General features: G+C 71.3%; 98 protein-coding genes, 2 tRNA genes, 7 pseudogenes and 1 CRISPR repeat array (1 of these 108 running past the window's edge). Of the genes and pseudogenes, 54 read left to right on the forward strand and 53 right to left on the reverse strand.

What is annotated here, in order from left to right:
- From cydD to ACEZDE_RS12800, 9 genes are all read right to left on the reverse strand, one after another.
- The coding region (gene cydD, locus ACEZDE_RS12760) for a thiol reductant ABC exporter subunit CydD (RefSeq protein ID WP_380535713.1) at positions 1–1,762 on the reverse strand (1,762 nt) is incomplete at its 3' end.
- Between the two features lie 263 nt (positions 1,763–2,025).
- The gene (gene cydB / locus ACEZDE_RS12765) at positions 2,026–3,021 is read right to left on the reverse strand and encodes a cytochrome d ubiquinol oxidase subunit II (RefSeq protein ID WP_380535715.1); all 996 of its coding nucleotides are present in this window, start codon (positions 3,019–3,021) and stop codon (positions 2,026–2,028) included.
- Between the two features lie 12 nt (positions 3,022–3,033).
- A complete protein-coding gene (locus ACEZDE_RS12770; protein WP_380535717.1) occupies positions 3,034–4,566 on the reverse strand; it encodes a cytochrome ubiquinol oxidase subunit I in 1,533 nt (510 codons plus the stop codon).
- A gap of 83 nt (positions 4,567–4,649) precedes the next feature.
- Complete coding sequence (locus tag ACEZDE_RS12775; RefSeq protein ID WP_380535719.1) at positions 4,650–6,158, reverse strand: sensor histidine kinase; 1,509 nt, start codon at positions 6,156–6,158, stop codon at positions 4,650–4,652.
- A complete protein-coding gene (locus ACEZDE_RS12780; RefSeq protein WP_380535721.1) occupies positions 6,133–6,867 on the reverse strand; it encodes a response regulator transcription factor in 735 nt (244 codons plus the stop codon). The genes ACEZDE_RS12775 and ACEZDE_RS12780 overlap by 26 nt, the downstream gene beginning before the upstream one ends.
- A 74-nt stretch (positions 6,868–6,941) precedes the next feature.
- Positions 6,942–7,589 carry a hypothetical protein gene (locus ACEZDE_RS12785; protein WP_380535723.1) on the reverse strand — a complete coding sequence of 216 codons (648 nt, stop codon included), beginning with the start codon at positions 7,587–7,589 and terminating at the stop codon, positions 6,942–6,944.
- Between the two features lie 28 nt (positions 7,590–7,617).
- A complete protein-coding gene (locus tag ACEZDE_RS12790) occupies positions 7,618–8,826 on the reverse strand; it encodes an ABC transporter permease (protein ID WP_380535725.1) in 1,209 nt (402 codons plus the stop codon).
- Complete coding sequence (locus ACEZDE_RS12795) at positions 8,823–9,710, reverse strand: ABC transporter ATP-binding protein (RefSeq protein WP_380535727.1); 888 nt, start codon at positions 9,708–9,710, stop codon at positions 8,823–8,825. Before ACEZDE_RS12795 ends, ACEZDE_RS12790 begins: the two co-directional genes overlap by 4 nt.
- The gene (locus ACEZDE_RS12800) at positions 9,707–11,197 is read right to left on the reverse strand and encodes an efflux RND transporter periplasmic adaptor subunit (protein ID WP_380535729.1); all 1,491 of its coding nucleotides are present in this window, start codon (positions 11,195–11,197) and stop codon (positions 9,707–9,709) included. Before ACEZDE_RS12800 ends, ACEZDE_RS12795 begins: the two co-directional genes overlap by 4 nt.
- Positions 11,198–11,413: 216 nt before the next feature.
- On the opposite strand from ACEZDE_RS12800, the gene ACEZDE_RS12805 reads away from it, so the two are divergent.
- On the forward strand, positions 11,414–12,034 hold the full coding sequence (locus ACEZDE_RS12805; protein ID WP_380535730.1) for a hypothetical protein: 621 nt from the start codon (positions 11,414–11,416) through the stop codon (positions 12,032–12,034).
- Between the two features lie 24 nt (positions 12,035–12,058).
- On the opposite strand, the gene ACEZDE_RS12810 is transcribed toward ACEZDE_RS12805, so the two are convergent.
- Entirely contained in the window at positions 12,059–13,402 is a 1,344-nt protein-coding gene (locus ACEZDE_RS12810) for an efflux RND transporter periplasmic adaptor subunit (protein ID WP_380535732.1), read from the reverse strand.
- A 199-nt stretch (positions 13,403–13,601) separates the two neighbouring features.
- Positions 13,602–14,699 (reverse strand): histidinol-phosphate transaminase, encoded by a 1,098-nt coding sequence (hisC, locus tag ACEZDE_RS12815; protein WP_380535734.1) that lies wholly within the window; start codon positions 14,697–14,699, stop codon positions 13,602–13,604.
- 275 nt (positions 14,700–14,974) lie between these two features.
- On the opposite strand from hisC, the gene ACEZDE_RS12820 reads away from it, so the two are divergent.
- The 3 genes from ACEZDE_RS12820 (at position 14,975) to ACEZDE_RS12830 (ending at position 18,585) form a co-directional block, all read left to right on the forward strand.
- Positions 14,975–16,084, forward strand: coding sequence for a LacI family DNA-binding transcriptional regulator (locus tag ACEZDE_RS12820; RefSeq protein ID WP_380535736.1), 1,110 nt, complete (start codon positions 14,975–14,977; stop codon positions 16,082–16,084).
- Positions 16,085–16,267: 183 nt separating this feature from the next.
- On the forward strand, positions 16,268–17,380 hold the full coding sequence (locus ACEZDE_RS12825) for a metallophosphoesterase (RefSeq protein ID WP_380535737.1): 1,113 nt from the start codon (positions 16,268–16,270) through the stop codon (positions 17,378–17,380).
- A 182-nt stretch (positions 17,381–17,562) separates the two neighbouring features.
- Positions 17,563–18,585: a hypothetical protein gene (locus tag ACEZDE_RS12830; RefSeq protein WP_380535739.1), complete on the forward strand. Its 1,023-nt coding sequence runs from the start codon at positions 17,563–17,565 to the stop codon at positions 18,583–18,585.
- Between the two features lie 61 nt (positions 18,586–18,646).
- Here the strand turns inward: ACEZDE_RS12830 and ACEZDE_RS12835 are convergent, their stop codons facing one another.
- Positions 18,647–19,681 (reverse strand): aspartate-semialdehyde dehydrogenase, encoded by a 1,035-nt coding sequence (locus ACEZDE_RS12835; protein WP_380535740.1) that lies wholly within the window; start codon positions 19,679–19,681, stop codon positions 18,647–18,649.
- A 310-nt stretch (positions 19,682–19,991) separates the two neighbouring features.
- On the opposite strand from ACEZDE_RS12835, the gene ACEZDE_RS12840 reads away from it, so the two are divergent.
- The 3 genes from ACEZDE_RS12840 to ACEZDE_RS12850 all read left to right on the forward strand — a co-directional run bounded on the left by ACEZDE_RS12840 (position 19,992) and on the right by ACEZDE_RS12850 (position 22,971).
- Positions 19,992–20,714: a hypothetical protein gene (locus ACEZDE_RS12840; protein WP_380535741.1), complete on the forward strand. Its 723-nt coding sequence runs from the start codon at positions 19,992–19,994 to the stop codon at positions 20,712–20,714.
- A gap of 167 nt (positions 20,715–20,881) precedes the next feature.
- Positions 20,882–21,523, forward strand: a complete 642-nt coding sequence (locus ACEZDE_RS12845; protein WP_380535742.1) for a TetR/AcrR family transcriptional regulator — start codon at positions 20,882–20,884, stop codon at positions 21,521–21,523.
- Positions 21,520–22,971: a pyridoxal phosphate-dependent decarboxylase family protein gene (locus ACEZDE_RS12850; protein ID WP_380535744.1), complete on the forward strand. Its 1,452-nt coding sequence runs from the start codon at positions 21,520–21,522 to the stop codon at positions 22,969–22,971. The genes ACEZDE_RS12845 and ACEZDE_RS12850 overlap by 4 nt, the downstream gene beginning before the upstream one ends.
- Before the next feature lie 61 nt (positions 22,972–23,032).
- On the opposite strand, the gene thiC is transcribed toward ACEZDE_RS12850, so the two are convergent.
- A complete protein-coding gene (thiC, locus tag ACEZDE_RS12855; protein ID WP_380535745.1) occupies positions 23,033–24,763 on the reverse strand; it encodes a phosphomethylpyrimidine synthase ThiC in 1,731 nt (576 codons plus the stop codon).
- A gap of 255 nt (positions 24,764–25,018) precedes the next feature.
- On the opposite strand from thiC, the gene ACEZDE_RS12860 reads away from it, so the two are divergent.
- Positions 25,019–26,302: a YibE/F family protein gene (locus tag ACEZDE_RS12860; RefSeq protein WP_380535747.1), complete on the forward strand. Its 1,284-nt coding sequence runs from the start codon at positions 25,019–25,021 to the stop codon at positions 26,300–26,302.
- A gap of 99 nt (positions 26,303–26,401) precedes the next feature.
- Here ACEZDE_RS12860 and ACEZDE_RS12865 read toward each other — a convergent pair whose 3' ends face one another.
- From ACEZDE_RS12865 to ACEZDE_RS12875, 3 genes are all read right to left on the reverse strand, one after another.
- Entirely contained in the window at positions 26,402–26,611 is a 210-nt protein-coding gene (locus tag ACEZDE_RS12865) for a hypothetical protein (RefSeq protein WP_380535749.1), read from the reverse strand.
- 174 nt (positions 26,612–26,785) lie between these two features.
- A complete protein-coding gene (gene tenA, locus ACEZDE_RS12870) occupies positions 26,786–27,454 on the reverse strand; it encodes a thiaminase II (protein WP_380535751.1) in 669 nt (222 codons plus the stop codon).
- A 7-nt stretch (positions 27,455–27,461) separates the two neighbouring features.
- On the reverse strand, positions 27,462–27,779 hold the full coding sequence (locus ACEZDE_RS12875) for a cupin domain-containing protein (RefSeq protein ID WP_380535753.1): 318 nt from the start codon (positions 27,777–27,779) through the stop codon (positions 27,462–27,464).
- Between the two features lie 124 nt (positions 27,780–27,903).
- On the opposite strand from ACEZDE_RS12875, the gene ACEZDE_RS12880 reads away from it, so the two are divergent.
- Positions 27,904–28,281: a phage holin family protein gene (locus tag ACEZDE_RS12880; protein ID WP_380535754.1), complete on the forward strand. Its 378-nt coding sequence runs from the start codon at positions 27,904–27,906 to the stop codon at positions 28,279–28,281.
- A 79-nt stretch (positions 28,282–28,360) separates the two neighbouring features.
- Positions 28,361–28,870 carry an NUDIX domain-containing protein gene (locus tag ACEZDE_RS12885; RefSeq protein WP_380535757.1) on the forward strand — a complete coding sequence of 170 codons (510 nt, stop codon included), beginning with the start codon at positions 28,361–28,363 and terminating at the stop codon, positions 28,868–28,870.
- Positions 28,871–28,930: 60 nt separating this feature from the next.
- Here ACEZDE_RS12885 and ACEZDE_RS12890 read toward each other — a convergent pair whose 3' ends face one another.
- The 4 genes from ACEZDE_RS12890 to ACEZDE_RS12905 all read right to left on the reverse strand — a co-directional run bounded on the left by ACEZDE_RS12890 (position 28,931) and on the right by ACEZDE_RS12905 (position 32,657).
- Positions 28,931–30,349 carry a globin domain-containing protein gene (locus ACEZDE_RS12890; protein ID WP_380535759.1) on the reverse strand — a complete coding sequence of 473 codons (1,419 nt, stop codon included), beginning with the start codon at positions 30,347–30,349 and terminating at the stop codon, positions 28,931–28,933.
- Positions 30,350–30,775: 426 nt separating this feature from the next.
- Positions 30,776–31,114, reverse strand: a complete 339-nt coding sequence (gene trxA / locus ACEZDE_RS12895; RefSeq protein ID WP_380535761.1) for a thioredoxin — start codon at positions 31,112–31,114, stop codon at positions 30,776–30,778.
- Positions 31,077–31,541 carry a MerR family transcriptional regulator gene (locus tag ACEZDE_RS12900; RefSeq protein WP_380535763.1) on the reverse strand — a complete coding sequence of 155 codons (465 nt, stop codon included), beginning with the start codon at positions 31,539–31,541 and terminating at the stop codon, positions 31,077–31,079. Before ACEZDE_RS12900 ends, trxA (ACEZDE_RS12895) begins: the two co-directional genes overlap by 38 nt.
- Before the next feature lie 102 nt (positions 31,542–31,643).
- On the reverse strand, positions 31,644–32,657 hold the full coding sequence (locus tag ACEZDE_RS12905) for an MBL fold metallo-hydrolase (RefSeq protein ID WP_380535765.1): 1,014 nt from the start codon (positions 32,655–32,657) through the stop codon (positions 31,644–31,646).
- A 152-nt stretch (positions 32,658–32,809) separates the two neighbouring features.
- On the opposite strand from ACEZDE_RS12905, the gene ACEZDE_RS12910 reads away from it, so the two are divergent.
- The gene (locus ACEZDE_RS12910) at positions 32,810–33,205 is read left to right on the forward strand and encodes a VOC family protein (RefSeq protein WP_380535767.1); all 396 of its coding nucleotides are present in this window, start codon (positions 32,810–32,812) and stop codon (positions 33,203–33,205) included.
- 29 nt (positions 33,206–33,234) lie between these two features.
- On the opposite strand, the gene ACEZDE_RS12915 is transcribed toward ACEZDE_RS12910, so the two are convergent.
- Both ACEZDE_RS12915 and ACEZDE_RS12920 read right to left on the reverse strand, forming a co-directional pair.
- Positions 33,235–33,990 (reverse strand): helix-turn-helix domain-containing protein, encoded by a 756-nt coding sequence (locus tag ACEZDE_RS12915; protein WP_380535769.1) that lies wholly within the window; start codon positions 33,988–33,990, stop codon positions 33,235–33,237.
- A gap of 189 nt (positions 33,991–34,179) precedes the next feature.
- Positions 34,180–35,034, reverse strand: coding sequence for a helix-turn-helix transcriptional regulator (locus ACEZDE_RS12920; protein WP_380535771.1), 855 nt, complete (start codon positions 35,032–35,034; stop codon positions 34,180–34,182).
- 171 nt (positions 35,035–35,205) lie between these two features.
- Here ACEZDE_RS12920 and ACEZDE_RS12925 point away from each other — a divergent pair, with 171 nt between their 5' ends.
- Positions 35,206–36,141, forward strand: a complete 936-nt coding sequence (locus ACEZDE_RS12925; protein WP_380535773.1) for an NADP-dependent oxidoreductase — start codon at positions 35,206–35,208, stop codon at positions 36,139–36,141.
- A gap of 76 nt (positions 36,142–36,217) precedes the next feature.
- Positions 36,218–37,798, forward strand: coding sequence for a hypothetical protein (locus ACEZDE_RS12930; protein WP_380535775.1), 1,581 nt, complete (start codon positions 36,218–36,220; stop codon positions 37,796–37,798).
- A 53-nt stretch (positions 37,799–37,851) separates the two neighbouring features.
- Here ACEZDE_RS12930 and ACEZDE_RS12935 read toward each other — a convergent pair whose 3' ends face one another.
- The 3 genes from ACEZDE_RS12935 to ACEZDE_RS12945 all read right to left on the reverse strand — a co-directional run bounded on the left by ACEZDE_RS12935 (position 37,852) and on the right by ACEZDE_RS12945 (position 40,343).
- Positions 37,852–38,709, reverse strand: a complete 858-nt coding sequence (locus ACEZDE_RS12935) for an MBL fold metallo-hydrolase (protein WP_380535777.1) — start codon at positions 38,707–38,709, stop codon at positions 37,852–37,854.
- Between the two features lie 76 nt (positions 38,710–38,785).
- Positions 38,786–39,568, reverse strand: a complete 783-nt coding sequence (locus ACEZDE_RS12940) for an SDR family NAD(P)-dependent oxidoreductase (protein ID WP_380535779.1) — start codon at positions 39,566–39,568, stop codon at positions 38,786–38,788.
- 49 nt (positions 39,569–39,617) lie between these two features.
- Positions 39,618–40,343 carry an SDR family oxidoreductase gene (locus tag ACEZDE_RS12945; protein ID WP_380535781.1) on the reverse strand — a complete coding sequence of 242 codons (726 nt, stop codon included), beginning with the start codon at positions 40,341–40,343 and terminating at the stop codon, positions 39,618–39,620.
- A gap of 102 nt (positions 40,344–40,445) precedes the next feature.
- Between ACEZDE_RS12945 and ACEZDE_RS12950 the strand changes: the two genes are divergently transcribed.
- Together ACEZDE_RS12950 and ACEZDE_RS12955 are read left to right on the forward strand one after the other, a co-directional pair.
- Positions 40,446–41,288: a helix-turn-helix transcriptional regulator gene (locus ACEZDE_RS12950; RefSeq protein ID WP_380535783.1), complete on the forward strand. Its 843-nt coding sequence runs from the start codon at positions 40,446–40,448 to the stop codon at positions 41,286–41,288.
- A gap of 139 nt (positions 41,289–41,427) precedes the next feature.
- Positions 41,428–42,009, forward strand: coding sequence for a carboxymuconolactone decarboxylase family protein (locus tag ACEZDE_RS12955; protein ID WP_380535785.1), 582 nt, complete (start codon positions 41,428–41,430; stop codon positions 42,007–42,009).
- A gap of 32 nt (positions 42,010–42,041) precedes the next feature.
- Here ACEZDE_RS12955 and ACEZDE_RS33755 read toward each other — a convergent pair.
- The 5 genes and pseudogenes from ACEZDE_RS33755 to ACEZDE_RS12975 all read right to left on the reverse strand — a co-directional run.
- Positions 42,042–42,338 (reverse strand): annotated as a pseudogene (locus ACEZDE_RS33755) (hypothetical protein); the annotation flags it as partial.
- 318 nt (positions 42,339–42,656) lie between these two features.
- Positions 42,657–42,926 (reverse strand): annotated as a pseudogene (locus ACEZDE_RS12960) (hypothetical protein); the annotation flags it as partial.
- Positions 42,927–42,965: 39 nt separating this feature from the next.
- Positions 42,966–43,280 carry a hypothetical protein gene (locus tag ACEZDE_RS12965; protein WP_380535787.1) on the reverse strand — a complete coding sequence of 105 codons (315 nt, stop codon included), beginning with the start codon at positions 43,278–43,280 and terminating at the stop codon, positions 42,966–42,968.
- A 5-nt stretch (positions 43,281–43,285) separates the two neighbouring features.
- Positions 43,286–43,888: an SMI1/KNR4 family protein gene (locus ACEZDE_RS12970; protein WP_380535789.1), complete on the reverse strand. Its 603-nt coding sequence runs from the start codon at positions 43,886–43,888 to the stop codon at positions 43,286–43,288.
- 47 nt (positions 43,889–43,935) lie between these two features.
- Positions 43,936–44,412 carry a LysR family transcriptional regulator gene (locus tag ACEZDE_RS12975; RefSeq protein ID WP_380535791.1) on the reverse strand — a complete coding sequence of 159 codons (477 nt, stop codon included), beginning with the start codon at positions 44,410–44,412 and terminating at the stop codon, positions 43,936–43,938.
- A gap of 87 nt (positions 44,413–44,499) precedes the next feature.
- Between ACEZDE_RS12975 and ACEZDE_RS12980 the strand changes: the two genes are divergently transcribed.
- Positions 44,500–44,802 carry a transposase gene (locus ACEZDE_RS12980; protein WP_380535793.1) on the forward strand — a complete coding sequence of 101 codons (303 nt, stop codon included), beginning with the start codon at positions 44,500–44,502 and terminating at the stop codon, positions 44,800–44,802.
- A gap of 7 nt (positions 44,803–44,809) precedes the next feature.
- On the opposite strand, the gene ACEZDE_RS12985 is transcribed toward ACEZDE_RS12980, so the two are convergent.
- Positions 44,810–46,348, reverse strand: a complete 1,539-nt coding sequence (locus ACEZDE_RS12985) for an ISL3 family transposase (protein WP_449341707.1) — start codon at positions 46,346–46,348, stop codon at positions 44,810–44,812.
- A 295-nt stretch (positions 46,349–46,643) separates the two neighbouring features.
- Here ACEZDE_RS12985 and ACEZDE_RS12990 point away from each other — a divergent pair, with 295 nt between their 5' ends.
- Positions 46,644–47,861 (forward strand): hypothetical protein, encoded by a 1,218-nt coding sequence (locus ACEZDE_RS12990; protein WP_380536122.1) that lies wholly within the window; start codon positions 46,644–46,646, stop codon positions 47,859–47,861.
- 239 nt (positions 47,862–48,100) lie between these two features.
- Here the strand turns inward: ACEZDE_RS12990 and dnaB are convergent, their stop codons facing one another.
- On the reverse strand, positions 48,101–51,046 hold the full coding sequence (dnaB, locus tag ACEZDE_RS12995) for a replicative DNA helicase (protein ID WP_380535795.1): 2,946 nt from the start codon (positions 51,044–51,046) through the stop codon (positions 48,101–48,103).
- Between the two features lie 509 nt (positions 51,047–51,555).
- Here dnaB and ACEZDE_RS13000 point away from each other — a divergent pair.
- On the forward strand, positions 51,556–53,004 hold the full coding sequence (locus tag ACEZDE_RS13000; RefSeq protein WP_380535797.1) for an MATE family efflux transporter: 1,449 nt from the start codon (positions 51,556–51,558) through the stop codon (positions 53,002–53,004).
- 142 nt (positions 53,005–53,146) lie between these two features.
- On the opposite strand, the gene rplI is transcribed toward ACEZDE_RS13000, so the two are convergent.
- From rplI to rpsF, 4 genes are all read right to left on the reverse strand, one after another.
- On the reverse strand, positions 53,147–53,593 hold the full coding sequence (gene rplI, locus ACEZDE_RS13005; protein WP_380535799.1) for a 50S ribosomal protein L9: 447 nt from the start codon (positions 53,591–53,593) through the stop codon (positions 53,147–53,149).
- A 19-nt stretch (positions 53,594–53,612) separates the two neighbouring features.
- The gene (gene rpsR, locus ACEZDE_RS13010) at positions 53,613–53,849 is read right to left on the reverse strand and encodes a 30S ribosomal protein S18 (RefSeq protein ID WP_034089348.1); all 237 of its coding nucleotides are present in this window, start codon (positions 53,847–53,849) and stop codon (positions 53,613–53,615) included.
- Positions 53,850–53,977: 128 nt separating this feature from the next.
- Positions 53,978–54,613, reverse strand: a complete 636-nt coding sequence (locus ACEZDE_RS13015; protein WP_380535801.1) for a single-stranded DNA-binding protein — start codon at positions 54,611–54,613, stop codon at positions 53,978–53,980.
- 119 nt (positions 54,614–54,732) lie between these two features.
- Positions 54,733–55,023 (reverse strand): 30S ribosomal protein S6, encoded by a 291-nt coding sequence (gene rpsF / locus ACEZDE_RS13020; RefSeq protein ID WP_123498332.1) that lies wholly within the window; start codon positions 55,021–55,023, stop codon positions 54,733–54,735.
- Positions 55,024–55,303: 280 nt separating this feature from the next.
- Between rpsF and ACEZDE_RS13025 the strand changes: the two genes are divergently transcribed.
- The 3 genes from ACEZDE_RS13025 (at position 55,304) to ACEZDE_RS13035 (ending at position 58,012) form a co-directional block, all read left to right on the forward strand.
- Positions 55,304–55,663, forward strand: coding sequence for a hypothetical protein (locus tag ACEZDE_RS13025; protein WP_380535803.1), 360 nt, complete (start codon positions 55,304–55,306; stop codon positions 55,661–55,663).
- Positions 55,664–55,811: 148 nt separating this feature from the next.
- Positions 55,812–56,930, forward strand: coding sequence for a lipid II:glycine glycyltransferase FemX (locus tag ACEZDE_RS13030; RefSeq protein WP_380535804.1), 1,119 nt, complete (start codon positions 55,812–55,814; stop codon positions 56,928–56,930).
- A 47-nt stretch (positions 56,931–56,977) separates the two neighbouring features.
- The gene (locus ACEZDE_RS13035) at positions 56,978–58,012 is read left to right on the forward strand and encodes an alanine racemase (RefSeq protein ID WP_380535806.1); all 1,035 of its coding nucleotides are present in this window, start codon (positions 56,978–56,980) and stop codon (positions 58,010–58,012) included.
- Positions 58,013–58,102: 90 nt separating this feature from the next.
- Here ACEZDE_RS13035 and ACEZDE_RS13040 read toward each other — a convergent pair whose 3' ends face one another.
- Both ACEZDE_RS13040 and ACEZDE_RS13045 read right to left on the reverse strand, forming a co-directional pair.
- On the reverse strand, positions 58,103–59,644 hold the full coding sequence (locus ACEZDE_RS13040) for a glycosyltransferase family 87 protein (RefSeq protein ID WP_380535808.1): 1,542 nt from the start codon (positions 59,642–59,644) through the stop codon (positions 58,103–58,105).
- A 233-nt stretch (positions 59,645–59,877) separates the two neighbouring features.
- Positions 59,878–62,478 (reverse strand): transglycosylase domain-containing protein, encoded by a 2,601-nt coding sequence (locus ACEZDE_RS13045; protein ID WP_380535810.1) that lies wholly within the window; start codon positions 62,476–62,478, stop codon positions 59,878–59,880.
- Between the two features lie 411 nt (positions 62,479–62,889).
- Here ACEZDE_RS13045 and ACEZDE_RS13050 point away from each other — a divergent pair, with 411 nt between their 5' ends.
- Positions 62,890–63,594, forward strand: coding sequence for a PadR family transcriptional regulator (locus ACEZDE_RS13050; RefSeq protein WP_380535811.1), 705 nt, complete (start codon positions 62,890–62,892; stop codon positions 63,592–63,594).
- Between the two features lie 116 nt (positions 63,595–63,710).
- Positions 63,711–64,793 (forward strand): inositol-3-phosphate synthase, encoded by a 1,083-nt coding sequence (locus tag ACEZDE_RS13055; RefSeq protein ID WP_380535813.1) that lies wholly within the window; start codon positions 63,711–63,713, stop codon positions 64,791–64,793.
- 106 nt (positions 64,794–64,899) lie between these two features.
- On the opposite strand, the gene ACEZDE_RS13060 is transcribed toward ACEZDE_RS13055, so the two are convergent.
- Positions 64,900–65,388 carry a hypothetical protein gene (locus tag ACEZDE_RS13060; RefSeq protein WP_380535815.1) on the reverse strand — a complete coding sequence of 163 codons (489 nt, stop codon included), beginning with the start codon at positions 65,386–65,388 and terminating at the stop codon, positions 64,900–64,902.
- A gap of 112 nt (positions 65,389–65,500) precedes the next feature.
- On the opposite strand from ACEZDE_RS13060, the gene ACEZDE_RS13065 reads away from it, so the two are divergent.
- Both ACEZDE_RS13065 and ACEZDE_RS13070 read left to right on the forward strand, forming a co-directional pair.
- Positions 65,501–66,856: an MFS transporter gene (locus ACEZDE_RS13065; RefSeq protein ID WP_380535817.1), complete on the forward strand. Its 1,356-nt coding sequence runs from the start codon at positions 65,501–65,503 to the stop codon at positions 66,854–66,856.
- Positions 66,857–66,964: 108 nt separating this feature from the next.
- Positions 66,965–67,297: pseudogene (locus ACEZDE_RS13070) on the forward strand (hypothetical protein); the annotation flags it as partial.
- A 496-nt stretch (positions 67,298–67,793) separates the two neighbouring features.
- Here ACEZDE_RS13070 and ACEZDE_RS13075 read toward each other — a convergent pair.
- Positions 67,794–69,287 (reverse strand): CCA tRNA nucleotidyltransferase, encoded by a 1,494-nt coding sequence (locus tag ACEZDE_RS13075; RefSeq protein ID WP_380536123.1) that lies wholly within the window; start codon positions 69,285–69,287, stop codon positions 67,794–67,796.
- Between the two features lie 220 nt (positions 69,288–69,507).
- On the opposite strand from ACEZDE_RS13075, the gene ACEZDE_RS13080 reads away from it, so the two are divergent.
- From ACEZDE_RS13080 to ACEZDE_RS13115, 8 genes are all read left to right on the forward strand, one after another.
- Complete coding sequence (locus ACEZDE_RS13080) at positions 69,508–72,006, forward strand: DUF6049 family protein (RefSeq protein WP_380535819.1); 2,499 nt, start codon at positions 69,508–69,510, stop codon at positions 72,004–72,006.
- A gap of 66 nt (positions 72,007–72,072) precedes the next feature.
- A complete protein-coding gene (murJ, locus tag ACEZDE_RS13085; protein ID WP_380535821.1) occupies positions 72,073–74,538 on the forward strand; it encodes a murein biosynthesis integral membrane protein MurJ in 2,466 nt (821 codons plus the stop codon).
- A 132-nt stretch (positions 74,539–74,670) separates the two neighbouring features.
- Entirely contained in the window at positions 74,671–76,635 is a 1,965-nt protein-coding gene (locus ACEZDE_RS13090; RefSeq protein ID WP_380535823.1) for a protein kinase family protein, read from the forward strand.
- A 26-nt stretch (positions 76,636–76,661) separates the two neighbouring features.
- A complete protein-coding gene (gene sigM / locus ACEZDE_RS13095) occupies positions 76,662–77,483 on the forward strand; it encodes an RNA polymerase sigma factor SigM (RefSeq protein WP_380535825.1) in 822 nt (273 codons plus the stop codon).
- On the forward strand, positions 77,480–78,418 hold the full coding sequence (locus tag ACEZDE_RS13100; protein WP_380535827.1) for an anti-sigma factor family protein: 939 nt from the start codon (positions 77,480–77,482) through the stop codon (positions 78,416–78,418). The genes sigM and ACEZDE_RS13100 overlap by 4 nt, the downstream gene beginning before the upstream one ends.
- Before the next feature lie 111 nt (positions 78,419–78,529).
- Positions 78,530–79,495, forward strand: coding sequence for a thioredoxin-disulfide reductase (trxB, locus tag ACEZDE_RS13105; protein ID WP_380535829.1), 966 nt, complete (start codon positions 78,530–78,532; stop codon positions 79,493–79,495).
- A gap of 61 nt (positions 79,496–79,556) precedes the next feature.
- On the forward strand, positions 79,557–79,898 hold the full coding sequence (trxA, locus tag ACEZDE_RS13110; protein WP_380535831.1) for a thioredoxin: 342 nt from the start codon (positions 79,557–79,559) through the stop codon (positions 79,896–79,898).
- 161 nt (positions 79,899–80,059) lie between these two features.
- The gene (locus ACEZDE_RS13115) at positions 80,060–81,265 is read left to right on the forward strand and encodes an N-acetylmuramoyl-L-alanine amidase (RefSeq protein WP_380535833.1); all 1,206 of its coding nucleotides are present in this window, start codon (positions 80,060–80,062) and stop codon (positions 81,263–81,265) included.
- Between the two features lie 129 nt (positions 81,266–81,394).
- On the opposite strand, the gene ACEZDE_RS13120 is transcribed toward ACEZDE_RS13115, so the two are convergent.
- The 9 genes from ACEZDE_RS13120 to rpmH form a co-directional block, all read right to left on the reverse strand.
- Positions 81,395–82,012, reverse strand: a complete 618-nt coding sequence (locus ACEZDE_RS13120) for a GNAT family N-acetyltransferase (RefSeq protein ID WP_380535835.1) — start codon at positions 82,010–82,012, stop codon at positions 81,395–81,397.
- A gap of 84 nt (positions 82,013–82,096) precedes the next feature.
- On the reverse strand, positions 82,097–83,170 hold the full coding sequence (locus ACEZDE_RS13125) for a ParB/RepB/Spo0J family partition protein (protein ID WP_380535837.1): 1,074 nt from the start codon (positions 83,168–83,170) through the stop codon (positions 82,097–82,099).
- Positions 83,167–84,183: a ParA family protein gene (locus tag ACEZDE_RS13130; RefSeq protein ID WP_380535839.1), complete on the reverse strand. Its 1,017-nt coding sequence runs from the start codon at positions 84,181–84,183 to the stop codon at positions 83,167–83,169. The genes ACEZDE_RS13125 and ACEZDE_RS13130 overlap by 4 nt, the downstream gene beginning before the upstream one ends.
- Positions 84,184–84,658: 475 nt before the next feature.
- Entirely contained in the window at positions 84,659–85,438 is a 780-nt protein-coding gene (gene rsmG, locus ACEZDE_RS13135) for a 16S rRNA (guanine(527)-N(7))-methyltransferase RsmG (RefSeq protein WP_380535840.1), read from the reverse strand.
- Positions 85,439–85,480: 42 nt separating this feature from the next.
- Positions 85,481–86,017 carry a Jag family protein gene (locus ACEZDE_RS13140; protein WP_380536125.1) on the reverse strand — a complete coding sequence of 179 codons (537 nt, stop codon included), beginning with the start codon at positions 86,015–86,017 and terminating at the stop codon, positions 85,481–85,483.
- A 128-nt stretch (positions 86,018–86,145) separates the two neighbouring features.
- On the reverse strand, positions 86,146–87,384 hold the full coding sequence (gene yidC / locus ACEZDE_RS13145; RefSeq protein WP_380535841.1) for a membrane protein insertase YidC: 1,239 nt from the start codon (positions 87,382–87,384) through the stop codon (positions 86,146–86,148).
- Complete coding sequence (gene yidD / locus ACEZDE_RS13150) at positions 87,381–87,713, reverse strand: membrane protein insertion efficiency factor YidD (protein ID WP_380536127.1); 333 nt, start codon at positions 87,711–87,713, stop codon at positions 87,381–87,383. The genes yidC and yidD overlap by 4 nt, the downstream gene beginning before the upstream one ends.
- A 38-nt stretch (positions 87,714–87,751) precedes the next feature.
- On the reverse strand, positions 87,752–88,234 hold the full coding sequence (gene rnpA, locus ACEZDE_RS13155) for a ribonuclease P protein component (protein WP_380535842.1): 483 nt from the start codon (positions 88,232–88,234) through the stop codon (positions 87,752–87,754).
- Between the two features lie 22 nt (positions 88,235–88,256).
- On the reverse strand, positions 88,257–88,394 hold the full coding sequence (gene rpmH / locus ACEZDE_RS13160; RefSeq protein ID WP_034089364.1) for a 50S ribosomal protein L34: 138 nt from the start codon (positions 88,392–88,394) through the stop codon (positions 88,257–88,259).
- Positions 88,395–88,842: 448 nt separating this feature from the next.
- On the opposite strand from rpmH, the gene dnaA reads away from it, so the two are divergent.
- Together dnaA and ACEZDE_RS13170 are read left to right on the forward strand one after the other, a co-directional pair.
- A complete protein-coding gene (gene dnaA / locus ACEZDE_RS13165; protein WP_380535844.1) occupies positions 88,843–90,951 on the forward strand; it encodes a chromosomal replication initiator protein DnaA in 2,109 nt (702 codons plus the stop codon).
- Between the two features lie 259 nt (positions 90,952–91,210).
- On the forward strand, positions 91,211–91,699 hold the full coding sequence (locus ACEZDE_RS13170; protein ID WP_380535846.1) for a hypothetical protein: 489 nt from the start codon (positions 91,211–91,213) through the stop codon (positions 91,697–91,699).
- Positions 91,700–91,875: 176 nt separating this feature from the next.
- Here ACEZDE_RS13170 and ACEZDE_RS13175 read toward each other — a convergent pair.
- Positions 91,876–92,292: pseudogene (locus ACEZDE_RS13175) on the reverse strand (hypothetical protein); the annotation flags it as partial.
- Between the two features lie 104 nt (positions 92,293–92,396).
- Here ACEZDE_RS13175 and ACEZDE_RS13180 point away from each other — a divergent pair.
- The 14 genes and pseudogenes from ACEZDE_RS13180 (at position 92,397) to ACEZDE_RS13250 (ending at position 108,451) form a co-directional block, all read left to right on the forward strand.
- Positions 92,397–93,205 (forward strand): annotated as a pseudogene (locus ACEZDE_RS13180) (IS5 family transposase).
- A gap of 451 nt (positions 93,206–93,656) precedes the next feature.
- Positions 93,657–93,881: pseudogene (locus tag ACEZDE_RS13190) on the forward strand (transposase); the annotation flags it as partial.
- Between the two features lie 1,095 nt (positions 93,882–94,976).
- Complete coding sequence (dnaN, locus tag ACEZDE_RS13195) at positions 94,977–96,107, forward strand: DNA polymerase III subunit beta (protein ID WP_380535848.1); 1,131 nt, start codon at positions 94,977–94,979, stop codon at positions 96,105–96,107.
- Between the two features lie 192 nt (positions 96,108–96,299).
- Complete coding sequence (gene gnd, locus ACEZDE_RS13200) at positions 96,300–97,175, forward strand: phosphogluconate dehydrogenase (NAD(+)-dependent, decarboxylating) (protein ID WP_380535850.1); 876 nt, start codon at positions 96,300–96,302, stop codon at positions 97,173–97,175.
- A 70-nt stretch (positions 97,176–97,245) separates the two neighbouring features.
- Positions 97,246–98,424 (forward strand): DNA replication/repair protein RecF, encoded by a 1,179-nt coding sequence (gene recF, locus ACEZDE_RS13205; RefSeq protein ID WP_380535852.1) that lies wholly within the window; start codon positions 97,246–97,248, stop codon positions 98,422–98,424.
- A gap of 60 nt (positions 98,425–98,484) precedes the next feature.
- The gene (locus tag ACEZDE_RS13210; protein ID WP_380535854.1) at positions 98,485–99,030 is read left to right on the forward strand and encodes a DUF721 domain-containing protein; all 546 of its coding nucleotides are present in this window, start codon (positions 98,485–98,487) and stop codon (positions 99,028–99,030) included.
- A 226-nt stretch (positions 99,031–99,256) separates the two neighbouring features.
- A complete protein-coding gene (gene gyrB, locus ACEZDE_RS13215) occupies positions 99,257–101,398 on the forward strand; it encodes a DNA topoisomerase (ATP-hydrolyzing) subunit B (RefSeq protein WP_380535856.1) in 2,142 nt (713 codons plus the stop codon).
- Positions 101,399–101,509: 111 nt separating this feature from the next.
- Positions 101,510–104,104 (forward strand): DNA gyrase subunit A, encoded by a 2,595-nt coding sequence (gyrA, locus tag ACEZDE_RS13220; RefSeq protein ID WP_380536129.1) that lies wholly within the window; start codon positions 101,510–101,512, stop codon positions 104,102–104,104.
- 176 nt (positions 104,105–104,280) lie between these two features.
- Positions 104,281–105,150 (forward strand): DUF3566 domain-containing protein, encoded by an 870-nt coding sequence (locus tag ACEZDE_RS13225; RefSeq protein ID WP_380535858.1) that lies wholly within the window; start codon positions 104,281–104,283, stop codon positions 105,148–105,150.
- A gap of 160 nt (positions 105,151–105,310) precedes the next feature.
- A tRNA-Ile gene (locus ACEZDE_RS13230) sits at positions 105,311–105,384 on the forward strand.
- Positions 105,385–105,465: 81 nt separating this feature from the next.
- A complete protein-coding gene (locus ACEZDE_RS13235) occupies positions 105,466–105,843 on the forward strand; it encodes a DUF6191 domain-containing protein (protein WP_380535860.1) in 378 nt (125 codons plus the stop codon).
- A 231-nt stretch (positions 105,844–106,074) separates the two neighbouring features.
- The gene (locus ACEZDE_RS13240; RefSeq protein ID WP_380535862.1) at positions 106,075–106,206 is read left to right on the forward strand and encodes a DLW-39 family protein; all 132 of its coding nucleotides are present in this window, start codon (positions 106,075–106,077) and stop codon (positions 106,204–106,206) included.
- 126 nt (positions 106,207–106,332) lie between these two features.
- Positions 106,333–106,405 (forward strand) — tRNA-Ala (locus tag ACEZDE_RS13245).
- 588 nt (positions 106,406–106,993) lie between these two features.
- Positions 106,994–107,754: a CRISPR direct-repeat array (repeat unit 29 nt; unit sequence CTGCTCCCCGCGCCCGCGGGGATGGTCCC).
- Between the two features lie 157 nt (positions 107,755–107,911).
- Positions 107,912–108,451 carry a Uma2 family endonuclease gene (locus ACEZDE_RS13250; protein ID WP_380535864.1) on the forward strand — a complete coding sequence of 180 codons (540 nt, stop codon included), beginning with the start codon at positions 107,912–107,914 and terminating at the stop codon, positions 108,449–108,451.
- Positions 108,452–108,467: 16 nt separating this feature from the next.
- Here the strand turns inward: ACEZDE_RS13250 and uppS are convergent.
- A pseudogene (gene uppS / locus ACEZDE_RS13255) lies at positions 108,468–108,905 on the reverse strand (polyprenyl diphosphate synthase); the annotation flags it as partial.
- Between the two features lie 62 nt (positions 108,906–108,967).
- On the opposite strand from uppS, the gene ACEZDE_RS13260 reads away from it, so the two are divergent.
- Complete coding sequence (locus ACEZDE_RS13260) at positions 108,968–109,153, forward strand: hypothetical protein (protein ID WP_380535865.1); 186 nt, start codon at positions 108,968–108,970, stop codon at positions 109,151–109,153.
- 62 nt (positions 109,154–109,215) lie between these two features.
- Entirely contained in the window at positions 109,216–110,313 is a 1,098-nt protein-coding gene (locus ACEZDE_RS13265) for a MerR family transcriptional regulator (RefSeq protein ID WP_380536131.1), read from the forward strand.
- A 158-nt stretch (positions 110,314–110,471) separates the two neighbouring features.
- On the opposite strand, the gene ACEZDE_RS13270 is transcribed toward ACEZDE_RS13265, so the two are convergent.
- The gene (locus ACEZDE_RS13270; RefSeq protein ID WP_380535867.1) at positions 110,472–111,281 is read right to left on the reverse strand and encodes a DUF5324 family protein; all 810 of its coding nucleotides are present in this window, start codon (positions 111,279–111,281) and stop codon (positions 110,472–110,474) included.
- A gap of 203 nt (positions 111,282–111,484) precedes the next feature.
- On the opposite strand from ACEZDE_RS13270, the gene ACEZDE_RS13275 reads away from it, so the two are divergent.
- Positions 111,485–112,012, forward strand: a complete 528-nt coding sequence (locus ACEZDE_RS13275; protein WP_380535869.1) for a peptidylprolyl isomerase — start codon at positions 111,485–111,487, stop codon at positions 112,010–112,012.
- A 121-nt stretch (positions 112,013–112,133) separates the two neighbouring features.
- Positions 112,134–112,955, forward strand: coding sequence for a rhomboid family intramembrane serine protease (locus ACEZDE_RS13280; protein WP_380535871.1), 822 nt, complete (start codon positions 112,134–112,136; stop codon positions 112,953–112,955).
- A gap of 237 nt (positions 112,956–113,192) precedes the next feature.
- Here the strand turns inward: ACEZDE_RS13280 and crgA are convergent, their stop codons facing one another.
- Positions 113,193–113,444, reverse strand: coding sequence for a cell division protein CrgA (gene crgA, locus ACEZDE_RS13285; protein ID WP_380535873.1), 252 nt, complete (start codon positions 113,442–113,444; stop codon positions 113,193–113,195).
- A 251-nt stretch (positions 113,445–113,695) separates the two neighbouring features.
- Here crgA and ACEZDE_RS13290 point away from each other — a divergent pair, with 251 nt between their 5' ends.
- A protein-coding gene (locus ACEZDE_RS13290) for a DUF881 domain-containing protein (protein WP_380535875.1) crosses the window boundary here: on the forward strand, positions 113,696–114,230 show its 5' portion. 158 nt of this gene lie beyond the right edge of the window; the window shows 535 of its 693 coding nt (coding positions 1–535); it begins with the start codon at positions 113,696–113,698; its stop codon lies beyond the right edge, outside the window.

The raw sequence follows: 114,230 nt of genomic DNA on the forward strand, positions 1-114,230 counted from the left end.
TGGGGCCTGCTGCGAAACGGGTGCTTGGAGTCGAGGTGCCTTTGTTACGCCGCTCGCACCCGTTTCTCGCTTTGACGGCCCCTGCCGCGACCACCCCGCCCCGTCCCACCCCCTCCCGTGCGTAGGGGGTGAAAAGGCGTGGTGCGCACGCCGTGGTTTCGTCCGGGGTGCTTGCTGTGAGGGTCAGTTGACGGGTTGCCAGAGCTAGCAGCGCGGGGCGGTGCGCAGTCAGGATGACCGTGCGGTCGCGGGCGAGCGCACGGATCGCGTCCACGACCGCGGCTTCCGCCGCGCCGTCCAGGTTGGCGGTGGGCTCGTCCAGCAGGACCAGCGGGCGGTCGGCGAGGAATGCCCGTGCCAGCGCGAGGCGCTGGCGCTGGCCTGCGGAGAGGCCGTGGCCGTTCTCGCCGAGGGGGGTCTCCGTGCCGAGGGGGAGTGCGGAGACGAACTCCCAGGCGTGCGCGGCTTCCAACGCGGCGCGGAGGTCGCGGTCGGTGGCCTCGGGGCGGGCCAGTCGGACGTTCTCGGCGACGGTGCCCGGGAACAGGTGCGGGTGCTGGGGGACCCACGCGACGCGGGAGTGCCAGTCGGCGAGGGTCGCCAGGTCGTGCCCGTTGACCCGGACGCCGCCGGTGGTGGGTGCGGTGAAGCCGAGGATCGTGGAGAGCAGGGTGGTCTTGCCGACCCCGGAGACCCCGGTGACGGCGAGGATCTCGCCAGGAGTAATGGTGAGGGAGAAGTCGTGCAGTCCGGGCGCGTGGTCCACGGTCAGGTCGACGGAGAGGTCGAACACCCGGGGGGCAGGGACGTCCCCCCGGGTGGGTGCCGGTGTTTCCAGTACGGCGAAGATCTGTTCGGCGGCGGCCAGGCCCTCGACGCTGGCGTGGTAGTGAGTACCCACTTGCCGGATCGGCAGGTACGCCTCCGGGGCGAGGACCAGGACCACCAGACCGGTGTAGAGGTCGAGGCTGCCGTCGACCAGCCGCATGCCGATGCCCACGGCCACCAGGGCGACCGAGATGGTCGCCAGCAGTTCCAGGGCCAGGGACGAGATGAAGGCCAGCCGCAGGGTCCGCATGGTCGCCCTGCGGTACTGGTCGGTGGTCTTCCTGATGGCCTCAGCCTGCGCCTTGGCCCGGCCGAAGACCTTGAGCGTCGGCAACCCGGCGACCACGTCCAGGAAGTGGTGCGACAGGCGTCCCAGCACGGCCCACTGACGGTCCGTCGCACTCTGCGTGGCGAGCCCGATCAACACCATGAAGACCGGGATCAACGGCAGCGTCAGCACAATGATCAACGCGGAGAGCCAGTCGGCGAACAGGATCCGGGCGATCACCGCCACCGGGACCACCACGGCGAGCGCCAACTGCGGCAGGTAGCGCGCGAAGTAGTCGTCCAAGGCGTCAACACCCCTGGTGGCCAAGGTGACCAGCTCACCGCTGCGCTGCCCGGCGAGCCAGGAGGGGCCCAACTGGGCAGCCCGCTCCAACAGTTGCTCCCTCAGCTGCGACTTCACCGTCGCCGAGGCCCGGTGCGCCGCGACCTCGGTCCCCCAGGCGACGGCTCCCCTGAGCACACTGACCCCGGCCAACAGCGCCAAGGGCAGGCCCACCGACGCGTGCCGCTGGAAGCACCCGACGACGATCTCGGCGACGAGCATCGCCTGCGCGATCACCAGCCCGGCGCCCAGCACCCCCAGGGCCACCGACGTCAGCAGGAATCCCCCGGCGTACCGCACCAACCTCGGATCAACGGGCTTCATCACACACCTCAGACATTCGATTCAAGCCGAGCCCCGGACGAAACTGCGGCGTGCGCAGCGTTGTTTGTTCCCCCCTACGCACGGGAGGGGGTGGGACGGGGCGGGGTGGTCGCGGCAGGGGCCGTCAAAGCGAGAAACGGGTGCGAGCGGCGTAGCAAAGGCACCTCGACTCCAAGCACCCGTTTCGCAGCAGGCCCCAGAGCGACTACCCCGACCCGGCCCACACCCGCTGCCATGCAACCCCCCGCGCCGCAGGCAAAGCTTCAGACAGGAATGTTGCGGACCCCGATCCGCCTGCGGAAGACCCAATAGGTCCAGCCCTGGTAACAGAGCACCAGCGGAGTCATGACCCCGGCAACCCAGGTCATCACCCGAAGGGTGTACGCCGAGGACGAGGCGTTGCTGACGGTCAGTGACCAGGCCGGGTCGAGGGAGGACGGCATGACGTCCGGGTAGAGCGAGAGGAACAGCATCGCCACCGCGGCGACGATCGTCACCCCGGAGAGGAGGAAGGCCCAGCCTTCCCTCCCGGCCTCGTTCAGGCCGAGCGCGGCGACCAGGGCCAGGGCGGCCACCACCATCGCGCCCAGCGACCACCCGTCGCCGCCGTCCACCTGGGTCCACACCAGGAACGCCACCGCGAGCACCGCCGCGGCGACCCCGTACCACCGGGCCTGCGCCCTGGCCCGGTCGCGGATCTCGCCGAGGGTCTTCAGCGAGACGAACACCGCGCCGTGGAAGGTGAAGAGGGTGAGCGTCACCAGCCCGCCCAGCAGGGCGTAGGGGTGGAGCAGGTCGAAGACGTTCCCCACGTAGTCCCCGGCCTTGTCGATCTTCGTGCCGTGCACGATGTTGGCGAAGGCCACCCCCCAGAGGAAGGCCAGCAGCAGCGAGGTCCAGAAGATGGCGTGCTCCCACCGCCGCTTCCAGCGTTCGTCGGAACGCTTGGCCCGGTACTCGAAGGCGACGCCGCGGACGATCAGGCAGACCAGGATCAGCAGCAGCGGCAGGTAGAACCCGCTGAACAGCGTCCCGTACCAGGCGGGAAACGCGGCGAAGGTCGCGCCGCCGGCGGTGAGCAGCCAGACCTCGTTGCCGTCCCAGACCGGGCCGATGGTGTTGATCAGCACCCGCCGCTCCCGCTCGTCGCGGGCCAGGGCCTTGGTGAGGACGCCGACGCCGAAGTCGAAGCCCTCCAGGAAGAAGTAGCCGATCCAGAGGACGGCGATCAGGACGAACCAGACGTCGTGCAGGTGCATGGCTCTCTCCTCTCAGTACGCGAAGGCCAGCGGCTTGTCGGCGTCGTCGGACGGGCCGCCGCGGAGGGTGGGGTCGGTGCTGGGGGGCTCCTCGTCGGTGGGGCCGGCCTTGGCGTAGGTGACCAGGAGCTTGACCTCGACCACGGCGAGCACCGCGTAGAGGAGGGTGAAGACGATCAGCGAGGTGAGCTGTTCGCCGACGGAGACGGTGGGGGAGACCGCGTCGGCGGTGGTCATCAGCCCGTAGACGGACCAGGGTTGGCGGCCGGTCTCGGTGAAGATCCAGCCCCAGGAGTTGGCGATCAGCGGGAAGCCGAGGGTGAGCACGGCGATGCGCCAGGCCCAGGTGCTGAGGAAGGGGCCGAGCTCGCGGTTGCGGGTGAGCATCAGCAGCGGCATCTGGTCCGGGGCGCGGCGGTGTTCGGGGGCGAGCCAGAGCCGCTTGCGGGTGAGCCAGAGTCCGGCCAGGGCGACCGCGAAGGAGGTCATCCCGAAGCCGATCATCCAGCGGAAGCCCCAGAACGCGGTGGGGATGTTGGGCTCGTAGGTGGGGGCGAGGTCGCCGTACTTGGCCTTCTCCTGGGCCTGGACGTTGTTGATGCCGGGGACGGCGTCGTGGAAGTTCCCGGTGGCCAGGAAGGAGAGCAGGCCGGGGATGGAGATCTCTATGGTGTTGCGGCCCTCGGAGACGTTGCCGTAGGCGAAGACCGAGAAGGGGGCCGGCTGCGCGGTGTCCCACAGGGCTTCCGCCGCGGCCATCTTCATCGGCTGCTGCTCGAACATGACCTTGCCGAGACTGTCGCCGCTGATCGCGGTGCCGAGGCCGAAGACGACGGTGACCACCAGGCCGAGCCGGAGCGAGGTCCGCATCGAGGCGATCTTGTCGCTGCTGGTCTCGCCGAGCCGGGCCTGCCGGCGGAGCTGGTACGCGGCGATGCCGACCATGAACGCGCCGCCGGTGAGGAACGCGGCGGTGAGGGTGTGGAAGACGACCACCAGGGTGGTGTTCTGGAACAGCACCCGGCCGATGTCGGTGAGCTGGGCCCGGCCGTTGGCGCCGATCCGGTAGCCGACCGGGTGCTGCATCCAGGAGTTGGCGGCGAGGATGAAGTACGCGGAGAGGACGGTGCCGAGCGAGACCATCCAGATGCAGGCCAGGTGGATCTTCCGGGGGAGCCGTTCCCAGCCGAAGATCCAGAGGCCGATGAAGGTGGACTCGAAGAAGAAGGCGATCAGCGCCTCCATCGCGAGCGGAGCTCCGAAGATGTCGCCGACGAACCGTGAGTAGGCGGACCAGTTCATGCCGAACTGGAACTCCTGGACGATCCCGGTGACCACGCCCATCGCGATGTTGATCAGGAAGAGCTTGCCCCAGAACTTGGTGGCCTTGAAGTAGGACGCCTTGCCGGTGCGGACCCAGGCGGTCTGCAGCCCGGCGGTGAGGACGGAGAGGCTGATGGTCAGCGGGACGAAGAGGAAGTGGTAGACGGTGGTGACGCCGAACTGCCAACGCGCCATCGTCTCGTGGGCCAGGGCAAGCTCCACGTCAGTGCTCCTTTGTGAACGTGAACACATTCACAAAGTATTATCGCTCAGAGGTTCCCAGCGCTTGCACCGGGGGGCGTGTCTCAGTGAACGGCCGGAATGCGGACCCGGAAGACCGCGCCCGCGCCGGGCGCGGTGAGCAGTTCGACCTCGCCGTGGTGGGCGCTGGTGAGGGCGGAGACGATGGCCAGGCCGAGGCCCGCGCCGCCGCCGTCGTGGCGACTGCGGGAGGAGTCGACCCGGTAGAAGCGTTCGAACACCCGGGCGGCCTGATCGTCCGTCAACCCCGGTCCGTGGTCCGCGACCTCGATCACGCCGTGGCCGTTCAGGGTGCCGACGCCGATCCGGACCGGGGTGCCCGGCGGGGTGTGCTTGACCGCGTTGCCGACCAGGTTGGTGACCACCTGGCGCAGCCGCGCCTCGTCGCCGAGGACCAGGGCCGCGGTGGGGGCGGTGTCGCCGCCGGGACCGGTCAGCGCGACCGGGCGGGTGGGGTCGAGCGCGGTGGTGTCGTGCAGGGCGTCGGCGGCGAGGGTGCGCAGGTCCATCGGGGCGAGTTCGAGCGGGCGCTGCTCGTCCAGCCGGGCGAGCGTGAGCAGGTCCTCGACCAGGCCGCCCATCCGGACCGCCTCGCTCTCGATCCGGACCATGGTGCGCTTGACGTCGGCCTCCTCGCTGAGCGCGCCCATCCGGTACAGCTCGGCGAAGCCGCGGATGCCGGCGAGCGGGGTGCGCAGCTCATGGCTGGCGTCGGCGACGAAGCGGCGCATCCGGCCCTCGGAGGCGGCGCGGGCGGCGAAGGCCGACTCGATCTGCGCCAGCATCGAGTTGAGCGAGGCGGCGAGGCGGCCGACCTCGGTGCGCTGGGAGCCCTCCGGCATCCGGTGCGAGAGCGGGTGGCCCGCGGCGATCTCGGTGGCGGTGGTCTCGATCCGGCGCAGCGGCTTCAGCCCGGTGCGCACCGCGAACCAGCCGGCCAGCGCGATCAGCAGCAGGACGGCGACGCCGATGGCGAGGAAGCCGTTGCTCAGCTTGGCGACGGTGGCGTCGGTGTCCTCCAGCGAGGAGGCGACCACCACGGCGTCCGGGTAGTTCGCGGGGGCGGCCCCGGCGGTCGGCGGGACCACCGGCAGGACCAGCACCCGCCACTCGCCGCCGCCGTGGTCACTGGGCACGGTGAAGGGCTTGCCCACCCGGTCGGAGAGGCCCTCCGCGCTGAGCCGCGGCAGCGCCGGGCGCGGGTCGGTGGCGGTCACCGGCTGGCGGAACTGGTCGCCGTAACTGCCGTCGGGATTGCGGAAGGTCACCACGTAGCGGCTGGGCAGCCCGGACTCGTCGTACCCCGGCAGCGCGCCGGGGCGGCCGAAGCCGAAGCCGGCCGGGTGCTTCCCCATCGAGCCGGCGAACCGGGTCAGCTGGTCGTCGACCCGCTGCACCAGCTGGACCTTGACCGTGCCGAGCACCAGCACGTCGCTGACCGCGAGCCCGGCCGCGACCAGCACCACGACCAGGACCAGCAGCCGGCCGCGCAGCGAGAGGCCGCCGCGGAGGAAGCGGTAGGTGCGCCTAGGCAGGCGGGCGGCGAAGGACATAGCCGATTCCTCGGACGGTGTGGATCAACTTGGGCGTGCCCTCGACCCCCGGGTCGATCTTCCGCCGCAGGTAGGAGATGTAGGACTCGACGATGCTGAGGTCGCCGCCGAAGTCGTAGGCCCAGACGTGGTCCAGGATCTGCATCTTGGAGACCACCCGGCCGGTGTTGCTCATCAGGTATTCGAGCAGCTTGAACTCGGTGGGCGAGAGCGAGACCTGCCGCCCGGCCCGGACCACCTGGTGGCCGACCGGGTCCAGCTCCAGGTCGGCCACCACCAGCCGGCCCGCGTCGGCCGGGCCGCCGGTGCGGCGCAGGATCGCCCGGATCCGGGCGATCAGCTCCTCCAGGCTGAACGGCTTGGTGACGTAGTCGTCGCCGCCCGCGGTCAGCCCGCTGATCTTGTCGTCCACCCCGTCCTTGGCGGTGAGGAAGATCACCGGGATCCGGTCCCGCTCGCCGCCGCGTCCGGCCGGGCTGCCCGGCTGCTCGTCGCGGAGCCGCCGGACCACGGCGAAGCCGTCCATGTCCGGCAGCATCACGTCGAGCAGCACCAGGTCGGGCCGGTGCCGGGCCACCGCGGCGACTGCCTCGGCGCCGGAGGCGGCGGAGGCGACGGCGAAGCCCGCGAAGCGGAGCGAGGCCGAGAGCAGCTCGCGGATGTTGGGCTCGTCGTCGACGACCAGCAGGCTGGCTTCGGTGCTGTCCATGGAGGCCCCTGACGGGATGGGACGGAGGGTGAGCAGCACCCTAGGGCGCTGCTGTGAAGAAAAGATGAGGACGGTCAGCCGCCGAAGCCGCCGAACCCTCCCGCTCCGAACGGGCTGGCGCCCTCGGTGACGGTGGTCGCGGCCAGGTCGCCGGAGGCGTCGGTGCTGCCCAGGACGGTGACGCTCTGGCCCGGCTGCAGGTCGCTGACCTTGCCGTTCTTGGTGACGCTGACCTTGGTGGAGCTGCCGGTGGTGACCTTGACCACATTGCCGGAGCTGTCGGTGAGGTAGACGGTGCTGCCGTCGACCAGCTTGACGGTTCCGGTGGTCGCTCCCCCGCCGCCCCCGCCGCCGGTGCCGGTGCCCTGGCGGTTGGCGCCGCCGGTGCCGGCGGTCGCGCCGCCGCGGTTGAAGCCGGCGAAGTTGCCGCCGGCCGCGCTCGGGGTGGACCCGGTCAGGTTGTTCTTCTCGACCAGGGCGCCGCCGGCGAAGGCCAGCGCGGCGACCACGCCGCCGCACAGGGCCAGCGTCAGCCAGGGCAGCTTGCGGCGCGGGGGCGCAGCCAGCTCGGCGCTGATGTCCCTGGCGTCCGGGGCCTCGGCCAGGATCTCCTCGGGGGAGAGGTCGCCGGAGTCCAGCAGCGCCAGCTCCTCGGTCGGCTCCTCGCGCAGGCCGGGGACGAAGGATTCGGTCTTGACCAGGTCGGTGTGGCGTCCGGCCATGTCGGTTGTCCTCTCAGGGAAGTGACGGTCACTCATGGCGGAGTGCCTCGATGGGGCGCAGGCTCGCAGCCCGGCTGGCGGGGTAGCCGCCGAAGAACAGGCCGATGGCGACGGCGATGCCGAAGGCCCCGTACACCGACTCCGGGATCACCACGGGTTTGATGCCGACGATGGTGAAGTGCGACCCGATCAGCGCCGCGGCGACGCCGAGGCCGCCGCCGACCAGGGAGAGCAGGGTGGACTCGGCCAGGAACTGGCCCAGGATCACGCCCTTGGGTGCGCCGATGGCCTTGCGGATGCCGATCTCCCTGGTCCGCTCGGTGACCGTGACCAGCATGATGTTGGTGATCCCGATCCCGCCGACCAGCAGCGAGATCGCGGCGACGGCGCCGAGCAGCACGGTGAAGGTCTGGGTGGTGGAGCTCTGGGTGCTCAGCAGGGAGGTCTGGCTGCTCACCCGGAAGTCCAGGGCGGTGGCGCTGTGGATGCCGTGGGTGCCCATCAGGATCGTGGTGATCTCGTTCTGGGCGTTGGTGGTGGCGTCCGCGGAGGTCGCCTCGACCAGGATCTGGCTGAGCGAGCCGAAGCCGGTGAAGGCGTTCTGCACGGTCGGCAGCGGTGCGATGACCACGTCGTCCGGGTCCTGGAAGCCGGTGCCGCCCTTGGTGGCCAGCTCGCCGACCACGGTGAACGGCGTGCCGCCGATGGTGATCACCTTGCCGATCGGGCTGGCCGTGCCGAACAGGTCGGTCGCGGTGGTGGAGCCGATCACCGCGACCTTGCGGGAGTTGAGCACGTCGTCGTCGCTGAAGTAGTCGCCCTTGGCCACCTTGCTGTTGGACGCCTCGAAGTAGGCCGGGTAGGTGCCGACCACCGAGCCGACGCTGTGCGAGGTGCCCTGGTAGATCGCCGTGCCCGAGGTGGTGACCTCGGGGGCGACGCCCTTGATGTCGGGGGCCTGGGACGGGTCGGCCAGCGCCTTGGCGTCGGCGACGGTCAGCGGCTTGGTGCTGGTCGCGGTCGAGTTGGCCTGGCCCGCGCCGGAGGAGACGGTCAGCGAGTTGGTGCCGAGGGCCTCGATCGAGTTCTTGACGGCCTGGGAGGAGCCGTTGCCGACGGCCAGCAGCAGGATCACCGCGGCGACGCCGATCAGCACGCCCAGCATGGTGAGCCCGGAGCGGACCTTGTTGGCGGCGAGGCCGCCGAAGGCGAACCGCAGGGTCTGGAACGGGTTCACCGGGTGCCTCCGGTCAGGATGTTGGTGGCATTCTGCGTGTGCAGGGAGTGCGCGGCGAAGTCGTCCGGGTCGAGCAGCGCGGGCGGCAGTCCGGCCAGCGGCGCCTGCCGCACGTCGGAGTAGACCCGGCCGTCCACCAGCCGGACCACGCGCTTGGCGTGCCGGGCGACTTCGTCCTCGTGGGTGATCAGGACGATGGTGCGGCCGGAGGCGTTCAACCGGTCCACGATCGCCAGCACGTCGTCGGTACTGCGGCTGTCCAGGTTCCCGGTCGGCTCGTCCGCCAGCAGCATCGCCGGGGCCGTCACCAGGGCCCTGGCCACGGCGACCCGCTGCTGCTGACCGCCGGAGAGTTCATTGGGACGGTGGTCGGCCCGGTCGGCCAGGCCGACCAGGGTGAGTGCGGCCACGGCGCGGCGGCGGCGCTCGGCCGCCTTCACCCCGGCGTAGGCCAACGGGAGTTCGACCTGCGCCAGCGCGGTGGTGCGCGGCACCAGGTTGAACGACTGGAAGATGAAACCGATCTTGCGGTTCCGGACCAGGGAGAGCTGACTCTCGTCCAAGTGGCCGACGTCGATGCCGTCCAGCAGATAGCGGCCCGAGGTGGGCGCGTCCAAGCAGCCCAGGATGTTCATCAGGGTCGACTTACCGGAACCCGAACTGCCCATGATGGCGACGAAATCGCCCTGATGGATGGTCAGATCGATGCCCTGCTCCACGCCCTCGGCGTCGAAGGGGCCGCTGAGGGCGTGCACCTCGGCGTCGCCGTGGCCGTAGGTCTTGACCAGGCGGCGCACCGCGACGATCGGGATCGGGCCGCGCGACCGCGGCCCCTCCGGCTGGGCCTCACGCTTCGGCGGTGCTTCCCGCCGGCCCAGCCTCATCCCCGACCACCGCCGCCGAAGCCGCCGCGACCTGCGCCGCCGCCACCGCCGACCCGGGAGAAGCCGCCCGGGAAGCCGCCGGCCGGGAAGCCGCCGGAACCGGTGCTGGCGACGACCGTCAACTGCACCTTCTCGCCCTCGGTCACCCCGTCGGTGATCTGCACGTCGGTGTCGCCCTGCACGCCGACGGTCACCGTCTGGCGCTTGGTCGTCCCGTCCGCCTCGACCACGGTGACGGAGCTGGCCGCGCCGGTCCCGGTCACCGCCGCGGTGGGCAGGTAGAGGGCGTTGGTCGCCGAACCGGTCACCACCTGCACGCTGGCGCTGAGGCCGGTGCGCAGGGCGGAGGTGTCACTGGTGATCGCCAGCAGCGCCGCGTACTGCACCGCGCTGGACGAGTTGCCGCCACCGCCGCCGCTGCCGGAGGAACTGCTGACCGGAAGCGAACTGATGGACAGCAGCTTGGCGTTGAGGACGGTGCCGGTCTGCGCGTTCAGGGTCACCGTGGCCGGCTGGCCCGCCTTCAGCTTCAGCGCGTCGGCCTCGGAGAAGTCCGCCGAGACCTCCATCCCGGTCGGGTTGGTGATCACCACGAAGCCGCTGAGGGCCGAGGAGCTGGAGCTGCTGGAGCTGCTGGACGACCCGCCGCCGCCGGAGGAGGAGGTGCCGGAGACGGTGTCGCCGACCTTGCCGGTGACCGACGCGACCGTGCCGCTGACCGGGGCCTTCAGCACCGTCCCGGCGACCGCGCGCTGGGCCGCGTCCACGGCGTTCTGCGCCGAGGTGACCTGCTGCTCGGCGGACGCCAGCTGGGCCGGGTCCACCGTCGCCGTGGCGCTGGCGGCCTGCACGTAGGCGGCGTCCTGCACCGAGTCGGTCTTCTTGGCCGAGGCACTGGCGGTGGCCGTCGCGGTGGGGGCGGCCGGGCTGGTCGGCGTGCGGCTGGCGGTGGGCTTCGGCGAGGTCTGCGCGGTGGGAGTGGTCCCGCCGGAGCGGCCGGTGCCGCCGCCGGTGCTGTCGCTGACATTGCTGCCGCCGGTGCTGTTGCCACCGCCGCTGCCGCCGCTGTTGCCGCCGCCGCTGTTGTTGCTGGAGCTCTGACCGCTCTCGACCGCGGTGAGGTTGGCCTCGGCGGAGGTGAGCTGCGCCTCGGCGGAGCTCAGCGTCTCATTGGCGGAGGTCGGATCGACCTTCCCCAGCACCTGGCCCGCGGTCACCTTCTGACCCGGGGAGACGTCCACCGCGGTGAGCGTCCCGCCGGTGGTGAAGTTGACACCGGCGTCGGTCGGCGAGGTCAGCGACCCCGATCCGGACACCGTGGCCAGCACTGTGCCGCGCTCGACAGTCGCCGTACGGGCGGCGTTCTTGGAGCTGCTGCTACTGCTGCTGTTCACGGACGCGTACGCGGCTCCCGCGCCTGTGACCAGCACCAGGCCGAGTACGGAGTTCAACAGGACGGCCCTGCGCCGTCGTGGGAGCACCTTCATGCGGCACAGACTGTCCCGCCCGTCCTGCGAAGCTCTGGGAGGTGTCTGGGAGTTCGCTGGGTACGTTGACGCCGGTTCGATCACAGAAAACCGGACAGAACGGGGCACGGTGCCCGTTCCTCTCGGTTCCGGATGTCTGCGGCGGCACGTAAATCCCAGCAAGTTGCCAGGCTTCATGCAGGCCCTACGCACCCCGGTGCGGTGAGGTCAGGCCTTATGACCCGCCTCCATCCTCGTGCCCTCGCCGCCGCCGGAATAGTCAGCCTCGGCGCGCTGCTGCTGTCGGGCTGCTCGTCGTCCTCCCCCTCGGCCGCGACGGCCCAGCCGTCCGCCTCCGGTTCCGCGTCCGGCAGCGCCCAGTTCACCGCGTACCGGAACTGCCTGTCCCAGCACGGTGTCACCATGCCCACCGGGCGGCCGGGGGGCGGCAACTTCAGCCGCAACCCGAGCGACCGCCCGTCCGGCGGCTTCAGCCGCAACCCCAGCGACCGCCCGAGCGGCGGTTACGGCCGCGGCGGATTCGGCGGCTTCGGCGGGGCCTCGGCCAACCCCAGCGCGCAGGCCGCGATGAAGGCCTGCGCCTCACTGGCCCCGAAGGGCGGCTTCGGCGGCTTCGGCGGCAACCGCGGCGGCGCCGGCGGCGGCACCGCGATGGCCGCCTTCAGCAGCTGCATGAAGGACCACGGGGTGACCGTCCCGGCGAACACCAATCCGCGGTCGATCAACACCGCCGACCCGAAGACCGCAGCCGCGTACAAGGTCTGCAGTGCCCTGCTGCCTACCCCGGGCGGCGACGCGGCCGGGGCGACCCCGCCGCCGGCCACGCCCTCAAGCTGATCCCGCTTCCCCCCGCCACCACGGTCAGCCCCCCTCGGTGACCGTGGTGGTGGCGTTTCCTGAGCTGTTGGTGGTGCCCTCGACGGTCGCGGTCTGACCCGGCTTCAGATCGGCGGCCCTGACGGACCGCACCGTGGTGATCTCCGTGGCGGTCGTGCCGCCGTCAGCGGGCTCCGTCCGCGCCACCGGGGATGCCCGCCGCGCCGCCGCCCGCACCGCCACCGCCGAAGCGGCCACCGCCCCCGCCGCCCCGGGGAAGCCGCCGCTGCCGGACTGCGACACCGTGGTGATCCGCACCGTCTGGCCCAGGGTCAGCCCAGAGACGATCTGGATGCCGCTGCTGCCCTCGACGCCGACCGTCACCGACTTCGTCTGAGTGCTGCCGTCCGCGTTGACCAGGGTCACCGTCCTGGTACTGCCGGTGCCGGTCACCGCCGCGGTCGGCAGGTAGAGGGCGTTGGTCGCGGAGCCGGTGGCGACCGCGACGGTGGCCGACAGGCCGGTGCGCAGGCCCGCGGTGCTGCTGGTGATGACCAGGGTCGCCTGGTACTGGACCGCGGTGGACGAGCTGCCGCCGGATGAACTGCTGCTCACCGGAAGCGAACTGACGGACAGCACTTTGGCGTTGAGGGTGGCCTCGGTCGCGCTGAGGGTGACCGTGGCGCCCATGCCCTTCTTCAGCTTCAGCGCGTCGGTCTCCGAGAAGTCGGCGGTGACCTGCATCCCGGCCGGATTGGTGATCACCACGAACCCGCTGGGGGTACTGGACGACGACGTGCTCGAAGCGGCCGACCTGCTGCCGGAGCTGCCGGAGACGGTGTCGCCGACCTTGTTGCCGACCGAGGCCACCGTCCCGGCGACGCTCGCCCTGAGCACCGTGCCGTCCACCGCGGCCTGCGCGCTGGTGACCGTGCTCTCGGCCTGCGAGACCTGCGCCTCGGCCGAGGCGACCGCGCTGGCGCTGACCGTGCTGCCGGTGGTTCCGGCCTCGGCGTCGGTGAGTTGGGCCTTTGCCGTGACCAGCGCGTCCCGCGCCTCGGCGAGCGTCGCGTTCGCGCTGGTCGGGTCGACCTCGGCCAGGATCTCGCCCTTGCTGACCTTGTCCCCCGCCGCCACGTAGACCTTGGTGACGGTCCCGCCGGTGACGAAGCTGTCGCCGGCGTCCGAGGGCGAGACCAGCGAGCCCGACCCGCTCACCGTGGCCAGCACGGTGCCCTTCTGCACGGTCGCGGTGCTGGTGGTACTGGTCGTCCTGGCCGAGGACCCGGACCCGACCGAGGCGTACGCGGCCCCGGCTCCGGCCAGCAGGCACACGGCGAGCAGGGAGTTGAGGAGAGCGGCTCTGCGCCGTTGTGGAAGCACCTTCATGCCGGGGAGCCTGGCCGGGCTTGCCTTCGATCTGCTGGCCGGTTCCTGGGAGCGGGCTGGCAGCGGCGGGCCGTCGAATACCGGGCATTCCCGGCAGAGGCCCCCGCCGCCTGGGTGTTTCCCGCCAGTCGGCCGACCGTGCGGCCCGCCGCTCCCAGAAACCCGCTAACCCCCCGACAGCGCCTTGCCAGCCGGGCGGCTAGAGCGTCTTCCGGAACACCTCGGCGGTCTGCAGGAACAGGTCGTTCGCCTCGACCTCGCCGATGGTCACCCGGACCCCCTCACCGGCGAACGGGCGGACCACCACCCCGGCCTCGGCGCAGGCCGCGGCGAAGTCCGCGGTCCGGCCGCCGAGCCGGAGCCAGACGAAGTTGGCCTGCGACACCGGCACGGTCCAGCCCTGGGCGGCCAGCGCGGCCTCGATCCGGTCGCGCTCGGCGACCAGCGCGGCCACCCGCTCCAGCAGCGCGTCCTCGGAGCGCAGCGAGGCCACCGCCGCGTCCTGGGCCAGCTGGCTGACGCCGAACGGCACCGCGGTCTGCCGCAGCGCGTTCGCCACCGGCTCGTGCGCGACCGCGAAGCCGACCCGCAGCCCGGCCAGGCCGTAGGCCTTGGAGAAGGTGCGCAGCACGCAGACGTTGGGCCGGTCCCGGTAGAGCTCGATGCCGTCCGGCACCCCGGCGTCGCGGACGAACTCGGTGTACGCCTCGTCCAGCACCACCAGCACGTCGGCGGGGACTGCGTCCAGGAAGCGCTCCAGCTCGGCGCGGCGGACCACGGTGCCGGTCGGGTTGTTGGGGTTGCAGACGAAGACCAGCCGGGTCCGCTCGGTGATCGCGGCCAGCATCGCGTCCAGGTCGTGCACGTCCCCGTCGGTCAGCGGGACCGGCACCGCGGTCGCGCCGCCGATCTGGACGATGATCGGGTAGGCCTCGAACGAGCGCCAGGCGAACACCACCTCGTCGCCGGGGCCCGCGGTGGCGTGCACCAGCGACTGGGCCACGCCGACCGAGCCGGTGCCGGTGGCGAGGTGCGCCTCGGGGACGCCGTAGCGTTGGGCCAGTTCGGCGATCAGGCCGGTGCAGCCCATGTCGGGGTAGCGGTTGATGCTCCCGGCGGCGGCCACGGCCGTCTCCAGCACGCCCGGCAGCGGCGGGTAGGGGTTCTCGTTGGAGGAGAGCTTGAACGCGGGCGCCCCGTCGGCGCCGGCCGCGGGCTTGCCCGGCTTGTAGGCGGGGATGCCGCGCAGGGCCTCCCGCAGTCGGGGTCCCTGCTGCGGCTCGGGGGTCTGGCTCACCGTCGTCATCCTCTTCACCTGTGCCGTCTTCTGGTCGAGATCACCATACGAGCCGATCGGGGATATATCACCCGTGCGAGTGACTTGTTGCTTCGGCGTTGTGGCGATGCTTCCTCTGCCACGGCAGCAAGCTGTAATGGAAACACAGGGAACGCCTGGCAATTGATGCTCGCAGCATGGGCAAAGAGCATAAATGCTCATGGAGAAACGTATCTGCGGCAAACCCGCGCAGACCCCCCACAACTGTCCCCGCCGGGCCATACGATCGTGCCGACATGACAGCAGCAGCAGCCAACCAGAGCGGCCGGCGCACCACCCACGCCCGGCGGACGGAGCGAGCCGGAATCCGCGATGTGGCAGCCGCGGCCGGAGTCTCCATCACCACCGTCTCGGACGCCCTGAACGGCAAGGGCCGACTCCCCGACGAGACCCGCAGCAAGGTCCGCGAAGTGGCCGAACGGCTGGGCTACCGCCCGTCCGCGGCCGCCCGCACCCTGCGCACCGGACGGTCCGGGCTGATCGGCCTGACCGTCACCACCTACGGCCAGGAGCCCTTCACCTTCACCGAGTTCGCCTACTTCGCGGAGATGGCCAGGGCCGCCACCTCGGCCGCGCTGACCCGCGGCTACGCCCTGGTGGTGCTGCCCGCCACCTCCCGGCACGACGTCTGGAGCAACGTCGCCCTGGACGGCACCGTGGTGATCGACCCGGCCGACCACGACCCCATGGTCGCCGAGCTGTACCGGCAGGGCCTGCCCGTGGTCAGCGACGGCAAGCCGGGCAACTGCCCGGTCACCGCCTGGGTCGACAACGACCACGCCAGCGCCGTGCTGGAGATCCTGGACCACCTGGCCGAGGCCGGCGCCCGCCGGATCGGGCTGCTCACCGGCACCAGCACCGACACCTACACCCGGCTCAGCACCGAGGCCTACCTCGGCTGGTGCCGCCGGGTCGGCCAGGAGCCGCTGTACGAGGCCTACCCGGCGCACGACCCCTGCGCCGGCGCGGTCGCCGCCGACCGGCTGCTGGCCCGCCCGGACCGGCCGGACGCGGTCTACGGGCTGTTCGACCCCAACGGCACCGACCTGCTGGCCGCTGCCCGCCGCTACGCGCTGCGCGTCCCCGAGGACCTGCTGCTGGTCTGCTGCAGCGAGAGCGACGTCTACGCCAGCACCGAGCCGCCGATCACCACCCTGTCCCTGCAGCCGCAGCGGATCGGCACCACCGTGGTGAACCTGCTCATCGACGCCATCGAGGGGATCGGCTCGTTCACCGAGAACCCGGAGGGGCAGCTGATGCCGACCGAGCTGATCGTCCGCCGCTCCTCGCAGCGGCGTCCCCCGCGCACCACGGTCAGCGCCCCGCGCGTCCCCGGCGAGGTCTGAACGTCGTCCGGACGACGGCCGGACGACGGCCCCGGGGTGCCGCCCGGGGCCGGACGGCACCGTCCGAAAATCGGGGGAAACCATCCCGAAGAGCCACCATCCGTGCATCCTCCCACCCGTATCGCGCGGATTGATGCGCCCCAGGTGCGTACGCCGCGAAGAGCAGCTTCCTATGATGGCCAAATGACAGGTGGACCCTTGTACGCCCGGCCTGACCTGCCGGACCCAAGCCCTCACGCGCCCGGGACGCCCCACGGGGCGGACCACGGCGACGGGTCCACGGTGTACGGCGGCTTCTTCACCCCACCGCAGCGCGGCCCCGCGCCGGTCCGGGCCGCGGTGCCGCACGACCCGCCGACGATGGAGCTCGGCCCGCCGCCCGGCTCCCCCGACGACGGCTACGGCCACCCGCCGACCCTGGTCCAGCCGATCGCGGCGGAGTACGACGGCGACGACCCCGGCGGCCCGCTCTACGTCGTCGGCGACATCCACGGCTACCTCCAGGAGCTGCTGGACGGCCTGCACGCCGAGGGCCTGATCGACGCCGAGGGCCACTGGTCGGCCGGCCGCTCCCGGCTCTGGTTCCTGGGCGACTTCACCGACCGCGGCCCGGACGGCATCGGCGTCATCGACCTGGTGATGCAGCTCGCCGCCGAGGCCGCCGCGTCCGGCGGCTACTGCCGCGCGCTGATGGGCAACCACGAACTGCTGCTGCTCGGCGCCGACCGCTACGGCGACGAGGCGGTCCAGTCCAGCGCCGGCACCGCCTCGTTCCTCGCCGCCTGGCGGCTCAACGGCGGCCAGCCGACCGACATGGAACGGCTGGAGGACCACCATGTGGCCTGGCTCAGCCGGCTCCCCGCGATGGCGATCGAGGACGGCCACCTGCTGGTGCACTCGGACACCACCGCCTACCTGGAGTACGGCGACTCGGTGGACGCCGTCAACGACGCCGTCCACGAGGTGCTGAACCGCGGCGACGGCGACGAGTGGTGGGACTGCTTCCGGCGGCTGACCAAGCGCTTCGCCTTCCGCGGCGACGGCGGCCCGGCCTCGGTCAGGGAGCTGCTGGACGCCTTCGGCGGCTACCGGGTGGTGCACGGCCACAGCCCGATCCCCTACCTGCTCGGCGACACCCCCGCCGAGGACGGCCACCCCACCCAGCGGGTCACCGGGCCGCACGTCTACGCCGACGACCTGGCCGTGGCCATGGACGGCGGCGTCACCATGGAGGGCGAGGGGCGGCTGCTGATCGCCCGGCTGCCGCTGGAACCGCCTGCCGCGAACCCGTACTGACGCAGCGTCACTTCCGACCCCGGGGCACCGCCCCAGGCATGTGCCGGAGGCAACCCGCGCCCCACCCACCACGGAAATTCCGGAAACAGACTGTCACCCTGCGCGAACGGACCTCTACCATCGGGGTTGTACCCGTCCAGAGCCCTCGGTAGCTGACGGGGCGTTCGGGGGATAGGTGGAAGATGGACAGTGCTCCGTTCCTGCAGTCCGAGGACAGGCTCGACTACGCGCGGATCCTTGAGGAACTGCTCCACAACGAACAGGTCCGCGTGGCCCTGCGCCGCGCACCGACCGGCCCCAACATCGAGCAGCTGCACACCAGGGCGATGGTCGCCTTCGCCGAGGTCTCGGCCACGGCCGCGGCCGAGTACGGGTACTTCGTCCAACTGCGGGACCAGGCACGGCAGACCGCGGTCGTCCCGGACTGGGAGCGGATCGGCGGCGACGAGCCGACCCAGTGGCAGGCGCCGGAGAGCCCCTTCGCCGCCGCCGAGCGGGCCGGCTGGGTGCCGCTGATCGCGGTGCTGCTGCCGATCCTGTCCGGGCTCAGCGGAATCGTGCTGCTGCTGTTCGGCTGGGCGCTGCGGGCCGACGGCCAGAGCCTCGGCCAACCGCTGGTCTCGGCGGGGCTGGTGGCCATGGTGGTCTGCGCCGCGTCGGTCTGCGGCGACATCATCGGGCTGTTGCTGACCGCCAACCGGGACGGCCACACCCCGCCGGACGGCCGCAACCCCGAGCTGTACGCGGAGCTGGCCAAGGCCAGGGAGACCTGGCACAGCGCGCTCCGCGACCGCGGCCTGCTGCCGTTCCTGCTGGCCCAGTTGGGGACGGTGCCGCGACCGCCGGGGCCCCGGCCGCCCGGGGTCAGCCTGGTCCGGGCCCGGCCCCGGCTGGGGTTCAGCAGCCCCGGCTTCACCAGCCCCGGCCGGGAGGGGATCACCGACGGCCTCGGCCAGGAGCCGGACGAGGACGGCGAGGCCCACTTCAGCAGCCCCGGCTTCACCAGCCCGGGTCCGGAGGGGATCACCGACGGCCTCGGCCAGGAGGTCGAGCCGGAGCAGGACGACGAACCGCACTTCACCAGCCCCGGCTTCACCAGCCCCTCCTTCGAGGTGCACCGGCCCGATCCGGGGGCGCGCTCGCGCTTCCTCCCCAACGAGGACGACGCGGACCTCGACCTGGACGTCGAGGAGGGCCGGCGGTAGTTGCCGCCGGCCCTCCTCTGCCGCCCGGTCCCCGGGTGAGGCCCTCGGGTCAGATCCCGGTTCAGGCCCCGGCGGTCAGCTCGGCCGCGACCAGCTCCGCGATCTGCACCGCGTTGAGCGCCGCGCCCTTGCGCAGGTTGTCGTTGGAGACGAACAGCGACAGCCCGTGCTCCACCGTCTCGTCGGCACGGATCCGGCCGACGTAGGAGGGGTCCTGTCCGGCCGCCTGCAGCGGGGTGGGGATCTCCGACAGCTCCACGCCGGGCGCGGCGGCGAGCAGTTCACGGGCCCGGTCCGGGCTCACCGGCCGCGCGAAGCGGGCGTTGACCTGCAGCGAGTGCCCGCTGAACACCGGCACCCGGACGCAGGTGCCGGACACCTTGAGGTCGGGGATCTCCAGGATCTTCCGGCTCTCGTTGCGGAGCTTCTGCTCCTCGTCGGTCTCGCCCAGGCCGTCGTCCACGATCGACCCGGCCATCGGCAGCACATTGAAGGCGATCGGGCGGACGTACTGCTGGGGCTCCGGGAAGTCGAGCGCCGCGCCGTCGTGGGTCAGCGCGCTGGCCTTGGCGCCGACCGCGTCGATCTGGCCCTGCAGCTCGGCCACGCCGTTCAGGCCGCTGCCGGAGACCGCCTGGTAGGTGGCGACGACCAGGGCGGTGAGACCGGCCTCGTCGTGCAGCGGGCGGAGCACCGGCATCGCGGCCATGGTGGTGCAGTTGGGGTTGGCGATGATCCCGAGCGGGCGGTCCGCGACGGCGTGCGGGTTGACCTCGGAGACCACCAGCGGCACCTGCGGGTGCGAGCGCCAGCCGGAGGAGTTGTCGATCACCACCGCGCCGGCGGCGGCGACCTTGGGCGCGAGCGCCAGCGAGGCCGTCTTCCCGGCGGAGAAGATCACGATGTCCAGGCCGGTGTAGTCGGCGGTGTCCGCGTCCTCGACCGTGACCGTGCCGTCCTTCCAGGGCAGCTCCTTGCCGGCCGAGCGGGCCGAGGCGAACAGCCGCAGCTCCGTCACCGGGAAGTCCCGCTCCTCGAGGATCCGGCGTACAACGCCACCGACCTGGCCCGTGGCACCCACAATTCCCATCTTCATGCCCTAAGAGTAGGCGTCCGCGAATCCGGCGCCGATCGCCCGACAAGACCTTCGCTGTCCGTGCGTGCTTCCGGGAAATCCTTCGGAAGGCGTAACCGTAGGACGATCGGATCGTTGCCAGGGTGCGCACGAGCATGGAGGTCAGGACGACTCAGCAGGTGGGTACCACAAGAGTTAGCCGGTTCGGTCCGGCTCGGTGGACCCTTCCTGAATGGCGACTCGTGCCCTTGACCGTCCGGGTGGGACGGCCCTGTGCTCCGGGCTGGGGGCATTCATCCCATTCACCCCACGCGAAGGGGGAGGCACAGTCATGCCACCCGAAGTCGCCCTGCTGGAATCGCGCGCGCTGCGCGACAGCGTCAACACCCGCACCGAGGCCCTGGACCGGGTCAAGGCCCTGCTCATGCTGCCGGACGGGCTGCACGTCACCACGAGGATGGTCGCCGACTACTTCGAGGTCACCGAGCGGGCTCTCAACTCGCTCATCCGCCGCCACCGGGAGGAATTGGAGAGCAATGGCTTCACCATCCTCACCGGTCCGGAAGCAGCGACTTTCGTAAGCTTCAACATGAAGCTTACGCAGGTCAGGGGCCAGGGCATCGCGGTCTACCCGCGTCGCGCGGTCCTCAACGTGGCGATGCTGCTGCGCGACAGCACCGTCGCCCGCCGCGTCCGCAGCTACCTCCTGGACACCCTCCAGGAGCCCCGCGGGCCGGTCGGGCCGGTCGGGCCGCCGCCCGGTCGCCGGCTCGGGCCGGGCCCGCACTGGGACGAGCACGAGTACCTCCAGGCCCACCCCGAGGCCCGGATCCCGGAGCAGTACACCCAGTCTGACCTGGGACGATGGGCGGACTGGGCGCAGTCCGTGGACCGCAGGCTGGACGCCCACGGGCGGGTCGTCGGCGCGATGAGCGACCAGCTCGGCCGGGTCAGCGAGGACGTCCGTGAGCTGAAGGGCGACGTCTCGGCGATCCGCCAGGACATGTCGGAGCTCCGGCAGGGCATCGCCCGGCTGGGCCGGCGCCGCTGCTGACGCCGTGACCTCCCTGTGGACAACCCCTGTGGACAACTAACAGGGGACGCCCTGGGGATAACTCCTGTGGACAACGTGGCCCGCCGGGTACCGCCCGGCGGGCCATTCCCGACTCGCTCTCCATCAATCGATTGATTGAACCGTCTCGACCGAGTACGTTCCCTTCCATGCCCCTCCCCGAAGGCCCCGACGCCAGTCGCGAACGCATCGTCGCGGCGGCGACCACGCTCTTCGCCGAGCACGGCTACGACGGCACGACCACCCGCGGCATCGCCGCCGCGGCCGGGCTGAACATGGCCACCGTCGCCTACCACGTCGGCGGCAAACCGGACCTCTACCAGGAGGTGATGCGCCGCGCGCACCAGGCCGAGCAGGACGCGCTCGGTCCGGCCCTGGCCGACTTCCGGTCCGCCGCGCGCACCGACGCCCCGGCCGCGGCGGCCGCACTGGTCGACCGCTACCTGGACTTCTGCCTGGCGCAGCCGCACGTCCCCGCGCTGTGGATGCGCCGCTGGCTCGCCGACGCCGCCGAGGTCGCCGACCTGGAGGCGGCCTACGCGAGCCCGCTGATCGAGTCGGTCCGCGACGCCGTCCTGGCCGCGCTCCCGGACCGGAGCGCCGCCGACGTCGAGATGACGGTGTGGACGGTGCTGTGGAGCACCCACGGCTTTTGCCGCTCCGGCATCCTCGACGCCGCCGCGGTCCGGCGCGGTCCCGGCGACCCGGCCTCGGTCGCCCGCTTCCGCGCGCATCTGCGCGGGCTCGTCCTGCACGACCTCGGCCTCGTCCCCACGGAGAGACAACGATGACCGCTCACCCCGGGCTCCCGGCCGTCGGCCGCCCCACCGCCGACCTGCTCGCCGAACTGGCCGCGCTGACCGCGGCCGACCTGCCGACCCGCGGCGGTCGGACCGCCGCCTACGTCTACGACAGCGGGCGCCCGGAGGTGCGGGCCGCCGCCGAGCAGGCGTACCTGGCGATGATGGAGGTCAACGGGCTGGACCCGACCGCGTTTCCGAGCATCGTCGCGCTGGAGCGCCGGGTGGTCGGCGCCACCGCCGCCCGGCTGGGCGGGGACGACGCCACCCCGGGCATCTTCACCAGCGGCGGCACCGAGTCGATCATCCTGGCGGTGAAGGCCGCGAGGGACGCCCGACCGGACGTCGCCGCGCCGGAGATCGTGGTCCCGGTCACCGCGCACGCCGCCTTCCACAAGGCCGGCGCGTACCTCGGGGTCACCGTGGTGAGCACCCCGGTCGACCCGAAGACCTTCCGCGCCGACCCGGCGCTGATCGCCGCCGCCTGCACCGACCGCACCGTGCTGGTGGTCGCCTCCGCGCCGTCCTACGCGCACGGCGTGGTCGACCCGGTCGCGGCGATAGCCGCGGACGCCGCCGCCCGCGGCATCCCCTGCCATGTGGACGCCTGCGTCGGCGGCTGGCTGCTGCCCTGGCTGGCCGAGGCGGGCGCGCCGGTCCCGGCGTTCGACCTCTCCGTCCCCGGCGTCACCTCGCTCTCCTGCGACCTGCACAAGTTCGGGTACACGCCCAAGGGCGCCTCGGTGCTGCTGTTCCGGGACGAGGCGATGCGGCTGCGCGCCTACTACGCGTGCGCGGCGTGGCCCGGCTACACCGTGGTCAACTCCACCGTCCAGAGCAGCAAAGGGGCGGGGCCGCTGGCCGGGGCCTGGGCCACCCTGCAGGCCCTGGGCGAGGAGGGCTACCGCGAGCTGGGCCGGGCCGCGCTGGCGGCGACCACCCTGCTGGTCGAGGGGATCGGCGCGATCGACGGCCTCACCGTGCTGGGCGCCCCGGAGGCGACCCTGGTCGCCGTCGGCACCGACACCGGCCTTGACCTGTTCGAACTGGCCGACGAGAGCCGGGCCCGCGGCTTCTTCCTGCAGCCCCAGCTCAGCCTGGACGGCCTGCCGGCCAACCTGCACCTGACCCTGACCGGCGTCAGCGTGGACGGGGTGGCCGAGCTGCTCGCGGTGCTGGCCGAATGTGCGGACGCGGTACGCCCCTTGGGCCCGCCGCAGGCCCCGGACGACCTGGTCGAGCTGCTGCGGGAGGTCGACCTGACCGCCCTGGACAACGCCGGCTTCGCCGCGCTGCTGCCCGCGGCCGGAATCGACCTGTCCGCGGCCGAACCGCGGATGGCCCCGGTCAACCGCCTGCTGGACGCCCTCCCCCCGACCGTCCGCGAGGCGATCGTGACCCGCTTCCTCTCCGCCCTCTACAGCCCCCACCTCGGCTGACGGCCCGGCACCCGGAGTCCCCTCGCGCCCCGGGTGCCGAACCGTCAAGCCGCAGGACCGCTCAGTCGGATCCGACCACCGGGAGGTAGACCCGGTTCCCGGCGGCGGCGAACTCCTCCGACTTGGCGCGCATCCCCTGGTCGATGTCCAGCTCGGCCCCGTACTCCTCGCGGATACCGTGCGAGATCTTCATCGAGCAGAACTTGGGCCCGCACATCGAGCAGAAGTGCGCGGTCTTGGCGGGCTCGGCCGGCAGCGTCTCGTCGTGGAAGCTGCGGGCCGTCTCCGGGTCCAGGGCCAGGTTGAACTGGTCCTCCCAGCGGAACTCGAACCGGGCGTCGGAGAGCGCGTCGTCCCAGGCCTGGGCGCCCGGGTGGCCCTTGGCCAGGTCGGCGGCGTGGGCGGCGATCTTGTAGGTGATCACCCCGGTCTTCACGTCGTCCCGGTCCGGCAGCCCCAGGTGCTCCTTGGGGGTGACGTAGCAGAGCATCGCCGTTCCCCACCAGGCGATCATCGCCGCGCCGATGCCGGAGGTGATGTGGTCGTAGCCGGGGGCGACGTCCGTGGTCAGCGGGCCCAGCGTGTAGAAGGGGGCGTCGTCGCAGATCTCCTTCTGCAGGTCCATGTTCTCCTTGATCCGGTGCATCGGGACGTGCCCGGGGCCCTCGATCATCACCTGCACGTCGTGCGCCCTGGCGATCCGGCCCAGCTCGCCCAGCGTGCGCAGCTCGGCGAACTGCGCCTCGTCGTTGGCGTCGGCGATGCAGCCGGGGCGCAGCCCGTCCCCCAGCGAGTAGGTGACGTCGTACGCACGCAGGATCTCGCAGAGTTCCTCGAAGTGCGTGTGGAGGAAGTTCTCCTGATGGTGCGCCAGGCACCAGGCCGCCATGATCGAGCCGCCGCGGGAGACGATCCCGGTCTTCCGACGGGCCGTCAGCGGCACGTACCGCAGCAGCACCCCGGCGTGCACGGTCATGTAGTCGACGCCCTGCTCGCACTGCTCGACCACGGTGTCCCGGTAGACCTCCCAACTCAGTTCCTCGGCCCGGCCGTCCACCTTCTCCAGCGCCTGGTAGAGCGGGACGGTGCCGATCGGCACGGGGGAGTTGCGCAGGATCCACTCCCGGGTGGTGTGGATGTCGCGGCCGGTGGAGAGGTCCATCACGGTGTCCGCGCCCCAGCGGGTGGCCCAGGTCATCTTCTCCACCTCCTCCTCGATCGAGGAGGTGACCGCGGAGTTGCCGATATTGGCGTTGATCTTCACCAGGAACCGGCCGCCGATCAGCATCGGCTCCGACTCGGGGTGGTTCACGTTCGCCGGCAGCACCGCCCGGCCCGCCGCGATCTCGTCCCGGACCAGGGCCGGGTCCATCCCCTCCCGCAGCGCCGCGAACTCCATCTCGTCGGTGACGACGCCGCGCCGGGCGTAGCCGAGCTGGGTCACCGCCGCCCCGTCGCGCCCGCGCCGGGGGCGGCGCGGGCGGCCGGGGAAGACCGGGATCCGGCCCTGGTACTCCTCGGTGTCGCCGCGCCGGTCGGTCCAGCCGTCCCGCAGCGGCGGAAGCCCGCGCCGGACGTCGGCGGTGTGGCCGGGGTCGGTGTACGGGCCGGAGGTGTCGTACAGCGGGACGGTCCGGCCGTCGGTCAGCCGCACCTCCCGGTAGGGCACGCGCAGGTCGGGGCGGGATCCGGCACGGTACTCCTTGCGCCAGGCAGGCGTGGGGTAACCGCTGTTCGTGCTGGAACCGCCGCTGTCGGGGACAGGCTGCTGCTGTGCGTCACGCGTGGTCATCAGACCTACTTCTCCCTACGCCGGCATTACCCGGTCAGGTTCGTGCGGTCGGCGCAAGCGGCTGCCGTACGGATGGTGGATCCGTGAACGGCGGTCAGCGCCCTCTCAGCCCGGTGCTCCGAGCTCCCGCGTCTGCAATCGAGATGCCGCCCACCGTAGCGAGCGCGGGCCCGGCTTGGCCAGAGGGCCCCCACCCGGCGTACAGAGTCGTCGGGTACCGTGCAGCACCGCAGGCGAACCGGAAGGACCCGATCCGTGGCTGACCACCCGCACGAGCACGGCCACAGCGGCCACAGCCACGACCACGGGCCGGCCACCCCGGCGTCCCGGCGGCTGCGGGTGCTCATCGCCGTCGTCCTGGTCCCGTTCGCGGTCGCGGTGCTGGCCGGGATGGCGCTGATGTGGCCGGGGAAGCTGCCCGCGCACGCGTCCACCGGCCTGGGCTTCGACCAGCCGACGGTGACCGGCACGGTCACCGGGACCAAGGCCGCGCCCTGCGACGCGGGCGCCGCGCCCGGCGCGGCCGACGCGGACGCCTGCACCCTGATCACGGTCAGGCTGACCAGCGGCAAGGACTCCGGCAGCTCGGTCCAGCAGACGATGACCCCGGACCAGACCGCGGTCTACACCGTCGGCGAGAAGGTGGTCATGGCCTACTCGCCGACCGCCCCGGCCGCGCTGCGGTACTCGGTCAACGACGCCGACCGCTCCTTCCCGCTGGCGGTCCTGGCCGGGATCTTCGCCCTGGCCGTGGTCCTGGTCGGACGGCTGCGCGGGCTGGCCGCGCTGGTCGCGCTGGCGATCAGCTTCGGGGTGCTGTCGTTGTTCGTGCTGCCGGCCATCCTCAAGGGCGAGGACCCGCTGCGGGTGGCGGTGGTCGGCGGCGGCGCCATCATGTTCCTGGCGCTCTACCTCTGCCACGGGCTGTCCGCCCGCACCTCGGTGGCGGTGATCGGGACGCTGGCCTCGCTGGCGCTGATCGGCGCCCTCGGCCAGGCCTTCATCGGGCTGACCCACCTGACCGGCAACACCTCGGACGAGACCTCGCTGGTGCACTCGCTGTTCACCGGGATCAAACTGCCGGGACTGCTGCTGGCCGGGGTGATCATCGGCTCGCTCGGGGTGCTCAACGACGTGACGGTCACCCAGGCCTCCTCGGTCTGGGAGCTGCGCGCCGCCGACCCGTCCATGGGCGCCCGCGCGCTCTACCGGACCGGGATGCGGATCGGCCGGGACCACATCGCCTCCACCGTGAACACCCTGGTGATGGCGTACGCGGGGGCGGCGCTGCCGCTGATGCTGCTGTTCACCATCGCCAACCGAGGCGTGTGGACCGTCGCCACCAGCGAGATCGTCGCCGAGGAGGTGGTCCGGACGCTGGTCGGCAGCATCGGCCTGATCGCCTCGGTCCCGCTGACCACCGCGCTGGCCGCGCTGGTCGCCTCCCGCGACGGCCGCAGGCCGGTGCCCCGGCCGCGCACCGGCGGCTCCCCGGCCGCCGCCGTCCCGGCCGGCGGCCACCGCCGCCACCGCCGCTGACGGCGGGTCACCCGAGCCCGTCCGAAGCCCGGACGCGTCGAGGGCCCCGCCGGAAGATCCGGCGGGGCCCTCGGTGGCCGACGGGTCGGCCTCAACCCCTCAGCGGGAGGCCTTCTTCACCAGGATCACGACCGCCGCCCCCAGCGCGACCAGCAGCAGCAGCCGGAAGGCCCAGCCGAACAGGAACCCCAGGACCGCGAACACCGCGCCCAGCACCGCGAAGATCAGCCACAGCGCGATGATCACCACGACCACCGGCACCACGATGTTGCGCACCCAGCCGGGCAGCGTCTTCCAGATCTCGCTCATGATGTCCGTCCTCCCCCACGGGGTGTCCCGGGGCCTCGGGGCCTCGGGCCCGCAATCGGTTGCTCTGCCTCGATCGTACGGCCGGGAGGGGTCCCGCCGGAGCCCGAAGACCCCTGAGATGACCCGGATAAGTCCCTCACCAGCGGCCCCGGGGTCCCCTCCTCCGGCAGGAGGTCAGACCGGCCACCGCTCGCCGCGCCAGGCCGCGTCCCAGAACATCCACTCGTACCGCGCGGTGGCCTCGAAGTGCCTTACCGCGCGGGCCCGTTCGGCCGGGGAAAGCTCTGCGCCGACCCGGTCGGCCAGCTCCAGCACCCGGCGCACCACGGACTGGAACCCCTCGTCCGCGTAGCTGGAGATCCAGCGCGCGTACAGCGGGTCCGGGGACGAGGCGCGCAGCAGTTCGGAGCCGACCCTGGCGTAGATCCAGTAGCAGGGCAGCACCGCCGCCAGGCCCTCGGCGAAGGAGCCGCCGTAGACGGTGGCGAGCAGGTAGCTGCTGTACGCCCGGGTGGTCGGCCGCACCCCGTCGTCGGCCCCGGCGCCCTCCGCGGCCAGCGCGGCCAGGAACTCGGCGTGCATCTCCTGCTCGGCCGTCAGCGCCCCGGCCGCGTCGTCGGCGAAGGCCCGGACGTCCTGCTCGGTGGGGGCCTTGGCGGCGCAGACCGCCAGCGCCCTGGCGTAGTCGCGCAGGTAGTGCCCGTCCTGGACCACGAAGTGGCGGAACGCCTCCCGGGGGAGGGTGCCGTCGGTGAGGCCGCGCAGGAAGGGGTGCTCCAGGATCGCCCGGTAGGTCGGCTCGGCGGAGTCCCAGAGCTGTTCGGAGAAGGAGAAGTCGGTCACGGGGGTATCAGCTCTCCGGAGGCGAGAAGACGACCAGCACGCGCAGGTCGTCGGTGATGTGGTGGAACCGGTGCGCCGTCCCGGCCGGGACGTAGGCCACGCTGCCCCGGCCGACGGTGGTGGTCTCGTCACCGACCGTCAGGTAGGCCCGCCCGCTGACGACCAGGTAGACCTCGTCCTGCTGGTGCGGCTGCTGCGGGTCGGCCTCGCCCCGGTCCAGGGCGTAGAGCCCGGCGGACATGTTCCGCTCGTTGAGGAAGCGCAGGTAGGCGCCTTCGTTGGCGGCGCGCTGGGCGTCCAGGTCGTCCATCCGGAACACCTTCATCGGTCTCCCACTCCCTGTCGGTCGGCAGGCCGGCTGACGTGCGCGGCCCCCTGGCATTCAACCAGCACCCAACGCGCACGGATCAGGGCTTCCTTCCCACCCGTACTCCTGCGACGATCACTGCATGTTGCGCTTCGCAGTCAAGACCCTGATCAACGCGGCGGCCATCTGGGTCGCCACGGCCCTTGTCTCCGGCATCTCCCTCACCTCGGCGAACTGGCAGCACCAGACGCTGACGGTGATCCTGGTGGCGCTGCTGTTCGGGGTGCTGAACTTCGTCATCAAGCCGATCGTCAAGCTGTTCTCGCTGCCGCTGTTCATCCTCACCCTGGGCCTGATCACCTTTGTGATCAACGCCCTGATGCTGTGGCTGACCTCCTGGGCCTCGGGGAAGCTGAGCCTGGACTTCCACGTCGACGGCTTCGTCCCGGCGCTGCTCGGCTCGCTGATCATCAGCATCGTGGCCTGGGCGCTGCACCTGGTCTTCCGCGACGAGAACTGACCCGGGGTTTCACCACCCGCCCCGCGCGGCACACTGCTGGGAACGAACGTCCAGCACGTGCACGGCACGGAGGCAGCCCATGTCACGTCCGGTGGTCAAGCGCACCGCCCGAGCCATCCTCCTGGACCGCGGGCCGCACGGCCCCGAACTCGTCGTGATCAAGCGCACCAAGCCGGGCCGCCCGCCGTACTGGATCACCCCCGGCGGCTGCGTCGAGGACAGCGACCCGACCGTGGTCGACGCCCTGCACCGGGAGCTGTCCGAGGAGTTGGGCGGCAAGGCCTCGGACGTCGTGCCCGCCTTCGTCGACACCGTCCGCTACACCCACCACGACGACGGGACCCCGGCCCACCCGGACGGGGTCAAGGTGCAGCACTTCTTCGTCTGCCGCCTGGACTCCATGGACCCCGCGCTGCGCCACGGCCCCGAGGTGGACGAGCCCAACGGCACGTACGACATCGTCCGGCTGCCGTTCACCCGCGAGGGCGTGACCTCGGTGAACGTGGTCCCGGCGACGCTGCGGGCCTATCTGGCGGCGAACATCGAGGGCGTCACCGCGCTGCTCGCCGACGACCTGGGCCCGGTCTAGGCCGCCCGGTCCAGGCCGCCCGGTCCGGGCCCGGGGGTCCGGGCCGGTCCGGGCCCGGGTCTAGACCCCCTCCAGGTCGTGGTGGATCCGCTCGCGCGGAACCCCCGCGTCCAGCAGCACCGCCGCCGTCCGCCGGACCATGGCCGGCGGCCCGCTGACATACGCCGCGTACTCCTCCCACGGCCCGCGCCGGCCGACCACGGCCGGCAGCGGCCCGGTCGGGCCGCCGTCCACCGGCGCCCCCTCGGCGACCACGCTGCGCACCGCGAGCCAGGGGTGCAGCCGGGCCAACTCGGCCAGCCGCTCCCGGGCGTAGAGGTCGGATGCCCGCCGGGCCCCGTAGAAGACCTCGACCGTACGGGCCCGGCCGTGCTCGGCGACCTCCTCGATCACGGCCAGCATCGGCGCGATCCCGGTGCCGCCGCCGAGCAGCAGCAGCGGGGTGTCGTCGTCGTGGTCGACCACCATGGTCCCGCCCGGCGGACCGAGCCGGAGCACGTCCCCCGGCTGGGTCCGCTGCACCAGCGCGTTGCTGACCCAGCCCGCGGGCACCGCCTTGACCTGCAGGGTCAGCAGTCCGTCCGGGCGCGCGGCGGAGGCGAGCGAGTAGGGCCGCCAGACCCGCGGCCACATCGGCACCTCCAGCGTGGTGTACTGCCCGGCCCGGTACCGGTACGGCCGGTCGGTGCGCAGCGCGACCACCGCGACGTCGCCGGGGCGGTGGTCCACCGCGACCACCTCGGCCTGCCACCAGGCCGGGTTCTCCCGGGCGTCGGCCGCGGCGGAGCCGATCATCACCTCGGAGATCGCCCGGTAGACCCGGCGCCAGGCGATCTCGGTCGACTGGTCCCAGAAGCGTCCGCAGTAACGTTCCAGCGCGGCCAGCAGCGCCTCCCCGACCGGCCCGTAGTGCTCGTCGAGCACCCCGTACTTGCGGTGGCCGCGGGCCAGCCGGTCCAGGTAGGCGGTCAGCTCGGCCGGGCTCCCCGCGGCCTGTCCGGCCGCGAGCAGGGCCCGGAACAGCCGGTCCCGCTGCACGTCCATGGAGGCGGGGAACAGCGCCCGCAGCTCGGGGTTGCGCAGGAACAGCACGGCGTAGAAGTGCGCGGTGGCCCGGTCGGCGACCGGTTCCAGCACCCCGAGGCTGTGCCGGACCAGGGCGATGTCCTCGGCGGTCGGACCGCTGGCCGCGGTCCGCGCGGCGAGCGGCAGCACCGCGACCGCGGCGGCCGGGTTCAGCAGCGGCGGCGGGACGGGTGCGGGCGGCCGGTCCGGCATCGGCGGCAGCGCGGCCGGCCGCGGCCCGGCCAGCGTGGTGAACCCGTTCCCGGCCGGGAGCACCGGGGCCTGCTGCGGATGCGCTCCCCAGGCCCGGCTCCAGGCGTCGCCGGGCCCGGCCCAGTTGAGCCCGGGGGCGTCGGTGATCATCGGCGCGAAGGCCGGACGCGAGGACGGCCCGGAGCCGCCGGGTTCCGGCACCGGAGCGGGCTGCTCCGGTTCGGGTTCCGACGGGGCTAACGATTCGGCTTCCGGTTCGGGTTCCAGCCGGGGGACGACGGTCAGCTCGACCGGCGGCGTCTCGGCGGGTGGGCTGTCGGCGGCGGGCGGGGTGACCGGTTCTGTCGGCTTACCCGTCTTCTTGGGTTGCTTGGGCTGCTTCGGCTGCCGAATACGCGGCAGGCCGTTTCGATTGAGAGCGCTTCCGATCGACACCTTTCGGTTTCTTCTCCCGTCGTATCAGCGCAGTCCGACAGCGACGATTCGTGCGGCGGCGGCGGGCAGACCTCCTGCCAACCGCAGCCTGGCATGGGCAAACAGCTCATCCCATAAATAGTGAGAAGAATGGGGCGCGCGCGACTCAAACGCGCTACCGTCCGCACCGCACCCGCGCCCCCGGATACGCCGTCAGACCTCGAACACCCCGTCGAGCTCCTGCAGCAGCCTGCGCTTCGGACGCGCCCCCACCATCGACTTCACCGGCTCCCCACCCCGGAACACGATCAGCGTCGGCATCGACAGCACCCCGTACGCGGCCTGCGTCGCCGGATTTCCGTCCACGTCCAGCGACACCACCTTGAGCCGCCCCCGCTGCTCCTCCGCCAGCTGCGACAGCACCGGGGCGATCATCCGGCAGGGCGGGCACCAGTCCGCGGTGAAGTCGACCAGGACCGGGATGTCCGAGCCCAGGACTTCGGCCGCGAACGTGTCATCGGTCACCTGCGAAACGCCCTCGATCTGCACCATTCGGCAACTCCCCTTTTCCCTCTACGATCGCGGAATTCAATTCGCACAGGGGTTCGCCCGGATTTTCCGCCCCGGCCTCCAGCTGCGCCCGCAGCAACTGCCCCCGTACCTGTTCCCTCGCCGCCTGCAACCGCTCCAGGCAGGCGTCGATCTCGGCCAGCTTGCGCCGGTACACCTCCAGCGAGGCCGGGCAGGAGTCGCCCGACGGGTGCCCGGCCCGCAGGCAGTCGACGAACGGGCGGGTCTCCTCCAGCTCGAAGCCGACGTCCTGGAGCAGCCTGATCTGCCGCAGCAGCCGCAGGTCCTCCTCGTCGTACGCGCGGTAGCCGTTCACCGCGCGGCGGGCCGGGAGCAGCCCGCGGGACTCGTAGTACCGCAGCGTCCGGGTGGTCGTCCCGGCCCGCTCCGCCAGCTCCCCGATCCGCATGTTCCCGCCCCTTCCGCCGTGCCGACACCCACGACGGTAGACCTTGACGCCGACGTCAACGCCAGCGGTCGGCCCCGCACCCGCGTCGATGCCGCCCCGGGGTCAGTCCCGCTCCTGCCGGGTCGCGGCCTCCGCGCTCAGCTCCAGCAGCACCGGCAGGGTCAGCTCCCCGTAGGTCTCGTTCATCGCCGCGACCAGCGCCGCGGCGTCGTCCGGGTGCCGCCGCAGCAGCTCGTCGAAGGCCCGCAGGTAGCGGGCGGTGAAGCCGAGCACCCGGTCCGCACCGTCCCCGTGCCCCGGCGCCCGGTGCCCGGCCACCACCCGGGACGCGCCCAGGCCGCGCACCAGCTCCAGGTTCGCCTCCCAGTCGGCCCGCTCCGCCGGGGTGGTCTCCGCGGTCCACAGGTGGGTGCCGTTGTAGACCAGGTCCCCGGCGACCACGGTGTCCGCCCCCGGCACGTGCACCACGCTGCAGGCGGCGCAGTCGCCCTGCCCCAGCGCCAGCACGTCCAGCTCCGCCCCGTCCAGCCGGAGCCGGTGGCCCGGCAGCGGGCCCGGCACCACCGGGGACGAGGTCAGGTCGTCGCCGAAGACCGGCTGCCAGCGGGCGACCTTGGCCAGGCCGGTGTCGATGATCCCCCGGATCACCTCGGGCACCGCGTACACCGGCGTCCCCGGGAACAGCCGGAGGATCTCCTCGGTGCCGAAGTAGTGGTCCGGATGGGGGTGAGTGATCACTACCCCGACGAGCCGACGGGCCTTGCCGGCCACCCACTCGGCCAGCTCCCGCCCGGCCGCGAGGGTCAGCTGGGTGTCCACGAGCAGCGCCTCGGTCGGCCCGTACACCAGCGAGGACGTGGCGAAGAAAGCCGACTCCGGCCCGGTGAAGACATCGACCCGCAACGACGCGGCACCGGCCCCGGCGGCCCCGGCCCCGCTGTCGGCGCCGCCGGTCCCGCGCTGGGCCCCGCTCTGCTCCCCGGTGCCGTCGTCGGCGACCGCCTGCCCGTCGTCGGCGCCGACCACGACCCCCTCCAGCACCTCCTCCCCGCCCGCCGGGGCCTGCTGCTTCCGGGACTCGCGCCGCCCCCAGCGCCTGCCCTCGCCTGCCGCCATCGCGCCGCTCCTCCGCTACCGTCGGTCACCGCTCCCTCCAGCATCCGTTCCCCCGCCCCACCCCGCCACCGGCCGCCCGCGCCGAGGCCGCACGGACCAACACGTCCGATTCGTTCAAGACCGACCGCGGGCCGGCGCCTAGCGTGGCTGCCATGACTCCTCGCATCGACCTGCTCGGCCTGGTCACCTCCGACATGGCCGCCTCGCTCGCCTTCTACCGCCGCCTCGGCCTCGACCTCCCGACCGACGCCGACCATGAGCCGCACGTGGAGACCACCCTGCCCGGCGGCCTCCGGCTGGCCTGGGACACCGTCGACACCGTGCTCGGCATCGACCCCGGCTGGACGCCCCCGCAGGGCGGCCACCGCACCGCCCTCGCCTTCCTCTGCGACGACCCGGCCGAGGTCGACAAGCTGTACGCGGAACTCACCGCGGCCGGACACCCCGGCCACAAGGAACCCTGGGACGCCTTCTGGGGCCAGCGCTACGCCGTCGTCCACGACCCGGACGGCAACCCCGTCGACCTCTTCGCCCCCCTGCCGGGCTGAGCCGGCGGCCGAGCCGCCGACCCACCGGCCTACCCGTCCGCCAGCAGCTCGGTGAGCGGGACGCCGGCCAGCGCCCGCACCTCGCGCGCCAGGTGCGCCTGGTCGGCGTACCCCGCTCCGACCGCCACCGCCGCGAAGGCCTCCCCGCCGCGCGCAGCCGCCAGCGCCCGCTCCAACCGCAGCACCCGGCCCAGCGTGCTCGGCCCGTAGCCGAACAGATCCCGGCACCGGCGCAGCAGCTGACGCTCGCTCAAGGAGAGTTCGGCCGAGATCCCGGCCACCCCGAGCCCCCGCCGCAGCCCGTCCAGAACCCCGCCGCCGACCGGATCACGCTCCCACCCGTACCCGGACGCCCGTGCCCGCACCAACGCCTCCAGCGCAGCCGCCATCGCCGCCGCGGACCCTGCCGCCGACTCCCCGTCCGCGCCCGCCGGCACCGCGGCGGCGACCCCGTCCCTGGCGACGACGCCCGCCCGCCCCGACCACAGCTCCTCCAACGGCACCCTGCGGTCCCGCAGCTCCCAGGCCGCGACGCCGAGCAGCCCCGCCGCCGTTCCCGGCGCGAACCGCAGCCCGACCGAGCACTCGCCCGGCTTCCGCTGGACCACCTGCGCCGCCGTGTCCGGCCCGGCCACCAGCAGCTGTCCGCCGGTCCAGACCAGGTCCATGCACCCGTCGGGGAGCACTCGGCCGGTCCCGGCCTCGGCGTCCGCCGCCGACTGCCAGGACCACAGCACCGCTCCAGGCACCGCGCGCGAAGGCCGCTCCCTGTACACACCGCCCATTGTCCCCCCGGGGCGACCCCGCTACTCGGTGGTCCGCTGTTCTTCCAGCTCGGCCCGGTCGCCGTCACCGCCCTGCCCGCCCTCGGCCGCCCGCACCGCTCCCTCCCCGCCGCGACCCCGGCCTGACTACCCGTCACAACTGGAGCGCGGCAACGTCACAGCGCGCCCAGCCTCACAGCGCTCCCCGCCTCACAGCAGGCGCAGCCCGACGTGCTCCTCGCCGATCTCCCGCAGCCGCGCCAGCGCCGCCGCCGAGCCGTCCGCCCCCGGCAGTGCGGTGAACATCTGCAGCCGCTGGTCCTCGGCCGGTGTCAGCAGGGTCTCCGCGACCACGTCCATCAGCCCCAGCTCCGGGTGCACCACCCGCACCGTCGCGCTGCGCCGGACCCCGACCTCGTGCAGCGCCCACATCCGGTCGAACTCCCCGCTGTGCTTCCGCAGCCGCTCCACCAGCCCGGTGGCCTCGGGGTCGGCGCCGCCGCGCCTGGCCACCGCCGCCCGCAGGTCCGCGACATAGCAGCGCCCGTACGCCTCCCAGTCCTCGGCCGGGTAGGCCGCCCGCGCGGACGGGCGGGTGAACCAGGACCAGGCCAGGTTGCGGTCCTCGCCCTCCAGCGTGCAGGCGCAGCCGAACAGCGCCTCGGCCGCGGCGTTCTGCGCCAGCAGGTCGCCCAGGTCGCTGACGATCTGCAACGGGGTGTCCCGCACCTGGTCCAGCAGCACCCGCAGCGCGGGCCTGATCTCCCCGCCGGCCGCGCCCCCGGCCGGCGGACGGCGCCCGGCCAGCAGGTAGAGGTGGTCCCGCTCGTCGTCGGTCAACCGCAGCGCCCGGACCAGCGCGGACAGCATCTGCACCGAGGGCTGCGGGCTGCGCGCCTGCTCCAGCCGCATGTAGTAGTCCGCGGACATGCCGGAGACCTGCGCCACCTCCTCGCGGCGCAGCCCCGGCGTCCGCCGCCGCGGCCCCTCGGGCAGGCCCACGTCGGCCGGGCGCAGCCGCTCGCGGGAGCGCCGCAGGAAGTCCGCCAGCTCGGTCCGGTCCATCACGTCCATGGCAGGTCGAACGCCGCGGGGGAGCCTGGGATTTCCGATCCTAGGGAGAACTCTCCGCTCGTACCGCGGGACGTCCCGTGGAACGGTCGTGGTGGCAAGCGACTGCTTCCACCAGCACTGACCCACAGCGACGCCCCAGCAACGACCCGGAAGAGGCCCCACATGTCCGTCCCCAGCCACGCCAAGTCCGTCGCCTTCTCCGGCTACGGCGACGCCGACGTCCTGCGGCTCACCGAATCCCCGGTCCCGGAGCCGGGACCGGGGCAGGTGCTGCTCCGGGTCCGCGCCGTCGGCGTCAACCCGCTGGACTGGAAGGTCCGCCGCGGCTTCATGGAAGCGGTGTTCCCGGTGGCCTTCCCGCACGTCCCCGGCCTGGAGGCGAGCGGCGTGGTCGCCGCCGTCGGCGCGGACGTCACCGCCTGGAAGCCCGGCGACGAGGTGCTCGGCCCGGTCGCCGGCGGCTACGCCGAGTACGCCCTCGCCGACGCCGCGAAGCTGGCCGCGAAGCCCGCCGACCTGGGTTGGGAGGCCGCCGCCGCACTCCCGGTCGCCGCCGAGTCGGCCACCCGCGCGCTGGGCGCGCTCGGCCTCGTACCGGGGGAGACCCTGCTGGTGCACGCCGCCGCCGGGTCGGTCGGCAGCCTCACGGTCCAACTCGCGGTCGCCGCGGGGGTCACCGTGGTCGGCACCGCGAGCGAGGCCAACCACGACCACCTGCGCGCACTCGGCGCGATCCCGGTCCGCTACGGGGAGGGCCAGTTCGACCGGATCAGGGCCGCCGCCCCGCAAGGCGTGGACGCCGTCCTGGACGCGGCCGGAAGCGGCGTGCTGGCCGAGTCGGTCGCCCTGGCCGGCGGCCCGGAACGGGTGGTCAGCCTGGTCGACCCCGCCGAGGCGGGCCCGCTCGGGGTCCGCTTCAGCGGCGGCGGCCCGGGGGAGGACCGCACAGTGGAGGGCCTCGCCGGCGCGCTGGCCCTGCACCGGGCCGAAACCCTGGCCCTCCCGGTCCGGGCAGCCCTGCCGCTCGCCGACGCCGCGTCCGCGCACCGGCTCAGCGAGCAGGGCCACGGCCTGGGCAAAATCGTCCTCCTGCCCTGACCCGGCCCTGCGCTGACTCCCCCTCCGACGGTCCGATAGGGTCCGCCTCTCAGTACACACACAGGGGGGAATCCTGATGCGACGCATACCGCTCGCGCTGGCTGTGACCACGGCACTGGTACCGGTGCTGTGCACGCTGTCCACCGTCCCGGCCCAGGCCGCGGGCAACTACCTGACCGTGACCACGATCGGCCGCAACGGCGCGAAGATCAGCTCCGCGCTGACCCTGCTCAACACCAAGACCTACCAGAGCATCCAGGCCAAGAGCGGCAAGAAGACCGCGCTAGGCAAGGGCCTGTGGGCCGTCCTCACCGACATCGAGACCCCCGACAACTCGCCGTACCGGATGAGCGACACCATCGCGGCGGTACGGGTCTCGGTCTCCGGCGCCACCACGCTCACCCTGGACGCCCGCAAGGGCAAGCAGGTCACCGCCTCCGTCGACGCGACCTCCGGCAAGAACGCCAAGAACTACGACGCCTTCGAGACCGCCGTCGCCTGCCCCGCCGACGACGGCGGCTCGATGGTCGGCGTCTACAACGTGCCCGGCAAGATCTACGAGATCCCCAACCCGAAGTCCAGCTACTTCCACTTCTCCTGGCTGGAGAGCTGGACCTCGGACATGTTCGACGGCAACAGCAACGGCTCGATCTACTCCGTCACCAAGCAGACCACCGGGCTGCCGACCACCCCCAGCGCCGTCTTCCACCGGTCGTCCATGGCCAAGGTGGCCCTCTCGCTGCGCAGCGGCGAGACCAGGAGCCCGGTCGACGCCGTCATGCTGAATCCCTCACCCAAGACCTGGGACTGCCAGAGCATGCTCTACGGGCACTCCTACATGGACCAGGGCCCCTTCAACGCCACCGCCTACGTCTCCCCCGGCCGGTGGACCCTCCAGGGCTACAACTCCCAGGGTCAGAGCGGCACCATGGCGGACGCCGTCCGCAACTTCGCCGCCCACGGCAGCTACGGCCAGACCTTCAGCCGCGCGGTCTGGGGCCCCACCGCCGGGCTGCCGAACCTCACCGGCCGGGCCGTCACCTACACCCCCTACGCGACCATCGCCGACGCCAGCGCGGGGACCGACGCCAGCGCCGACACCCACAACACGATCACCCTCAGCAAGGCCGGGAAGGTCCTCAAGACCAAGAGCGTCAGCAGCAGTTCCGGCGGCACCTTCTCCCAGCACATCACCTCGGCCGGCTGGTACGTCCTCAAGGTGGCCTCCACCCGCGTCCAGAAGGCGCCCCTGTCCACCAGCGTGACGCTGGACTGGCACTTCCACGCCGACCCGGCGCACTCCGAGGTCCTCCCCGGCTACCTGGCCAGGCTCTCGCCGACCGGGCTGAACCGCCGCAACTCCGCGGCCCTGCGCAGCACCACCCCGGTCACGGTCACCCTCAGCCGCGCCGACCAGCCCTGGAGCGGCAGCGGCGAGCGCTACGCCAAGGAGACGGTGAAGTCGGTCAAGGTCTACGCCTCCCACGACGGCGGCAAGACCTGGCACGCCGTCAGCCTGCGCCGCAGCGGCGGGAGCTGGGTGGCGAACGTCCCCGAGCCCGCCACCGCGGGGACCGTGGCGCTCCGCACCGTGGTCGCCGACACCGCGGGCGACACCTCGACCCAGACCGTCTACAACGCCTACACGGTCGGCTGACCGGCCGCGTCGGCTACCGCATCACCGCTTCACCGCTTCACCGCATCACCGCTTCACCGCAGCTCCCCGCGCAACTGCGCGTACGCCCGTCCGACCGCGTGCTCCAACAGGCCGGAGTCGAAGGCCCAGCCGCCCCCCGCGGCCAGCGCCTCCGACTCCGGCACGCCCCCGGCGTGCAACGCGGTGACCTGCTCGGCCACCGACCGGATCCGCGCCGCCTGCTCCCGCACGAACGACGCCCCGACCGCGTCCCCGTGGCCGGGCACGAACACCGCGTCGGGACCGCCGAAAGCGAGCACCGCGTCCAGGGTCGGGGCCCAGTCCAGCGGGAACGAGTCGGGGCCGAAGGCCGGCGGCCCCGACTGCTCGACCAGGTCGCCGACCAGCACCGCGCCCGCGTCCGGCACCCGCAGCACCAGGTCGCCGCCGGTGTGGCCGCGGCCCAGGTGCCGCAGTTCGAGTACCCGGCCGCCGCCCAGGTCAAGGACGTGCTCCCGGTCGACCTCATGGTCCGGCACCGCCTCCACCAGCTCGGCGATCTTCGCTGCCCACTCCTCGCTCCGACCGGCCAGGTGCGTCTTGAACTCCGCCGTCTCCGGGTCGTCCGCCGCGTCCCGCATCGCCGCGACCGCGGCCCGGTGCGCCCACAGCTCGGCCGGGGGCAGCTGCCTCGGCGCGACGAACTCGGCGTTGCCCCAGACATGGTCGAAGTGGACATGGGTGTTCACCACCCAGCGCACCGGCGCGTCCGACAACTCCCGCAGGTGCTCCCGCAGTTCCCGCGCCTCGGCGAGACTGCAGCGGGTGTCCGCGACCGCCAGCCCGTCCGCCCCGACGACCGCGGTGACCGTCACATCGCACGGCTGGTAGCGCCGCTGGAACACCCGCTCGGCAACCTCGATCCACGTCATGCCCGAGATCCTGCCAGCTCACCCGACCCGGCGCCCGTCCCCCCGTGGCGGCCCGTCACCCGGCCCGGCGGGCCCGTCACCCGACCCGGTACCGCTTCGCCAGCTCGGGGCTCTGCGCCCCGAACGCCGCCAGGTCGGCCCGGGACACCTCCTCCAGCAGCCCGTCCTGCTCCACCCCGGGGGCGCACACCACCTCGCCCAGCTCCAGCCCGCGCAGCCCCGCCGTGACCACGTCCTCCGCCGACATCCGCGGCACCGCGCTCAGGTCGAGCCCCTGCCGCTGGTGGAACTCGGTGGCCACCACCCCCGGGCACAGCACCTGCACCCGCACCCCCGTGCCCGCCAGCTCCACCTGCAACGCCTGCGACATCGCCACCAGGTGCGCCAACGTCCCGGCGTAGACCGCCCGTCGGGGCAACTGCGGCTGCGGGGCCGGTCCGCTGAACGCGATCATCCCGGCCACGTTCACCACCGCGCCCGCGCCCCTGGCCACCATCCCCGGCACCGCGGCACGGGCCAGCATGGTCGGGGCGACGACCTTGACGTGGACCAGCTCCCGCGCCTTGTCCGCGGGCAGCTCCACGAACGGCATGTAGTGCGCCACCCCAGCGTTGTTCACCAGCATCGTCAACGGCCGTGCCGCGCACACCTCGGCGACCTCGTCCACACCCCCGTCCGTGCCCAGGTCCGCGACCAGCGGCGTGACCTCGACGTCCGGGAGCGACGCGGCGAGCTCCTCCAGCCGCTCCCGCCGCCGCCCCACGACCACCAGGTCGTAGCCGTCGGCGCCCAGCCGCCGCGCGAACGCCCTGCCGATCCCGGAGGACGCCCCGGTGACGAGTGCGAGCCTGCTGCCCATGACTGCTCCTTCTTGCTTGCTTGCGGTCCTGCTGTGAACGGCCGTCGGACTACCAGGGGTACGGCCCCTCCTGGCCGAAGTAGCCGCCGGTCGGGCCGTCCGGGCCGACCAGGGCCATCCGCACGATGATCTCGGCGCCCTGCTCAACGGTCTGGGTACCGGTGTGACCGTTCAGGTCGGTCGCGGTGTAGCCGGGCTCGACCGCGTTGATCCGGATGCCGGGGAACGCCTTCGCGTACTGCACGGTGATCATGTTGACCGCGGTCTTGGACGCCGGATAGCCGACCCCCGGGTAGCCGTACCCCGGCGAGCCCGGCGTGCTGACCAGGGTCAGCGAGGCCAGACCGCTGCTGACGTTGACCACCACCGGGGCGGCGGACCGCAGCAGCAGCGGCAGGAACGCGTGGGTGACCCGTACCGTGCCGAAGACGTTCGTCTCGAACACCGGCCGCAGGGCGTCGACCGTCAGCTCCGCCGCGCCGACGGTGCGGCCGTCCGCCGCCTGGCCGCCGATACCGGCGTTGTTGACCAGCACGTCCAGCCCGCCGCTCGCGCCGCCGTCCGCCTGGACCGCCCTCACCGCGGCGGCCACCGACGCGTCGTCGGTGACGTCGAGCTGGATCGCCCGCGCGCCCGCGCCCAGCCGCTCGGCGGCCCGGCGGCCCAGCTCGGGGTCGCGGCTGCCCAGGTAGACGGTGTGGCCCTCGGCCAGGAGCCGCCGCGCGGTCTCGAAGCCGAGGCCCTTGTTGGCCCCGGTGATCAGTGTCGTTGTCATGCCACCAGGATCCGGCCCGGCGCGGCGGCGAGCCAGACGTCCCGCCTTCCTGGGACCGGCGGTACCAGGCTGCCCCGCCGCCGACCGGGCACACTGGGGGACATGGCGGCGACAGCGGAGTTCGGGCAGGCGGTGCGCCGTTGGCGGGACCGGGTCCCGCCCGAGGCGGCGGGGCTGCCCGCCGGCGGGCACCGGCGCGCGGCCGGGCTGCGCCGCGAGGAGGTCGCCCTGCTGGCCGGGATCTCCGTCGACTACATCACCCGGCTGGAACAGGGCCGCGCGACCAACCCCTCGGCGCAGGTGGTCGAGGCCCTGGCCAGGGCCCTGCGGCTGTCCGGGGCCGAGCGGGCGCACCTGTTCCGGCTGGCCGAGCTGGTCCCGCCGGGCCCGGAGACGGTGCCCGGGTACATCACCCCGGGTGTGCACCGGATGCTGGACCGGCTGACCGGGACCCCCGTCGCGGTCTACGACGCCACCTGGACGCTGCTGCTGGCCAACCCGCCGTACGCGGCCCTGATGGGCGACCCGTCCGGCTGGCGCGGTCTGCAGCGCAACGCGGTCTGGCGCAACTTCCTCGGCCCCGGCGGCCGGGTCCGGCACACCCCGCGGTCACGGCAGGAGCTGGACGCCGCGGAGGTCGCCGACCTGCGCGCGGCAGCCGCCCAGTACCCGGCCGACCAGCGGCTGCGGTCGCTGATCGCGGAACTGCGGGCGAACAGCGACCGGTTCGCCGAGCTGTGGGAGACCGGCGCGGTCGGCCGGCACGAGGCCGCCCGCAAGACCGTCGACCACCCGCAGGTCGGCCCGCTGACCCTGGACTGCGACGTGCTGGCGGTGATGGGCGGCGACCTGCGGGTCATGCTCTACACCGCCGAACCCGGCACCGAGGACGCCGAACGCCTCGCCCTGCTCACCGTCCTGGGCACCCAGACCCTGACCGGCTGACCGCACGCCCGGCCGTCCTTACGCCTACGTCCGTCCATCCGGTTGTGTCACATCCACCACCCCACCGGTGTCTCCCTGTGGACGACGCAGACAGCGTCACGGACCACACGGACCAACGGACCACACCCAGGAGGACACCATGACGGCCCTACGCGTCCCGAAGGCCGAACTCGCCCCCGAGCTCAGCGAAAGCATGGTCAAGCAGCTCGGCGCGGTACCCGAACCCCTCGAAGCGACCTGGCACAACCCCAAGGTCGCCCGAGCCGCCCTGGAACTCGGCAGCAGGACCGCCGAGTGGGACGCGGCCGACGAGAGCCTCAAGTCGTTCGCGCACATGGCCGTCGCGTCCCAGGTCGGCTGCAGCTGGTGCCTCGACATCGGCTACTTCCAGGCCCAGAACCAGAACCTGGACCTGGCCAAGGCGAGCCAGGTGCCGCGCTGGCGCGAGTCCGAGGCCTTCACCCCGGAGGAACGCGACGTCCTGGAGTACGCCGAGGCGATGACCAACACCCCGCCGACCGTCACCGACGAACTCTCCGCCCGCCTCCTCGCCCGACTCGGCCCGGCCGCGCTGGTCGAACTCACCGCGTTCATCGCCTTCGCCAACTTCTCCACCAGAAGCAACACCGCCCTCGGCGTCGAGTCCCAGGGCTTCTCCACCACCTGCGAAATCCCCCTCACCACCCGCCCCACCACCCCTGCCCCGACGCCCGCGATGTGACCGCAGCGGTGACCGGTCCCGGCAAAAGCGGATTACAGGCCCCGGTCGCGGGCCACCCTCCGGCTGGGGATGATCCAGTCGACTGCGGACTCAAGCAGAACTCGGAGCTCCTGATCGGTTCGGAGGTCTCGGTGTTCGGGACGGTGGTCACCGCTCCCGAGGTCCACGTAGTCGAGTTCGGCCTCACCGCTGCGCCAGACGGTGACCTGGACGATCCGAGTCCCGGCTTCGACGGTGAGCCACGCACTGCTCTTGGATCTACCGTCCTCCGGGGAGTGCTGAAGCTCGGCAGTGATCCCACAGGCGCGGAGAACCGCTTTGTTCTCGGTGAACCAGGCCGTGAGTGCTTCCGGGAAGTCCGGTGGCCGATAGCTCGATGGGCGTCGTCAGCAGGAAGGGCTGCGAGATGATGCCCATTACGCGGGTGTCGAAGTCGGCCAGCAGCAGCCGGGCAAGCTCCAGCCGCGACTCGTACACGACGTGGTCACCATCGTCGCCGACCAGTACAGCCCGGAGTAGTGCTTCTGCCCCAGGTACCAGCGAAACGTCCGATAGGGGGAGGCAGCCGTCAGGGCCTCGATCGGCACAGATGCCCACTCGCGGTCCGTGCTCGCCCGCCCACGAACGTCCCGTGTGCTCACCAAGACCGGAAGGACATCGAGCAGACCCCAGATCTGTTCGCCGGTCCTGACGGTCAGCAACTGCTGGCACCTCCACTGCAGCGGCACCTCGGGACGGTGCCCCAACCGCTGCACGAGCACCGGGAACAAGTAGTGCGTCGCCTCTGCGGCAAGGTGCCCCTGGAGCCAGTCAACCGGGAGCCGCTGGCTGAAGCCGTACATGGCGGCCTCCTGCGCCAGGTCCAGGAGCTGAGCGGTGTCGACGGCTCGGACGGTGCGGGGAAGGGTCGGGGTCATGTCGAGATGATGCCAAGGAGCCTCCGCGAGGCCGAGAGGTCAGCGCGGCCGGGATGCGATCTGCCGACGGGCTGGGCCCCAGACTTCCTCGAACTCCTCAGAGGTGAGTTGCTCGGGGTTGTGGCCTTCCCATTCTGAGATGGGCCGCTCGGCTGTGATCCCGAACCTGCTGTCGTATGCGTCAAGGTCGCCCTCGCCGTAGGTCTGTTCCCATTCGGCGAGGGAGGCGGCCGCAATCGGTGTCCGAGTTGGCCCCTGGAGTTCGACCTGCCGGGCAACCCAGCCTTCAGCGTCGACTTCGAAGTAGAACCAGACGTCTTCTTCGTCCCAGTGGCAGCGGATCCATGTAGTCATGGCGGTCAGTCGCTTCTGGCGGCAGAGCGTTGCGCGGCCAGGCGGTCCGCCAGTTGCTGCCGTACAGCAGGGGATGTGAGCTCCATCGACCGGTTGTCGCGTCCGCCTGCCATGTGGTCGAGCCACCGTTCGTACCAGGCCAGGAAGTCGCTGGCCGAGGAGACGTCGGGTCCCCAGAAACCATCACTGTTCCCGGTGAGGATTCGCCCGGTGAGCGGTCCGGTGATGCCGAGGAGTACGAGGTCGCTGCAGCCGGCTTCGATGATGTTCAGGAAGAGGTCACCCCCTGCCCTCCTTCGGTCGGTTGCTGTGAAGCCCCGCAGGTTGCCGTGCTCCCCTTGCGGGTTCATGGTGAACAGCTCGCACCTGTCCAGCGGCAACAGTCCGTAGAAGGGTGAAGCCCCGCTGCCGCCGAGTTCGGTGAGGAACACGCGATAGGCGTCGGGCAGCTCGATCTGGGCCTCGGCCTCGAAGCGCGTCACCTGGACTGCAGACAGGGGCGGAGCGAGCCGGAACTGGTGCTTCTCCTCACCGAACGAGTGGCTTCGCTGCTGGGCAAAGGGAATCTGGGCCAGCTTGCGCCGCAGGCGGGGTATGCGGGAGTCCATGCGAACTCTTCTCTCGTGTCGACTGCCAATCTATCGAACCTGGCCCCTCAGGCGGCCAGTGCGGTCTGCGGCGTTCTTCGTGACGCTGCACCATCCTGAAGGGTGCGAATGGCTCGGAGCACTCTTCTCCCGAAGGGGGTCAGCGCCATGGGTCGGCCGCGTTCGGCTCTGACTAGCAGCGGTTCGCCGAGTTCTCGTTCGATCCGGTTGATCTGTGCGACGAGGGCGAATGTGTTGTGTCCGAGGTCGGCCGCCGCCGCGCCGATGCTGGGGTAGGCGGAAGCGGTTGCGAATCGGTTCAGGCGTTCACGGGCACCTTGACCGAGGAGTGCCGGGCGGAGGATGCGCGGCGCCCGGTGGACTTCGTCAGCAGCGCGAAGAGTCTGGTTGTGGCTGGCTCCCCCACGGGATCGCAGCGGGATGCCGTGGAACTTGGCCCAACGGGCCATGTTCGCGGTGCTCATGCCTCGCTCGCGGGCGAGATCGGGCAGAGTCCGACGCTGGTTGACGTACTGCTCGATCAACCAGTCGCGTTCGACCTCTCTGAAGCTTCCCCGTGGACCTGGGCACCTGGAGACTGAGACGTGAGGTTCCAGAGGAAGTAGAGCCAGGTGAGCAACAAGCAGGGCAAGCGGTACTCGAGGGAGTTCAAGCGGGACGCCGTGGCGTTGGCGCGCTCCTCGAGTAAGACGGTCACCGAGGTGGCCCGGGACCTGGGCGTGAGCCCGGAGGGCCTGCGGGCCTGGGTCAAGCAGGACCAGACCGACCGAGGCGAGGGCGGACCAGGCGAGTTGACCAGCACCGAGCGCGAGGAGCTTCGGCGCCTGCGCCGGCAGAACCTCGAACAGCAGAGGAGCATCGAAGTCCTGAAAAAGGGGTCTGTGGATCCCTTGGCTCTTCCAAGATTTTCGTAGCCGGTGATCAGTTGAGCAGGATGCGGTGGCGGAGGAGGGTGAAGCCGGCTCGGCCGTAGGTCTGGCGTTTGATGAGTTTGGTCTTGTGGTTGACGCCTTCGGTGCGGCCGTTGTGCCAGGGCAGGGTGACGGCTGCTTCGACTGCGGCCTGGTCGCGCTGCAGGCCGCGGGCGAACGAGCGGAGGACGGGCAGGCCGTCCTGCAGCCCGCGACGGATCCAGTTTTCGAGCAGATGGCCGTTGCCGGGTGCCGGTGTGAGAAGGACGGCGAAGTCTTGGACGACGGTGGCCGGTGCGGTCATCTGTGGGCAGGCCGAGGTGAGCTGGTCGCGCAGGACGAGCTGGTCTTCGTGCAGGTGGTCGGGGCAGGTGAGCAGGAGGCGGGCGGCGCGGCGTGGGGATAGGGTGGCGTGGTCGGCTTCGACGCAGCCTTCGGTGATGTAGCGCATGAGGAGGTTGGCGCTGCCGGGGTAGCCCTGCTCGCGGATCTCGGCGAGGAGTTGGGGCATCGTCACTGCCGGGTCCTCGGCGCGGCGCCGACGGAGGTGGTCGCGGTAGGGGTCGACCAGGGTGGGGCGGAAGGCGGGTGCGCGGACCATGCGTTCGGGTTCGGTGTGGCGCGCGTAGCGGTTGACCGTGTTCAGGCGCAGGTGCAGGCGGCGGGCGCATTCGAGCAGCCCGACGCCCTGGTCGAGCAGATCGTGGACCTGGTGCCAGCGTTCGCGGGTGGTGGCGGCGCGCTTGCCCTCGCGCAGCGGCGGGCCGAGCTTGGACCAACACGAGCTGTGGACCGCGACCTCTTTGAGGACTGCCTCGCAGAGGTTGTGCCACAGGTGCCAGCGGTCCGCGACCTGCACGATTCCCGGGTCCGCGTCGGTGATCGCGCGGGCGAAGCCGCCGGCCCCGTCACGGCAGACCACCTGGACCTGGGGGTGTTCGCGCAGCCAGGCTACAACGGTGGCGGTGGCCCGGTCCGGCAGGACGTCCACCCGCCTGCCGGTGGCGGCGTCGACCACGACCGTGGCATAGCGGTGCCCCTTGCGCAGAGCGAACTCGTCGATCCCCACCACGCGCGGGACCTGCGGCTTCGGCAGCGGGATGCGCAGCAGGCAGTCGAGCACCGTGGCCCAGGAGAGCACGCAGCCCAACACGGCCAGCAACCGGGCTCCCGCCGAGCCGGCCAGCGCCACCGCGACCGCCTCCACCACCCGCCGAAGGGCGGGCGTGCGCCGCTGATAACGCTCCGTCAGTCCCGGTACCTGCTCGGCGAACGTCCGCCGCGGGCATGACGGCTCCTCGCAGTACATGCGTCGCACCGACAGGTCGACCACCACCGGACACCCGCCCACCGCCTGGTCCGCGACATGCCGCACATACCGCGAGTGCACCCAGCCCGAGACCCGGCCGCAGCCCGGACATACCGCACCCGCATCATCCCTGGTCCGGGCTGTAATCCTCAGCAGCCCGTCCTCCACCACGACCGCGTCCACCCGCACCGCGGCCAACTGCGGCAGCAGGTCCTCAATCCGGACAACACACGCAGCCACCCTGTCACTTCCCGCCGTCCACCGTCCGGAAGACGCCGCAACGATCACCGGCTACGAAAATCTTGGAAGAGCCAACTTGCGGACAGGCCCTGATCTCAGCTGTTTCGCCGCGGTCGCGAAAAGCAGGTTGCACATGAACGTCCCGAGCGTCGTCGCCGACAAGCGCCTGCGGGACTACGGACGGGTTGATCAGCCCATAATTGGATTCAGTGCCGAGCGACCCGGCGCATCGCACCCGCCCCGGGTGTACTCACCGCGATCGGAGAGCATCGTGAAGAACAGCGCGTTGTGGCGAGTGGTCGACAACGAGAGTGGTACCCAGTCCATCGTCAGCACTCCCTCCGAGGCGGTCGCGTTCGTCAACAGCCGGTTCGACACCGATGACGACGACGAGCCGTTCAGCATCACCAAAGTCGGCCCTCTCCTTCCGAAGCCGCTCGGGGTCATCACCGCATGGGCGGCGAAGAAGGACGGCGAGCGAACCGACGGGCGTACTGCGCCGATCACCATCAGGCCGGTTGTGACGGATAACGCCATCGAGTGCGACGACGTCGTGCTCTGGGGCGACGTGTATGTCTCGTGGGCCCACGACATGTACACCGTCGAGGGGCCAGACGGCTCCGAGTACAGCGAGGCTTACAGCGCAGCCGAGTTGAGCGAGAACCTCGACGAGTACGCCGGCGACTACGAGTACGCGCCTGAAGGGCCTGACAGCCATAGGTGGCCGAAACCGGGAGAGTTGATCCCCTACGGGGCCCAGGAGTGTGCCAAGCGGTTCGGGCACCTTGACGACGATGCCCTGCTGTGGCTGGCTGCCACCCGCATCACGCTCGCCGTGTGGCGCAACACACCCGTCGAGAACTGGCATGCCGGTATGAGTCCGCTCCACGACGGCACGATGATGCGGATCAACGTGGCAACCACCCGACTCGTGCGCTCGATGCTGTCGTTCGACCATGTCGACTGGATCGCTGTCGGTCTCGCGATCGTCAACCCGTCTCGGGTTCTACCGACCGGGCAGTCCGTGCTCGAGCTCGGGCTGGCCTGCCACAACGCTGACGACCCGGCGCACGAGGTTGATCCGCGAGAAGAACTCGCGGAGATGGCACAGGTCGCGATCTCATGGGGGCGAAGGTACTGCCTTCACGAGAAGGAGTTCGGCCTGCGAACCCTGATCGAATACTTCTGCGCGTCCGAAAACGGCTGGTTCGGAGCTCCGAGTTGGGGGCGTATCGTCGATCGGTTCCTTACGGCTGTCGACGACCGGGAGAATGTGCACTGGCGCATGCACCGGGACGAGCCTTGGTTCGACGAGTGGTTCACCAGCCGCCCGGCCGACATTGCGGACACCACGGAATTTCGTCGACTGCTCCTTACCGGACCCGACCTGCTGTCCGAGGAGGCCGCCGAATGGTGCGTGGAAGGTGCCATCGGCTACGTCTGCCAGGACGACCACGCGAACGGCTGCCTACGATGCGGTATCCCACTGGCAACGGAGTCCCCCAACGAGTGAACGTGGGCACCAGCGTAGAAAGGCAGCAATCCACTGATCGCGTTCTCTCCCGCCTGCTCGGCGACCTCCCCCTGCTTGGCGAGCCGGTCGCGGCTCCGCCGCAACTCACCGACCCACACGTCAACCTGAGCGAGTGATGGCAGTGGCCTGCGATTCTCAATTCCGTGTCAGATCGGCCAGTCAGATGACATTGCGACTGAGAAAATGGCACGGGATTTGAGAACCTACACGAGTGACGCTCAGCTCTGGGCCATGTCCACGAAGCGGGAGTAGTGGCCCTGGAAGGCGACGGTGATGGTTGCGGTGGGGCCGTTGCGGTGCTTGGCGACGATGAGGTCGGCCTCGCCCGCGCGGGGGGACTCCTTCTCGTAGGCGTCCTCGCGGTGCAGCAGGATGACCATGTCGGCGTCCTGCTCGATCGAGCCCGACTCACGCAGGTCGGAAACCATCGGCCGTTTGTCCGTGCGCTGTTCGGGACCGCGGTTCAGCTGGGACAGTGCGATGACCGGGAGTTCGAGCTCCTTGGCGAGCAGCTTCAGGTTTCGGGACATCTCCGAGACCTCCTGCTGCCGGCTCTCCGGCCGCCGCGCACCGCCGCCGGTCATCAGCTGGAGGTAGTCGATGACGACCAGGCGCAGGTCGTTGCGCTGCTTCAGCCGGCGGCACTTGGCCCGGATCTCCATCATCGACAGGTTGGGGGAGTCGTCGATGTAGAGCGGCGAGTCGTTCAACTCCGGCATCCGCCGGGCCAGTCGGGTCCAGTCCTCGTCGGTCATGTTCCCCGACCGCATGTGGTGCAGCGCGACCCGCGCCTCCGCCGAGAGCAGGCGCATGGCGATCTCGTTGCGCCCCATCTCCAGCGAGAAGAAGACGCTCGGGATCTTGTGCTTCACCGAGCAGGACCGGGCGAAGTCCAGGGCGAGCGTGGAGTTGTGCACGACGATGTCGTTGGCGACGAAGTTGTGCGTACCGTCCACGGTCAGGTCGTAGACCTCGGCCTCCCCGTCGGGGACGACGGACTCGACCCGGTCCCACTGGACGTCCGAGGTCGCGATGTCCAGCAGGGCGGGGGACTCCAGGGCCTTCGCCAGCTCCAGCAGCCGATGCCGGCCGACCTGGCGGCCGACGTGCCAGTCGTGGGTGTGCGGACGCCCGGCCCGCGCATTGATCTCGGCCCAGCTGCGGTCGCCCTTCTCGGCCTTGATCAGGTCCCAGACCTCTGCGGGGACCAGGTCGGGGCCGAGTTCGGGCCGGTCGAGGTCGGGCAGGTCGACCCGTTCGCCGCAGGCCGCCAGGACTGCCTCGACCTCGCACTCCTGGGAGAAGATGCCGACCCGCGCCGCGAAGGTGCGGATCTGGTCGAGGTCGTCGACCAGCACCTGGAAGGCGGGACGCCGCGACCCCCGATAGGCGTCGGTGCGACGACGGACCACCTTGGCCACGATGCCCAACCGCAGCAGCAGATGGGCAACGTCCTTCGCCAGGCGCTCGCTGACCGAGCGGTAGCCGATCTGCGGCTGGTCGCCCGACTCGGAGACCGAGGCCCAGCCGTCCGTCGCGTAGAGGCGGGACAGGAAGAGGGCGATCTGATGCTCGGGGAGCCGGAAGAAGACCTCGGGGACGAACGCGGTGCGACTGTCCGTCCCCAGCAGCCCCCACTCCCGCAGACGTTCGGTGAGCGGGTCACCGCAGGCGCGGTCGACGCCCGGGTGGACCCGCGGCAGCGCCTCCTCCGCCCAGCGCGTCACGTCGGCCCGCACCGCCTCGTTGCAGGCGGTCAGCTGCGGGGCCCGCCCGCGGAGGCCGCCGCCGAGCACGCCGCCGTCACCGAGCACCCCGCCGTCACCGAGCAGGCCGTCGCCGCGGAGGCCGCCGCCGCCGCCGAGCAGGTACCCGGTCAGGGCGACCAGGGGACTGGGCAGTTCCGCCGAGGGCACGCAGGGCAGGCTCCGCGCGACGGCGATGCGGTCGCCGGCCTTCAGCTCCTCCAGCGGGACCCAGCCGCGCAGGGTACGGAACGGGTGGTTCCCGGTCGCGGTGATGCTTCTGCCCAACTGGGTGGCCAGGGTCAGCACCGCCCGGCGCCCGTTGTGCAGGAAGTCCGAGGGTCGTACCGCCCGGAGCCTCCAGGCGTCGTCCAGCGTGTGCACCTCCAGGTGCTCACCGGCCCGGCCCCGGCGGACGAAGTCGGCCACGGTGATCCGTTCCCCGGTGCCCGCCTCCGTCAGGGTCGTCGTGGCGGCCACGCACTTGCCCATCGCGGGCCGGGCCGCGACGACGATCATCTGGCCCGGATGGAGGCCGTTGGTGAGCGAGTCGAGGTCGGCGAAGCCGGTGGGGACTCCGGACATCTGCCCGCTGCGCGAGCCGATGGACTCGATCTCGTCGAGGGCACCCTCCATGATGTCGCCCAGCGGGGCGTAGTCCTCGTTGGTGCGCTGCTCGGTGACGGCGTAGATCTCGGCCTGCGCGGCGTTGACGATCTCGTCGACGTCTCCCTCGGCGGCGTATCCCATCTGGGCGATCCTGGTCCCGGCCTCGACCAGCCGGCGCAGCACCGCGCGCTCGTGCACGATCTCCGCGTAGTACTCGGCGTTGGCCGCCGTGGGCACGGAGTTGACCAGGGTGTGCAGGTAGGACGGGCCGCCGACCCGGGTGATCTCGCCGCGCTTGACCAGCTCGCTGGCGACCGTGATCGGGTCGGCCGGTTCACCGCGCGCGTAGAGGTCCAGGATGGCGCTGTGGATCAGCTCGTGCGCCGGACGGTAGTAGTCGGCGGGCTTGAGCACCTCGACCACGTCGGCGATGGCGTCCTTGGACAGCAGCATGCCGCCGAGGACCGACTGCTCCGCCGCGAGGTCCTGCGGGGGGACCCGCTCGTACGAGGGGTCGCCGCCGGAGGCGCCGCCCCGGCCCGCACCGGCGTAGGAGGAACGGTCCGCCTGGTTGCCGCCGAAGCCGGAGCCCGAACCGGACCCGCCGCCCGAGCCACCCGAACCGGAGCCGGAGCCGCCCGAACCGCCGGACCCCCCGCTCCGACCGCCCCCGCTACCGCCGCGACCCCCGCCGTCCTGCCCCTTCCCCCGGTTGAAGGGCAGCCGGTCGCCCGGCCCCTCGCTCGGCGGCGGGGGCCACTCGTCGTCCGGCGGGGGGACCTCGTGCTCGTCGTACGGGACGTCGCTCATCAGCAGGATCCCCCTCGGAAGGAGGCCTTTCGGCTCCCCTGGTCGATGCCCTCCACGCCGTGCCTCCCGTTGCGCCGAACCCTGCGGTACATCCTTGCGCAGGAGTCCGGAGCGGACTGGCGCGCCACCCTCTTCTATACGGCACCCCACTGACACGGGGACGCCAGCGCGCGGGTGCGGCGCGTCGACAGAACGCCCACGCTAAGGGGGGAGCAGCCCATCGGCCAAGATGGTTATCCACAGGCCATGTGGATGAAGGTCCTTCGGCTGTGGAGAACTGACCCCAAGCTGTGTACGGGTCGGGGGACAGTCTGTGGATAACCCGAAGATCCTTATGGCGTCAACGCTCTGAACTGCGGCGATTCAATCCGCCACCTGTGCACGAGAAAAATTTCACACGTGGCGTGAAGATCACCACCCAAACCGTCCACCCATCCGGCGGGGGCACCATGGTGTAATAGCTCAACCCAGCAGGCAGTCATTACCTGTGGATGACTACGGTAGGACTCATGCGATCGACCTCCCCCACCAGCCCGGCAGGGCCCCGACCCGACCCCGGACCCCGCCCCAGCCACGACCCGGAACCCCGCCCCGGCGACCGCCCCGACCGCACCGGCACCCGCGCGCGAACCCGGTCTCGGACCAAGACCCGGCCACGGACCCGCCACGACCGGGAGATCCTCGCCCTCGCCCTCCCCGCCTTCGGCGCCCTCATCGCCGAGCCGCTGTTCCTGATGGCCGACTCCGCCATCGTCGGCCACCTGGGCACCGCCCAGCTGGCCGGTCTCGGCGTCGCCGCCGCGCTGCTCGCCACCCTGGTCAACGTGTTCGTCTTCCTCGCCTACGCCACTACCGCCGCGGTGGCCCGACGGGTCGGCTCCGGCGACCGCCGGGCCGCCGTGCAGCAGGGCATCGACGGGATCTGGCTGGCGCTGCTGCTGTCCGTGCCGGTGGTCGCCGGGGCGCTCGCGCTGGCCCCGCAGCTGGTCCGGCTGTTCGGCGCCTCCCCCAGCGCCACCGCCTACGCCGTCGACTACCTGCGGATCAGCGCCCTGGGCATCCCGGCGATGCTGACCGTCCTCGCCGCGACCGGCGTCCTGCGCGGGCTGCAGGACACCCGCACCCCGCTGGTCGTCGCCGTCGCCGGATTCGGCGGCAACCTGCTGCTCAACCTGGTGCTGGTGTTCGGCGCGGGCCTGGGCATCGCCGGGTCCGCGCTGGGCACGGTGCTGGCGCAGTGGGGCATGGCCGCCGCGTACGCGACCGTCGTGCTCCGCGGCGCGCGGAGGACCGGCGCCCGGCTGCGCCCGGACCCGGCGGGCATCCGGGCCTGCGCCACCGCGGGTGCGCCGCTGCTGGTGCGCACGCTCAGCCTGCGCGCGGTGCTGCTGATCGCGACCGGCGTCACGGCCGGCCTCGGCAACACCGACCTGGCCGCGCAGCAGGTCGCGATGGCGCTGTGGAGCTTCCTGGCCTTCGCCCTGGACGCCATCGCCATCGCCGGGCAGGCCATCATCGGCCGCTACCTGGGCGCGGACGACATCCCGGGCGCGCGGGCCGCGACCCGGCGGATGGTCGAGTGGGGGATCGGCTCCGGCGTCGTCCTCGGCGGCCTGCTGCTGCTGGCCCGCCCGCTCTACCTGCCGCTGTTCACCGCGGACCCGGCGGTGCGCGGGCAGTTGGGCTCGGTGCTGCTGATCGCCGCGCTGGGCCAGCCGGTCTGCGGCGTGGTCTTCGTGCTGGACGGGGTGCTGATGGGCGCGGGCGACGGCCCGTACCTGGCCTGGGCGATGGTCGCGACGCTGGCCGTGTACGCGCCGGTGGCGCTGACCGTCGGCGGCGGCGGCCTGGACGCGCTGTGGTGGGCGATTACCCTGTGCATGGTGGTCCGGCTGCTGTTCCTCACCCTGCGCGCCCGCACCGGGGCCTGGCTGGTCACCGGCGCGGTACGGGCCTGAACGGCCCCCCGGCGGACGCGGTACGGGCCTGAACGAACCTCCGGCGGACGCGGTACGGGCCCGAACGGCCCCCCCGGCGGAGACGCCGGAAGGCCGGTCCCCCCGTGAGGGACCGGCCTTCCGACTACAGCGAAACGTCAGGTCAGGCAGCGACGACGTCGACGTTGATCTTGGCGACCACGTCGGACAGCAGCTTGACGGTGACGGTGTGCGCACCCGTGGTCTTGATCGGCGAACCGATCTCGACCCGGCGCTTGTCCACGAGCGGACCGTCGACGGCCTTGATGGCCGCGACGACGTCGCTCGGGGTGACGGAGCCGAAGAGACGGCCCGCGTCGCCCGCGCGCACGGCGAGCTTGACGTTCAGACCCTCCAGCTTGCCCTTGACCTCGTTGGCCTGCTCAAGGGTCTGGATCTCGTGGATCTTGCGGGCGCGACGGATCGCGTCCACGTCCTTCTGCCCGCCCTTGGTCCAGCGGATGGCGAAGCCACGCGGAACCAGGTAGTTGCGGGCGTAACCGTCCTTGACCTCGACGATGTCGCCGGCGGTCCCGAGGCCCGAGACCTCGTTCGTGAGGATGATCTTCATTGTTCGGTCACCCTCCTATTCAGCGAGCGGTCGAGGTGTAGGGCAGCAGAGCGACCTCGCGGCTGTTCTTCACAGCCGTGGCCACGTCGCGCTGGTGCTGGGTGCAGTTGCCGGTGACCCGGCGGGCGCGGATCTTCCCACGGTCGGAGATGAACTTGCGAAGCAGGTTCGTGTCCTTGTAGTCGACGTAGGAGATCTTGTCCTTGCAGAAGACGCAAACCTTCTTCTTAGGCTTGCGTACAGGCGGCTTCGCCATCATGTACTCCACTAACTGGTGTTCACGATCCGGCCGTTGTTCACACGACCGGGTCGCACGGGATCAAGTCTGAGCGGGCCGTACCCCGAGGGGACCGGGCCCAGCACACTGCTGTCGTCCGGGAGGGACTAGAACGGAGGCTCGTCCGAGAAGCCGCCACCGCCGCCGGCCGGGGAACCCCAGCCGCCGCCGTTGCCGCCACCGGAGTTGCCCTGCTGTCCGCCGCCCGCCGGGGCACTGGTCGCCCAGGGGTCGTCGGACGGGCCGGACTGGCCGCCGCCGGAGTTCTGCGAACCCCAGCCGCCGCCGTTCCCGCCCTGCTGGCCGCCACCGCCGAACCCGCCGCCGCCACCGGAGTTGCCGCCGAAGCCGCCACCCGTGCCGCCCTGACCGCCGGTCCGCTGGGCCTTGGTGACCTTCGCGGTGGCGCGGAGCAGCGACGGGCCGACCTCGTCGACCTCGACCTCGTAGACGGTCCGCTTCTCGCCCTCTTTGGTGTCGTACGTGCGCTGGCGCAGACGGCCCTGGACGATGACGCGCATACCGCGCTGCAGCGTCTCAGCGCAGTTCTCCGCCGGCTGCCGCCAGACGTTGCACGTGAGGAAGAGGCTCTCGCCGTCCTTCCACTCGTTGGTCTGCCGGTCGAACGTACGAGGAGTGGACGCGATGCGGAACTTCGCGACGGCCGCACCCGAAGGCGTGAAACGCAGCTCGGGGTCGTCGACAAGGTTGCCGACAAGGGTGATGACGGTGTCGCCTGCCATGGTGGTGTTCGACCTCTCGGTGGGAGCGGTTCCGTTCAAAGAGCAGTGCTCACCGCGTCGACCGTACGGACGGCCGGGCGGTGCAGTGCCTCACTGGACGCGGGGCACTTGGAGGAGCCTCAGTGGGTGTCCGGGCGGAGCACCTTGGTGCGGAGGACCTGCTCGCTCAGGTTGAGCTGCCGGTCGAGCTCCTTGACGACCGCAGGCTCGGCCTTGAGGTCGATCACCGAGTAGATGCCCTCGGACTTCTTGTTGATCTCGTACGACAGGCGACGACGGCCCCAGGTGTCGACCTTCTCCACGTTGCCGCCGCCGGTGCGGACGACATTGAGGAAGTTCTCGATCAGGGGGGAGACAGCGCGCTCCTCGACCTCAGGGTCGAGGATCACCATGACCTCGTAATGACGCATGTGGAACCCACCTCCTCTGGACTCAGCGGCCACGGTCTTTCCGTGGCAGGAGGGTTTTGAACGCGTCGCAACGGTAGCGGGCGGCACTGACAAACAGCCGCGCCACACCGGTGCAGACGGTCCAGCCTACAGGCACCCGAACGGGCTCTTGTCATCCACCCCCCTACCGACGCAATCTGTACACATCGGGTAGGGGTCACGCTAGGGTGCGCCCGCCCGAGGCCGTACGGCCGACCCCGGCCTGCGGCCCCGACGATTCCTCCCCAAGGAGGCGGGTCTGATGGCTCACTCGTTCGGTTCCTCACAACCCCAGGGACAGCTTCCCTCCCCGCTGCCCTCGCTCGCCCCGATGTCCCCCTACGGCCCCGGGCTCAGCCGCCACACCGACGGGGTGAAGACGCACCCGCTGCAGGACACCCTGGCCGCGGTCACCATGGTCCTGGCCCTGGTCGCCATCTCCACCTGCGCGTTCCGCGGACTGCACATGGTGGCGTCCTGGACCGGCCTCGCCGGGATCGTCACCGGGGCCGTCGGCCAGTACCTCTCGGTGACCACCGCCGAGCGCTTCGTCCTGGTCTGCGCCGGGGTGGTGGCCGCGGTCGGCCTGGGCATCGGACTCGCCCACGGCGGCCTGTGGTGACGCCCCGCCTGTCCTGTGCCGGGGCTGCGGCCGGGCCTGTGGCCGGGACTGCGGCGACATCCCGCTAGTGGCGTCCCTATGGGGGTGCTCCACCTGGGCAGTAGAGTTCCCGTCTGACGCGAACTGAAGCCCGAGGAGCACCCCCACCATGAGCCTGCGCCTGAGGACCATCAGCCGGGAGGAGCACCTGGCCTTCATCCGGACCCTGCCCTCCGCGAGCCATATGCAGGTCCCCTCCTGGGGCGACGTCAAGGCCGAGTGGCGCTCGGAGAGCATCGGCTGGTTCGACGACCGGGGGACGGTGGTCGGCGCGGGCCTGGTGCTGTACCGGCAGATCCCCAAGGTGAAGCGCTACCTGGCCTACCTGCCCGAGGGCCCGGTGATCGACTGGTTCGACCCGAACCTGGAGCGCTGGCTGCAGCCGATGCTGGACCACCTCAAGGGGCAGGGCGCGTTCACCGTCAAGATGGGCCCGCCGGTGATAATCCGCCGCTGGCAGGCCGAGACGATCAAGAGCGCCATCGCCGGCAAGGAGGCCAAGCGGCTCCGCGACGTCGAGGCCGACTGGTACGAGCCGCGCGCCATCGACACCGCCGACCGGCTGCGCCGGCTCGGCTGGCAGCAGGGCGAGGACGCCGGGGCCGGCTTCGGCGACGTCCAGCCGCGCTACGTCTACCAGGTGCCGCTGGCCAACCGCTCGCCCGAGGACATCCTCAAGGGCTTCAACCAGCTGTGGCGGCGGAACATCAAGAAGGCCGAGAAGGCCGGCGTGGAGATCGTCCAGGGCGGCTACGACGACCTGCCGGTGTTCCACCAGCTCTACCTGGAGACCGCCGAGCGGGACCACTTCATCCCCCGCCCGCTGTCCTACTTCCAGCGCCAGTGGAAGGCCCTGACCAGCGAGGACCCCAATCGGATGCGCCTGTACCTGGCGTACCACGAGGGCGACGCGCTGGCCGGCACCACCATGATCACGGTCGGCGGCCACGTCTGGTACTCCTACGGCGCGTCCACCGTGCACAAGCGCGAGGTGCAGCCCAACAACGCCATCCAGTGGCGGATGCTGCGCGACGCCTACGCGCTCGGCGCGACCGTCTACGACCTGCGCGGCATCAGCGACACCCTGGACGAGGACGACCACCTGTTCGGCCTGATCCGGTTCAAGGTGGGCACCGGCGGCCAGGCGGCCGAGTACCTCGGCGAGTGGGACTTCCCGCTGAACAAGCTGCTGCACAAGGCTCTCGACATGTACATGAATCGCCGCTAGAACACCAGTCCTCCTCCCATCCGAGCACGGAAGGCACACCACCCCCCATGGCGCTCACCCTGTACGTGGACACCCCGCGCTGGCGTGCCCACCAGCGCTCCGTCGTGGACGCCTTCCCCGGCCTGGTCCCGGTGGCGAAGGGCAACGGCTACGGCTTCCGCAACCTCCGGCTGGCCGAGGAGGCGGTCCGGCTCGGCGCCGACGTACTCGCGGTCGGCACCTCCTACGAGGCGGCCGAGCTGAAGGACTACTTCGGCAAGGACCTGATCGTGCTCACCCCGTACCGGATCCGCGAGGACACGGTGCCGCTGCCGCAGCGGGTGATCCGCACGGTCGGCTCGATCGAGGGCGTCCGCGGCCTGGTCGGCGGCCGGGTCATCATCGAGTGCATGACCAGCATGCGCCGGCACGGGGTCACCCCCGACGAGCTGGGCAAGCTGCGGGCCGCGATCGACGACGTCCGGGTCGAGGGCTTCGCGGTGCACCTGCCGATGGACCGCCCGGAGGGGGTCGACCCGCTGGGCGAGACCGTCGCCTGGGTGGACCGGCTGCGCGCGGCCGGGCTGCCGGTGCGCCGGATGTTCGTCAGCCACCTGCGCCCGCCGGAGGTCGCCGAGCTGTCCAGGCGCTACCCGGACGTGCACTTCAGGGCCAGGATCGGCACCCAGCTGTGGCTGGGCGACCACGGCGCGCTGGAGAGCCGGGGCACGGTCATGGACGTCCACCCGCTGGCCAAGGGCGACCGCTACGGCTACCGGCAGCACCGGGCCGGAGTGGACGGACACCTGCTGGTGGTCGCGGGCGGCACCGCGCACGGGGTGGGCCTGGAAGCCCCGAAGAACCTCACCGGCCTCACCCCCCGCGCCAAGAACCTGGCCAGGGCCGGGCTGGCCACGCTGAACCGCACCCCGTCACCGTTCAGCTGGAACGGGGCCAAGCTCGCCTTCGCCGAGCCGCCGCACATGCAGGTCTCGCTGCTGTGGCTGCCCGGCGAGATCGCCCCGCCGCAGCCGGGCGAGGAGCTGAAGGCGACGCTGCGGCACACCACCACCCTGTTCGACCGGATCGCCGACCGCGACTGATCCGGACCGGGTCGGGCCCAGCTGAACCGAACGCCCGTCGGCCTGTGGACAACTCCTTGTCCACAGGACGACGGTGTTTTATCCACAGGCTCAACCAGCGCTGGAATCAGCGTACTTGGGCCCCCAATGGCCCTCGTCGGCAACGCTGAAAGCGTCATCTTGCCTGTCCAGGACCCCTCCTGACGGGTCGTCACTGCCGTCCCAGCGGACCACGTCGAACTCCGGCATCAGCACGTCCCGGATGACCATGACACACAGGTAGAGCACGCCGAGGATGTGGACCACGATCGCCGCGTGGTACCAGTCCGGCGGCAGGCCCTTCTGGTGCGGGCTGGTGGAGTAGGCGAAGTTGAACCAGATCGCCAGGAAGTACAGCACCTCGCAGGCCTGCCAGACCAGGAAGTCGCGCCAGCGCGGACGCGCCAGCGCGGCCAGCGGCACCAGCCACAGCACGTACTGCGGCGAGTAGACCTTGCCGGTCAGCACGAAGGCGGCGACGATCAGGAAGGCCAACTGCGCCAGCCGCGGCCTGCGCTGGGCGCCGAGCGCCAGCCAGGAGACGCCCAGCGCGCACAGCGCCATCAGCAGCAGGATGACGATGTTCACGGTCGTGGTCGACCAGCTGACCACCCCGTTCTGGGACAGGATCAGCCAGAACGAGCCGTAGTCCACGCCGCGGTTCACGTTGTAGGTCCAGAAGGTGGCCCAGCCGCTGAAGTGGAGCAGCATGAACGGCAGGTTCAGCACCAGCCAGGCGCCCGCCGCGGCCGCCATCGCCTGCCCGAACTCGCGCAGCCTGCCCGCCCGCCAGCACAGCGCCAGCAGCGGCAGGAGCAGCAGCAGCGGGTAGAACTTCGCCGAGGCGGCCAGCCCGAGCAGGGCCCCGGCCCAGACCACCCGGCGGTTGGCCCAGCAGGCCAGCGCGAGCGAGGTGACCGCGACCGCCAGCAGGTCCCAGTTGACGGTCCCGTCCAGCGCGAGCACCGGCGCCAGCGCGAACAGCAGCGCGTCCCAGGGACGGCGGCGGTGGGTGCGCATCACCGCGACCACCGCGACCACCGCGCAGATCATCAGCATCCCGGAGTTGAGCAGCCAGTAGACCTGCTCGCGGTGCATGTCGCTGCCGCCGGACGGGGTGAGCCAGGCCGCGAACCACATGAACAGCCCGGCCAGCACCGGGTACTCCAGGTACTGCATGTGGATGTCGGTCGCGCCGGGGATCCGGTCCAGGTAGGGGATCGTGCCGGTGGAGAAGCCGCGCAGCGAGAACATGTGCGGGATGTCGCTGTAGCAGGCGTGGTCGTACTGCGCGGTGGTGCCGAAGAACCAGCCGCTGTTGTAGCAGGGGACCTTCTGCACCATGCCGAGCGCGAAGACGACGATCGTGCACACCGCGAGCACCCGCGCCGCGGTCCACCAGCTGACGCCGAGCAGCGCTCGGCGGCCGGGGGCCCCGCCGAGGACCTCGCTGCCCGCGGCGGCGACCGGGTCCTCGTCGGCGGGGACCACGACGGTGTCCTCGGGGGGCGGGGAAAGGGTCGACACGGTCGTTCCGCCCTCCGGTGCGGCGGCCTGACCGGCCCCCGGGTGGGCCGGGGTGTCCGCGGCCTCGTCATGCTCGCTCGACGTCATGCCGGACATCCTGCCGCACGACCCTGGGTGCCGGCCCGGCACCCGGCGGGTTCGGTCCGGGTCGGGGCCGGGTTCGGTTCGCTTCGGGGGCCGAGACCGGGCCCGGAACAGGCTCGGGCGGCGGGACAGCGGGACGGCGAAGGCCCCGTCCCGCGGCCTGCCCGAAGGCAGGCGGCGGGCCGGGGCCGCCGTACCGGCCGGTCCCGGCCGGATCGGGCCGGGACCGGCGGGCTTCAGCCCAGGAAGCCGGTTCCGCCGCTGCTGCTCCCTTGTCCCTTCTTGGACCGTGAGGGTGTCGGTGAGGCGCCGCTCGTGTCGGTCGCCGTGCTGCTGGGGTCGGGCGGGCAGAATATTCCGCCCACGCCCAGGCAGCTCTGCGTCGACGTCGGGAACGGGTTGCTCGGGGTGGAGGTCGCCGTCGGCGGCGCCGTGGTGGGCGGCGCCGTGGTGGCCGTGACGGTGTTCGTCGGCGTCGGCGTGGGCGTCGGCGCACCGGACTCGTTCGCGCCCTTGGGCAGGCTGGGCGCGGGCGGGAAGTTCATGACCGACTGGCCCTTCAGGGCATCGGACATGTAGTCGGTCCACACCTCGGTGGGCAGCGCGCCACCGTAGAAGGTGGTCTTCTGGCCGGTGCCGGTGCCGACCATGCTCATCATGCCCGGGTGCTTGGGGTCCTCACGGAACATCGCGACCGCGGTGGCGAGCTGCGGGGTGTAGCCGATGAACCAGGCCGACTTGTAGTCGTCGGTGGTACCGGTCTTGCCGGCCGCGGGACGGCCGATGGCCTGGGCGGCGGTGGCGGTGCCGTACTTCACCACGTCCTGCAGCATGCTGTTGATCGTGTTGGCGGTCGAGGGGGACATCACCGGCGTCGACGTGGGCTTGGCCAGCACCGGCGAGGTCAGGTCCGTCCCGGTCCTGACCACCTTGGTGACCGAGTACGGCTCGTGGAAGGTGCCGCCGTTGTCGAGGGTGGCGTAGACGTTCGCCATCCGGATCGCGCTCGGCGTGGACGTTCCGATGAAGAAGCCGGCGGTGTCGCCGCTGAGGGCGTTGGGGTCGAACCCCAGGCCCAGACTGACCGCCATGGCCTTGACGTTGGCGTAGCCGACATCCTCACCCAGCTGGACATAGGGCGTGTTGACCGAGTTGTTCATCGCGGTCCTGAGGGTGATGAACCCCGGCATGTTGTTGTTGTCGTTCCGCTGGTGGAACAGCGAGCCGTTCGGGTTGGTCAGCAACTGACCGGCCTGGTTCCTGATGGTGATCAGGTTGTTGCCGTTGAACTTGCTGTCCGGGGTGATCGGCGACCGCACGTCCGACCCCGGGGTGAGGATCGCGCCCTTCTCCAGCGCGGTGGCCATGTCGACCGGCTTGAAGGTCGACCCGACCGGGACACCGGCGCTGTTGGCGTTGTTGATGTCATGCCCCTTGTCCTGCCCCGGACCGCCGTAGAGCGAGACGATGGCGCCGGAACCCGGGTCGATGGAGGCCGCGCCGGTCTGGAAGAAGCTGTCGTAGTTCGGACGCTTCTTCGGGTCGATGTGCTCCTTGGTGACCTTGTCCACCGCGGCGGCCAGCGCGGTGACGTCGCTCTTCTTGAACGTCGTGTAGACCTGGAAGCCGCCCGCGGCGAAGTCGCTGTCGGTGACCTTCGGCGTGCTGTGCTGCTCCACGTAGTTGGTGGCGGTGTCGACCAGGTAGCCGATCTGGCCGGTCAGCGTGGCGTTGCGGATCCAGGGCTTCGGCATCGGGAACTTGTCTGGCGTCAGCTTGGCCCGGTCGGCGGCGGTCATCCAGTTGTTGGCCACCATCCGGTTCAGCACGTAGTTCCACCGGGCCAGCGCCGCCGCCTGGACACCCTTGTCGGTGCTGATGTCCTGGTAGTAGCTGGGCTGGTTGACCGTCGCCGCGATGAACGCGCCCTGGGCGAGCGTCAGCTGACTTGCGTGCACGCCGTAGTAGGCCTGTGCCGCGGCCTCGATGCCGTTGGCGCCGCGCCCGTAGTAGTTGCTGTTGAGGTACCCCTCCATCACCTGCGGCTTGGAGTAGTAGCCCCGGCCGATCTTCGCGGAGATGATGATCTCCTTGAACTTCCGGCTGAGGGTCTGCTGGGTGTTCGCCAGCACGCTGTTCTTCACCCACTGCTGGGTGATGGTCGATCCTGACTGGATGTCACCGCCGGTCGCCATGTTCTTCACGGCGCGCAGGATGCTCATCGGGTCGATGCCGCTGTTGGTCTCGAAGGACTCGTCCTCGGCCGCCATGAAGTCCTCTTGGACCACCTTGGGGACGTCCTGGATATGCACGATCTGGCGGTTGACCGAGCCGGTCTTCGTCATCACCGTGCCGTCGGCCCAGTAGAAGACGTTGTTCTGCTGCTCCGAGGACGGGTTGACCTTCGGCACCGCGGTCGTCGCGTAGGCGTAGCCGACGAAGCCCACCACGGCCGCGAACATGATCAGCGCGCCGCTGAGGATCTGCTTGAACGAGGGGATCCAGCGCCGGACCCCGTTCTTGCCCCAGCGCGGGTAGTCGAGGAAGCGCTTCGGCCTGGGACCGGCCGGGCCCGCGGGTCCGCTGCCGGTCGCCCGGCGACCGCCGCCGCCCTTGCCCTGGGCGCTCCTGCGCATCTCGGCGCGGGTCGGCCGGGGTTCGGAGGGGGCAGGTCGCGGCTCCGAGGAGAAGCCCTGGGACCGCGAACCCTGCGGCGCGGCGGTCCGGCGCGGCGGCGGGGTGCCCTGGCGTCCGGGCGGGGCCTGCTGCGGCCCTCTCCGCGCGCCGGGGGGAGTGCTTCCCGGGGTCGACTGCTGTTTGCGCCGATGTTCGCTCATGCTTCCAGCTGCTCCTCGGACAGGCCGTTCGACCTGAAGGCGGTGGTCCACTTCCGATCCGCACCGGGGCCGTCAAGGCCCTGCGTGCGAGTCCCCCGGGGCACCGGCCGGTGAGGCCGCACTGCACCGGGGACAAGGACGTCCCTGGTGCCACATCGGTTCCCGGCTTTCTGCATAGCCGACAGAGTACGCAGCAGTTCTAGGGACCTAATCGGGTGTTCATGGGCAATCCGGTCATAACCCCTGGAGAAGGTTGCGAAAAGGTTGGCCTCCGACCCACCTGTGAGCCCCTTCACGGGGGCGCCTCTTGCTTCCACGGCACGCGCGGCATATCGTCTCGATGTATCGACTCGATACATCGAGGCGGCATAGCAGTGGCACGACGGCACCGACGAACGGAGGAGACCGCGGGTGAGCAGACGCTCCGGCATCCTTGAGTTCGCCGTCCTCGGGTTGCTCCATGACGCCCCGATGCACGGCTACGAACTGCGCAAACGTCTGAACGTGCTGCTTGGTTCCTTCCGGGCCTTCTCCTACGGCACGCTCTACCCCTGCCTCAAGGGGCTGGTCGCCCAGGGCTTCCTGATCGAGGACAACCCCGACACCGAGTACATCCCGGCCACGGCGCTCAACGGCAAGCGGTCGAAGATCGTCTACCGGCTCACCGGTGAGGGCAAGCAGCGCTTCGAGGAACTGCTCGCCGACTCGGGCCCGGACGCCTGGGAGGACGAGCACTTCGGGGTGCACTTCGCCTTCTTCGGGCAGACCGACCGGGCCGTGCGGATGCGCGTCCTGGAAGGCCGCCGCAGCCGGCTGGAGGAGCGGATGGAGCGGATGCGCACCTCACTGGCCCGCACCAGGGAGCGCCTCGACGGCTACACCCTGGAGCTCCAGCGGCACGGCCTGGAGTCGGTGGAGCGCGAGGTCCGCTGGCTCAACGAGCTGATCGAGACCGAGCGGGCCAACCGCACCGGCCGGCCGGAGGGCCGCCCCGACACCGGGCCGCCAGGCGCTTACCCCGGTTCGACCCCACAGATTTCGGACGGCACGGACCGGCCCGCGGACAACGCCGCAACGCCGCCCGACCGCCCGGGGCGCTCCCCCCAGGAGCGCTGAACCCAGCGCGGGACCGCGGACGCGGGTGGTCGGGGGACCGCCGCCAGCACATGGACGTACCGCACTCACGTATCGCATGCATGTTTCCAACACGATCAACCAGAGGAGCAACCGGAATGAGTTCGGTTCGCGTAGCCATCGTAGGTGTGGGCAACTGCGCCGCCTCGCTTGTCCAGGGCGTCGAGTACTACAAGGACGCCGATCCGAACAGCCGCGTGCCCGGTCTCATGCACGTGCAGTTCGGTGACTACCACGTCCGCGACGTGGAGTTCCACGCCGCGTTCGACGTGGACGCCAAGAAGGTCGGCCTCGACCTGGCCGACGCCATCGGCGCCAGCGAGAACAACACCATCAAGATCTGCGACGTGCCGGCCACCGGTGTCTCCGTCCAGCGCGGCCACACCCTGGACGGCCTCGGCAAGTACTACCGCGAGACCATCGAGGAGTCCTCCGAGGAGGCCGTCGACGTCGTGCAGGTCCTCAAGGACCGCAAGATCGACGTCCTGGTCTGCTACCTCCCGGTCGGTTCCGAGGCCGCGGCGAAGTTCTACGCCCAGTGCGCCATCGACGCCAAGGTCGCCTTCGTCAACGCCCTCCCGGTCTTCATCGCCGGCACCAAGGAGTGGGCCGACAAGTTCACCGAGGCCGGTGTCCCGATCGTCGGCGACGACATCAAGTCCCAGGTCGGCGCGACCATCACGCACCGCGTGATGGCGAAGCTGTTCGAGGACCGCGGCGTCCTGCTGGAGCGCACCCTGCAGCTGAACGTCGGCGGCAACATGGACTTCAAGAACATGCTGGAGCGCGACCGCCTGGAGTCCAAGAAGATCTCCAAGACCCAGTCGGTCACCTCGCAGATCGTGGACCGCGACCTGGGCGCCCGCAACGTCCACATCGGCCCGTCGGACTACGTGCCGTGGCTGGACGACCGCAAGTGGGCCTACGTCCGCCTCGAGGGCCGTGCCTTCGGCGACGTGCCGCTGAACCTGGAGTACAAGCTCGAGGTGTGGGACTCCCCGAACTCGGCCGGCGTCATCATCGACGCGGTCCGCGCGGCGAAGATCGCCAAGGACCGCGGCATCGGCGGCCCGATCCTGTCGGCGTCCTCCTACCTGATGAAGTCCCCGCCGGTGCAGTACTTCGACGACGAGGCCCGCGACAACGTGGAGAAGTTCATCCGCGGCGAGGTCGAGCGCTGACCCGACCTGCGGACGCAGTCGCAGTCGCGTCACCCGAGCCGCCCGTGCGAGCAGATCGCACGGGCGGCTCGCCGTCGTTCTGGCGGAACACGGGACGGCGTCCCCGTCAGCTCCGGTGCCGCCGCTTGCGGTTGGGGCGGTGCGGGCGGATCAGCGTGTCCAACTCGCCCACGGCCGCCCGGACATGGGCCGGGCCGCGGCGCAGCCGCTGACCCGAGCAGCACCAGACCAGCCGCCCGTCCGCCTCGCCCGGGTGCATCCCGAGCGCGTGCTCGGTGCAGACCGGCCACGCCTGCCAGAGCCGCTCGGTGACGGTCTCCTGTGCCGCGTCGGCGATCGCCGCCAGCGCGGCGTCGGCATCCCGCAGCTGGTCCGGGTCCAGGGGGTTGCCGTGCCACTCGCCGTCGGCCAGGGCGACACAGACGGTCTCCGGCTCGTCGGCCCAGGGGGACTGGAGCAGCAGCCGCAGCGGCAGCTGCTCCGGCAGGGTCGCCGCGAGATCGCGGTTGAGCAGCGCGAGAGCCGCCTCCAACAGGGGGTACGCGCCCGGCGGGACCGGGTGCGGCACGGAGCGGTCATCGAACGGATCGGACATGCCGGCCATCCTGCCCGGCACCGCCCCCGGCCCGCGACAGCGTTTCGCCCGACGACGTCTCACACGACGACGTTTCACGTGAAACCCGCGCCGTGATCGCTACTCTGTGCAGGTGTCGATCATCCGCGGTGCGTCCGCCCCCCAGGGCAGCGCCGCGGCCCTGTTCCGCCTGCCGGACTTCCGGCGGCTGCTGCGCACCCGGCTGCTGTCCCAGCTGTCCGACGGCGTCTTCCAGGTCTCGCTGGCCTCCTATGTGGTCTTCTCGCCCGAGCGTCAGCCCACCCCCGGCGCCATCGCCTCCGCCTTCGCGGTGATGCTGCTGCCGTTCTGCCTGTTCGGGCCGTTCGCCGGACCGCTGCTCGACCGCTGGCGCCGACGGCAGATCCTGCTGTACGGAAACCTGGTCCGGCTGCTGCTCTGCCTCGGCACCGCCGTGCTGGTGCTGATGCGCGTCCCCACCCCGGTCTTCTTCGCCGCGGCGCTGCTGGTCACCGGGGTCAACCGGTTCATCCTGGCCGGGCTCTCGGCCGCGCTGCCGCAGGTCGTCCCCGCCGGGCTGCTGGTCACCGGGAACGCGCTCGCACCCACCCTGGGCACCGTCGCCAGCACCGTCGGCGGCGGATCCGGCTTCGTGGTGCGGCTGTTCCTCCCCGGCGGACCGGTCGCCAACTCCGCACTGCTGGTGCTGGCCGCCCTCGGCTACGGCTGCGCCGCGCTCGCCGCCGCCGCCATGGCCCCCGGTCTGCTCGGCCCCGACCGCGGCAAGCAGTCCCCCGAGCCGATCCGGACCGTGCTGGCGCAGACCGTGCGCGGACTGGTCACCGGGCTGCGCCACCTGGTCCGCGCCTGCCGTGCGGCCACCTACGCGCTGGCCGCGGTGACGGTGTGCCGCTTCTGCTATGGGCTGCTGCTGGTGCTGCTGCTGATGCTCTGCCGGAACACCTTCGCCGCCCCCGACGACCAGGCGGCGGGCATCCGCTGGCTGGGCCTCGCCCTGGCCGCCTCCGGCGCCGGGATCTTCGCCGCCGCGGTGCTCACCCCCTGGGCCACCCGGCGCACCGGCGTCCCCGGCTGGCTGGTGCTCTGCTCGGCACTGGCCGCGGTGCTCACCCCGGCGCTCGGCCTCACCTTCGCACCGGTGCCGATCATCACCGCCGCGTTCCTGCTCGGCCTGGTCTCGCAGAGCATCAAGATCAGCGCCGACACCGTGGTGCAGACCTCGGTCGAGGACGCCTACCGCGGCCGGGTCTTCGCCGTCTACGACGTCCTCTTCAACAGTGCGCTGGTGGCGGCGGCCACCGTCGCCGCCCTGCTGATGCCGGACAGCGGACGCTCGCCGGTGGTGGTGGTCGGCTCCGCGGTGCTCTACGCCGCCACCGCGGTCGGCTACGGGCTGACCCTGCGCCATCCGTCCTCTTCGCCCCCTTTGGCCGACCCCGTCCCCCCGGTCGGACCGCCGCCCGGGTAACCGGTCGGCCACAGCGGACCGCTGATCCTCCCTCAGCGGCACGGGCCCCGGGCCCGGACGGTAGCGTGCGCAGGACATCGCTCGTCCACCGACCACCGAGGTCCCACCATGGCCACGCCGCCCCCGCCCGCCCCGGGCAACCCGTACGGGGGGAACCCGTACCCGCAGCAGCCCGGCCCGTACGGACAGCAGCCCGCCGCGGTCCCGCCGCAGCAGTCCCCCCACGGACAACCCGGGTACGGACAGCCGCAGGGCTACCCGCCCCCGCAGGCCTACGCCGCCCCGCCCGCCCCGGCGCAGGGGTACGCCCCGCCGCAGCAGCCCCAGCCGCCGCAGTACGGCTACCCGCAGCAGCCGCCGCAATATGGCCAACCCCCATACGGACAGCAGCCCTACGGGCAACCGGCCTATGGGCAGCAGCCGTACGGGCAGCCGCAGCAGTCCCCGTACGGGCAGCCGCAGCCGGTCTACGACGGCGGGCCGACCTGCCGGTTCTGCGGGGGCTTCCCCGCCGTGGAGACGACCTTCCACGGCCACCGCGGCATGGTCCTGGTGATGCAGTTCCTCAAGACCCGCGGCCCGTTCTGCCACACCTGCGGTACCGCGGTGATGCGGGACATGTCCGCGAAGACCATGGTCCGCGGCTGGTGGGGCTACAGCTCCTGGCTGTTCAGCAGCGTCGCGCTGGTCCGCAACATCTTCGCCTACAACAAGGTGAAGGCCCTGCCCCCGGCCGCGCCCGCCCCCGGGGCGACCCAACTCGTGCCCGGCGCACCGGTGTTCAAGCGCCCCGAGATGATCGGCCTGCTGGTGCCGGCCCTGCTGCTGCTGGTGGTGCTGATCGCGCTGGTCGGCGCGGTGTCCGGCGGCTGACCCGCGCACCCCGCCGCACACCCCGCCGCGCGGTCGGCCGGGCGGCCGACCGGACCCCCTCGGGTCAGGCCTGCCGCCCGGCCCACCACTCGCGCAGCGCCGCCTCGGCCGCCTCCGGACCCGACGGGCCGTTCTCCAGCCGCAGTTCCAGCAGGAACTGGTACGCCTCGCCGACCGCGCGGCTGGGCCGCAGGCCCAGGATCGCCATGATCTCGTCGCCGTTCAGGTCGGGCCGGATCGCGCCCAGCTCCTCCTGCTCGCGCAGCACCGCGATCCGCTCCTCCAGGCCGTCGTAGGTCCGGGACAGCGCCGCCGCCTTCCGCCGGTTGCGGGTGGTGCAGTCGGAACGGGTCAGCTTGTGCAGCCGCTCCAGCAGCGGTCCGGCGTCGCGGACGTAGCGGCGCACCGCCGAGTCGGTCCACTCGCCGTCGCCGTAGCCGTGGAACCGCAGGTGCAGCTCCACCAGCCGGGACACGTCGGCGATCAGCTCATTGGAGTACTTCAGCTCCCGCATCCGCTTCTTCGCCATCTTGGCGCCGACCAGCTCGTGGTGGTGGAACGACACCCCGCCGCCGTCCTCGAACCGGCGGGTGCGCGGCTTGCCGATGTCGTGCAACAGCGCGGCCAGCCGCAGGGTCAGGTCCGGGCCGTCCTGCTCCAGCTCGATCGCCTGCTCCAGCACCGTCAGCGAGTGCTCGTAGACGTCCTTGTGCCGGTGGTGCTCGTCGAGTTCGAGCCGCAGCGCGGGCAGTTCCGGCAGCACCCGGGCGGCCAGCCCGGTGTCCACCAGCAGCCGCAGCCCGGCCCGCGGGTTCGGCGACAGCAGCAGCTTGTTCAGCTCGGCCTGGACCCGCTCGGCGGAGACGATGTCGATCCGCCCGGCCATCTCCGTCATCGCGGTGACCACCTCGGGCGCGACCTCGAAGTCCAGCTGGGCCGCGAAGCGAGCGGCCCGCAGCATCCGCAGCGGGTCGTCGGAGAAGGACTGCTCCGGGGTGCCGGGGGTGCGCAGCAGCTTCGCGGCCAGGTCGTCCAGGCCGCGGTGCGGGTCCACGAAGACCACCTCGGGCAGCGCCACGGCCATCGCGTTGACCGTGAAGTCGCGGCGGACCAGGTCCTCCTCGATGGTGTCGCCGTAGGACACCTCGGGCTTGCGGGAGTCGCGGTCGTACGCCTCGGAGCGGTAGGTGGTGATCTCGATCTGGAAGTCGAACGGCTCGCCGTGCACCGGGTCCGCGGCCGGCCGGGCCTTCTTCCGGGCACCGACGGTGCCGAAGGCGATCCCGACGTCCCAGATCGCGTCCGCCCACGGCTTCAGCAGGGCCAGGATCTGCTCCGGCCGGGCGTCGGTGGTGAAGTCCAGGTCGTTGCCGAGACGGCCGAGCAGGGCGTCCCGCACCGAGCCGCCCACCAGCGCAAGTCGAAATCCGGCCTGCTGGAAGCGCCGCCCCAGCTCGTCGGCGACCGGGTACGCGCCGAGGACCTCGCGGACCGCGGCCTGCTGCGCGGCGCTGAGGGCGTCGACCGGTCGGGAGTCGGTGGGATCGGTGGAATGCATGACGTTCGGCACGAGAGACAAGCCTACGTGCCGTGACACACCGTCCGCGCCTCGTTATGGCGGGAGGCGCCCGACCGCTCCGAGGCGCCGGATCGCACCCGGATGGGCGCTCCCGGCGGCGACGCCTCCCAGGCAACGTCGTTACGATGCCGGGGGAACCGGTCGGCAGCAGGGCCGTGGCAGGGCACCGAGAGCGACAGAACGGCGAGGGCGCGTGGGCGTGGCGGCACGGCACACAGGTCGCAGTACCCGGCTCGGCGGAAGCCGGTTCGGCGGGGGCCGCCGCTGGGAGCGTACGCGCCGGGCCGGCACGGTGCTGCTGGCCGCCGGCCTCGCCCTGGGCAGCGGCACCGCCCTGGCCCCCGCCGCGGGCGCCGCCCAGTACCGGATCGAGCCGGGCGCGGTCACCCCGGCCCAGGACCGGGCCGCCGCGGCCCCGGCCGCCGCCGTGGGCACGGTACGGGCCTCCGGCGAGCGCTACCCGGCGAAGGTCGTCCTCAGCGCGATCACCCCGGCGGTGCCGTCGCCGACCGGGACGATCACCCTCAAGGGCACCGTCACCAACACCGGGACCAGCACCATCTCCACGCTGCACGTGGGCGTGTGGGTGGATCCGCAGCCGCTCGCCAGCCGCTCCGACATCGCCTCGGTGGCCGACCAGGACACCCCGCAGAGCGGCGACCCGCAGGAGGTCGACCGCTACGACAAGGACCTCGGCGACCTGGCGCCGGGCGCGACCAGCCCGGTGTTCAGCCTGACCGTCGACATCGCCTCGCTGCAGCTGGGCGCCGACCACGTCTACCAGCTCGCGGTGGACGCCCAGGGCGCGGTGAGCAGCGCCGCCTACCCGCACCCGCTGGGCATCGCCAGGACCTACCTCCCGCTGTTCAGCAGCAAGGAGGACAAGCCCACCAGGATCGCCACACTGTGGCCGCTGGTGGAGGCCCCCCGGGTGCAGCCGCAGACCTACGCCGACGCCGCGGGCAACGAGGAGGCGGTGTTCAGCGACGACACGCTGGCGGCGGACCTCGGCGCGGAGGGCCGGCTGGGCCAGCTGGAGTCCATCGGCGCCGACCTCGGCCTGTCCGGGATGAAGCCGACCTGGGTGATCGACCCGGACCTGATCGCCGGCGTGCTGAAGATGACGCCCAAGTACCGGGTCGTCAGCGGGGACGACTCCCAGGGCGTCTCGGCGGGCTGCGACTGCACCAAGCCGGGCACCGGCACCGCCACCGCGACCGGCTGGCGCAACGCCCTGCAGACGGCGCTGAACGGCTTGGACGGCCAGCAGGTGATCTCCCTCCCGGCGGCCGACCCGGACCTCGCCTCGATCGCCCACAACGCCCCCGGGTCGAGCACGCTGAAGGACGCGGTCCAGGTGGCCGGGACCGACCTGGGTCAGGTCGGCCTCAACCCGCTGCAGGTGGAAGCCAGCCACAACGTCGCCTGGCCCTACCAGGGCTACCTGGACAGCTCGGTGGTCGCCCTGGCCCGCGACGCGGGCGACACCCGGATCGTCGCCAACGGCGCCAGCCTGCCGTCCCCCGGCCTCAACTACACTCCCGACGCCGCCCGTTCACTGGGCGGCGGGACCACCGCGGTCGCCGCCGACCCGACCCTGTCGGCGATCTTCGCCGGGGACCTGTCCACGCCCAGCGCGCAGACCATGGCCGAGCAGCGCTTCCTGGCCGAGACCCTGGCGATCACCCTGGAGCAGCCCAACAACCAGCGCAGCATCCTGATCCAGCCGCCGCGGAACATGTCCGCGAGCACCGCGCAGGTGCTGGCCGCGTCGCTGAAGGCGGCGGTGGCCGGCGCCTGGGCGACCCCGGCCGCCTTCGGCAGCGTCGCGGCGGCCAAGCCGTCCCCCGGCGCCGGGAAGGCCGTGCCCTCGCCGTCGTCCTACCCGGCCTCGGCCCGGAAGTCCGAGCTGAACGCGGGCGAGCTGTACGCGGTCTCCAACACCGAGGACAAGCTCGCCGAGCTGGAGAAGATCCTGGTCAACCCGGCCACCGTACGGACCGCCTTCAGCTCGGCGATACTGCGCTCGGTGTCCACCCAGTGGCGGGCCCAGCCGGGTCTCGGCGACAACTACCGCGACAACGCCGCCGACTACCTGATGAGCCTGTACAGCAAGGTGAGCATCCTGCCCAAGCCGGGCGGCACCATCACCCTCTCCGGCAGCGGCTCCGCCACCATCCCGATCACCGTGCAGAACGACCTGTCCCAGGGCGTGATCAACCTGGAGGTCGAGCTCAGCTCCACCAACGCGGCCCGGCTGAGCCTCGGCAGCCAGCAGTTCACCTCGGTCGCGTCCCGGCCGGTGGCAGCGGGCGGCGGCACCAAGATCACCATCAAGTTCCCGGTGAAGGCCTTCGCCAACAACAAGGTCCAGATGGTCGCGCAGCTCTACACCACCGCCGACCACAAGCCCTACGGCGACCCGGTCGGCTTCACCGTCGACATCACCAAGCTGCCCGGCGGCGTGATCGCGGTCATGGCCGGCGGCGGCCTGCTGGTGCTGCTGGCGGGCCTGCGGCTGTACTGGAAACGCAAGCACACCGCCGGCGGCCCCGACGGCGACACGGACGACGGCGCCGACGACACGGGCGACGGCGAGGGGGACGACCCGGCCGAGGGCCCCGAGGACGGCGGAACCGCCCCGACGACCGCGCGCGACGGACAACTCGCAGGTCACCCTCAAAAAAACGCGCCCTGATTCCCGGGGTGGCGGCCGACGGATGAGAGGGTGGTCCCTGAAGGACAAGCATCCGGAAGAGGTGGCATGAGCGCGCCGCGCGACGGCAGGACCCAGCAGGGACGCGGTGGACGCGGCCCCCACCGCGGTACGCCGCCCGCCGACCAGGTCCAGGTCCCGCAGCCGGCCGCCGAGGCCGTGGCCGATCCGTACCTGGACGAGACCTACGCGCACGACCCCTACGCCCAGGACCCGTACGCCCAGGAGCCCTACCCGCAGCAGGGCTACCCCCAGGACGGCTACCCCCAGCCGGGCCCCGGCTACCCGCAGCCCGGCCCGCAGCAGGGCCACCCGCAGCAGGGCGGCCACCGGCAGCGGGCCCACCCGCAGCAGCAGCCCGGCTACCCCCCGCAGGACGGCTACCCGCAGCAGCCCGCCGGGTACCAGCAGCCCCCGTACCAGCAACAGCAGCCGTACCAGCAGGACCCGTACGCCGGGGCCGGGGGCTACCCTCAGCAGCCCGCCCAGGACCCGTACCACCAGCCGCAGCAGTACCAGGACCCCGGACCGCAGCAGGGCGGCTACCCGCCCGGCCAGGCCTCCTACGCCCCCGCCCCCGGCTACCCGGCCGCCCCGGACGGGACCGCCCCGGACGGCAGCACCGTGCCCGGCTTCGGCCCGCCGCAGGGCTACGCCGACGTCGGCGTGGACGAGCTGCTCAGCCACGCCACCGAGAGCGAGCAGACCGCCCGCGCCCGGCGGCAGAGCCCCGCCGCCGACCCGTACGCCTACCTGTTCCGCGACGCCGACCAGGCCTACGCGCCCGGCACCTACGGCGCGGCGGGCGGCGACTCGGTCGCCGAGTCCACCGGGACCATGCCGCTGTTCCAGATCAACGTCTCCGCCGAGCCGGAGACCGGCGCAGGCGAGCCCGCCGCCAAGTCCGGCGGCCGGATCGGCGGACTGCTCGGCTCCAGCGCAGTCATGGCCGCCGGAACCCTGGTCTCCCGGGGCACCGGCTTCGTCCGCACCATGGTCATGGCCTACGCGATCGGCCTCTACGCCCTCGGCACCTCCTACAACGTCGCCAACACGCTGCCCACCCTGCTGTACATCCTGGTCGGCGGCGGCGCACTGAACGCCGTCTTCGTACCGCAGCTGGTCCGCAGCATGAAGAACGACGAGGACGGCGGCGAGGCCTACGCCAACCGCCTGCTCACCCTGGTCGTGGTGGGCCTCGGCGGCGTCGTGTTCGTCACCGTCCTGGCCGCACCGATCCTGGTCCGCCTGGTCTCCACCGAGGTCATGCGGGACCCGCAACAGGCCCAGGTCACCGTCTCGCTGGCCCGCTACTGCCTGCCCACCATCTTCTTCATGGGCGTCCACGTGGTGATGGGCCAGATCCTCAACGCCCGCGGCCGGTTCGGCGCGATGATGTGGACCCCGGTCCTCAACAACGTCGTCATCATCTTCACCTTCGGCATGTACGCCTGGGTGTACGGGCCGTACAGCCAGACCCACGTCACCCCGGACACCATCTCCCCCGAGGGCGTCCGGCTGCTCGGCATCGGCACCCTGCTCGGCCTCGTGGTCCAGGCCCTGTCGATGGTCCCCTACCTCTACAAGGCCGGGTTCACGTTCCGCCCCCGGTTCGACTGGCGCGGCCACGGCCTCGGCCACGCCGCCAAGCTGGCCAAGTGGACCTTCTTCTTCGTCCTCGCCAACCAGGCCGGCTTCCTCGCCGTCACCCAGCTGGTCACCCTCGCGGCCGGCGCCGACCGCGCCGGACTCGCCGCCTACTCCAACGCCCTGCTGATCTGGCAGCTCCCGCAGGCCGTGATCACCGTGTCGGTGATGAGCGCCGTGCTGCCCCGGATCTCCCGGGCCGCCGCCGACGGGGACGCCGCCGCCGTCCGCGACGACCTCTCCTACGGCCTGCGCACCTCGGCCGTCGCCATCGTCCCGGCCGCGTTCGTGTTCCTGTCGCTGGGCCCCTTCATCGGCCCGTCCCTCTACGGCTCCTCGGGCTCCTCGGTCGGCTTCATGCTCTCCGCGTTCGCGCTCGGGCTGATCCCCTACTCGGCCCAGTACGTGCTGCTCCGCGGCTTCTACGCGTACGAGGACACCCGGACCCCCTTCTACAACACCATCTGGGTGGCCGCCAGCAACGCCGCCCTGTCCGGGATCTGCTACCTGGTCCTGCCCCGGCACTGGGCGGTCACCGGCATGGCCTTCGCCTACGGCCTGTCCTACCTGGTCGGCCTGATGGTGGCGCTGCCCCGGCTGCGCAACCGGGTCGGCGACCTCGACGGGGCCAGGATCAAGCGCACCTACGGCAAGCTGATCGGGGCCGCACTGGTCCCGGCCGCGGTCGGCTACGTGCTCGGCCACCTGATCGTCCGCGGCATCGGCGGCGGTGTACTGGCCGACATCGCGGCCGTGGTGGTCGGCGGAACGGTGGAGATGGGCCTGTTCGTCGTCATCGCGCAGCGGATGCGGATCGAGGAACTCACCCCGCTGATCGGCATGGTGCGCTCGAAGCTCGGCCGCTGAGACCGGATCCCGCCTCGCCCGCGCAACCAACAGGGGGGATCGTGGGTCGTAATCGGATAGCGGGAGTTGGCACAATTGACCGTACGCCCCTCGGCACGACCTCGGGGGACACCAAGGGGAGGCAGGACGAAGGTGGCGGATCGCAGCAAGGCTCCGGTCGACACGATCGCGGAGAGCGGCGAACCGGACATGGAGGAACTCGTCACCGAGGCACGTCCCGCGGCCGGGACCGAGGGCCCCGACGCGGCGGCGGCCACCGACGAACCCGGCCCCGGGCCCGAATCCGAGGCAGCCACGGACGCCGGAGCTGACGCCGACGCCGGAGCTGACGCCGAAACTGACCCCGCCTCAACAGCCGACGTCACGGCGGACGCCACCCCCGGGACCAGGACCGAAACCGACCCCGCGACCGTCTCCGACACCGACACCGACACCGCCGACGCCACCGACGCCACCGCCCCCGACGAGCCCCCCGCCGCCGCGGCCGAACCCGCGGCCGAGCCGCCCACCCCGCTGCTCCCCGCGCCGGTGCGGCACAGCGGGGACCGGATCGCCGGGCGCTACCGGCTGGAGGAGTGCCTCACCCAGGCCGGGGTGTTCACCAGCTGGCGCGCCGTCGACGAGAAGCTGCGCCGCGCGGTCGGGATCCACCTGCTCGCCCCGGGACACGCCCGCTCCGAGGCCGCCGTCGCCGCCGCCCGCAGGGCCGCCCTGCTCGGAGACCCGCGCTTCGTCCAGGTGCTGGACGCGGTCGAGGAGGGCGGCCTGGTCTACATCATCCGGGAGTGGCTGCCCGACGCCACCGACCTGGGCACCATGCTCGCCGAGGGCCCGCTGGAGCCCTACGAGGCGTACCAGATGGCACGTCAGGTCACCGACGCCATCGCCGCCGCGCACCGCAGGGGCCTGTCCCACCTCCGGCTCACCCCGGCCTGCGTGCTGCGCAGCGACGGCGGCCAGTACCGGATCACCGGCATCGCCCTGGACTCGGCCCTGCACGGCCTGGACGGTGTGGACCGGGCCACCGCCGAGCGCCAGGACGCGCAGGCCATCGGCGCCCTGCTGTTCGCCTCGCTGACGCACCGCTGGCCGTACCCGGAGGACCGGCACGGACTGCAGGGGATGCCCCGGACCATCGGCGTGGTGCCGCCCGAGCAGGTCAGGGCCGGGGTGCACCGCGGGCTCTCCGACGTCTGCGCCCGGGTACTGTGCCCGACCCCGGTCCGGCACCTGGCACCGGTCACCTCCCCCGCGGAGCTGGCCGAGGCGCTCGACCGGGTGCCCCGGATCCGCCAGCCCGATCCCGAGCCGCTGGTGCTGCCCGAGTACCCGACCCGCAGCTACCCCGACTCGGTGCCGCTGAGCGGTTCCGCCGCGGTCCCGCCGCGCCGTCCCGGCCCGGCCGCGCCGGTCGCGCCGCCGGCCCTGCCCGGACGGACCGGCAAGGCGCTGCGCTGGGCGATCTCGCTGGTGGTCCTGGCCGCGGTGGGCCTGGGCAGCTGGGGCACCGCCGAGGCGCTGATGGCGAAGACCCCGGCGACCACCGGCGGCAACCAGGTCGGGGCCGGTGTCGGCCCCGGCGGCAAGCCCACCCCGGCCGCGTCGCAGCAGGCACTGAAGCCGCTGCGGATCACCGGCGCGGTCGAGTTCTCCCCCCGGGGCGTCCCGATAGCGGCCGACCAGGCGCCGCTCAGCGTCGACGGCAACCCCGGCACCGCCTGGATGACCTCGCAGTACCGGAACTACCCGAACTTCGGCAACATCCCCAGCCGCGCCGACGGCAGCGGCATCGTGGTCGACCTGGGCAGTGTGCAGAGCGTCTCCGCGGTGAAGCTGACCCTCCCGGTCGCCGGGGAGACCCTGGAGGTGCTCGCCGCGCCGGCCGACGCCACCGCCGCCCCCACCCAGGGCAGCGCCCAGTTCAGCCAGCGGGTCTCCAACCTCGGTCCGGTCGCCGGTACCAGCTTCACCAGCGACACCCTGGCCACCCCGGTCCGCACCCGCTACCTTCTGATCCACCTCACCAGCCTTCCCGCGGACCCCACCAGTCCCAACAGCTACCGCGGCGGGATCTCGGAGATCCAGGTCCTGGGCTGACGGCCCGCAACGGGGGAAGATCGACAGTGGCAGAACCGTCCGGGGACGAGCGCCCCGCAGCGCAGTCGGCCGCGGAATCGGGCGCCGAGTCCGACGCGGCGCTGCTGGCCCGCCATGTCGCGGGGGACCACGACGCCTTCGGGGTGCTCGTCGCCCAGCACCGCGACCGGCTCTGGGCCGTGGCGCTGCGCACCCTCGGCGACCGCGAGGAGGCCGCGGACGCGCTCCAGGACGCCCTGGTCTCCGCCTTCCGCGCGGCGCACACCTTCCAGGGGCGGTCGGCGGTCACCACCTGGCTGCACCGGATCGTGGTAAACGCCTGCCTCGACCGGGCCCGCCGCAGCGCGACCCGGCGCACCCGCCCGCTGGACGACGCGTCCGAGACCCTGCTCGGCCTGGACGAGGGCGCCGACGTCTCCGCCGAGCGGGGCGAGCTGCGCCGGGAGCTGGGCGACGCGCTGGCCACCCTGCCGTCGGAGCAGCGTGCCGCACTGGTGCTGGTGGACATGCAGGGCTACCCGGTGGCCGAGGCCGCGGAGATCCTCGGCGTCCCGGTCGGTACCGTGAAAAGCCGCTGCGCCCGCGGCCGGGCCCGGCTGGTCCCGCTGACGGCGCACCTGCGGGCCGACGTTTCACGTGAAACACAGCCGCGTGAAACACAACCGCGTGAAACACCAGCGCTTGAAGCACCGGCCCGTGAAACACCGCCGCCCGAAGCGGGAAGGAACCCGAACGGGGGCACGTCCGTCCCACCCACGCCAGGTCCGCACGAACCAGGTCCGCCGGGTCCGCACCCGGACAGCCGGAGATCCGACGCCCCCCGCGCAGGAGGTGAGCAGCCGACATGAACCCCACCCCGCCGAACTCCGCCCCGGACGCCTTCGGGCACCCGTCCGTCGAGACCGTCGCGGAGTACCTGGAGGACCTGCTGCCCCCGGCGGACGCCGCACAGCTCGGCGCCCATCTCGCCGACTGCGCGGACTGCGCGGAGACCCTCGCCGCACTCCGGGAGGTGAGCGCCCTGCTGGAGGCGTCCCCAGCGCCGGTGCTGCCCGACGACGTCGCCGTCCGCATCGACGCCGCCCTCGCGGCGCAGGCCCTGCTGGACGCCGCCCCCGACCCAGGCCCGGGGCCCGCCGCGCCGAAGCCCCTGAAGACCCCCGGGGCCGCCGACGACGCGTCCACCGCCCCTGGAGGGCCTCGCGGTGCCGCCGCGCCCGCAGGGACCGCCCCAGGCGGCGCACGGCCCCCCGCGGGTCCCGGTCGCGGCCGGAGCCGGGGCTGGCGACGGGCGGTGCTCGGCCTGGCCGCGCTCGCCGTGGTCGGTGTAATCGGCACCGCGATCGTGCAGAGCGGCGGCGGCGCGGTGCAGACCAGCGGCACCGCGAAGTCCGCGAGCGGCACCGGCGCGCAGCCGCCCTCGGCCGCGGTCGCCGCGGGCATCCCCTCGCTCGGCGCCCTCACCGAGGCGAAGCTGCCGCAGCAGCTCAAACCGCTGCTGCTGCCCGGCACCGCCGGTCTGCACCCGCAGGTGCAGACCGGAACCGCCAACGCCCCCGCCGCCTCCGCGGGCCCGGCCGACCTGCCGTCCTGCGTGCTGACCGCCGTCGGCCGCACCGGGCAGGAACCGCTGGGGGTCGGCCGCGGCGTCTACGCCGGCACCCCGGTCTTCGCCCTGGTCTACACCGACCCCGCACACCCGCAGGGCCCGGCCGACGCCTACCTCGTCGACGCCTCCTGCGCCCGCGGCGTCCTGCTTCGGCAGACCGTGGCGCGCGACTGAACCGCCGGGAATGCGGGACACTGGGGAACCGTTGAGCGGGATGGAACGAGGCAGCGGTGCCTTCCGTCTCGCCGGCCCCCAAGGCTTGCGAAGCGATTCAGGAGATGTGCAGTGAGCGACGTCCGCAACGTGATCATCATCGGCTCAGGCCCGGCCGGGTACACGGCCGCCCTCTACACGGCACGTGCCTCCCTGCAGCCCCTGGTGTTCGAGGGGGCGGTGTCGGCCGGCGGCGCGCTGATGAACACCACCGAGGTGGAGAACTTCCCCGGGTTCCAGGACGGCGTCATGGGTCCGGACCTGATGGACAACATGCGCGCCCAGGCCGAGCGCTTCGGCGCCGAGCTGGTCCCGGACGACATCGTCTCGGTCGACCTCAGCGGCGACATCAAGACCGTCACCGACTCCGAGGGCACCGTGCACCGCGCCCGCGCCGTCATCGTCAGCACCGGCTCGCAGCACCGCAAGCTCGGACTGCCCCGCGAGGACGAGCTGTCCGGCCGCGGCGTGTCCTGGTGCGCCACCTGTGACGGCTTCTTCTTCCGGGACCAGGACATCGTCGTGGTCGGCGGCGGCGACACCGCCATGGAGGAGGCGACCTTCCTGTCGCGCTTCGCCAAGTCCGTCACCGTGGTCCACCGCCGGGACAGCCTGCGGGCCAGCAAGACCATGCAGGACCGGGCGATCGCCGACCCCAAGATCAGCTTCGCCTGGAACAGCGAGGTGGCCGAGATCCACGGCGAGACCAAACTGAGCGGGCTGACCCTGCGCGACACCGTCACCGGCGAGACCCGCGAACTGCCGGTCACCGGCCTGTTCATCGCCGTCGGCCACGACCCGCGGACCGAGCTGTTCAAGGGCCAGTTGGCGCTGGACGGCGAGGGCTACCTCACCGTCGACGCCCCCTCCACCCGTACCGACGTGGCCGGTGTCTTCGGCGCGGGCGACGTCGTCGACCACACCTACCGGCAGGCGATCACCGCGGCCGGGACCGGCTGCGCCGCCGCCCTGGACGCCGAGCGCTACCTGGCCCAGCTGGCCCACACCGCGAGCCTGACGGCCGTCGGCGCGGTCTGACCCCGCCCCCGCCGCTCACCCCGACCCCATCCCGCTTCCCCCGCACACCCGAGGAGACACCGTGGCCGGCGCCACCATCACCGTGACCGACGACACCTTCGACGCCGAGGTGCTCAAGAGCGACAAGCCCGTGCTGGTCGACTTCTGGGCCACCTGGTGCGGCCCGTGCCGCCAGGTCGCCCCCGCCCTGGAGGAGATCGCCGCCGAGTTCGGCGACAAGATCACCATCGCCAAGCTGGACATCGACGCCAACCCCGCCGTCCCGGCGAAGTACGGCGTGCTCTCCATCCCCACCCTGAACGTCTACCAGAACGGCGAGGTCGTGAAGACCATCGTCGGCGCCAAGCCGAAGAGTGCGCTGATGCGCGACCTGGCCCCGTTCATCCTCGGCGACGAGGGCTAGCACCGGGACCGCGCACAGCAGCCGACCGCGCACCGCGGATCGACGTCGGGGCAACCACCGTACGGTGGTTTCCCCGACGTCGTTGCGGGCGGTACGGATGTTTCACGTGAAACGGCGCGTACGATCATGGCAGTCCATGAGGAGGAGGGGACCCTCGCATCATGACCCAGCAGCATCCGGCCCACACCTACCGATGGAAGCTCGGTGACACCGGGCCAGCAGTCGCCGAGATCCGTTTCAAGCTCAGCCTGCTCGGCCTCCTGCCCGGCACCGAGGACGGGACCGCGGGCGGGACCGGCTTCGCCGCGGACCACGACCGGCACCGCCAACTGGCCTCCGCCTCCTCGCTGTTCGACCCCGCGGTCGACGCCGCGGTGCGCCACTTCCAGCAGCAGCGCGGACTCACCGCCGACGGTGTCGTCGGCCCGGAGACCTACCGGCACCTCAACGAGGCCCGGTGGAGACTCGGCGACCGGGTGCTCAGCCATGTCGTCAGCAACCTCCAGGTCGGTGACGACGTCGCCCAACTCCAGCAGCGGCTGCTGGACATGGGCTTCACCCCGGGCCGGGTCGACGGCATCTTCGGACAGGACACCGCCCAGGCCCTCAGCGAGTTCCAACGCAACATGGGACTGCAGCCGGACGGCACCCTCGGACCCGCCACCTTCACCGTGCTGGCCCGGCTCGCCCGCACCGTCGTCGGCGGCGCCCCGCACGTGATGCGGGAGACCGAGATGCTGCTGCACTCCGGCTCCGCCCTGGCCGGCAAGGTCGTCATCATCGACCCCGGACACGGCGGCGAGGACACCGGCGTCACCGCTCACAGCCACACCGAGGCGGCCATCGTCTGGGACGTCGCCACCCGGCTGGAGGGACGGCTGACCGCGCTCGGCGTCCGCAGCTACCTCACCAGGGGGGCGGACAACGGCGGCGACGAGATCCAGCGGGCCCAGTTCGCCAACGCCACCGGGGCCGACCTGATGCTCTCGCTGCACCTCGACGGACACAGCAATCCGCACGCCTCCGGGGCGTCCAGCTACTACTACGGCGACGACAGCCGAGGGCGCTGGTCGCACACCGGCAAGCAGTTCGCCGGGCTGGTCCAGCGCGAGCTGGTGGCCCGCTGCGGCTTCGGCGACAACCGCAGCCACGCCCGCACCTGGACCCTGCTGCGCTCCACCCGGATGGCCGCGGTACGGCTGGAGCTGGGCTACCTCACCAACATCCAGGACGCGGTCCGGCTCTCCTCCCCGGCGCTCCGGGCCCAGGCGGTGGAGGCCATCGCCGTCGCGGTCCAGCGGCTCTACCTGCCGCCCGAGGACGACGCCCCCACCGGCGTGCTGCACCTTCCGGCGGGGACGGTCTGAGACCGTCGGGGACCGGTCGGCCCGCGGCTCGGCCTGGGCTCGGCCGGGCCGCTGTTTCACGTGAAACACGCACCCGGCCGAGCCGCCCCGTCTCCGCCGCCCCGTCTCCGTCGCCCGTCTTCCGCCGGACTACAGCGGTCGCAGCGTGGGCTCCTTCTGCACCGCGCCCAACAGCCGCTCCAGGGCGACCTCCATCTCCCCCTTCCAGGAGATCGCCGAGCGCACCTCCAGCCGGAGCCGCGGATACCGGGGATGCGTCCGCACCGTCTTGAACCCCACCGCCAGCAGATGGTCGGCCGGCAGCACACAGCTCGCCTGCTGCCAGCGGGCGTCACCGAACGCCTCGATCGCCTTGAACCCCCGCCGCACCAGATCCTTGGCAACGGCCTGCACCAGGGTCCGGCCGATCCCCTGCCCCTGGAATCCGGGCAGCACCATCGACGTCATCAACTGCACCGCGTCAGGGGAGATCGGACTGGTCGGAAAGGCCAGCGCCCGCGGCACATACGCCGGGGGAGCGTAGAGCACAAACCCCGCCGGGACGTCGTCCACATAGGCGATCCGCCCGCAGGAGCCCCACTCCAGCAGCACCGCCGAGATCCAGGACTCCTTCTCGGCCCCCGCCACACCCGCCTTCACCGCCGCCTCGCCGCTGACCGGGTCCAGCTCCCAGAACACGCAGGAGCGACACGTCAGCGGGAGGTCGGCGAGCGAGTCGAGAGTGATCGGTACCAGCCTGCGTCCCATGCTCCACACTGTAGACCGCGACGCCGAGGGGCCCCTGTTTCACGTGAAACAGGGGCCCCTCATGGCGTACCGACGGACCGTCGGCTAGGCCTCCTCGTCCACGTCTGCCTTCTCCTGCTTGAGCACCTGGCCCTCGCCCGGGGCGAACAACGCCAGGATCCGGTCCAGGTCGTCCATCGAGGCGTACTCCACCACGATCTTGCCGCGGTCCTTGCCCAGCTCGACCTTCACCCGGGTGTCGAAGCGGTCGGACAGCCGGCTCGCCAGACTCGCCAGCGCCGGGTGCACCCGCTTCCCGGCCCGCGGCGCCTGCGCCTTCTTCGCGGGCCCCTGCTCCAGCTTGGCCAACTGGACGATCTCCTCGACCGTCCGCACCGAGAGCCCCTCGGCGTTGATCCGCGCCGCCAGCGCCTCCTGCGCCTCTGCTCCCTCCAGCCCGAGCAGCGCGCGGGCATGGCCGGCCTGCAACGCCCCCGCCGCCAGCCGCCGCTGCACTGCGGGCGGCAGCTTCAGCAGCCGGAGGGTGTTGGACACCTGCGAACGCGAGCGCCCGATCCGGTCGGCCAGCTCCTCATGGCTGCAGGAGAAGTCCCGCAGCAGCTGGTCGTAGGCGGCGGCCTCCTCCAGCGGATTGAGCTGGGACCGGTGCAGGTTCTCCAGCAGCGCGTCCAGAAGCAGCTTCTCGTCGTCGGTCGCCCGGACGATCGCCGGGATCGCCGACAGCCCCGCCTCACGGGAGGCACGCCAGCGGCGCTCGCCCATGATCAGCTCATAGCGGTCCGGGGAGACCTGACGGACCACCACCGGCTGGAGCAGACCCACCTCCTTGATGGAGTGGACCAGCTCGTTGAGCGCCTCCTCGTCGAAGACCTCACGCGGCTGGCGCGGGTTCGGCGTGATCGCGTCCAACGGGATCTCGGCGAAGTACGCACCGTCCACCGCACGCAGCGGCGAGACGTCCGCCGTTTCACGTGAAACAACGGTCTCCAGGGTGCGCTCCAGCGTGCTCACCGCACCCGAGCCGCCGAGTGCGGGCACCTCGCTGGGCGCCAGGGAGCCGCCGATGGCCGGGGAGGCAGGCCTGCTGCTCTCCGGGCCCGAGGCCGCCGGGATCAATGCCCCGAGGCCACGCCCAAGACCTCTACGACGCTCACTCACCGGTTACCCTCCATCGTGCCGTGCCCTGCGGTCTCGTGCTGCGACGCCTCGTACTGCCCCGACTGTCCCGACCCGTGCGGCTCGGCCATCCGCCGCGGCTGCTGCGGGTAGACGGCAGCGGCACGCGCGTCCTTGTCGGCCCCGCGCAGGGCGATCTCCTTGGCCGCCTCCAGATAGGAGAGCGCCCCGGTCGACCCCGGGTCGTAGGTGAGCACGGTCTGCCCGTAGCTGGGGGCCTCGGAGACCCGCACCGAACGCGGGATGCTGGTCCGCAGCACCTCGTCGGCGAAGTGGCTCCGCACCTCGTCGGCGACCTGGGAGGCCAACCGGGTCCGCGCGTCGTACATGGTCAGCAGGATCGTCGACACATGCAGATGCGGATTGAGGTGCGCCCGCACCAGGTCCACATTGCGCAGCAGCTGACCCAGGCCCTCCAGTGCGTAGTACTCGCACTGGATCGGGATCAGCACCTCGCGACCGGCCACCATGGCGTTGACGGTGAGCAGCCCCAGCGAAGGCGGGCAGTCGATCAGGATGTAGTCGAGCGGCTGCTCATAGGCCTCGATCGCCCGCTGCAGCCGACTCTCCCTGGCCACCAGCGAGACCAGCTCGATCTCAGCCCCGGCCAGGTCGATGGTCGCGGGGCAGCAGAACAGGCCCTCCACGTCCACCACCGGCTGGACCACGTCGGCCAGCGGCTTGCCCTCGACCAGGACGTCGTAGATCGACGGGACCTCGGCGTGGTGGTCGATGCCCAGCGCAGTGGAGGCGTTCCCCTGCGGGTCCAGGTCGATCACCAGCACCCTCGCGCCGTGGATGGCCAGCGAGGCCGCGAGGTTCACCGTGGTGGTGGTCTTGCCCACGCCGCCCTTCTGGTTGGCGACCACCATCACCCGGGTGCTGGCCGGGCGGGGCAGAGCTTCTCCGACACGGCCCAGCGCCTCGACCGCGGCCTGTGCGGTACGTCCGATGGGGGTGTCGTCAATCAGCGGGGTGAGTTCCGAGTCCTGCATGGGCGTCAGTGTTTCATGCTGCACACGCGTGCGGGCGGTGGCCCCCGAAGAAGATGCTGTTTCACGTGAAACAGGCGGCACCGCTCGACGGTTTCCGGCCCGGGGGCCGGGCAACGGCTCGACATGAGTGTCACTGGGCAAGGGTGTGCCCCCCTCTCCGTCCTGGCTGTCGCTGAAATCATCGCGCAGCCCAGCGGGGGAGGGGGACGGTTGTGGCCCTTCTGGACCCTTCAGCGACAGATCTTCACCCGAACGACGACTGTACTGAGCGGCGGCACGGCTGCGGCTCAGGATCCCAGGGAGCAGAGAGCGACGTTTCACGTGAAACACGATGCCCGTTTTAGGACAAATCTGATGGTTCGACACTCCGGTCAACCCGGGGCAGCACAAAGGCCCCTGTTTCACGTGAAACCACGTGCCCCAGGGGCCCTCAACGCCTTGAACCAGTCAGCGGACCGGAGCGGTGCGCTCCGGGTCAGCGCCGCCGCCGCGGAGCGGACGCCCCGGCCCCGCCGGTCCTGGCCCGACCGGCCCGCGCCGCCTTCGCCCGACGGGTCGCCGCCTTGACCCCGCCCGGACTCTCGCCGACCTTGACCCGCACCACATGGGCGGGCGTCTCCACCACGCCCTCGCCCGCGGTGCCGACCGACCACTCCCGGGCCCCCAGCTTCACCAGGGCAGCCTTGTGGTCGATCAGCTCCTGCTCGGCCGAGTCCCCCTTGAGCGCCAGCATCATCCCGTAGGGACGCAGCAGCGGCAGCCCCCAACCGGCCAGCCGGTCCAACGGCGCCACCGCGCGGGCGGTCACCACGTCCACCGACAGCTTGCCGATCATCTCCTCGGCCCGGCCCCTGAGCACCGTGACATTGTCCAGACCCAGCTCCTTGACCACCTCCTCCAGGAAGGTGGTCCGCCGCAGCAGCGGCTCCAGCAGCGTGATCCGCACATCGGGCCGCACCAGCGCCACCGGGATCCCCGGCAGCCCGGCACCCGAGCCGACGTCGCAGAGCGAGGCGCCCTCGGGCAGCAGCTCGCTCAGCACCGCGCAGTTGAGGATGTGCCGCTCCCACAGCCGCGGCACCTCCCTGGGCCCGATCAGACCGCGCCTGACCCCGGCGTCGGCCAGCAGCTCGGCATAGCGGACCGCCTGCGGGTAGCGGTCCCCGAAGACCTTCCTGGCGACCGCCGGAGCCTCGGGGAGCTCCCTGGAGAACTCCTCCGCCGCCGGTTCTGGCACCGACTCGGCCTCTGACATCGCTGACCCTCTCCTCAAAGCACCAGTGGTGGGACAGCGGGCCTAGACCGGCAGGACGACGACCCGGCGCTGCGGCTCCTCGCCCTCGGACTCGCTGCGCAGCCCGGCCGCGGCCACCGCGTCATGGACCACCTTGCGCTCGAACGGCGTCATCGGCCGCAGCTTCACCGGCGCACCGGCCTCCTTGGCCTCCTTGGCCGCCTGGGCGCCCAGCTCGGCCAGCTCGGCCCGCTTGTGCGCACGGAAGCCCGCGATGTCCAGCATCAGCCGGCTGCGCTCACCGGTCTCCCGGTGCACCGCCAGCCGGGTCAGCTCCTGCAGCGCCTCCAGCACCTCGCCGTCCTGGCCGACCAGCCGCGACAGCGACCTGTCCGCGCCCGGACCCTCGCCGATGATGGACACCGAGGCGCGGTCGCCCTCCACGTCCATGTCGATGTCCCCGTCGAGGTCCGCGATGTCGAGCAGGGCCTCCAGGTAGTCGGCGGCGATCTCGCCCTCCTGCTCCAGGTGGCCGAGAGCGTCACCGGCCTCCGCGTCGACCGCCGGTGCCGCGGCCGACGGCTCCGCGCCCTGCGACACCGCGTCCTGCGGCTCTGCGCTCTGCGGCTCGACGTTCTCGACCGGCGTCGCGGTGCCGTCCGTCACGGGTGGACTCCTTTGGATTCTGTTGGTGCCGACAGGGGTGGAGCGGGGGCCGAGCGGCTGCGCTAGGACTTCTTCTTGGCGTTGGAGCGTCCGGCCGGCTGCGGGTTGCGCTTGGCCGGCTGGTTCCGCTTCTGCCCGCTGTTCTGGGCCGGGGTGCTGCCACCCGAGGCGGCGCCGGCACCGCCGCCGGTCTTGGCCCGCCCGCGGGCCTGCCCGCCCACAGCGGGGGCTCCGGCCGCCGCCGGGGCCTTCTTCTCGGTGCTGCCCGCCTTGTCGGCGGTCCGGGTCTGCTCGGTGGCGGTCCTGACCACCGCGTCGGCCGGGGCGGTGCCCGCGCTGCCGCCGCTCTGCCGCTGGGACTTGGTCTGCCGCTTCGGCTGCTGCCTGCGCACCGGCGCGGCGTCCTCGACCGGAGCCTCCTCGACCGGGGCGCCGCCCTTCACCAGGCTGGCCAGACCGGCCTTCACCGGAGTGCCGTCCGCGTTCAGCTTGCCGGCCGCCTTCAGCCGCTCCTGGCGGGCCTTGAAGGCCACCGAACCGGGCGTCGGGTTCTGCCGGATGATCACCAGCTGCTGGCCCAGGGTCCACAGGTTGCTGGTCACCATGTAGATCAGCACGCCGACCGGCATGTTGGTGCCGATGAAGATGTAGATGACGGGGAAGACGTACATCATCATCTTCTGCTGCTGCATGTACGGCGTCTTGACCGAGAGGTCGACGTTCTTCGTCATCAGCTGGCGGGTGGTGAGGAACTGCGTGAAGCACATCGTCAGGATCATGACCGCGGTGACGATCTTGACGCTGGTCAGCGGCGAGTTGAAGAAGGTCGCCGACAGCGGGGCGCCGAAGATCCTCGCGTGCTGCGCGCTGATCAGCAGCGTCGGGGTGATCACGCCGACCGTCTTGTCGTGCGCGACGTTGCTCAGCACGCCGTACAGGGACATGAAGAACGGCGACTGGATCAGCAGCGGCAGGCAGCTCGACGCCGGGTTGGCGCCAGCCGTCTTGTAGAGCTTCATCTGCTCTTCGGCGAGCTTCTGCCGGTCGCCCTTGTAGCGGTCCTGGAGCTTCTTCAGCTCCGGCTGCAGCGCCTGCATCGCCCGCATGGACTTGGTCTGCTTGATCGTCAACGGGATCATGCAGGCGCGGACCAGGATCACCAGCGAGACGATCGCCAGACCCCAGGCCCAGCCGCTGTCAGCAGGGAATCCCTTGCTGTACAGCGAGTGGAACTGGACGATGATCCATGAGACGGCTGTGTACAGCGGACTGAGGATCGAGTCGAGAAACCCCACGGTCATGCTCCTTGGGCGTTGGTCGAGGGAGTCGGCGCGTCGGCGCCGCTCGAGGTGTGGGGTCCCACGTCACGAGACGGAAGGCTGAGCACCCACCGGTACCAGACAGGGCGCTTGCGCGCGGGCACGTAGTCGATGCCGCCCGCACTCCACGGATTGCAGCGGAGGATGCGCCACACGGTCAGGACGGTGCCCTTGACCGCGCCGTGCACCTTGATCGCCTCGAACCCGTAGCGGGAGCACGAGGGGTGATAGCGGCAGACCGGGCCCAGCAGCGGACTGATCGTCCACTGGTAGACCCGGATCGACGCGAGCAACAGGTACTTCCCCGCCAACAGCGCGGCCAGGCCGATCACTGCTATCAGCAGGTACGTCACTGTCCTGTTCCCGTCGGCGAGGGTGCGGTACCGGAGGTACGGGGCCGCCCGCCCCGGGGGGCGGCCAGCTTCCGCAGTGCGGAGTCGAGATCACGTTCCAGGTCCGCGAAGTCCGCCGTCCCGGCAGGGGGCAGCGCGCGTACCACTATCAGGCTACCTGCGGGCAGGTCCAGTAGACGCGTGGCTACGAGGTGACGAAGGCGACGCTTCACGCGGTTCCGGACCACCGCGGGTCCGACGGCTTTGCTGACGACAAAACCCGCACGCACCGGAGAGGGGTCCTCACCGGTGCTGTGCGGGTCCGTTGACGGCAGAACCGTGGATGCCACAGGGTCGCCCTCGCCGTACGGCCCGCCGGTCGCGGTCCCAGCGTTCTCGCTGAGGTGCACGACCAGCAGGGGACGTCCGGCGCGGCGGCCCCGCCGCACCGCGATCGCGAAGTCCTGGCGCCGCCTCAGCCGATGTTCGGGGGGCAGCACGACATGACCTGGTCTCTGAAGATCAGGCGGACAGGCGGGCGCGGCCCTTTTCGCGGCGGGCCGCGAGGATCGCGCGACCGGCACGGGTACGCATCCGCAGGCGGAAGCCGTGCGTCTTGGCGCGACGGCGGTTGTTCGGCTGGAAGGTGCGCTTGCTCACGAGGGGGCTCCAGGGTGAATCGAAGGGTGGCGGGGCGTCGATAGCCGTCACCGTGCGTCCGCGCGATCGCCATAGCCGTTATGTACGGTGATCCACGACGCCCGTAGCAGCGCGCCTTGGTGTGCGGATAATCCGCGGGCATGCGGCAGCGGCCATCGACAACTCGACCTCGTTACGGTACGCGGAACGGGCTCCGCGGGTCAAACCCGCCCGGAGGCCCCCGCCGCCCGGCCCCGTGGAACCACCGGGCTCCCCGCCGCGGAACCGCCGGGGGAACCGGGCGGGGACAAGGCGAGTCCGCGGTCTGCGACACTGCTGTACACAGCCTGTGGACAAGAACTTGAACGCAGCCCCTCGGCCTGACTACCGTTGGCAGACTCTCCCGACCTCCTTCCTCATCCTCCCGGTCCTCCCCACCCGTCCCGGTGGAACGAGAAAGCGTGCACCAGTGGCTGATACGAGCAGCGAGCTTGCGACCGTGTGGACACGGATCGTCGAGCGACTGGGCAACGACCAGGGGATCAGCCCCAAGGACGCGCAGTGGGTCCAGCGCACCCAGACCATGGGCCTGATGGTGGACACCGCACTGCTGGCGACCCCCAACGAGTACGCCAAGGGGGTGCTGGAGGGACGGCTGCTCCAGGCCATCACCGAGCTGCTCAGCCACGAGTACGGCCGGCCGATGCGGATCGCGGTGATCGTGGACGCCAACGCGGCCCCGCTCGGCCCGCCCCCGGCGGCCCAGGAGCGCGAGCCCGACCCGCGCCCGGCCCCGCAGCAGCAGCCCGGCGACTACCCCCCGTACGGCCAGCAGCAGCCGCAGCACCGTGACTACACCCAGGGGTCCGGACCGGGCCAGGGCTCGGGCCAGGGGCCCGGCGGCTACGAGGGCTACGAGGGCTACGAGCGCCGTGCCGACCACACCCCCTCCTCCCCCTACCAGCAGGAGGGCTCCCCGTACCAGCAGGAGCCGCCCTACCCGCAGGAGCGCGGCGGCTACTACGGCGGGCAGAACGGCCCCGGCGGACCCGGCGGCGGCTACCCCGGCTCCTTCCCCGGCCGCTCCGCGCGCGACCCGCAGGACGAGTGGCCCCCGGCCGCCCCCGCGCCGCAGCAGCAGCGGCCCTGGGAGCGCGGCCCCGAGGAGCCGTTCCGCCCCTCCGGCCGCCAGGACGACGCCCCCGGCCGCCCCGACGACCGCGATCCGGGCCGCGACCAGGGCCGGGAGCACGACCGCGAGCCCGGACGCGAGCCGGGCCGGGACCAGGCCCGCGACCTCAACCGCGATCGCGACCTCGGCCGGGACCCGGGACGGGACCTCGGCAGAGACCTGGCCCGGGACCCCGCCCGCGAGCACGGCCGCGACCTCGTCCGGCGCGGCCCGGACGACGGCGGCGCCGAGCGCGACCACCTGCCCGCCGTCCGCCCCGAGAACGGCCCCGGCGGCCCCGGCGGACTGCCGGACCGCCCGGACCGCCCCGGCGGCGGCTCGGCCGGAGGCCCGGTGCTGCCGCGCAAGGACGAGCCGGCCGCGCGGCTGAACCCCAAGTACCTCTTCGAGACCTTCGTCATCGGCTCCAGCAACCGCTTCGCGCACGCCGCCGCGGTGGCCGTCGCCGAGGCGCCCGCCAAGGCCTACAACCCGCTGTTCATCTACGGCGAGTCCGGCCTCGGCAAGACCCACCTGCTGCACGCGATCGGGCACTACGCGCGCAGTCTCTACCCCGGCACCCGGGTCCGGTACGTGAGCTCGGAGGAGTTCACCAACGAGTTCATCAACTCGATCCGGGACGACAAGGGCGACGGCTTCCGGCAGCGCTACCGGGACATGGACATCCTGCTGGTCGACGACATCCAGTTCCTGCAGAACAAGGAGTCGACCCAGGAGGAGTTCTTCCACACCTTCAATACCCTGCACAATGCCAACAAGCAGATCGTGATCTCCTCCGACCGGCCGCCGCGGCAGCTGGTCACCCTGGAGGACCGGCTCCGCAACCGCTTCGAGTGGGGGCTGACCACCGACGTCCAGCCGCCGGAGCTGGAGACCCGGATCGCGATCCTCCGCAAGAAGGCGATCCAGGAGCAACTGAACGCCCCGCCCGAGGTGTTGGAGTTCATCGCGTCCCGGATCTCGCGCAACATCCGGGAGTTGGAGGGTGCGCTGATCCGGGTGACCGCCTTCGCCAGCCTCAACCGGGCGCCGGTGGACCTGCAGTTGGCCGAGATCGTGCTCAAGGACCTGATCCCCGGCGGCGAGGAGGCCGGCCCGGAGATCACCGCGACGGTCATCATGCAGCAGACCGCCGCGTACTTCGGGCTGAGCGTGGACGACCTCTGCGGCTCCTCCCGGAGCCGGGTGCTGGTCACCGCCCGGCAGATCGCCATGTACCTGTGCCGGGAGCTGACCGACCTGTCGCTGCCCAAGATCGGGGCCCAGTTCGGCGGCCGGGACCACACCACGGTGATGCACGCGGACCGCAAGATCCGCACGATGATGGCCGAGCGCCGGTCCATCTACAACCAGGTCACCGAACTGACCAACCGCATCAAGAGCTGAATCCACTCCCAAAATTGTTGCCTGGATACACGGGCACCAACATGTTCAAGTCGATCTTGGAAATTCGCTCAAATAGGACAATTTTCCAGAAACCCTTTCAATTGCCAGGGTAAGAATCGAGAGAACCCCATTGCAGGAAAATGCGGCGACACATAGCATCGTAGACGACGGGAGTACTTGAAGGGGACCAAAATTCCCCATATTCGCCAGTTTTCCCGTAATTATCAGAAATGTCGGAAGTAAAAATGGGGGACTTTCTATGATCAAGAGTCGACTCGTCAAGATGCTGCTCGTCGGCTGCACCATTCCGGCCGCCGTAGTGTCACTCTCCAGCTCCTCGTACGCCGCCACGGGAAGCGTGACCTGGACGAACAAGTGGAGCGGCGACATCCTGTGCACCGTCCAGGGCACCAGCGGGGTCACTGACTGCAACCTCAGCAACTCCCAGGGAGCCCACTGGACCGACCGCCAGAACAGCGACGGCAGTTGGAACGAGGTGGACCAGTGGGGTCGCTGTCTCACGACCTACTGGACCACCAATGTATATGTTGAATCGTGCAATTCTGCAGCAAACGGAACCAACAACTACGAGCGATGGGATGAGATTTCTACCGCCACCGGCTGGAAGCTCAAGAACGTCGCCACCGGCTACATTCTCGACGAGAAGGACACAGGCGGCGGCGCCTACCACTTCTACTCAAACGCAACGGACTACGGAAACAGCGACTCGCACCAGCGCTTCAAGTAAGTCTCGCCATGACCGTGTAGCAGCCCGAACTGGCGGCTTACACACGGTCATGAGGTCGGGGTCCGCTGACGCCCATGTGCACAGTCGTCTGGTCGTCGGTGGGCCCTTCTGTCGTCGAGCCAGAGTCACTTCTCGATGGTGATCTTCAGGGTTGAGCCGCTTGTCGCAGGTAGTGGCTAGTGCTGTGACTGCACAGGTTCGCCGGATTGCTTCAGGCGGCGGCCTGAAGGGAGCGTCCCCCAGCGGATGCCCTTCTCGCTGCGGTCGCGGCGTTCGGCGGTCAGGACTTCGCGATGGTGGGCGTTGGCGTTGCGCCAGCGCAGGTAGGCGCGCAGGGACCGGGTGGTTGGGATGGTCCGAGTTGGCGCTGGTGAACTGCCGCAATAGCCCGGAGTGCGCCTCGATCGGGTTGGCCCAGGATGCGTAGATGGCCGTGAAGCACAACACGACCCGATGCTTCTTCGCCCAGACGCGGGTCTCTCGGCCCTTGTACGCGGACAAGTTGTCCGGGATCACGTGGATCGGGGCGCGCCGTCAGGGTGGGCGGCGCGGATCGACTTCAACGCGGCCAGAGTGTTCGAGGCGCTCTTCTTAAGAGGCCACGCAGATAGGCGCGGGGGTGGCACCCCGGCAGCAGTACAGGCACAGGTCTTGGCGATCATGGAGTTGCGACGCTCTGTGACCACCAGGGAGACCTGTGCCTGTACTGCCATCATGGCTGACCGACTCGCTCTGGGACCAATTCGCGGTGTTGCTGCCAGAGCGCCCAAGCGTCGATCCGGCCCACCCGCTGGGCTGCCACCGCCCCGTACCAGCGACCGGATCGTGTTCGACAAGCTGCTGCAACTGCTGCGGTTCGGCTGCTCCTACCAGGCGATCGCTGACGCGACCTGCTCGGCGACCACCATTCGCAACCGCCGCGACGCATGGATCCGGCTCGGCCTCTTCGCCGGTTCAGACAGATTGTGCCCCAGTCCCTACGACCGGATCGTCGTGCTCGTGCTCGACCAGATTGCCATCGACGGCTCCATCACCAAGGCGCTCGGCGGCGGCGAGGCCGCGGGGCGTTCACCGGTCGACCGCAGCAAACAGGGCCTGAAGCGCTCAGGCATGACGGATGGCTACGGAATCCCGCTGGACCGGGTTCTGACCGGGGCGAACCGCCACGACTCGCCGCTCCTCACGCCGACGCTGGACCTGCTGGACGACCTCGGGCCACTGCCCGACGGCGTCACGGTGCACCTGGACGCAGGCTACGACTCGGACAGGACCCGTACCGAACTCACCACCCGCAACCTGCACGGCCGGATCGCGCACAAGGGCGAGAAGGCACCGATCCAGGCCAGCCAGCGATGGCAGGTCGAACACACGCACGCCTGGCAGAACGCCTTCCACCGCCTCGCCCGTTGCTACGAACGCCGCACTACGATCATTACCGTGCGTAGCTTGATGCGCCGGGCCTGGATCACCCACCGCTGGGACCACCGGCCAAGCCGCCAACCATAAGCACACACCTATCTACCCGAGCTAAAAGACAGTTGACGCCCCAGAGGGTGTCGTTGCCCACGGAGTAGCAGCCGTGGAAGTACCGCACGCCGTGGTGCGGTGGTAGGTCCGGAAGGCCGATCGGGCAGCCGCAGGCGGCGGCCCAGCCCGTCCCACCGGTAGGACGGATCCCGAGCGGGCCGAACTCGTCGAAGGCAAAATCCCGGTCGGTGAAGTGCTCGATACGGTCGAGCTTGTCGGCGCGCAGTCCGGGCACTCCTTCCAGGTCTTGGTGCGCTGGAAGGAGACGCCGCGTCGGTCCAGCAGGCGCCGTAACGCCTAGCGGCCGATGCGGATGCTTGGCCCTCGACGCGGCGCAGGTAAGGTGACGGGCTGGCCGGCCGAGCTCAGGTCGGGTGGTGGTCGTCTGGACGACAAACTCCTCGTCATCAGAACTGAGCTGGCGGGGACGGGACAGCTCCTGGTCACCTGCGGTGACAACCCCGAACGCGTCACCAGCGAGGTGCGCTTCTCCAAGCTCTGCGGCGTCGCACCGCTGCCCGCCTCCTCCGGCGAGGTCCCGCGCCACAGCCTCAACCGCGGCGGCGACCGCCAGGTCAACTCAGCCCTCCACCTGGTCGTGGTCTGCCGCCTGCACTACGACGAGGACACCAAGAAACAGGCCTCATGCCGCACCCGAGCCTCAGCCAGGACCGGCGGGAGAACGCCAACACGGCTGCCCCAGCTCACTTCTGCTCAGTGAGCAACGGTTCGCTCCCGGACAACGTGTGCTGGCAGGTCAGCCCGTCCGCCACAGAGCCTTCCGACGGCCTCAGTTGGTTCACCGAGGGGCTCTTGGCCACTCCGGGACGTTCAGCACCCAGCAAATGAGAACCTGTGCAGACGGTCCATGACACAACCGCTGCCAGCCGCAACCGCTTCCGCAGTCACCGGGCAGGCGTCCCATGCGCGCACGACCCGGGGCCCCGAGCACTTGCGGGCTACCGAACCTCCCCCGTTGTTCGAACGGAAGCGGCGGCAGGGGCTCGGTCCACAGCTGGAGCCGGTTTTCGGCGTCCACACCCTGGGGAGAGGTGAGTTATCCAGAAAGTGTCCACAGCCTCGGCCATCATGGAGACGTCTGCCCAGCTCACCTGCCTGTGTACTTGTGGGCGACTGCCGTCCACAGGCTGTGGAGAACTGAGGGGTCGTCAACCTGGCGCCAGAGTTATCCACGCGGAATCCCCAGGACCAGGGCACTTGTCCCCAGATTCGGCTGACTTCTCCACAGCAGCGTCCACAGTTCGACAACACGCATGGCCATTTCACCGTCAGGAGTGAAAGCCGTCACCGGAGGTTGCCAAAGGGGCTGGGGAGAACCGGGGTGATTTCTGGGGACACAGCTGGGGAAAACCTGGGGAAAACTCAATACCCCTGTGGGGGAAGGGTGCTACGTCCACAGGAGGGGTAGTTTTTCCACCGATCCCGTCCCCAGCCAGTGTGGACAAAAAAGCGCCTCTGAGCAGGGCTGGAATGGGTTATCCACGGTATCCACAACCCCTACTACTACTACCCAGGGAGAGAGCTCACGAGTGTCCAAAAAGCAGGTGGGTGCCCAGATCTGTGGATGACGGCTACCCGACACGGGTTCGAACCGTCTTCGCCCCATCTGCTTCGGCTGTCGGTGGAGTGCGTCAGACTGTCTCCAGCAACTGGATGGTCCCCATCCCGGGGACGGGCTCAAACCACGGGCCCGACAGGACGAGCAGTGCACAACAGGAGGCGGTTACCGGTGAAGTTCCGGGTCGAGCGTGACGTCCTCGCGGAGGCCGTGGCCTGGGCCGCGCGCAGCCTCCCGGCACGGCCTCCGGTGCCGGTGCTGGCGGGCCTGCTGCTGGCGGCCGACGAGGGCAAGCTGAGCCTCTCCGGCTTCGACTACGAGGTCTCGGCACGGGTGGAGACCGAGGCGGACGTCGAGGAGTCGGGCACGGTCCTGGTCTCCGGGCGGCTGCTGGCCGACATCTCCCGGTCGCTGCCCAACCGTCCGGTGGAGATCGCCACCGACGGCGTGCGGGTGACCGTGCTCTGCGGCAGCTCGCGGTTCACCCTGCCGACCCTGCCGGTGGACGAGTACCCGGCCCTGCCGCAGATGCCGACCGTCTCCGGCACCGTCCCCGGCGAGGCCTTCGCGGCTGCCGTGGCCCAGGTCGCCACCGCGGCCGGGCGGGACGACACGCTGCCGGTGCTGACCGGCGTCCGGGTCGAGATCGAGGGGGACCGGGTCACCCTGGCCGCCACCGACCGCTACCGCTTCGCCGTCCGCGACCTGATGTGGAAGCCGGAGCAGGAGGGCCTGTCCGCGGTCGCCCTGGTGCCCGCCAAGACGCTGCTGGACACCGCCAAGTCGCTGAGCGCCGGCGACGTCGTCAGCATCGCGCTGGCGGGCAGCGGCAAGGGCGAAGGCCTGATCGGCTTCGAGGGCGCGGGCCGCCGCACCACCACCCGGCTGCTGGAGGGCGAGTTCCCGAAGTTCCGGGCGCTGTTCCCGACCGAGTTCAACTCGGTCGCGACGATCCAGACCCCGGCCTTCGTGGAGGCGGTCAAGCGCGTCTCGCTGGTCGCCGAGCGGAACACCCCGGTCCGGTTGAGCTTCGAGCAGGGCGTGCTGACCCTGGAGGCCGGCTCCGGCGACGACGCCCAGGCCACCGAGCGCCTCGACGCCGACCTGGAGGGCGACGACATCTCGATCGCCTTCAACCCGGCCTACCTGCTGGACGGCCTGGCCGCGATCGACTCCGCGGTGGCCCAGTTGAGCTTCACCACGTCGACCAAGCCGGCCCTGCTCAGCGGCAAGCACGCGGTCGACGCGGAGGCCGACGAGAGCTACAAGTACCTCATCATGCCGGTGCGGTTGTCCGGCTGAAAAGAGCTGGAGTATGCCGGTGCGGTTGTCCGGCTGAACCGGGCCGGCCCGGGTAGGGGCACGGCCGAATCGACGCAGTCGTCACGCGAACGGGTCCTGCGCCCGGTGCCGCCAGGCCACCGGGCGTAGGCTCCCCCCTGGCGGCAAGGGCGCCGCGCGCTGTGTGCAGTCACCTCGAACGAAGGACTCGTGATGGAGCTCGGACTCATCGGTCTCGGCAAAATGGGCGGCAACATGCGCGAGCGCATCCGCCGCGCGGGCCACACCGTGGTCGGCTACGACCGCAACCCCGACCTCGCCGACGTCTCCAGCCTCAAGGACCTGGTCGCGGGCCTGTCCGCGCCGCGCGTGGTGTGGGTGATGGTCCCGGCCGGCGCCCCCACCCAGGCCACCGTGGACGAACTGGCGGAGCTGCTGGAGCCCGGCGACGTGGTCGTCGACGGCGGCAACTCCCGTTGGACCGACGACGAGAAGCACGGCACCGAACTGGCGGCCAAGGGCATCGGCTTCGTCGACTGCGGCGTCTCCGGCGGCGTCTGGGGCCTGCAGAACGGCTACGCGCTGATGTACGGCGGCAAGGACGAGGACATCGCCAAGGTCCAGCCGATCTTCGACGCGCTCAAGCCCGAGGGCGACTTCGGCTCGGTCCACGCCGGCAAGATCGGTGCGGGGCACTTCGCCAAGATGGTCCACAACGGCATCGAGTACGCCATGATGCAGGCCTACGCCGAGGGCTGGGAGCTGCTGGAGGCCGTCGACTCGGTCACCGACGTGCGCGAGGTCTTCCGCAGCTGGCAGCAGGGCACGGTGATCCGCTCCTGGCTGCTGGACCTGGCCGTGAACGCCCTGGACAGCGACGAGCACCTGGACAAGCTCAAGGGCTTCGCGCAGGACTCCGGCGAGGGACGCTGGACGGTCGAGGCGGCGATCGACCACGCGGTGCCGCTGCCCGCGATCACCGCGTCGCTGTTCGCCCGCTTCGCCTCGCGGCAGGACGACTCGCCGCAGATGAAGATGATCGCCGCGCTGCGCAACCAGTTCGGCGGCCACGCGGTGGAGAACAAGTAACTCCCGTCCACAGCCTGTGAACTGACCACACGTGTGAACTGACGAGAAGAAGGCCGGCGAGAACCAGAGCATGCACGTCGCGCATCTGTCGCTGGCCGACTTCCGTTCCTACGCCCGGGCCGAGGTTCCGCTCGACCCGGGCGTCACCGCGTTCACTGGGCCCAACGGCCAGGGCAAGACCAATCTGGTCGAGGCGGTCGGCTATGTGGCGACCCTGGCCAGCCACCGGGTCGCCGGGGACGCCCCGCTGGTGCGGCTCGGCGCCGAGCGGGCGGTGATCCGCGCCAGTGTGGTCAGGGACGAGCGGTCGGCCCTGGTCGAGCTGGAGCTGAACCCGGGCCGTGCCAACCGGGCCCGGATCAACCGCTCCGACAACGTCCGCCCGCGTGACGTGCTGGGGCTGCTGCGGACGGTGCTGTTCGCGCCCGAGGACCTGGCCCTGGTGAAGGGTGACCCGGGCGAGCGGCGGCGCTTCCTGGACGAGCTGCTGGTGGCCCGCGCGCCGCGGCTGGCCGGGGTCCGGCAGGACTACGAGCGGGTGCTGAAGCAGCGGAACGCGCTGCTGAAGTCCGCCGCGACGGCCCGCCGCTCCAGCGGCCGGGTGGAGCTGTCGACGCTGGACGTCTGGGACGACCACCTGGCCCGTGCCGGGGCCGAGCTGCTGGCCTGCCGGCTGGAGCTGGTGGCGCTGCTGCAGCCGCTGGTCCGGTCCGGGTACGAGGAGCTGGCGCCCGGTGGCGGGCCGACGCTGCTGGACTACCGCAGCTCGATGGGCGAGGGCGTGCCGCTGTCGGGGGGCCGGGAGTCGCTGTACGCGGCGCTGCTGGGGGCGCTGGGGGCGGCCCGCAAGCAGGAGATCGAGCGCGGGGTGACCCTGGTCGGGCCGCACCGGGACGAGCTGGGGCTGCAGTTGGGCGAGTTGCCGGCGAAGGGTTATGCCAGCCACGGCGAGTCCTGGTCGTTCGCGCTGGCTTTGCGGCTGGGCTCGTACGAGCTGCTGCGTGCCGACGAGGGACTGGCGCCCGGAGGGCATCCGAACAAGGGTGGTGGCGGGCTGGCGGGTGGGCCGGTGCTGGTGCTGGACGACGTCTTTGCCGAGTTGGACACCCGGCGTCGGGAGCGGTTGGCCGAGCTGGTGGCGCACGGGGAGCAGGTGCTGGTGACCGCGGCGGTGCCGGAGGACGTGCCGGAGGCGTTGGCGGGGGCCCGGTACACGGTCGCGCAGGGTGAGGTCAGCAGAATCTCCTGATGGGTTCCGGTGTCGGTGGGGCCTCGTAGGATTGCCTCTCCCCCGACGCGTGAGGCTGCTGTGAGCGATTCGACCGGTGAGGCGCCCGGTGGCGCGACCGAGGAACCCGAGCTGTCCGGTGTGGACCTGGCCCGGGTGGCGTTGCGCAATGCCAAGGAGCAGGCGCGGTTGCGCGGTGACGGCCTGCGGCAGAAGAAGGAGTCCCGGCGTACCGGGTTGCGCTCCGGCGCGCGCGCGGACGGGCGCGACCCGCAGCGGCTGGGTGCGGCGATCAACCGGTTGGTGGCCGAGCGCGGCTGGGAGGCCCCGGCGGCGGTGGGTGGGGTGATGGGGCGCTGGCCGCAGATCGTGGGCCGGGATCTGGCGGCGCACTGCGAGCCGGAGCACTACGACGAGGACGACCGGGTGCTGTCGGTGCGCTGCAGTTCGACGGCCTGGGCGACGCAGATCCGGTTGTTGGCGCCGCAGCTGGTGCGGACGCTGAACCAGGAGCTGGGCCAGGGCACGGTGCGGTTGATCAAGGTGCAGGGGCCGGTCGGGCCGACGCGTTCGTACGGGCGGTTGCGGGCGCCGGGGAGCAAGGGGCCGGGGGACACCTGGGGGTGACGGCGGGGTCACCGGGCGGATCGGCTGAGGGCCCATGTGAGCCCATCTCGCCCCCCGTGCGCGTGGTGGTACCCGTCCGACCCGGATTTCGTGCGGCACGGGGGAAGCCAGGGGCCGCCAAAGGCCCATGAGTGTCGGTCGTACCGGTAGACTGGGGACTGAAACCGCCGCTTGCGGTGACTGAGTCGAGTACCGAGGCCGCTCCGGTCCCACCCACGGGGTACGGATGCGGCCCGAGCTGTGCCAGAAAGGGCGCTTCGTGGCCGATTCCGGCGACCCCAGCCAGACCCCCGAGAACCCCCTGTCCGACGAGGCCGTGGCTGACGCCGCGACGGGCGCCGCCGATCCGGACGGAGCGGCCGCCGTGCCCGATGCCGGGACGGACGGCGCCGCTCCGGTGACCGGCTCGCTCTCGGAGAACAACACCGCCTACGACGCGAGCGCCATCACGGTGCTGGAGGGCCTGGACGCGGTCCGCAAGCGCCCCGGCATGTACATCGGCTCGACCGGTGAGCGCGGTCTGCACCACCTGGTCTACGAGGTCGTGGACAACGCCGTGGACGAGGCCCTGGCGGGTCACGCCGACTCGATCGACGTGCGGATCATGGCCGACGGCGGGGTCCGGGTGACCGACAACGGCCGTGGCATCCCGGTGGGCATCGTGCCCGGCCAGGGCAAGCCCGCGGTCGAGGTGGTGCTGACGGTGCTGCACGCGGGCGGCAAGTTCGGCGGCGGCGGCTACTCGGTCTCGGGTGGTCTGCACGGTGTCGGCGTCTCGGTGGTGAACGCCCTGTCGCAGCGGCTGGCGATCGAGGTCCGCACCGACGGCCACCGCTGGACCCAGGACTACAAGCTCGGCGCCCCGACCGCCCCGCTGGAGCAGCACGAGGCGACGACGGAGACCGGTACGGCGGTCAGTTTCTGGGCCGACGGCGACATCTTCGAGACCACCGACTACTCCTTCGAGACGCTGTCGCGCCGCTTCCAGGAGATGGCCTTCCTGAACAAGGGCCTGTCGATCAGGCTCACCGACGAGCGCGAGGGCCACGTCGACGACGACGGGGCGCCGATCTCGGTGGCGTACCACTACGAGGGCGGTATCTCCGACTTCGTGACGCACCTCAACTCCCGCAAGGGTGACGTGATCCACCCCACGGTCATCAGCTTCGAGGCGGAGGACAAGGGGCGGACCATCTCGGCCGAGGTGGCGATGCAGTGGAACACGGCGTACAGCGAGGGGGTGTACTCCTTCGCGAACACCATCCACACCCATGAGGGCGGCACCCACGAGGAGGGCTTCCGGGCGGCGCTGACGGGTCTGATCAACCGTTATGCGCGGGACAAGAAGCTGCTCCGGGAGAAGGACGAGAACCTCACCGGCGAGGACATCCGCGAGGGCCTGACCGCGATCATCAGCGTCAAGCTGGGCGAGCCGCAGTTCGAGGGCCAGACCAAGACCAAGCTGGGCAACACCGAGGCGAAGACCTTCGTGCAGAAGGTCGTGCACGAGCACCTGAACGACTGGCTGGACCGCAACCCGTCCGAGGCCGCGGACATCATCCGCAAGTCCATCACCGCGGCGACCGCCCGGGTGGCGGCCCGCAAGGTGCGGGACCTGACCCGGCGCAAGGGCCTGCTGGAGACCGCGTCGCTGCCGGGCAAGCTGTCGGACTGCCAGTCCAAGGACCCGTCCGAGTGCGAGATCTTCATCGTCGAGGGCGACTCGGCCGGCGGTTCGGCCAAGCAGGGCCGCAATCCGCGGGTGCAGGCGATCCTGCCGATCCGCGGCAAGATCCTGAACGTGGAGAAGGCCAGGATCGACAAGGTCCTGCAGAACGCCGAGGTGCAGGCGCTGATCTCGGCCTTCGGCACCGGGGTGCACGACGACTTCGACGAGTCCAAACTGCGCTATCACAAGATCGTGCTGATGGCCGACGCCGACGTCGACGGCCACCACATCAACACCCTGCTGCTCACCCTGCTGTTCCGGTTCATGCGGCCGCTGATCGAGGGCGGGTACGTGTTCCTGGCCCGGCCGCCGCTGTACAAGATCAAGTGGGGCCGGGACGACACCCAGTACGTCTACTCCGACGCCGAGCGGGACGCGGTCATCGCGGCCGGGCGCGCGGCGGGCCGCAAGCTCCCCAAGGACGACGCGATCCAGCGCTTCAAGGGCCTCGGCGAGATGAACGCCGAGGAGCTGCGGGTCACCACCATGGACCAGGACCACCGCCTGCTCGGCCAGGTCACCCTGGAGGACGCGGCCCGCGCGGACGACCTGTTCTCGATCCTGATGGGCGAGGACGTCGAGGCCCGCCGCTCCTTCATCCAGCGCAACGCCAAGGACGTCCGCTTCCTGGACGTCTGACGGTCGCTCAGACCGTTCCGACCGTCCTTGGCAGCACGCACGAGAGGAAACTGACCAGCAGTGGTCGACGACGACAACCCCACCGGTCCCGACGGCGGCGGCGAGGGCGACCTGCCCGTCGCGCCGGAGACCAGCCTCCGGATCGAGCAGGTCGAGCTCGAGAGCGAGATGCAGCGCTCGTACCTCGACTACGCGATGAGCGTGATCGTGAGCCGGGCCCTGCCCGAGGTCCGCGACGGGCTGAAGCCCGTGCACCGCCGGGTGCTCTACGCGATGTACGACGGCGGCTACCGGCCGGACCGGGGCTACTACAAGTGCGCCCGCGTCGTCGGCGACGTGATGGGCAACTACCACCCGCACGGCGACACCTCGATCTACGACACCGTGGTCCGGCTGGCGCAGCCGTGGTCGCTGCGGATGCCGCTGGTGGACGGCAACGGCAACTTCGGCTCGCCGGGCAACGACCCGGCGGCGGCGATGCGGTACACCGAGTGCCGGATGATGCCGCTGGCCATGGAGATGATGCGGGACATCGACGAGGAGACCGTCGACTTCTCCGCGAACTACGACGGCCGCTCGCAGGAGCCGGACGTCCTGCCGGCCCGCTTCCCCAACCTGCTGGTGAACGGCGCGACCGGGATCGCGGTCGGGATGGCGACCAACATCCCGCCGCACAACCTGCGCGAGGTCGCGTCGGGTGCGCTGTGGTACCTGAACAACCCGACCGCGTCCAGCGAGGAGCTGCTGGAGGCGCTGATCGAGCGGATCAAGGGCCCGGACTTCCCGACCGGGGCGCTGATCGTGGGCCGCCGCGGTATCGAGGACGCGTACCGGACCGGCCGCGGTTCGATCACCATGCGCGCGGTGGTCGAGGTCGAGGAGATCCAGGGCCGCCAGTGCCTGGTCATCACCGAGCTGCCGTACCAGGTGAACCCGGACAACCTGGCGCTGAAGATCGCCGACCTGGTGAAGGACGGCCGGGTCGGCGGGATCGCCGACGTCCGCGACGAGTCCTCGTCCAGGACCGGTCAGCGGCTGGTGGTGGTGCTGAAGCGCGACGCGGTCGCCAAGGTGGTGCTGAACAACCTCTACAAGCACACCGACCTGCAGACCAACTTCGGCGCCAACATGCTGGCGCTGGTCGACGGGGTGCCGCGGACGCTGGCGATCGACGCGTTCATCCGGCACTGGGTGAACCACCAGGTCGACGTGATCGTCCGGCGGACCACGTTCCGGCTGCGCAAGGCCGAGGAGCGGGCGCACATCCTGCGCGGTCTGCTCAAGGCGCTGGACGCGATCGACGAGGTGATCGCGACGATCCGCCGCTCCACCACGGTGGAGGAGTCGCGCACGGGCCTGATGGCGCTGCTCGACATCGACGAGATCCAGGCCAACGCGATCCTGGAGATGCAGCTGCGCCGGCTGGCCGCGCTGGAGCACCAGAAGATCACGTCCGAGTACAACGAGCTGATGGTCAAGATCAGCGAGTACAACGCGATCCTGGCGTCGCCGGACCGGCAGCGCGCGATCGTCGCCGAGGAGCTGGCGATCATCGTGGAGAAGTACGGCGACGACCGCCGTTCGACGCTGATCCCCTACGAGGGGGACATGTCGGTCGAGGACCTCATCGCCGAAGAGGACATCGTCGTCACCATCACCCGCGGCGGGTACGTCAAGCGCACCCGCAGCGACCTCTACCGTTCGCAGAAGCGCGGCGGCAAGGGGGTGCGCGGGGCGCAGCTGAAGCAGGACGACATCGTCGACCACTTCTTCGTGACCACGACGCACAACTGGATCCTGTTCTTCACCAACAAGGGCCGGGTCTACCGGGCCAAGGGCTACGAGCTGCCGGACGCCGGGCGGGACGCCCGCGGCCAGCATGTGGCGAACCTGCTGGCGTTCCAGCCGGGTGAGCACATCGCGCAGGTGATGGCGGTGCGGACGTACGAGGCGGCGCCGTACCTGATCCTGGCGACCCGCGAGGGCCTGGTGAAGAAGACGCCGCTGAAGGACTACGACTCGCCGCGTTCGGGTGGTCTGATCGCGATCAACCTGCGGACCGACGACGAGGGCCGGGACGACGAGCTGATCGGCGCGGTGCTGGTGTCGGCGGAGGACGACCTGCTGCTGGTCAGCAAGATGGCCCAGGCGATCCGGTTCACCCCGACCGACGAGGCGCTGCGGCCGATGAGCCGGGCGACCTCGGGTGTGAAGGGTATGAGTTTCCGTGAGGGCGACGAGTTGCTGTCGCTGAGCGTGGTCCGCCCTGGTACGTATGTCTTCACCGCGACCGACGGCGGTTACGCCAAGCGGACGAAGGTGGAGGAGTACCGAGTTCAGGGCCGCGGCGGGCTGGGAATCAAGGCTGCGAAGATCGTCGAGAACCGGGGCATCCTGGTCGGCGCCCTGGTGGTGGAGGAGACGGACGAGATCCTGGCCATCACCTTGGGCGGCGGAGTGATTCGCACCAGGGTTTCCGGAGTTCGTGAAACCAGCCGTGACACCATGGGCGTCCAACTGATCAACCTGGGTAAGCGGGACGCTGTCGTCGGCGTCGCCCGCAATGCCGAGGGCGCCGGTGAGGACGACGAACTCGACGAGACCGGTGAGGACGGTACCGGTGGAGTCGGCAGCGGTGACGAAGCCGGTGCTAGTGACGACGTCGGTGCCGGTGACACGGAGCAGACGGACACCGCGTCCGACTGATCGGTGGACGGCGTTGGGCGAAGCGCCGCGGTGTGGCGTACGGTCGGGCCCTGACGGGAGTCGGGGCCCGGTCGGCCGCTGCGGGGTCGGCCCACGACCGTGCCGGCCGGCACGGCTGACAGACGAATACTGACCAGGACCGACCGGTCCTGGTGGGGAACTGCGGGAGGACCAGGGTGAGTGGAGCCACGGGCGCGAACGGCGGTGCCGGGAGCGGTGCCGCGAAGCGCGGAGGCCCCGGGCCGAACGTGCCCCAGGGCGGGGCGGGGGTCGGTCCGGCCGACCGCGCCCCCGGGTTCGGGCCCGCGCCGTCCGGACGGGACGCGGCGGGCACGACCTCGATGATGCCGACGGTCCAGGCCGCGGCGCCGGGCGGGACGCCGCCGCGTGCTCCGGCGGTGGGCGGGGCTCCGCGCCGCCGCCAGGGCGGGCAGCAGGGCCAGCAGGCGAAGCAGGCCGCCGCGGCGTCCGTTCCTTCGGGTCCCGCGGCTCCGTCGGCGGCCCCTGAGCGTCCCGGGTACTCCACGCCGACGACGTACCAGAAGGGCCAGCCGACGCCGCCGCGCGGCACCACGCTGCCGAAGGGCGCGGCGGGCGCGGGCGCTCCGGTGGCGGGTCCTTCGGGTCGGCCGTCCGGTGCCCCGGTGTCCGGTCCGGCGGCGCCGCCGTCCGGGCGGACCCGGCGGGCCCGGCTGCGGATCGCCAGGACCGACCCGTGGTCGGTGATGAAGATCAGCTTCCTGCTGTCGATCGCGCTGGGCGTGGTGACCGTGGTGGGTGTGGCGCTGCTGTGGATCGTGCTGGACACCGCCCAGGTCTTCAGCTCGGTCGGCGGCACGGTGAAGCAGGCCACCGGGACGGACCAGAACGGCGGGTTCGACCTGCAGTCGTTCCTGTCGTTCAGCCATGTGATGACGTTCACGGCGCTGATCGCGGTGATCGACGTGGTGCTGTTGACGGCCCTGGCGACGCTGGGTTCGTTCATCTACAACACCGCGGCGGGTATGACCGGCGGTGTCGAGCTGACTCTCGCCGAAGAGGAGTAGTCCGCGCGGCGCGTCCGTCCTGCGCGCCGTCTTGCGCGCCGTCTGTGCGTCCGCGCGGGCGTCCCGGGGGTGTTTCCGCACCTCCGGGACGGTGCCGCGGGGAACGGATTTGGGCAGAGCGACATCGGTGCGCTAATCTTTCAACGCGACGCAGCAGCGAGCGCCTATAGCTCAGACGGTTAGAGCGCTTCCCTGATAAGGAAGAGGCCCCAGGTTCAAGTCCTGGTAGGCGCACCGCAGTCCAGAGGCGGACACCGGAGACGGTGTCCGCCTCTTCTGTTTTCTTTCGCCCTCCGGTGGAGGAGGATCACCCGTATGCCCGCACTCTTCGCGATGACGATCCCCGGTCTGGTGTGCCTGCTGGCGTTGGTCGCGCTGGTGGACCAGCTGGCGCTGCGGGCCGGGCGGGCGCGGTGGATCCCCTGGCGCGGCACCGGCCGCGAGGGGCAGGTCTCGGCAACCGGCTTCGAGCAGCTGCACGCGGCCTTCGCGGCCGGCAAGCAGCGGCAGCTGGACGAGCGGCAGAGCGCGCTGGTGCTGCGCGACGAGGAGGGGGACGGCGCCCCGCCGCGGACCCGGGTGGACCTGGACGGGGGTCGGGCCGTGGTCCGGCTGCCGCGGGGCGGCGCGGAGGCCGCAGGGCGGGGCGGCGTAGGCGGCGACGTGCTTGACCGGGGGCTGAGCCGCGGCTGAGCGCGGGGGCCGTGACGCGCTTGGCCGCGGGCTGAGCCGAGGACTGAGCGCGGGCTGAGCCGCGGCTGAGCGGGCGTCAGGGCGGCTTCCGGGGCGGGCGTTGGGGCACGTGGGCCGTTCGGCGGAGCCCGAGTTGCGGTCCGGCGCGGGTGTGTATCATCGGCCGGGAAGGACGGCGGCCCGTTCCGGCCGCCGCCGCTCAGTACCGGTACAGAAGGACGAGGTCGCGCGGTGAAGAAGCTTCTCCTGGTAGTCCTGGCTGCTCTTGGTGGGTACTTCGTGTACCGCCAGGTCCAGGCGGACCGCGCCGAGCAGGACCTGTGGACCGAGGCCACCGACGCCGTCCCGGTCGGCTCTCGCTGAACCGTCCCGCCGTACGCCTGCGGCGGTAGCGGCACGGAGGCGGCCTGCGGCCGAACAAACCCAGGTCAGGGTTTGGTCCGGGAACCGGTACCCTGGTGCGCGGTGGTTCTCCCGCAGCGCCGCCGAGGGGCCTTAGCTCAGTTGGTAGAGCGCCGTCTTTGCATGGCGGATGTCAGGGGTTCGACTCCCCTAGGCTCCACTCCTATAAATGCCCTCCAACCTGCGGAAACGCGGTTTCGGAGGGCATTTTTCGTGCCCGCGGGAGGGCACGGCCGGCCGTGCCCACCAAGAGCTCGGGGGTTCAAGCTTGAACGCCGTCTGCTCCTGTTGATCCTTCGGGTTGCCTGAGATCACCATGCGTTTGACCTGAGGAAACACGGGTCCGTGTGTCGCCTTGGCGCACTTGGGTACGCACGGGGCTTCCAGGGGACAGGGGCGGAGCGTACTCTCTGGGACCTTCGTGCCTTCCCTTGGGACTGGCGAGCGGGCCGGAGTCCGGAGCGGTAGCGGTGCGAGCTCTCGGCGTGAAGTCCGAAGCGATGCGCTGGCCCGTACGATGGCGGTGTCCGTGAGCCGCTGGGGAGGCGCGCGATGAGCACGATGTACCCGGAGTACGCGCAGTGGCTGCGGCAGGTGCGGCGGTCGACGAAGCTGCCCGAGCGCCTTCGCTTCTACGGTCGATAGGATCCAGAAACCGATGCTTAGGCCAGTTAGGCCCGTATTGTCGGGATTCATGAAAGTGCTCGATTGCTGCAGCACTCCCGGATGAACCCGCAGGTTATGCAGTCTGCTCCCCGCGCCCGCGGGGATGGTCCCGCCGGCACCCTGTCCTCCGACGACGCCGAAGACTGCTCCCCGCGCCCGCGGGGATGGTCCCGGCGGTCGCGAGACGGCCGGATTCGTCGCCGTCTGCTCCCCGCGCCCGCGGGGATGGTCCCCCTCCTACACTGATCCAGCACCCACGCACCTCCTGCTCCCCGCGCCCGCGGGGATGGTCCCAGCACGTGACGCCGACAGTTGGGGACGGATCGCTGCTCCCCGCGCCCGCGGGGATGGTCCCTTGAGCTTCGGCCAGGTGACCGGGCCGGGCCACTGCTCCCCGCGCCCGCGGGGATGGTCCCGCGAGGCGCACGATGTTGGCCTGCGCGGTCGTCTGCTCCCCGCGCCCGCGGGGATGGTCCCACTCTCGACCAACTGGAGCGAACCGCTACCGACTGCTCCCCGCGCCCGCGGGGATGGTCCTGCACCATGGACAGCGTCGGCATCGGACAGCAGCTGCTCCCCGCGCCCGCGGGGATGGTCCCGGCTACCTGCCGGGCATCTGCGTCTACGACACCTGCTCCCCGCGCCCGCGGGGATGGTCCCGAGATCAGCGAGAAGTGGGGCAAGCCCTACCTCTGCTCCCCGCGCCCGCGGGGATGGTCCCGAGTGCACCGTCCCAGCGTTGACGTGCCTCAGCTGCTCCCCGCGCCCGCGGGGATGGTCCCAACGGGCCCGAGCTGCTGGCAGACGCACCAGGCTGCTCCCCGCGCCCGCGGGGATGGTCCCGTCCGGGAGGGGTCATCTTCGGGGATAGTCGGCTGCTCCCCGCGTCGGCGCTGCTGCGAGTGGTCGAGCGGCTCTGCCCCCGAGGTGAGCGGCCGGGATGTCCTGCCCCTGCTGCCGGTCAGCCCATATCCTGAGGGTCCGCGGAAAGGAGAGGGCGATGAGCGTTGATGCGGTCATGCACACCGAGTTCCCTGAGGGCTACACGGTTTTCTTCGGCATCGACGGGAAGGTGCTGATGACTCCGCGGAGCTTCGAGCACTCCAGCACGATCAAGTCGATGCAGATCGACTCGCTCTCGCTCGGACGCCACGCGAAGACCGCGTCCGACGTGTATCTGGACTTTCCCGCTGACGAGAACTCCGCGCCGGACTTCGCGATCCTGCGGGAGGACGCGCAGAGGCAGGGCACGCGCTACAGCTTCGAGGACGTTCTGCTGATCGCGGAGGTGGTGTCGGTCTCCTCCGCGCGCAAGGACTACGACGACTGCACGGCCAAGTACGGCCGGTACGGTATCCCGGTGTACGTGGTCGTGGACCCGTACACCGCGGAGGTCGTCGTCCACACCCAGCCCACGGGCAGCGGCTACACCGCGAAGCACACCCATGAGTACGGCACCGGCAGGCTCCCGATCGAGCTGGCAGACGGACGCACTTTCACCGTCGACTTGGACGAGCTTCCCCGGCCCGAGTCTGCCTGACGGGCCTGCTGATACGTCAGCGGAGCCCCGGATCGAGCTGCTCAGGCGGATGGCGGTTGACTGCCGCTATTCGCCCGTAGCGGCGTTCTCTGGCGCCGAAGCTGCGGACGGCTCGGAGGAAGTCGATCTCGCGGAAGGCAGGCCAGTACGCCTCGCAGAAGTACAGCTCCGCGTAGGCGCTCTGCCAGAGCAGGAAGTTGGACATGCGCTGCTCGCCGCTGGTGCGGATGACGACGTCGGGGTCGGGTTGTCCCGCTGTGTAGAGGTGCCGTGCCAGGTCCTCCACGGTCAGGTTCGCCGCGATGTCCTGGATGCTGTGGCCGGCTGCGGCGTACTCGTCGAGGAGGTCCCTCATCGCGTCGATGACCTCCTGGCGGCCTCCGTAACCGACGGCGAGGGTGAGGTGCGCTCCGGTGGCGCAGTCGCGGGTGGCCTCGACCGCTTCCTTGAGGGCGGTGGCGGTGGAGCCCGGACGCCAGCGACCGCTGCGACTGACGGCGCCGGCCGGTCACGTACGTGCTGCGGCAGGCGGAGGAGGCGGACCGGATCCTCGGCCTGCAGCGCAACGCGCAGCGGGCCGCCGAGGCAGGCTACGTCAGCGCCCGAGCGGCTCAGCTGTGGCTCGACGGCCTCGCCGAGGCGCCGTTCTTCGCCGCTGTGACGTCCTATGTGGTGGTCGCGGATCTTCCGGAGCAGCACTGACGGCTCTTGACCCTCACGTGGCGTCAGGCGTCATAGTCGTCGGCGTGGAGGATCACTGGACGGTGGGGCGGGTGGCCGCGTTGGCGGGGGTGAGCGTTCGTACGCTGCACCACTACGACACGGTCGGGCTGGTCCGGCCGTCGGCGCGGACGGCGGCCGGGTACCGGGCCTACTCGGCGGGCGACGTGGAGCGGCTGCGGGAGGTGCTGGCCTACCGGCGGTTGGGCTTCGGGCTGCGGGAGGTCGCCGAGCTGGTCGGTGACCCGGGCACGGACGCGGTCGCGCGGCTGCGCCGGCTGCGCGGCCTGCTGCTGGAGCGGCGCGACCGGGCCGGAGCCATGGTGACGGCCATCGACAGGGAGCTGGAGGCTCGGGCGAAGGGACTGCGGGTGACACCGGAGCAGCAGTTGGGGATGCTCGGCGCACGGCTGTACGACGCGATCGGCGGCGCCTACACGGCGACCCGGCGCACCGAGCCGCGGTTCGCCGCACAGATCTGGGACGCCCTCGGGGACGCGCGGACGGTGTTGAACGTGGGGGCCGGGACCGGCTCCTACGAGCCCGCCGACCGGGAGGTGACCGCGGTGGAGCCGTCGGCGGTGATGCGGGGGCAGCGGCCTCCCGGCTCGGCGCCGTGCCTGGCCGCCGCCGCGGAGAGCCTGCCGTTCGAGGACCGGTCCTTCGACGTGGCGATGGCCGTCTCCACGGTGCACCACTGGGGGGACCCGCTGGCGGGGCTGCGCGAGATGCGCCGGGTGGCGCGGCGGGTGGTGGTGCTCACCTTCGACACCGACGAGCCGGGGTGGCAGGACCGGTTCTGGCTCACCCGCGACTACCTGCCCGAGTTCGCCGCCGTCCTCGCGGAGTTTCCCCCGCTGGCCGGGATGGCCGACGCGATCGGCGCCCGCGCTGAGCCGGTGCCGGTTCCGTGGGACTGTGCCGACGGCCTCTTCGAGGCGTACTGGCGTCGGCCGGAGGCCTATCTGCAGGAGCGGGTGCGCCGGGCGGTGTCGGTGTGGACCAGGGTCGGGCCGGAGGTCGAGCAGCGGGCGGTGCGGAGCCTCGGCGACGACCTGGACTCCGGCCGGTGGGCCGAGCGCAACGGCGGGCTGGCCGACCTCGACGCGGCAGACCTCGGCCTGCGCCTGCTCATCGCCTGAACCGCGGCGGGTCGGCCGGGCCGGGGGTGCGTCAGCCGGGCCTGGGGCGCAGGCTCGGGGCGCGGGCCAGGGCGGAGGCCGGGCGACGTGAACGCGGGCCCCGGCCGGTCGTCACCGGTGGGGCCCGCGTTCGGGTGTGCGCCGTCGGGCGTCGGGGGTCAGGCGTCGTCGGCCGGGTCGCCCAGTTCCTCGGCGTCCTCGGCGACGTCCTTGGCACGGGCGGCCTTCTTGGCACGGGCGGCCTGTTCGGCCTGCTTCGCCTCGGCGGCCTGCTTGGCCCGGACCTCCGGGTCCAGCGGCATGGTCGAGCTGGTGGCGCCGGCCGGGGTGGAGCGGGGCGGCAGCGGCGTCGACGGCGGCTCGACCAGCCAGTCCGGGTTGCTCTGCTTCTCCCACCACTTCCAGGCCGCGAGGCCGCCGCCGGCCAGCAAGCCCAGCGTCCCGAGCACGACCAGCCTGCGGCCCCAGCGCGAGCGCCGGGAGCGGGAGTGCTTGGCCGCCAGCGCCTCGATCTCGGCCAGGCTGACCTGCCCGCGCAGCACCGGGAGGGTGGCCGCGCCGCGCTCCCTGGCCGCCTGCGCGGCCAGCGCGGTGGCGTGCGACGCCTCGTCGAAGGCGTGGGCGACGGCGGGCACCGCGGTGCGCCTGGCCTGCCTGGCCGCCCGGCGGGTCCGCACCGCGGCCCTGGCGACGGCGTCCTCGACGGACGGCGGCAGACTGCCCACGGCCTGGTCCCAGAGCGGTGCCACCCGCGGCGCGACACGGCTGTCCACCGTGTGCTGCGCGGCCTGCTGCGCCGTGAGCGCGGCCACCCGGGCCTGTTCCACGGCGGAGCCGACGTGCGGGGCCAGCCGCTGCCACGCCTCGTCGGTGTAGTGTGCTGCCGCGTCCCGTGCGCTCGCGGCGTAGGGGGCGAGCTGCTCCCGGGTCTTCCCGGCGGCCTCGCGCGCTGCGTCGATGCGGGTCACCTGTACCTCCTCCTCGATGGCGTCACCTGTTCACCTGTCCACCCAGTTAAGGATCATGCGCGCCGGAACCTGCCAAGGCGCGCCGGAACGGCCCCGGGCCTTCCCTGCATCCTGCTCCTTTGCGCCGCTTTGTGCAGGGCGTGGGAGTATTCGCTGTGTCAGAGCTGTACGCGGTAGTACGCAGGACTGCAGGAAGGCGCATCGTGGCCGAGGAACTGTTCGCCACTCTCACGACCAACCACGGGGACATCGAGGTCAGGCTGTTCCCGAACCACGCCCCGAAGACGGTGGCCAACTTCGTGGAGCTCGCCGAGGGCTCCCGGGAGTGGACCGATCCCCGTACCGGCGCGAAGTCCGAGGACCGGCTGTACGACGGGACGGTGTTCCACCGGGTCATCGCCGGCTTCATGATCCAGGGCGGGGACCCGCTGGGCACCGGCACCGGCGGCCCCGGCTACCAGTTCGGCGACGAGTTCCACCCGGACCTGTCCTTCGACCGCCCGTACCTGCTGGCGATGGCCAACGCGGGCCCGGGGACCAACGGTTCGCAGTTCTTCATCACGGTCGCCCCGACCACCTGGCTGAACCGCAAGCACACCATCTTCGGCGAGGTCAGCGGCCAGGCCGGGAAGGACGTGGTGGACGCGATCGTGGGCACCAAGGTCACCCCGTTCAACGACCGCCCGGTCGAGGACGTGGTGATCCAGTCGGTGCGGATCTCGCGCCGCTAGGTCCGGTCCGGATTCCGGTGGTGGGCCGTTCCGGCGGTATCTTTCGGGCCCGGGGCACGGCACGCTTGAGGTGTCGCGCCCCGGGCCCGGAGCACGTCCGGACGCCGGCCGGAGGAACAGGATGGACATGACCGCCACGCAGCCCGAGTGCTACCGCCATCCGGGACGGGAGACCGGGGTCAGCTGTACCCGCTGCGAGCGGCCGGTGTGCCCGGAGTGCCGGGTGGACGCCGCGGTGGGGTTCCAGTGCCGGGACTGCGTGCGCGGCGCGGGCGCCGGCACCCGGGTGGCCAGGACCGAGTTCGGCGGCGGCCTGGTCAGGGACGGGGCGCTGGTCACCAAGATCCTGATCGGGATCAACGTGGTGGTCTGGCTGCTGGGCTGGAAGGTGCTGTCGACGGCCGAGCTGAACCGGCTCTACCTGTGGGGCCCGGGGGTGGCCGCCGGCCAGTGGTACCGGGTGGTCACCTCGGTGTTCCTGCACACCTGGCTGCCGCACCTGCTGATGAACATGTGGTCGCTGTGGGTGCTGGGCCCGCCGCTGGAGCGGCTGCTCGGCCGCTGGCGGTTCCTGGCGCTGTACCTGGTCTCCGGGCTGGCCGGCTCGGCGCTGGTGCTGCTGGCGGCGCCGCAGACGTTCACCCTGGGCGCGTCCGGGGCGATCTTCGGGCTGCTGGGGGCGCTGCTGGTGATCCAGCGCAAGCGCGGCGGCGCGCTGGGTCCGATCGTGGCCATCGTGGTGGTGAACCTGGTGGCGACCTTCTCGATCCCGGGGATCAGCTGGGAGGCGCACATCGGCGGCCTGGTCGCGGGGCTGCTGATCGGGTTCGGCCTGGCCCACGCGCCGCAGCGGAACCGGGTGCTGGTGCAGGCCGGGACGGTGCTGGTGGTGCTGGCCGCGGTGCTGGTGGCGACCCTGGCCGGGGTGGCCGGGCTGAACTGAGCGCCCGGTACCAACGGCGTTCGAGACTACCGGCGTTCGAGCGGTTGTCCACAAGGGGTTCGCACGTCCGTGCGAACCCCTTGGCTTCACCCTCGTCTACCCGTGTCCACCTGCGCACTTTCCGTCGCGGGTGGACACGGTCGGCGGCGTTCCGGTCGCTGTGGAATCAAGTTATCCACAGATAGTCATGGTTTTCCCCACTGTGGATAACCATGTGGACAACGATCGGTCAGCCGCTTACTTCCACTGGGTGGAGACGCCGAACCCGCCCGCGATGAACGCGAAGCCGATCACGATGTTCCAGTTGTGGATCGCCGAGATCGGCCAGGCCGCGCTGGTCACGTAGTAGACGACGATCCAGACCAGTCCGATCAGGAAAAGCGCCAGCATGAACGGGGCGATCCAACTGCGTCCCGAACTCAGCCTCACCGCGGTCGCCGTGGCGGGCGGGGTGTAGTCCGACTTCTTCCGGATACGGGACTTCGGCACGAGGAGCACTCCTGTCGATGCGCTGCGCTGCATGGGCCCGGGGGCACCTGCTGAGCTGTGGGTTGTTCTGGAACGGTGGCACGGCGCCGGTGGCGCCGCATACGTCTCCAGCGTCCGTTAGCGTAGTGGCTCGCGGAGTCAGAAGGAGATAAGGGTACGTGGCAGATTCGGAAGAAGTTCCGCCTGTGACCGAACCGTCTCCAGGACGACGCCCAGGGGCCGTCCGAATTGTCGGCCGTATTGCGACATGTATGGTCTTCGCCCTGGCCGGCTTTCTCTTCTACACCAGCGGCAGGGCCGCCCACGGCACCTCGCTGCGCAATGACGACACCCTGCTCCGGCTCTCCGACGTGATACAGCAGCGGAGCCAGGAGAACGCCGCGGCGGAGAAGTCCGTGGCCGCGCTGCGGGCCCAGGTGGACGCCCTCGCCGCGAAGCACGCGCAGAATCCGGCCGACGTCCAGCGGCTCGGCGTGCTCGAACAGGCGGCCGGTCTCGATCCGCTGTCCGGGGCCGGGGTGACGGTCACCCTGAACGACGCCCCGCCCGGGGCCACCGCGAAGATCCCCGGCGTCCCGCAGCCGCAGCCGGACGACCTGGTGGTGCACCAGCAGGACCTGCAGGCCGTGGTCAACGCGCTGTGGCGGGGCGGCGCCGACGGCGTCCAGGTGCAGGACCAGCGGCTGATCTCCACCAGCGCGGTGCGCTGCGTCGGCAACCAGCTGATCCTGCAGGGCCGGGTCTACTCCCCGCCGTATGTGATCAGGGCGGTCGGCGACCGGGCGA

Source organism: Streptacidiphilus cavernicola, from assembly GCF_042510955.1.
GTDB lineage: Bacteria > Actinomycetota > Actinomycetes > Streptomycetales > Streptomycetaceae > Streptacidiphilus > Streptacidiphilus cavernicola.

Coding starts and splice junctions, on each gene's coding strand:
- ACEZDE_RS13045 (WP_380535810.1), bottom strand. CDS start 62,478: ATGAGCGAACATCGGCGCAAACAGCAGTCGACCCCGGGAAGCACTCCC.
- rplI (WP_380535799.1), bottom strand. CDS start 53,593: ATGAAGATCATCCTCACGAACGAGGTCTCGGGCCTCGGGACCGCCGGC.
- ACEZDE_RS12920 (WP_380535771.1), bottom strand. CDS start 35,034: ATGGACCGGACCGAGCTGGCGGACTTCCTGCGGCGCTCCCGCGAGCGG.
- ACEZDE_RS12835 (WP_380535740.1), bottom strand. CDS start 19,681: ATGAAGATGGGAATTGTGGGTGCCACGGGCCAGGTCGGTGGCGTTGTA.
- ACEZDE_RS13130 (WP_380535839.1), bottom strand. CDS start 84,183: ATGCAGGACTCGGAACTCACCCCGCTGATTGACGACACCCCCATCGGA.
- ACEZDE_RS12945 (WP_380535781.1), bottom strand. CDS start 40,343: ATGACAACGACACTGATCACCGGGGCCAACAAGGGCCTCGGCTTCGAG.
- ACEZDE_RS13280 (WP_380535871.1), top strand. CDS start 112,134: ATGGACATGACCGCCACGCAGCCCGAGTGCTACCGCCATCCGGGACGG.
- ACEZDE_RS12925 (WP_380535773.1), top strand. CDS start 35,206: ATGTCCGTCCCCAGCCACGCCAAGTCCGTCGCCTTCTCCGGCTACGGC.
- ACEZDE_RS13100 (WP_380535827.1), top strand. CDS start 77,480: ATGAACCCCACCCCGCCGAACTCCGCCCCGGACGCCTTCGGGCACCCG.
- ACEZDE_RS12950 (WP_380535783.1), top strand. CDS start 40,446: ATGGCGGCGACAGCGGAGTTCGGGCAGGCGGTGCGCCGTTGGCGGGAC.
- ACEZDE_RS12865 (WP_380535749.1), bottom strand. CDS start 26,611: ATGAGCGAGATCTGGAAGACGCTGCCCGGCTGGGTGCGCAACATCGTG.
- murJ (WP_380535821.1), top strand. CDS start 72,073: ATGAGCGCGCCGCGCGACGGCAGGACCCAGCAGGGACGCGGTGGACGC.
- rpsF (WP_123498332.1), bottom strand. CDS start 55,023: ATGCGTCATTACGAGGTCATGGTGATCCTCGACCCTGAGGTCGAGGAG.
- gyrB (WP_380535856.1), top strand. CDS start 99,257: ATGCGGCCCGAGCTGTGCCAGAAAGGGCGCTTCGTGGCCGATTCCGGC.
- ACEZDE_RS12955 (WP_380535785.1), top strand. CDS start 41,428: ATGACGGCCCTACGCGTCCCGAAGGCCGAACTCGCCCCCGAGCTCAGC.
- ACEZDE_RS12820 (WP_380535736.1), top strand. CDS start 14,975: ATGACAGCAGCAGCAGCCAACCAGAGCGGCCGGCGCACCACCCACGCC.
- ACEZDE_RS12800 (WP_380535729.1), bottom strand. CDS start 11,197: ATGAAGGTGCTCCCACGACGGCGCAGGGCCGTCCTGTTGAACTCCGTA.
- ACEZDE_RS13115 (WP_380535833.1), top strand. CDS start 80,060: ATGACCCAGCAGCATCCGGCCCACACCTACCGATGGAAGCTCGGTGAC.
- ACEZDE_RS13235 (WP_380535860.1), top strand. CDS start 105,466: ATGCCCGCACTCTTCGCGATGACGATCCCCGGTCTGGTGTGCCTGCTG.
- ACEZDE_RS12900 (WP_380535763.1), bottom strand. CDS start 31,541: ATGCGGATCGGGGAGCTGGCGGAGCGGGCCGGGACGACCACCCGGACG.
- ACEZDE_RS13040 (WP_380535808.1), bottom strand. CDS start 59,644: ATGACGTCGAGCGAGCATGACGAGGCCGCGGACACCCCGGCCCACCCG.
- ACEZDE_RS12910 (WP_380535767.1), top strand. CDS start 32,810: ATGACTCCTCGCATCGACCTGCTCGGCCTGGTCACCTCCGACATGGCC.
- ACEZDE_RS12810 (WP_380535732.1), bottom strand. CDS start 13,402: ATGAAGGTGCTTCCACAACGGCGCAGAGCCGCTCTCCTCAACTCCCTG.
- ACEZDE_RS12825 (WP_380535737.1), top strand. CDS start 16,268: ATGACAGGTGGACCCTTGTACGCCCGGCCTGACCTGCCGGACCCAAGC.
- ACEZDE_RS12845 (WP_380535742.1), top strand. CDS start 20,882: ATGCCCCTCCCCGAAGGCCCCGACGCCAGTCGCGAACGCATCGTCGCG.
- ACEZDE_RS13250 (WP_380535864.1), top strand. CDS start 107,912: ATGAGCGTTGATGCGGTCATGCACACCGAGTTCCCTGAGGGCTACACG.
- ACEZDE_RS12940 (WP_380535779.1), bottom strand. CDS start 39,568: ATGGGCAGCAGGCTCGCACTCGTCACCGGGGCGTCCTCCGGGATCGGC.
- ACEZDE_RS12785 (WP_380535723.1), bottom strand. CDS start 7,589: ATGGCCGGACGCCACACCGACCTGGTCAAGACCGAATCCTTCGTCCCC.
- yidC (WP_380535841.1), bottom strand. CDS start 87,384: ATGACCGTGGGGTTTCTCGACTCGATCCTCAGTCCGCTGTACACAGCC.
- ACEZDE_RS12830 (WP_380535739.1), top strand. CDS start 17,563: ATGGACAGTGCTCCGTTCCTGCAGTCCGAGGACAGGCTCGACTACGCG.
- ACEZDE_RS13060 (WP_380535815.1), bottom strand. CDS start 65,388: ATGTCCGATCCGTTCGATGACCGCTCCGTGCCGCACCCGGTCCCGCCG.
- ACEZDE_RS12930 (WP_380535775.1), top strand. CDS start 36,218: ATGCGACGCATACCGCTCGCGCTGGCTGTGACCACGGCACTGGTACCG.
- ACEZDE_RS13120 (WP_380535835.1), bottom strand. CDS start 82,012: ATGGGACGCAGGCTGGTACCGATCACTCTCGACTCGCTCGCCGACCTC.
- ACEZDE_RS13055 (WP_380535813.1), top strand. CDS start 63,711: ATGAGTTCGGTTCGCGTAGCCATCGTAGGTGTGGGCAACTGCGCCGCC.
- ACEZDE_RS12780 (WP_380535721.1), bottom strand. CDS start 6,867: ATGGACAGCACCGAAGCCAGCCTGCTGGTCGTCGACGACGAGCCCAAC.
- ACEZDE_RS13035 (WP_380535806.1), top strand. CDS start 56,978: ATGGCGCTCACCCTGTACGTGGACACCCCGCGCTGGCGTGCCCACCAG.
- ACEZDE_RS13015 (WP_380535801.1), bottom strand. CDS start 54,613: ATGGCAGGCGACACCGTCATCACCCTTGTCGGCAACCTTGTCGACGAC.
- ACEZDE_RS12880 (WP_380535754.1), top strand. CDS start 27,904: ATGTTGCGCTTCGCAGTCAAGACCCTGATCAACGCGGCGGCCATCTGG.
- trxA (WP_380535761.1), bottom strand. CDS start 31,114: ATGGTGCAGATCGAGGGCGTTTCGCAGGTGACCGATGACACGTTCGCG.
- ACEZDE_RS13000 (WP_380535797.1), top strand. CDS start 51,556: ATGCGATCGACCTCCCCCACCAGCCCGGCAGGGCCCCGACCCGACCCC.
- ACEZDE_RS12965 (WP_380535787.1), bottom strand. CDS start 43,280: ATGACTACATGGATCCGCTGCCACTGGGACGAAGAAGACGTCTGGTTC.
- cydB (WP_380535715.1), bottom strand. CDS start 3,021: ATGCACCTGCACGACGTCTGGTTCGTCCTGATCGCCGTCCTCTGGATC.
- ACEZDE_RS13170 (WP_380535846.1), top strand. CDS start 91,211: ATGATCAAGAGTCGACTCGTCAAGATGCTGCTCGTCGGCTGCACCATT.
- ACEZDE_RS12970 (WP_380535789.1), bottom strand. CDS start 43,888: ATGGACTCCCGCATACCCCGCCTGCGGCGCAAGCTGGCCCAGATTCCC.
- dnaB (WP_380535795.1), bottom strand. CDS start 51,046: ATGAGCGACGTCCCGTACGACGAGCACGAGGTCCCCCCGCCGGACGAC.
- ACEZDE_RS12915 (WP_380535769.1), bottom strand. CDS start 33,990: ATGGGCGGTGTGTACAGGGAGCGGCCTTCGCGCGCGGTGCCTGGAGCG.
- ACEZDE_RS13075 (WP_380536123.1), bottom strand. CDS start 69,287: ATGCATTCCACCGATCCCACCGACTCCCGACCGGTCGACGCCCTCAGC.
- gnd (WP_380535850.1), top strand. CDS start 96,300: ATGGAGCTCGGACTCATCGGTCTCGGCAAAATGGGCGGCAACATGCGC.
- thiC (WP_380535745.1), bottom strand. CDS start 24,763: ATGACCACGCGTGACGCACAGCAGCAGCCTGTCCCCGACAGCGGCGGT.
- ACEZDE_RS12905 (WP_380535765.1), bottom strand. CDS start 32,657: ATGGCGGCAGGCGAGGGCAGGCGCTGGGGGCGGCGCGAGTCCCGGAAG.
- ACEZDE_RS12875 (WP_380535753.1), bottom strand. CDS start 27,779: ATGAAGGTGTTCCGGATGGACGACCTGGACGCCCAGCGCGCCGCCAAC.
- rsmG (WP_380535840.1), bottom strand. CDS start 85,438: ATGTCAGAGGCCGAGTCGGTGCCAGAACCGGCGGCGGAGGAGTTCTCC.
- ACEZDE_RS12850 (WP_380535744.1), top strand. CDS start 21,520: ATGACCGCTCACCCCGGGCTCCCGGCCGTCGGCCGCCCCACCGCCGAC.
- rpsR (WP_034089348.1), bottom strand. CDS start 53,849: ATGGCGAAGCCGCCTGTACGCAAGCCTAAGAAGAAGGTTTGCGTCTTC.
- ACEZDE_RS12805 (WP_380535730.1), top strand. CDS start 11,414: ATGACCCGCCTCCATCCTCGTGCCCTCGCCGCCGCCGGAATAGTCAGC.
- ACEZDE_RS12885 (WP_380535757.1), top strand. CDS start 28,361: ATGTCACGTCCGGTGGTCAAGCGCACCGCCCGAGCCATCCTCCTGGAC.
- recF (WP_380535852.1), top strand. CDS start 97,246: ATGCACGTCGCGCATCTGTCGCTGGCCGACTTCCGTTCCTACGCCCGG.
- ACEZDE_RS13025 (WP_380535803.1), top strand. CDS start 55,304: ATGGCTCACTCGTTCGGTTCCTCACAACCCCAGGGACAGCTTCCCTCC.
- ACEZDE_RS12840 (WP_380535741.1), top strand. CDS start 19,992: ATGCCACCCGAAGTCGCCCTGCTGGAATCGCGCGCGCTGCGCGACAGC.
- ACEZDE_RS13030 (WP_380535804.1), top strand. CDS start 55,812: ATGAGCCTGCGCCTGAGGACCATCAGCCGGGAGGAGCACCTGGCCTTC.
- ACEZDE_RS12795 (WP_380535727.1), bottom strand. CDS start 9,710: ATGAGGCTGGGCCGGCGGGAAGCACCGCCGAAGCGTGAGGCCCAGCCG.
- ACEZDE_RS12935 (WP_380535777.1), bottom strand. CDS start 38,709: ATGACGTGGATCGAGGTTGCCGAGCGGGTGTTCCAGCGGCGCTACCAG.
- ACEZDE_RS12775 (WP_380535719.1), bottom strand. CDS start 6,158: ATGTCCTTCGCCGCCCGCCTGCCTAGGCGCACCTACCGCTTCCTCCGC.